Genomic DNA, 113,074 nt, shown 5'->3' with positions numbered 1-113,074 from the left:
GTATTGTACAATACGCGAGCGGGGACGCTCGCACTACAATAAAAAAAATGCTTTTTACAAAACTGAGATGCTCCCTTATCCCTGGGGTCAATCTAAAATCTAAAATCTAAAATCTAAAATCTAAAATCGATTGAGGCACCTTACTAATTTTGCCGAAAAACCATTTAATTTTCTGTGCTTTTAATCGGAATCTTGAGCGTAAATTCAGTTCCTTTCCCTACAGCAGAAATACAATTGATTTCACCTTTATGTTTTTCGACAATAATTGAATGGGAAATCGCTAAACCCATCCCCGTCCCCGAACCTATTGGTTTTGTAGTATAGAAAGGGTCAAATATCCGCTGCTTGACTTGAGCGGTCATCCCTGCACCGTTATCAGCAATTCTAATCACAGCGAGAGTACCTTCTACCTCTGTACGAATGCGGATAATTCCCGGATTTTCGAGCGGTGGTTGTAAAACGTCAATAGCGTTAGCAATAATATTCATAAACACCTGATTCAACAGTCCGGCGTAGCACTCCACCAGTGGCAATTGCCCGTATTCTTTAACGAGTTGAATTGCTGGGCGATCCGGCTGAACTTTCAGACGGTGTTCTAAAATCATCAATGTGCTGTCGATGCCTTCGTGAATGTTAACCTTTTTCATGTCAGATTCATCGAGGCGAGAGAAATTCCGCAAACTCCGCACGATATCCCGGATGCGAGTAGCTCCCACCTGCATAGAAGACAGGATTTTAGGCAAGTCCTCTAGCACAAAATCCAGCTCTAAAACTTCTATTTCTTCCTGAATCGCTGGAGGAGGTTCCGGGTATTCATCTCGATACATTTGCAGCAGTTTCATCAGGCTCCTGGTGTATTCTTCTGTGTAGGTAAGATTGCCGAAGATAAAGCTAACTGGGTTATTGATTTCGTGGGCAATTCCTGCTACCATCTGACCGAGACTCGACATTTTTTCTGCCTGCACGAGCTGGGTTTGAGCAAGCTTAAGTTCGCACAGAGTAACTTCGAGTTTGGCTGCTTGTTCTTGCGCTATCCGGGCTGAATCGACGCTTTGAGTGTAGAGTTCCGCTTGACTGATGGCGATCGACAATTGATCGCAAATTGCCGATAGCAACTCCACTTCGTCTTTTGTCCACCTGTGGATCTCGCGGCAAGAAGTGCAGCCAACAACTCCAGTTAAACCCCCTGCACTCTTAACCGGCAAATCCAAGACAGACTTGTAACCCACCTGCAAAAAGAATTCCCTTTCTACTGGATCGCTGAAAGTTGTAACATCATCTATTTGATAGATTTCCAAATTAGCTATCTTTTGCGCCAGCGTCCCCGTTACCTCAGCAGGGTAATAACCCAAAAGCGAGAGCAAGTCATCATTTTTAGCTTCGTGGATGATATCCCAAGCGGGCGTCTCGGCCTCGGGCGTATACCACATAAACAGACAGCGATCGAGTTGCAGCAAGTCGCGAATTTGCCGCACAGTTGTTGCCAAGATAGTATCTAAATCTAGAGAAGCGCGGATTTGACTGCCTAGCTGGTTGAGCAATTTTTGCTGCATTGCTGCTGCTTTTGATTCGGCGGCGGCGAGGCGAGATTTTTCGTAAAGTTCGGCTTGATTAATGGCGATCGCCAATTGAGTTCCTACTGCCATTAACAGTTCCACTTCTTCGTCTCTCCACAGCCGCACCCCGCTGCAAGCACCGCAGAGGATCGCGCCAATTTGACCCGACTGTGTTTGAAGGGGAATGTCCAGCAGAGAATTGAGTCCTACAGACATTAAAAATTCCCGTTCGGCTGGATCGGTTAATGCCTCAACATCGTCGATCTGAATTATTTCCAAATTGGCAATCCGCTCACCCATAGAAGCAGTTGGCTCGACAGGATATAAACCCAAACGCGAGGGCCAATCGGCATTCTTTGCCTCGTATCTCACATTCCAAACCGGCGGCGAAGCGTCGGGTAAATACCAGATAAACTGACAGCGATCGAGTTGCAGCAAGTCGCGAATTTGCTGCACGGTTGTTGCTAAAATAGTATCTAAATCCAGAGATTCGCGGATATTGCTAGCTAGCTGGTTCAGCAGCGCTTCCTGCTCCGCTAATTTGCGGAATCTCGCTTCCGACTTTTGCAACTGTCTTTGAGCTTCTTTTTGTTTGGTAACGTCCAAACCCAAACCGATTAAGCCGATCGCGTTACCACAATCATCTTTGACCTTAGTTTTAATTGTGTCAAACTGGTGATATTCACCATCAGTAAGCTCTATAATTTCTTCCGTATAACATGGAATATCTTGGCTCCACGCTTGCGCGTCAGATGCCATGCAGTTAGCAGATTGTTCTAAGCCCAAAACTTCGGAATAGTGAGAGGCTGCTAAAAATCTTGATTCAGGTATAGCCACATCTTCGCAGAAAGTTTTGTTAACTAATAACATCCGCCCGCTAGCATTTGCCATCCATACCCAGATCGGAGCGTTGTCAATAATTGCCCTCAAAGTTTGCTTTTGTGTGGCGAGAGCAACTTCTGTTTGTTTGCGCTTAATTCCAAGGGCGATCGCATCGGCACTTGACGCCAAAGCAATCAGCGTTGATTCGTTCAACTCCTGGCGAGCAAACATCGCCATAACTCCCAGCAACTGATTGTCAACAATTAGCGGATATCCAGCAAAAGCCACCATTCCTTCACGCGCCGCCCATTCTTTGTCCTTGATGTGAGGATCTTCTGGGAGAGAATTAGTGATGTGAGGTTGTCGCTCCAGGGCGATTAAACCAATCTTGAACTCACCGACAGCAATGCGGCTGTGAGCGCCGTCAATGCGAGTATACATCCCCGCGCTTGCTTGCAGTTCCAATACATTTCCCTCTTGATTCAGCGTCCAAATCCGAGCAAAGGCAACATCCAAATGGCGCACAACTGCATCGGCGCAATATTGCAAAGTTGCAAGCAAAGTCTGGTTTTGAGTTAGACCAATTCCCACATCTGCTGTGAATAAAGAAAGTTTTAATTGTTCTGCTAAAGCTTGTTCTGCTATTTTGCGCTCTGTAATGTCCGTAGCAGCACCGAGACGCTGCTTAATTTTTCCCTCCTCTGTTCTGCTAAACACAATTTCCCGGCTGACTAGCCAGCGCCAACAGCCATTTTTGTCGCGCACCCGGTATTCGTACTCACCAACTTCGCCGTCGGGAGCAGTTTCCAATGGCTGCAAATATTCTGGAAATTTAGCTAAATCATCAGGGTGGATAATGGTCGGCAACAGACTGCTGCCCATTTTTTGAACTTCTTCGACGGTATAGCCCAGCGCGACAGTGATTTCGCGGTTGTTGTACACATTTCGCTGCTCGATCTCGTCGTAGAGATAGAGAATATTCGGAGTAGCATTGGCAATTTGTTCGATAAAACGCTGGCTTTCTTGCAGCGCTGCTTCTGCTTTTTTGCGATCGCTAATATCGCGAGCAACTCCCACTACACCCGTGATGTTTCCAGCTCGATCGCGCAAAGGACTTTTGGTAGCAAGAACTGTCAGGATGTTGCCCTCGCTGTCTTTTACTACTTCCTCGATCGTTTCCTCAATACCTGATTGCCAGATCCGGCGGTCATTTTCCACCAGCATCTGTGCAATCTCCGGCGGAAATAATTCTGCATCCTTTTTGCCAATAATTTCTGATTTTGGCAAGCCAATAATTCCCGCCGCCGTAGAATTGAGCAATAGGTAGCGGCTCTGAGTATCTTTGACAAAAATGCTGTCGCCTGTACTTTCGATTACATTTTCAAACAGGATGTTGCTCTCTATTAGCGCTGCTTCTATTTCTTTGCGATCGCTGATGTCGCGAGATACGCCAACTACGCCGATAATATTTCCTTCGGCGTCTTTCCAAGGGCATTTTGTTGTTAGTAGCGTCCGATTTTCGCCATTTTTTGGTACAATTTCTTCATAATTTAAATATTCTCCCGCTGTCACGAGCCTGCGGTCGGCTTCGATAATTTGCTGGGCTATTTCTGGGGGAAAGAAATTTGTATCGTCCTTGCCGATCATTGCCTCCACTGATGTTGAGAGCCAGTCAGCAGCAACGGAGTTAGCGATCGCGTAGCGACCTTGAATGTCCTTGACAAAAATGACATCCGGCGTACTTTCAATCACCGATCGCAAAATAGAATTGCTTTGCTGGAGGGACTGTTGGGCGAGTTTGGGATCGGTAATTTCGCGGCCGATACCATACATCAATTCTTCCTCGCAGAAAGGGGTAGCAGTCCAGGCTATCCACTTGTAAGACCCGTTTCGACAGCGCCAGCGGTTTTCAAACCCAACGGTATTATTCCCCGCAGCAATACTTTCAGCTTGTTTTAGAGTAGCTTCGCGATCGTCGGGATGCACGAATTCAATGAAGAGTTGGCCAACCATTTCGGCTTCGGAATAGCCGAGGATTTTTTCTGCTGCTGGGTTGATGCGTTTGAAATAACCGTCAAAACCAATGACGCACAGCATATCTGGCGAGAGGCTAAAAAAGCGATCGCCCCCGTTGGGTTCGCTGGATGGGCGATCGCTTCCGGCGAGGGCGCAAGAGGTGTTTGAGTGCGCCGATACCGCCAAAAAGACAATATTTGCTATTCCCAAAAATCCCAGGGCGAGTGGGCTATCGTAGAAATTATCACCGTTGCCAGCTACGAGCCACCCATTTAAGACAAGCAGTACAATTATCAAAATTGAGAATACACTGCCAGGGGCGATCGTCGCTAGGCTAATTTTTTTTTCATACTCCTTGCTGCCTTCTGCCTTTTCTATTCTGGTGACTGCTGCCGTAATTTTTGGCCACAACACTTGCAGTAAGTTCGATAATTTAGTGCTTTTTGATTCTTCGATACGAACAGAAGATTTCATTTTTTTACTTTTGATCCCGTTTTACGTGCGGTGAGCCAAAATTACAATAAAGCTGTTTAAATATTGTAAAACTTTCCTAGCTGTCGAAATCTAGCCTTTTAAAATTTGCGTAAATCTACGCAACCTCACGAGATAATTAAGTGTATTTACGGAATTAGGGAGCAATCTCTTTTTAGCTGGGGTGGGCATTTTCTACTTTTTCCGACTCATAGAGAGAGTTTATCTATAATACTACGCTACTTATTGTTCTTAGTCATTGGACATTTAGCCTAATCTAGCTAATCCTGGACGCAGAACCTAATTATGTAGGGTTCTGCTGAAGCAGCTTACCGCGTTATAGTAGCGTGTTATACCACTTTTATCGTCCAGGAATGACCGGGTTTGATGTAGGAAAATACTGCGTGGAGCGCGCTGGCTGTGGGTTGAACAACCCGGAATATTAGTCAAGTTCAAGCAGGTTGAATTTGACAATAAATTATGAAGTTACAATAAAGATAAACTGCGGATTTCTGAAGATAAAATGACAAAAATATTGGTAGCATTTTTTCGTTGCACTCCTATTTTCGCGCGTAAGGGCTAATTAGTAATTGGTAACGGCCAATTGGTAATTGATACGAGTTTAAAACACTAGATATCAATTTTGTTGTGATTCATCAGCAGGCGATGGGGGCCAAGGCGCCACAGCACCCAAAGCAGATTTGCGGCCTAATTGCTGTTGCCGAATTCGCTCCAAATTCCCCGCAGGAATAGAAGCTATGAGTTGCCGCGTGTAAGCTTGCTGCGGTTGGCGGTAAATGCGCTCGGCAGTGCCAATTTCTTCGATTTTACCTTTGTTCATGACGATCGCGCGATCGCTCATAAACTTGACCACGCTCAAATCGTGAGAAATAAAAATATAAGTCAGTCCAAACTCTGTTTGCAACTCCTTCAGCAAATTTAAAACTTGCGCCTGCACCGACACATCTAATGCCGAAACCGACTCATCGCAAATAATAAACTTAGGATTCAAAGCCAAAGCTCTAGCAATACAAATTCGCTGCCGCTGTCCGCCCGAAAACTCGTGAGGGTAGCGCCGCATAAAATCGGGATTTAAACCCACTCTCTCCAACAAATAAGCCGCGCGCTCGCGCTGTTCTTTGTGGTTCTTACCAAAGCGGTGAATCACCATCGGTTCCATCACCGCATCCCCAACATTTAGGCGCGGATCGAGAGAACTAAAAGGGTCTTGAAAAATAATTTGCAGATCGCGCCGCAGCCACCGCAATTTGCGATCGTACTCTTTTTTCATCCGATAATTAGCCATCCACTGCGATGCCGAACTACTTTTCGCAGGAGGCGTAATTTCTTGACCTTCAAAAAACACTTGACCGCTGGCGATCGGAATTAATTGCAGCAAAGCTCTCGCCAAAGTTGATTTGCCGCAGCCAGACTCACCCACCAAACCCAAAGTCTCGCCAGGGTAAACCTCAAAAGAAATATCGTTTACCGCCATAAATAAGCGTTTAGTTTCGCCAAACATTCCCTGCACCGGAAAACCGACTCGCAAGTTATCAACAGCTAGCAAAGGCTCGGAAATATTCGGCAGCCGAGGCGGTTTTCCGGTGGCAAAAGCGGGATTTCCCCCGCTGTTGTCGCCGTCTAAATCGGCATTTTTCTCGACAATTACTAATTCGCCGCTAGCATTTGTGGTGACATCCATAAAATCGGAAACTGTCGGCAAGCGGCGCCTTTGCCGATCGAGAGTTGGGCGGCAAGCTAACAGACCTTTTGTGTAAGGATGTTGGGGATTGCTGAAAATTTGTTCGATCGCACCGCACTCAACAATCTTGCCCCGGTACATCACCGCCACCGTATCGCCAATTTCAGCAATGACGCCCAAATCGTGGGTAATAAAAATCATTGCCATGCCTCTAGAGTCGCGCAACTCCCGCAGCAAAGCTAAGATTGTTGCCTGCACGGTTACGTCCAAAGCCGTGGTAGGTTCATCAGCAATTAATAAAGTTGGATTGCAAGAAATGGCCATTGCAATCATCACGCGCTGGATTTGACCGCCTGAGAGTTCGTGGGGGTAGCGATCGAGCATAGCTTGTTTTTGGCCGTTGACGAGCTGCATCAAATCGCGATCGTCCTCCCGAACCGCTTCTTGTCGCAAAGCCAAACACCTCTGCCTGAGCTCATCGTCGCCCGGTAGCAGCTTCACCTCTTGCAGCAGAGAAGCAGCTTGGCGCCGCGCTTCTGTCTGCGACACCTGTTGGTGCAAACAAATGGCTTCTGTGAGTTGAAATCCGATCGTATAAACGGGATTTAGCGAACTCATCGGCTCTTGAAAAATCGTCGCAATCTGGCTGCCCCGGTATGTTTGTTTTTCCCTGTCCGGCATTTCCAGCAGATTAAGGGGCCCATTGCTAGCGCCGTCTTTTGTCGAATAAAACCAAATTTCGCCATCGATTTTCGTTGAGGAACTCGAAAGCAAACCCATCACAGCCAGGGATGTTACCGATTTTCCCGACCCCGACTCTCCCACGATGCCCAGAGTTTGCCCTCGCTTGACCTCAAAGGAAATGCCGTCAACCGCTTTGACGGTTGCAGACGCATCGCCTGCGTCCGCAGATTGAAATTGAACCCGCAGGTTGCGAACTTCTAGGACGGTTTCACTCATGGAAGTCTATGGCAAAAATTAAAGGGAGATTAAGTGGATTGTAGCAGGGCCTGTGGAAGGCAGAAGGCACGGGGAAAGTTTTAAGATTGCTTCGTTCCTCGCGAAGCGTGGCAATCAGAAAACTCAGGGCTAGTTATAGCGGATCTCAATCAGGTGAGGTACTCGCCGGCTGTCTTACCAATTTCGCAATCGAAAATCGAAAATCGAAAATCCCAATCAGTACCTCACTCAATTGACAATTGCCATAAGTGCCTTCTGCCTGCAATTTTCCTCAAAAACCGATGATTTGAGTGTCAGCAGGCAGTGCAGTGGCTTCGGAGACCTTTTTAAACACGGTTGCCTGTTCGTTTAAGGCATTAGGTCTCGCCTGTCCGGGATTGGTGCCTTCCAACTGAAGGCGCATTTGACCTTCGGGAGTCAACTCAAAAACAGTCTCAACGGTTTGTGTGCTGCTGAGGCCGACATCAATGTGCATCGGTTTTTCACCGAGATTAACTTTGTACCTCATTTCTTTGGCGCGGGCGGCTCCGTCGGGGCCTTTCGCCATGAGAAACAATTTGCCTTCTGGGGCAAAGATGAAGGTGAAAGACTGACCGGAGGCTGTGCCTTGCCATTGGCCTAGAAGTTGCGTGTCGATGCTGCTAGCGGCCGGGGCTGCTGTTTCTTGGGCAATTATTGGTGCCGCTGCGGATGCGGGGCCGTGTGAAGCGGTGAAGCTGGCGAGGATGCCGAAGCAAAGGCCACTTGCGATCGCTTTGCCAATCATTTTTGAATTAGACATGAGACCGATCTAAAAATTGGTTATTTGTTTTGTACACTGTAGCGGTAAAACCGTACTTTGTTTAGTTTAAATCCCTTTTAAGGATAGATATAGGTTGCGGTTCCCACCTGCAACGCAGTTGTCATCCCCAAACTAAAGCTTTTCCTGAGCTTGTTGAAGGGTCACGGGGCTTTCAGTTTTTTTTTATTGTAAAATCCAATACAAATTCGGCTTAAGCTGCACAGTTCGCTGTTCTGAGTAGATTGTTCTTAACTCAAAACAGCTAATTGACTATTGCGTTCGATCGCACTCCCAGATAGTTTGGCAAATCGATCGCATTAATAGCCTTTCATTAATTTTTTTCAGTATCGGGTTCGACTTGTTCTGTCGGAGATTCCGGCGCGGGTTCCTGTGGATTTCGCGATCGTTTCATTCGCTCCAATGCCTCGGCGTAAGACCAAGCCACGTTCACAAGAAAAGCTTTCGCCATGCCGGACAAATTTTGTGCATCCTCGGTTTCAGGCGCTTCAGCTTTTTGGTTGCCGTCGTTCATCATGTTTTTGTTTTCTCCCGGGCAGGTTTTTCTAACGATTTTTTGCAGTGTGCGATCGATACCCAAAAATTATGATTTTGCTTGCACCCGCACCCTACTTATCTTTGAGGGTATGACCTTGATTACCACAAATAATATCATAAATACGCTGATTCGATGACCCAATCAGAAAGAAACCTTAACTTCGCTGGTTGCCCGCAGCACTGACTCTTGCTGGAAAGTGCGCTTGTAAGTTTCGATAATTTCATGAATAGCTTGATTTTTTTCAGGACTACTTTCATAAATTAAAATAACTATTTTAGAGTTTTCTCTAATCAGAATTCCCGATTTGTTGAGAAACTGCCCGGAGCCGTCTAATACGGTTAGCCCTTCCCGAAAGCGAGGGGTAATAACCGCCTTGACAAACTCCTGCCATTCTGATTCAGAAATTGTCTCGCCTCCCGGTTTTGTTAAGCCAAAAAACAGTTCATCTTTGAGGAGATTTGTTTGCTTGGCATTAGTCTCCGAAGTTTCGGGAAGTTGAGCGCGGGCAATTGTCGCAGGACAAATAGGCAGGATGAACAGCAGGCAGGTCAAGCAAAGACAGTTAAGATGTTTATTCATCAGGAATTACGCGGAAATTCTATATTGTGGGCCGTTGTTTCTAGCGTGCCCTTGAAATGCTGATTGAGAATAAGCTGTTGGGCATCTAAATTGTATTTTTTGGGCGGGCTCTTAGGCCCAACCCCTACTCCCCACAAGACTTTTCTTAAATTTGACTCTACAATTTAAATGCACTTCAGCTTACTGCAATATCTCAGTTTTAACCACCGAGTCTGATCAACGGGTTTTTAACGCAAATTTGATTTAATTTAACATAAAAGACTTCCAACTCAAAAACCCAGTTTCACCTGAGAAACTGGGTTTTTGAGCATCTGTTCTAGTTTATTTATGCTCGCCTACTTGATTGCGTCTGTCGTATTAAGCTGCTACGCATCTAAATTGAATACAGAGACGGGCAGGATGCCCGTCCCACAATAATTGTAGAAAAATTGACTGTCAAATTAGATGCACAGCAGCTTCAGTAGCTCAACCTATTTAAACGTCAAACTTTTCAGGTGTGGAGAAACCCGGAAGGGCGAGCACTCTTGCCTACGCCCCCAAAGCAATCAGGTTTCTCAGTGTTATATTAGACCTCTTGCAAAAATAATTAGGACGGGCAAGATGCCCATCCCACAAGAAAAAATAACTCTTGTGGGACGGGCATCTTGCCCGTCCCATCAATTGATGAAAGGATTTTTGCAAGAGGTCTATTTTTTTAGTTGGAGCTACTAATCCTTTAATTCGCGGATACTTCTCTTAGCAGTGTCTTGGTACATCTCCCCGAATTCTTTCACGGCTGCTCCTGCCTCTTGCCCAATCTTCTGAACTCGTTCGCCCGGAGAGTCTGATGTTTCGCGAGCTTCTTGCCTCCATTCCCGTGTTGTTTGGGGTCTTTCAGGATTGTTTAGATCGGCCTTTGAGCTGGCTTGCGCGCCAAAACCTTTGTTACTGCTTCCCGAATCAACATTTGTTGTTAGCAGCAGAAAACCGACTAGGACAACACTCAAAAAACTCTTGAGTTGAAAGCCCTTAAGCAGGGAACTGATGCGAGCAATGGCTGTGGAAATCAAATTCATCTCAGTAATACTCCCGAAGTAGATTGGTGATAATTTTGAACATTTTTTCATCTAATTGACTGGCTCCAAGATGAGCAGCTAAGGCGAGGTCTAGCCAACTTAGCTTTTACTTGCGATTAACCACCTAAATAGAGTTATAGGTTAGCGATAAAATCTGGTAAACACGCCACCTATTTGTCAGTCAATTAGCTTTTTCACACATGAATATCACCTTAACAGCCGCCAAAGAGTTCTACCTCTAACTAAAGTCATAACTTAGTTATAAGCAAAAAAAATATTTTTCAGCACAGGGTTAGACAATTTTTAATCAATGATGCTATGCAGGGCAAATTCTTATTGCAAGCGATCGCCCGTTTTCACGTCAAACCAGTGCAGCAACTGAGACGGAAAAACCAGCTCTACAATTTCGGAATTCCAGTGGCGGTCATTTGGCAGCAAAGCCCGCACCGTTACTGACTCCACACCTTTAACTCGGACGCTAACTAAATTTTGCATTCCCAAGTTTTCCACTAAAAAAACCTCACCTTTAATTGCCTCTGGGGCCGACATCTTGCCGGCCTCTGCATCTGCAAAGCCGACGTGTTCCGGGCGAATTCCCAACACAATTTCTGGCGGCACAGTCGGCATATCTGGTAGTCGAACTCTAAAATCGCCCAACTGAGCAAAATTGCCCTGGCATTTAAGCACGAGCAAATTCATTTGCGGGCTGCCCACAAAACCGGCTACAAACTGATTTGCCGGACGGGTATAAATTAAGTGTGGCGGATCGAGCTGCTGCACGTTGCCGCTGTTGAGAACTGCGACTTTTGTTGAAAGCGTCATTGCTTCGGTTTGGTCGTGAGTGACGTAAACTACCGGAGCTTTTTGGGAGGAAAACAATTGTTTGAGTTCGGCCCTAACTTTTTCCCGTAATAATGCGTCGAGATTGCTTAAAGGTTCGTCGAGCAAAAATACTTCCGGTTGGCGCACTAATGCGCGGCCGAGGGCGACTCGCTGCCGCTGTCCGCCTGATAGTTTTCCTGGTTTGCGATCGATTAATTCCGTCAATCCGAGGGATGTTGCAACTTCCGTCACTAACCGATTGATTTCACCGGAGGAGATTTTGCGAAGTTTGAGGCTCGATGCCATATTCTCGTATACTGTCATGTGCGGATAAAGCGCGTAACTTTGAAAAACCATTGCAATATCGCGATCGCCCGGTCTGAGATAAGTGACATCGCGATCGCCAATTCTAATCTCGCCCCTAGTTGGCTGTTCCAACCCTGCAATTAATCGCAGCGTCGTAGATTTTCCACACCCCGAGGGCCCCAGCAAAGTCAGAAATTCCCCTTCGCTGACATCCAAACTAATGTCTTTTACGGGAACTACTTTAGGGCTGTAGGTTTTATTGAGGTTTTTTAGTTGCAATTTTGCCATGATTTTTAATGGGTAATTGGAAATTGGTAAGAACAGCACGACACGGATAAACACGGATACACGGATTAATCTTCTGTTGCTTGTTTGACTACTGACTACTCTCCAATCTAAAATCTAAAATCTAAAATCTAAAATCGATTTATCCTTTTACCGCCCCCGCAGTTAAACCCTGAACTATGCGCCGCTGGAACACCAAAACCAGCAAAACCAAGGGCAAAGTTCCCAAAACGGTAGCTGCGGCGATCGGCCCGTAAGGAATCTCAAAGACTGACACCCCGCTGAGTTGAGCAGTTGCGACGGGAATAGTTTTCAGAGATTCGCGAGTCATAAATGTCAGTGCAAATATAAACTCGTTCCAAGCTGAAATAAATGTTAAAATTCCCGTTGTGACTAACGCGGGAAATGTCATCGGTAGCACGATTTGCCACAGCATTTGAAAAGTGTTGTATCCGTCAACTTTAGCGGCATCTTCCAAATCTTTGGGCAACTGTTGAAAGAAACTCCGCATCACCAAAATTGTCAGCGGCAGATTGATCGCGGTGTAAGGAATAATTAATGCTAAATAATTATTCCCTAAATCCAAAGCTTTGACAATTTCCAGCAGTCCCAAAAATAGCAGCACCGCCGGAAACAGCGTTACAATAGTCACAGTTGCCAGGATGATTCTCTCGCCCCACAGCCGCAACCGGGCTAAAGCGTAAGCTGCGGGAGCGCCTACAGCCAAACACAGCAATGTTGAAGTAATCGAAACAAAAGCGCTATTTAAAATGTAAAGTGCAAACGGGCGACGTTGGAAGAGGGACAGGTAATGCTCGAAAGTAATTCGTTTGGGAATGTAGACGTTTGGAATCGCCGAAATATCCGCATTTACTTTGAAAGAAGTTAGCACTTGCCAGAGGATTGGTGCGAGGAAATATGCGACAATTAAGAGGGCTGAGATTGGCAAGATTAATTGCCGGATGTTAAAGTTTTTTTTGGTAGGTTTTTCGCGGGCGATCGACATAATTTATACCAATGAGATAAAAGTGCAACTGTTGGTTATCTAAAATCCAAAATCCAAAATGTAAAATCGTCTTAGTTTCCTCCTGCTGCATTGGTGCGGGCTCTCGATAACAGGTAAGCGGCGATCGCAACTGCTGCCACTAACAGCAAAAAAGTACACACCACCAAAGCCGCCCCGTACCCAAAGTCTAAATACCTCATTACCGTGCTGTAAATGTAGATAGAAACCGTCTCAGTAGCCCCCGCCGGCCCCCCTCCCGTCATCACCTGAATCAAGTCAAAAATGCCGAAAGCTTGGGCAAATCTAAACAGCACAGCAATCACAATTTGCGGCATCAGTAGGGGTACAGTAACTTGACGGAAACTCTGCCAGCTACGGGCGCCGTCAATCGCGTGTGCTTCGTACAAATCACCGGGAATTGATTGCAATCCCGCTAGCAAAAGCAAGCTGACAAAAGGCGTGGTTTTCCAGACATCCGCTGTAATCACTGCCATCATTGCTAAAGTCGGATCTCCCAGCCAGCTAATACTATTTTGAATCAATCCTAATCGCCTCAAAATGTCGTTGATTACGCCGTATTGGTCGTTAAAAATCCACGCCCAAGCTACTCCCATCAATGCAGTGGGCAGCGCCCAAGGTAGCAAGGAGATTGTGCGAACAATGCCGCGCCCTGCGAAGGATTGATTTAAGACTAAGGCAATGCCCATACCGAGAATTAATTCCAGCACAACAGAGGCGACTGTAAATACTGTGGTGTTGGCTAAAGTTTGCCAGAAACGCCCGTCGCCTAACATTCGACTGTAGTTAGCAAAACCAGAAAAAACCAGTTTTAATTCTGTACCGAGGTTTTGGGTGAATAAACTCAGCCAAAAAGCGCGCAATATTGGGTAAGCAAATACTAGCATCAGAATTATCAAAGCTGGTGCTACTAATATCCATCCGGTTTTTTGTTCGCGCTGTCGCATCTTGTCTAATTGCATATTGTTCACCTTTAATTTATTTTTGGGCGGGTTAGAAGCCCAACCCCTACTCCCCACAATAAAAAAATTAACTCTTTGTGGAACAGGCATCTTGCCTGTTTCTAACTCTTTGTGAAACAGGCATCTTGTCTGTTTCTAACTTTTTGTGGAACAGGCATCTTGCCTGTTTCTGACTCTGTGTGGAACAGGCATCTTGCCTGTTTCTGACAGAGGCAAGATGTCAAATTTACGAAGCTTTGGGTTGTTTCAAACTGCCTAATAAATTGCGAGTTTCGCTAGCTGCTGCTTTCATTGCTTGTTCTGCACTCATTCTCCCGGTAAAAGCTGAACTCAAATAACGCTGCAAAATATCAGAAGCTTGAGCGTATTGTGCCAGGGGCGGGCGCAAAGCTGAGCGTTCCACTACTTTTAGCAGTTGCGGGTAGTGGGGATATTTGGCGACTATTTCTTTGTTGGTAAACAGCGATTTGTAACTGGGAACTAAACCGGTTTGTATAATAAATTTGCGTTGGGTTTCCTCGCTGGTAAGGTACTGAATTGCTTTCCACGCTTGTTCTGGATGTTTTGAGGTTTTGGCAATTCCCCAGCCCCAGCCGCCCAAGCAGGAACCGCCTGTTTGGCCGATACTGCTGAGCATGGGATCGATCGCAATTTTGCCTCTAACATTCGATCCCTCGGCATTTGCCAGCTTCCAAACATACGGCCAGTTTCGCAAAAACAGTGCTTTGCCGTTTTGAAACAACAGCCGGGTTTCTTCTTCGCCGTAGGTGGTGACACCCGGAGGAGAAATGCCAGAGGCGATCGTATTTTTGAGAAATTCCACTGCTTTAATTGCTTCTGGTTTATCTAAGCCAACTTCAAAAGTTTGCGGGTTAGCCCAAAAGCCGCCGAAACCGGAGAGCACTTCAACAAACATCGCAGATACTCCCTCGTATTGTTTACCTTGCCACAAATAACCCCAAGTTGCTTTTCCCTGTTTCTGCAAGTTTTGAGAGATTTTTACCATCTCTTCAAAGGTTTTCGGCGCAGGAATTTTCGCTTGTTCTAAAATGTCTTTGCGGTAATAAAGCATTCCGGCATCGGAAGCGTGGGGAATTCGATAAAGTTTGCCCCGATACCGCCCGCCTTCGACGTTACCTTGGATGAATTTTGATAGTTGTTCGGGGGGAATTCTGTCTGTCAAATCGCTTACCCAACCTGCGGCTGCAAATTTGGGAACCCAGACAATATCCATGTTGATGATGTCGTAGGGCGATTCGCCTAAAAGAAAGGCAGATGTGTAAAGATTTTCTATGAGGTTGCTGTCAAAAGGCCCTTCTATGAGGTTGATGCGAATGTCGGGGTTTTTCTGTTCAAATTCTTTGACAAAGGGTCTCCAGTTAACAAGGTCTTGACCTTGCATTAACATGGTGATCACGACTGGCTGTTGAGTCAGTGCCGGCAGAATAAATAAAAGCAAGACGGCGGCTAATGTGACAGCAAATAAGGCTAAAAGACGGGGACGCTTCTGGCTTCGTTGCAGCAGGGAATTTATGTTTTGCATTTGCTTTTGAGAAATGGCGGTGCGATCGCCTTCTTTCTCTCATAACTCGCTTTCTTTTGTTTCGCTGGATTTAGCGAGTTTGTGCAATAAAAGTTTAACTAAACTTTAGCTTACTTAATAATGCTTGAGTGAAGAGTGCACATTTTGATTTAAGTAGGTGAAAGGGGAGTTGAGTAGACATCTATCTATAGAGAGATATTGAGAAAATTGTCTAATATATAGCAATCCTAAATCATTTGTGAATTTCTTACTCCCTCCCCTTGGTAAGGGGAGGGTTGGGGTGGGGTAAAAAGTTGACGACTCATTTAGGATTGCTATAGCAGTTGTCAATCGGATGAAACTCACATCTTGCACCATTGTCAAGAACAGGCTTTTCGGCCTGTTCCACAATGAAATTCATCTCTTGTGGAACAGGCCGAAAAGCCTGTTCCTAAACAAGTAATTGAGAATTGTGCAATATCTCAGATGAAACAAAGTAGGGACTTACACCCAGCCTAAGTGGGAGCATCTCAGTTTTGCATTTACAGTGCGAGCGTCCCCGCTCGCGTATTGTACAATACGCGAGCGGGGACGCTCGCACTACAATAAAAAAAAGGCTTTTTACAAAACTGAGATGCTCCCGCCTAAGTCCCTACAGATGCTCGCATCCCATCTCTATTTATCCCTACTTTTAAGAGTGGGTATAACTTTTCTTGCTGGCCCGATCGACGATCTATTCTGCTCTAAAAACCCGGTTTCTGAGTAAGTCCTAAATACAAACTAAATACAAAAAACACCGCTCCTCAAAATAGGAGAACGGTGTATAGGGGGTGTTATGGGTTGTTGTCTGGGATTAACTTTAACAAATCACGATCGGCTGAGGCTATACCTTGTGAAGGTTAAAAAATTGGCACAAACCTGCACGATCGCCCGTCGCTCGATCGACCGCGAGCGATTAGCCCAACCATTCCACAACAGCATCCTGCTTGGTATTGGTGCGCCGTTCTGGGGTTTCGCGCTCGAATTTCATGTGGATGGCGCGGTTTTGTTCGCCGTCGGCTGCTACTGCAAAAATCGGATAGTCGATCAAGCCGTCTTGGAAGGACATCTGGAAGCGGAAAGTGCCGTCAGCATTGAGTTTAATCGGCTGTCCGCCTACGTAGACGGTAGCGTCGGGTTCGGTGGCGCCGTAGACGATCAGTTCGGCATCAGCAACTAACCAGAACTGGCGGGGGCGCATCGGGGCGGCGAAGCCAACTCCCGACATACCGACACCCGACATACCGAAACCTGACATGGTGAGACCCGACATACCGACACCCGACATGGTGAGGCCGGACATACCGACACCGGACATGGTGAGACCGGACATACCGACACCCGACGCGGTGAGGCCGGACATGGTGGGAGCCGCCCACATTCCAACGCCGGAGGGGAACACGTAGGAACTGAGAGCTTGTTCGTGGATGCCGACTTGCTGGACGGAACCGGCGACGTGCTGCATGGAACCGAAGACAGAACCCGCTACGCGCAGGGCTTCTGCAGATTCTGCCATGCCGAAGATTTGTTCGTAGATGGCGTTGCTGGTGCTGTAACCACCGCCATTGACTGCTTTTGCGAGTTTCTTGGCCGGAGGAACCAGTTCCGCGAAGGTTTTGCCCTGCAATTCTTCTTCCCAGTCGAGGGTGATGAATTGATCTTCAATCCAGTCGCTGGGATAGACGGGAGGAACGCGGACTTCGGCCGATCGAGCTAATACTAGCCAGCGGCCATCTGCACAGCGGTAGCCGATGTCGATCGCGTAGTCGCGATCGCTCACGGGGATTGGCACGTACCATTCCCGCGCCAGTTCGTCGCAGGGATATTCTTGAATGCTGTGCGGGCTTTGAATGTCGAGGTTAACATCTGTAACGTCGTAGATCCGCAGGGCGAGTTGCTGTCCTCCTTGGCGACGCAATTCTTCTTTGCGATCGTTGGGAATGTCCCAGTAAGTGTAGGCCCATTCAGGGTCGCGGGGCATTAAAACAACCCGGCTTTCGCCGTAGCCGTTAGGCAAATCTGCTAAACCTTCATCTACAGATGACAAAGAACCGCCGGTTCTATCTTCTTGGCCGAGTTCAAACTTTGCTGCTTCCACTGCTTCTTGTGCCTCTAGTTTGCGAGATGGACTGTATGAAAATTTGGTGCGCTGAATTTCTTGAATTGATGCCAGAAGTTGCGATTTCCGCATCCGGCTGTAGCGAGAGACTCCACATTCGCTAGCAACTCTGCGGAGTTGTCGCAAAGTCATCTCTTCTAATGGTGGGCGTTCTTTTGCCATGAGTTTGTTCTCCACTAATTTGGGATGGCGGGTTAGATTTTTCGTTTCAACACAAATGTGTTGACTTTTTGAGTTAGAAACTCTTTTAAATGCAAATACGATCGAGCTTCCAAATCTCTCCAACCTTTGAAGCCTTGATTGTTTTTAGCTTGTCTTTTCCCCAATGCGATCGAGGGTTGTGACTTCTTGGCTTCGGCGCGCACCGTCCGATCTAAATAAAACTTTTCTGTCGATTCTTGATTGACAAGATCGATTTTGTGAGTGCGATCGGTGCTGCTAGCAACGCTGTGCTGGCAGCACACGCGCTATTCGACTCCCAGTGCTGCTTAATCGAAGCATTTCTTTGGGATCGCTTTGTCATGACTCAATGTTGCAGACAAGTTGCGATCGGGTCAAGGGGTCTTTTGCCTCAATCCTGGGTAGTTATACGCATTTTCGTGATTTTGGGGATCACTTTGTCAGGGAATCTTGACATATTAGAGGTTTGGGGGATCGTTGTTGAAGGAAATGTCAGGATTTGATGACAAATTGCGATAGGGGGCTTTTGATGGGTTTGGAGGGTGGGGGCGATCGTTTATAATATGTCTGCCTTTAGTAAGATGACATTTTAGAAAAATTCCCGTTTTGCCCGCTGGATGAGTGAAAGAGGTGAAAAGCAATCACAATCACTCGCTGAGGAGAATCGAATGAGACTAACGGGCGATCGACGCAAACAACTAAAAGCAGCTCTTATTGATGCTTTCCCTACTCAACAAAAACTTAGCCAGTTTGTCAAAGAGGAACTCGAAAATAATCTGGATGAAATAGCACTAGGAAATGACTTAGGAGAAATTATCTTCAAATTAATTCAACATACAGAATCTCATGGATGGGAAGCTAAACTCATTTTCGCTGCTCGTCAGGATAAGCCGGGTAATCCAAAATTAGCTGCTTTTGTTCGAGATTATGAAACAGAGTATTGGGAAAACATAGCGCAACAGACAAACTTTTACAACCTGAAAGAACTTGATGCGAGCAAGGCCATAGTACAAGTGCAGGGAAAAGTTGTACAAGTAATTGAAAGCCATCCTCATGTCAACAATGAGTTGATGTCCTTATTACAGCAAATACTGGTTAAGTTGAACGAACCGGCGACACCTGCGGCGGGGAAGGTAAAATGGGCTGTACCTATAATTCCAGGAATTGTGTCCTATGAAGTGGAAATCGATACAGAAAATTCTTTAAGAAGGGCATTTCAGCCACTCAAACAACTATTTGAGGTAAAGTAACTCGCCCCGATACACCTTGCCCGTATCGGGGCTTGTCAGCATTTCGAGCAGAAGATAAAAACTTATTTTTTGGGCGTGAGGAGTTTGTAAAGCAGTTAGTCAAGGCTGTAAAACAACATCCTTTAGTACCTGTAATTGGTGCAAGCGGTAGTGGCAAGTCTTCTGTTGTGCTTGCTGGATTAATTCCTTGTTTGAGAAAAGAGGAAACTTGGCTGATTGGGTCTTTTCGTCCGCAGAGTCAGCCGTTTTATGGACTGGCTGCTGCTTTGGTGAGCGCGGGCTATCCACAACTAAATAAGGAGCTGCCAAACGAAAAAACTTCTAAATTGTTTGAACAGATGCAGGGGAGTAGAAAGTTATGGCAGGAAGTCACAGATATCCTGACAGAAAATCATGGTAAAAAATTATTGCTAATAATTGACCAGTTTGAGGAATTATACGCTCTCGATAGCGAAGTGCAGAAAAAATTTGTAGATGCGCTGTTGGAAGCAGTCAAAAAAAATCCCATTCGTTTCAAATTAGTATTGACAATTCGGACAGATTTTTTGGATTACATCATCAAGTATCCGCCATTTAAGGAAGCGGCATTACAGTCCGAAAGTCATAAATTTCTGGGATCGATGAATCCAGAAGAAATGAAATCGGTTATTGAGTTAATTGACCGCGATACCCAGGAGAATATCGTCGAATTAGAAGATAGATTAACGCAGCGGATTTTGGATGATGTGCAGCAAGCACCTGGAAATTTACCGCTGCTGGAATTTACTCTGACGCAACTGTGGAAAGAGAATAGGGGAGGAAGATTAACTCTTCAGGCATATGAAAAGATTGGAGGTGTGAAAAAGGCGCTCGCAAATCATGCAGACGAAATTTATCACCAACTGAATGAAGAGGAGAGAAAACAGGCACAGCAAATATTTTTACAGTTAGCAAGTCTAGGAGAACAGGCGGAAGATATAACTTTGGCAAGAGATACTCGACGGTTAGCGACTAGGAGTGAAATCGGGGAAGATAATTGGCAGTTAGTCATGAAACTAGCAGGTTCAGATCGGGATATACCAGATCGGGATAAACAGCTACCGCTTTTAGTAACGGGGGGGAATGATAAAACTGGGGAACAGACGGTTGAGGTTGTCCACGAAGCGTTGATTCGAGAATGGGGAAAGTTGCGGGAATGGATAGAAAATGACCGCACTTTTCTCACTTGGCGGCATCAACTGTGGAGACAAATAGCGCAATGGAACTCTGCGGATAAAGATGAAGGAGCTTTGTTACGAGGAAAACCTCTAGTTATTGCTGAAGATTGGTTACAAAAGCGCCCAGCAGAGTTGATAAATGAGCGCAAATATATCGAGCAAAGTTTGAAACTGCGGAAACGCAGGCGGCGCTGGACTATTTCAGCGTTGACTGGCTTTTTGTTAGTTGCGGGAGTGCAATGGGGGCAAACAGAATCTCAAAAGCAAAAACTTGAAATTAGCCAAGCGGAACTTAGGATTAATTATTCAAATGCACTCTTTAATGAAGGCCAACAGTTTGATGCACTCATGGAAGCTTTGCGAGTAGCAAAGCCACTGCGATCGCAACCCAAGCCACCAATGGAAGTTGTGACGGCGTTGCGACAAGCGATTTACCGGGTACAAGAGCGCAACCGATTGGGAGGGCATAGCTATTGGATCAATACCGTCAGTTTCAGTCCCGATGGTAAAATCCTGGCTTCCGGCAGTCGTGACAGTACCATCAAACTTTGGAATGTTTCCACAGGTCAATTAATCCGCACCATCAATGATAGCAACCCGATCGTTAGCGTCAGTTTCAGTCCTGATGGCAAAACCCTGGCTTCTAACAGTGGTGACAAAAGCATCAAACTTTGGAATGTCGCTACTGGCAAAGAAATCAAAACCCTCAATGGGCATAGCAATTGGGTTAATAGCCTTAGTTTCAGTCCCGATGGCAAAACTCTGGCTTCTGGCAGTGGTGACAAAACCATTAAACTTTGGAATGTCACTACTGGCAAAGGAATCAAAATTCTCAATGGGCATAGCAATGGGATCAATACCATCAGTTTCAGTCCCGATGGCAAAACTCTGGCTTCTGGCAGTGATGACAAAACCATTAAACTTTGGAATGTCGCTACTGGCAAAGAAATCATTACCCTCAATGGGCATAGCAATTGGGTTAATAGCCTTAGTTTCACTTCCGATGGCAAAACTCTGGCTTCTGGCAGTGGTGACAAAACCATTAAACTTTGGAATGTCGCTACTGGCAAAGAAATCAAAACTCTCAATGGGCATAACGCTTCCATCTATAGCGTCAGTTTCAGTCCCGATGGCAAAACCTTGGCTTCTGGCAGTTATGACAACACTATGAAATTCTGGAATGTCGATACGGGCGAAGTAACCATTAATTTCAATGAACATAAGGATTCAATCTCTAGCATCAGTTTTAGTCCTGATGGCAAAACCTTCGCTTCTGGTAGTAGTGACAAAACCATCAAAATTTGGAATGTGTCGATAGGCGAAGAAAAAAGCCTTAAGGGGCATAAAGATTCAATCTTTGAAGTCAGTTTCAGTCCTGATGGCAAAACCCTAGCTTCTGCCAGCGCTGATAACACCATCAAACTCTGGAATGTCGATACGGGCGAAGCAAAAACCCTCAAGGGGCATAAGGGTGCGATTCAAAGTGTCAGTTTCAGTCCCGATGGCAAAATCCTGGCTTCTGGCAGTCGTGACAAAACCATCAAACTCTGGGAACTCAAGACGGGGAAAGAAATCAAAACCCTTAACGGGCATAGCGATTGGATCTATAGCGTCAGTTTCAGCCCCGATGGCAAAATCCTGGCTTCTGGCAGTGCTGACAAAACCATCAAACTCTGGGATGTTGCTCAACGCAAAGGAATTAAAACCCTTGATAAGCATAGTGAAGAGGTCAATAGCGTTAGTTTCAGTCCTGATGGCAAAACATTGGCTTCTGGCAGCGATGACAAAACCATCAAACTTTGGGATGTTGCTACTGGCGAAGAAATCACACCCCTCTATGGGCATGATTATGCGGTTTATAGCGTTAGTTTCAGTCCCGATGGCAAAACCCTGGCTTCTGGCAGTGCTGACAAAACCATCAAACTTTGGGATGTCGGTGCAGGCACAGCAAAAAACACGCTCATTGGTCATATCGATGAGGTCTGGAGCGTCAGCTTCAGTCCTGATGGCAAAACCCTGGCTTCTGGCAGTGCTGATAATACCATCCAACTTTGGGATGTCGATACAGGAAAAAAAATCACCATCGACAGAGATATCGACGGGCATAGCGATAAGGTTTTTAGCGTCAGTTTCAGCGCCGATGGCAAAACCCTGGCTTCTGGCAGTCGCGACAATACAATTATTTTGTGGAATTTTGATTTTGAGGATTTACTGGTGCGAAGTTGTAATTGGATGCGTCCCTATTTACAGAATAATCCTAATGTGAGCGAAAGCGACAAGCAGCTTTGCAATGATATTGGCAGTCAAAATTAGAGTAGAGACAGGATTAATTGCGTCTGGAAAATCCGATGCAATTGAAACTGTGCTGGCACTACGCATTCAGAAACCCGACTTTTTGAATAAGTCGGGTTTCTCATGAGTCTTGTATAATAGGGCGAGCTGCTCGATCGCATTTATAATATTTCTCAAATAGGTAAACTTAGGTAATAGCCGATCGCGAGGCCGCACAATATGTTCAACAACACCATTACCATTCCCCAAACCTTCAAAGTAACTCACGAACAGTTCCAGCAAATTGCTGCCGTCAACCGTGAGTTAAGACTAGAGAGAACAGCTACAGGAGAATTAATCGTGATGCCGCCCACGGCAAGCGAAACAGGCAATCGAAACCTAGATATTTCAGGACAACTCTGGCTGTGGAATCGCCAAACCAAGCTAGGAGTAGTATTTGACTCTTCTACTGGTTTTCAACTGCCCAATGGGGCCGATCGCTCCCCAGACGCTTCCTGGGTTAAATTAGAACGATGGCAAACTCTCACACCCAAACAACAAGAAGGCTTCGCTCCCCTTTGTCCAGACTTTGTTGTAGAATTGCGATCTAAATCTGACAACATGGAACCATTGCGAGAAAAAATGCGGGAATACATCGCGAATGGATCTCGTTTGGGGTGGTTAATCGATCGCAAAAATAAGAAAGTCGAAATATACAGACAAAATCGGGATGTGGAAATATTAGATAATCCCAGCACTTTGTCAGGGGAAGATGTGTTACCGGGATTTGTCTTAGATTTAACAGATGTTTGGTAGCGACACCGAAAGATTCACCAACCGCAATATAATAAATTAGAGCCGTACATCAATCCCAAATCTCAAATCCCATGCCCCTAACGCTTTACAACAGCTTGACCCGTCGCGAATCACCTTTTGAACCCCTCGAACCAGGAAAGGTGCGGATGTACTGCTGCGGCGTTACGGTATACGATTACTGCCACGTCGGCCACGCCCGCGCTTACATTGTTTGGGACATGGTGCGCCGCTATCTGATGTGGCGAGGATACGATGTGCGCTACGTGCAGAATTTTACAGATATTGACGACAAAATTCTCAACCGCGCCCGCGAAACAAATTCAACAATGGAAGCCGTGGCGGAACGCTTCATCGAGGAATATTTTGTAGATATGGACAAGCTGAATATTCTCAGGGCCGATGAATATCCCCGCGCCACCCATACAATCGACGGCATTAAACGGCTGATTCACGAATTAGAAAATAAAGGTTATGCCTATGCTTCCGGCGGCGACGTTTACTACAACGTGAGGCAGTTTGCCGATTACGGAAAACTTTCGGGCCGCAAGTTGGAAGAGATGCAAGCCGGGGCTAGCGGTAGATTGGAAACCGCAGAAATAGAAGCTCAAAAAAAGCAAGATTCCTCTGATTTTGCCCTGTGGAAAAGCGCTAAACCGGGAGAACCTGCTTGGGATTCATCTTGGGGAAAAGGCCGCCCCGGATGGCACATCGAATGTTCGGCGATGGTGCGCGATTGCTTGGGCGAAACTATTGACATTCACTGCGGGGGTTCCGATTTAACTTTTCCCCACCATGAGAATGAAATTGCTCAATCTGAAGCCGCGACGGGCAAGTCACTTGCTAATTATTGGATGCACAATGCTTTTGTGACTGTCAATGGCAAAAAGATGTCGAAATCTTTGCACAATTTTATTACAATTCGCGATTTGTTGGAGGGGAATTGGTCGGGCGATTTGGAATCTAACCCCCCCCAGCCCCCCCTTGGTAAGGGGGGGAGTCAGAATGAAGACTCCCTTGGTAAGGGGGGGAGTCAGAAGGAAGGAAGCGAGAAGTCAAAAGCGGTGGAACCGATGGCGGTGAGGCTGTTTGTGTTGATGGCGCAATATCGCAGTCAAATTGATTTTACCGAAGAGGCGATCGCCTCTGCAAAAAATGGCTGGCACACTCTTAAAGAAAGCCTACTTTTTGGTGATTTGCACGGTTCCCAATTGGGCTGGGATTCAGATAAAATTCTGAAATCGCCCATAGGGGAGAGTGAGGCTGTACAGCAATTTAGAGCAGCGATGGATGATGATTTCAATACTCCTAATGCTTTAGCTGTTGTGTTTGAATTGGCGAAGGAATTGCGGCGCGAAAGCAATATAATTGTACATGGGGGAAAAACGGAAATGCCTTCGGAAGTGTTGCAACAAAAGTGGCAGACTCTGGTTAAGTTAGCCGAAGTTTTAGGATTTAGAAAACCCAGACTCGTCCCGGCCAGTGCGACTATCAATATCCCTTCCGCATCTTTCAGTATTAATAAATTTGAAATCATTAGCGGATTAACTGATGAGGATATTGAGGTGATGATTCAGCAGCGGAAAGATGCCCGAAAAGCGAGGGATTTTGCAGAGGGCGATCGCATTCGCAACGAACTTAAGGATCGGGGCATTACTTTGATCGATCAAAAGGATGGTACAACCATCTGGCATCGGGGTTGAAACTAAATTCATAGTCTGCGGAGGCAGACTTTGTTTGACAAGAAGCGGTTTCAACCGCCGAATTCTAAACACGCTCTAATGTCTTCCTCCGTCAACTCAGGAAAATCGTCCAGAATTTCTGCATGAGACATTCCCGCAGCCAGCCAACCCAACACATCATAAACGGTAATTCGCATTCGCCTGATGCAAGGCTTTCCACTGCGTTTACCGGCTTCAATCGTAATGATGTTATCGCTCATGACAAGACCGACTTTAGTACATTTTTTTTAGTGTAGCCTAGTCTTGGAATAAGCGATACAATTTACTCAACTTCGCAATTTGTTCAACCTTAGAGCTAATACCCTAACTCTATGAATACCCTCGACCAAGTGCTAGAAACTGCTTTACAACTGTCCTACGAACAGCAGGAAATGCTGATAAAAATCCTGCAAAACCGTCACCGCGAGAGTGTCCGCGGGGAAATAGCTGCTGATGCCCAACAAACCTTAGCTGATTTCCGTACAGGCAAATTTCGACACCAGTCAGCCGAGGATGTTATTGCAACATTACGCCACTCTTTGGACGAGCCGGAAGCATGAGACAACTGGTTCTGACTCCCAAATTCAAACGAGCATTTCGCAAGTTGGTCAAACGAAATCCTGAGCTCCAGCAACGTATTGAAGAATCTCTTCAACAAATGGAAGCAGATGTATTTTTTCCTAACTTAGGTACCCACAAACTAGGCGGCAAACTCGACGGTCTTCAGTCCTGCTCTTGTGGCTATGATTGTCGTATCGTTTTCTCTATTGAAGAGGATACGGAAACAAATAGTGAAGTCATTGTTTTACTCGACATCGGCACACATGATGAGGTCTATTAACTGTGTCAGTTATTATTAGACGACCACTTCAGAAAGAGATTTAATTTTTATTTAACTTCTTCACAAATTCGGCAACAGCCTCCACAAATTCTGCGGTTGATTCGTAGGGCAAAACATTGCGCCCCGGCATTAATAAACCTTCCGCATTGGGAAAATGGGCTAAATATTGCGCTAATCTTTCATCGGGTTTCTCTTCCTTACCCGCTTGACTGATGCTGGAGGCTTTTTCTCCCATCACAATGAGTGCGGGTCGATCGAACTTTTGAATCGTACCGCTGTAATCCTGGCGCCAAAACCCCGCTAAAAACGAGAAAACCGCGTGACGGCTGTCAGGATTCGCCGCCCCAGCCTGCAAAGCATCCAACCATTCGCTGTCAACTTGTGTGGCATCGCCAAACAGTTGTTTCACAGAAAAAGAACGCAAAAACTCACCGCGTCTGGCGTAGCGGTAAAAAGCGTTTCCCAAGGGAGAATTTAACAAATTCCAGACAATTCTTTGCTGTCTTTCTGTCGAATGTTTGTTCATTACCGCCCAAGCTGGAGGCCCCGCGAGGACTAAGCCACGAATTAAATTTGAGCCGCTTTCCTGCTGCATTTTTGCTAAAGCCAAGCCTACAGACAGTAAAGCACCTTGCACGAGGACGATCGCAGGTTTTTTGACTACAGTTTCCAAGAAATACTGCAACTGTGCCGCCCAATCGTCTGGATAGCAAGCCACAGCAGGCATTTCGCAATCGCCGCAGCCCAAAAGGTCGGGATTATAAATCGGATTACTGTTCCCTGCTTTGTACCAACTCTCACAAAATCTATGCCAAAAGATTCTTGACAAACCAACTCCTATCGGATGAATTAATAACAAAGGGATGCTATCTTCTGTCGCCGTAGTTGGGTTATAAACTTCATAAGCACAGCGATAATTTTGCCATTCGTAAAACAGCGTTGGGGATTTTATAGACGAAATGGCGGACAAATCTTGGGTTGAATATTGCGGTTGCATATTATTTTTTTGTGCCGATGTTACTTTTTATTATAAAATAAGTAGGGGCGGGTTTCACCCTAAATATTTTGGGTAAATCAAGAGTTAGATAAACCCGCCCTCTTAGACTACATTTATTATTTAATCATGTCAGAACAGCGGATAACTATTTCTTTACCTAACTTGCTGCTAATTGTAGCATCGTCCTTGCTGCTAGTGCTGCTGTGGCAATTGCGGAGCCTGCTAGTAATTCTGATGATATCAGTCGTGCTGGCTGCTTCGATCGTCCCGATCGTGAATTGGGCCCAAACGATGCGGGTTCCCCGCTGGCTGGCGGTGATTATGGTTTATTTAACTCTCATCGGCGGATTTAGTGGGACGGTAGTGTTAATCGGGCCCACGGTCATCGAACAAATAGAGTTACTGCTGCGGCAGTTACCAGTTTATGTCGAAAGTTTGCGAACTGTGGCAACTAATGTATTGAGTCGCTTGAGCGACGACGCCCCAACCTTGGTGGGTCTGGTGGACACTCAATCGCTGACTAATTGGCTGATTCGATCGAGCCAACAACTGGTTTTGCGATCGTACAGTTTAACCAGAGGCATTCTAGGCGGTTTCTTCAGCCTAGTTTTAGCATTATTTATTTCAGGTTACATGGTTGCGGACAGCGACACATTAATTAAAAGTTTGGTGCAGTTTTTCCCGAAACCGTGGGACGGAAGATTAGCCGCACAAGTGGCGCCAATTGGTCAAAGAATGGGAAGTTATATTCGCGGGCGAGTGTTAGTTTCGGGTATTTTAGGGATATTTATTACCACTGGTTTGAGCATTTTGGGAATGCCAGAATTTGCTTTAGGCTTGGGTGCGATCGCAGGTGTGACAAACTTGATTCCCTTCATCGGGCCAGTATTGGGAGCAGTACCAGCATTAATTGTAGCATTAGCTAAAGGTGGCTGGGTACTTTTGTGGGTATTACTGTTATTTGTAATCATCCAGAATTTAGAAACTTACGTACTCGATCCTTTGCTGGTTGGTTCATCGGTTGGTGTGCATCCTTTATATCAATTGCTGTCTGTCTTGGGAGGCGTTCAAGTATTGGGAATTATTGGAGCGGTAATTGTGCCGCCTTGGTTTGCGGGAGTGGCAGCTTTGATTGAAAACTTGTATTTAAAACCGAAACTTAGGAGCGAACATCGAGAGGCAATAGATCGGGCTAAAAATAATTCTGACTTGCCACCTCTTACACCTTCGGCGTGACAGCAGTGGAGAAGAAGAGAAGGGGAGAAGTGGAGAAAAGGAGAAGGGGAGTAGGGAATTGAAACATACAATTTATATCGTTTCTGTTGGCATCGGAATAATAATTTTCGGAGTTCAGCGCTTACGCGATCGATCGCGGGGACACTCGTACTTGGGTATAATTCAGTAGTTGCCAGGTTTGATCTTAAATTCACACCAGCAATTTTAACATCCCAGAAGCCGTTTGATATCAAATCCGTTGGCATCGGAATTATTCATCTCTCTCTTCTCTTCCTCTGCGTCCTCTGTGTCCTCTGCGGTTAAATCATTCCGGTTCAACCGGATGTGATATGACCACGAATTTCTTGATGGTACCCGCCACGTTATTTATCCGTGGAATCAATCCAAAATCGAAAATCGAAAATCAGAAGAGCCCCCGCATTTATCTCGCGCAAGTCAATCTAAAATCTAAAATCTAAAATCTAAAATCGATTGACTCCAATTATTCGATCGCTACCATTGACACTTCAACAGTATCTACAAGTCTGCCGACTGATGACTGATGACTGATGACTAAAAACTAAGGATTAATTACCACTTCAATGCGGCGGTTGCGCTGCCGATTAGTATCCGAACTATTATCCACCGAGGGGCGACTTTCCCCATAGCCGATCGCCACCCAATGATACTTCTGACCGAGTACACCCGACAAATACTGCACCACAGCCTGAGCCCGCGCAAACGACACATTGCGATTATCCGCAGCTTCCCCCCCGTCGTCAGTGTGGCCCGCAACCCGCACAGTTGCCCCCTCGTGATTGCCCAACTCCGCCACCAAATTGTCCAAAATCGCACTTGTGCCCGGGCGCAAAGAAATGCTGCCAGTATCAAACAAAACATCGCTGGGCAGAGTCACCATCAGCCCATTCCCCCCAAACACCGGATTATTCGCATTCTGTGGGGCAGTATTCACCGTTTCAGGGTTCAGACTCGGGCTGCTGCCGATCGCCGGTAAAGCAGGAACAGGACTTGTCGCCGTTTCCGGCCCCGCCAATTCCCGCGACATCAACTGCAAACGCTTTTCCAAAGTTTCCGTCGGGCGGCTGCTGCCCAACTGACTCTCCAAAGCAGCAGTGCGGCCAATCAGCGCATTGAGTTCGCCCTGCAACTGTCTCAAATCCGACTGCAATTTCTCTCTCTGGGCAGGACTGACTGTTGACTGGGGACTTGGTGTAGCGGTTGGTGGCGGGAGCGCCGGAATTGGCGTTGCTGGGGCGCGTTTCGGGCTGGAGGTCAAATTTTGAGTTCCACGCAGCAATCTCTCTGCCAGCGGCATTTCCGTCGCGCCTGACGGATAAATTTGAGCGATCGCCATCCCCAAAACCCACGCAAAACCGCTGCCCACCCCCAGCAGCAGCAGTCGAAAAATCAGCGACAGTACAAGCAAACCTTTTCCCCGCGACTTGGAGACGCGAGTGGGGGGGATTGAAGGTTTTTGGTTAAAAGATCGCGTCATATTTCATCCCTCTCGGTGTACAGACCACATTAATTTCGATACTATCTTACCTATCCGATTGGAAATTTGAGATTTGAGATTTGAGATTTGGCCTCCAATCTCAAATCTAAAAAAGAAACCCGGTTTCTATAAATCGGGGGTTTGGTGGCGAAGCATCGAGGCAGAAACCGGGTTTCTAGTCCGTTGCGTGCCAGCCTGAATCTGTTGGATAATTCAGTAAAACTTTTGGAAAAAAAACCGATGACTGACCCTTTAAATAGCCCTTATCCCGTTCCTTGGGAATGGATTAGTGCCACTCATGCTAAAGTGAGCTCCACTGCCGGCACAGGCCTCCGCTATTATCGCAGTCCATCCCTAGTATCAACTAACGGCCAATACGCAGCTTACAGTCGAATTGAGTTGCAAGTACAGCCGGAATTCTCCCGGTGTCGGGTTAGCAGCGTCATGTTTGTGGAAAATCTCAAAACCGGCGAACTGCAAACAGTGGCGGCTGCTTCGCCACTGGCCGAAAGTGGGATGTATGCTAGCGATGATACAGATATGTCCGGGACGATCGCCATTTTAGTGCCTGTTTCTTGGAATCAAGACGGTTCCCGCATTCTCGCCCGCGAATTTGAAGCACTTTTCAACTCTTCCGATATGTCCGACTACGGTGTCATTTGGGACAAAAATGATAACTACACTTATACCGTTGCTCCCGCTCGCAGTCTTTACACTCATGCTGTATTGTTGGGTTGGAGTCAAGTTTGTCCCGGAAAAGTTCTGTTCCGCGCAGGCAATTTGGGCGATCGATCTTGGCCTCTTTGTGCAGTTGATATGACAGGACAAACGGTAGCAGTCACCGAGGACAAACCCCTAGTTTTCGGCAGTCAAGCCAGCACAGACTGGATCGAACCTAAAACTCGTTTTTAGATATTATGGCGGCATTTTCTTGGATATGGCCCACAATTTTTCTAGTGTCAGGTCAGTCTTTTAACCAATTCATTTTGACCTTGGGGCTGATAGTTCTGGCTGTTATTTCCGGTCTAACAGCTTTTATTTTTATTCGGATTTTCCTTAATTGGTTGCAAGCGAAATTGGAGGCAAACCGCCCTTTTTTTATACGCTCGTTCACCAGAAAGACGGGCCATTCAACCGCTAATATTTCCGAACCTGAAAAGGTTTTTTTAGAACCCCGATTTGTAGAAAGTGACGGCAATTTAACTGCTACTATTTTTGGAGGCAAAAGCGATATTTCAGCAGCGCTTCAGCCGGAGATAATTTGCGATAATTCAGCATCCGTTGCCTATCTATACAAGCCGATCGCTCTTTGGCACGGGCGCTTAATTTTGCCCTCACACGAACAGCGCCAGCCCTACGGTACAGTGTTTTTTGAAGTAATAAATGCCCCCAAAAAATATAAAAACTTTATTGGCAAAACAGCATTTTTGAAATGGAGTACAAATCGGGAAGTACAGTTTTTTGTCCACGCAGTCAGTCAAGATATCAACTTTACACAAGAAACTAAAAAAAGTCAAAAATCTGGCAACATCCATCCCGATAGATTGAACGGCTGGCGAAATGTCGGCCCTTTAGAAACTCTAGCAGGCACCAGACTCGAAGACAGCGTGACTGTGATGCTGCGGAGGCCGGTGATTGCGATTAATTATAGCAGCAGCGATCGCCAGGAACTCACGATCGATCGCGAACCAGTGCAAATTATCGGACGTTTCTGCGCCTTAGTCACAATTTTACAGCGAAAAGAACCCGACAGCGACAAATTCATTGTCCGGCATTTCAACAAAACATCTCAACAATTTGACGGCGCCGCCGAAATCATTCGGATTCCGCAAGTACAGCCCGACAAACATGGGGTAGCGAGGTCTACCAATCACCTGATCGAACAATCGCCATTAAATCCAGACGGCTGGTACATTTACGGCGAAAGAGACGAAGACAGTATATTTGTAGTGGAGGCAATCGAACCCCGCAAAATTGCTCAATTAATCCCAGATGAAACACATTTCGGACTCCAAAAATCTCTCGATTATTTAAGCAGCAAAAATTGGGCAAATACACCAGCCCAAAAAGGGCAAGCAAAAAGAGTATTGTTAACCCCAAATGATGCTACAGAAAACGATTCAATCTCTCCTTGGCAAGAAGGAGATATCGGGATAGTGATTCACAGTTTCGGGGGTATCGGTGGCAAAAAAGGCGAACGGCCACCACTGGGAATTGTCACCGGACATTTTGCTTTCGGAGTAGCAAAAGTAGTGCGCGATCGCTTTACCAGCGAACTGCGTTTTGACATAGAATACAAACAAGTTTACGCCCACAATCCCGACGGAATTGTTGCGGGTTCCAGCAAATGGCAAAGCTACATGGGAGACTTGCAGCGCGGCTGGTTGGGCGATCGCCCGGTTTGCGATATCATCTGTAAATTAGACTGCGTGTGTTGCGACTACGATTTTGACGGCATCACCTTGTCGCCTTTAACCGAATTAAACCAGCAACTAGATATCATGATGGCCCGCTACCGCAGCGGAGACGGCACCGGCGCAAGTTTAGTCACGCCAGCAACTTCTTGCGTCCAAGATTCAAGTCAGGCAATTTACGCGACAATTAAAAAAATCACTTCCGAAATAGAGTCAAATCCTCAGATTCAAGACTGGCTGAAAACACATCCCACCGACGCACAAACCCAAAGATTTCACCAGTTAGTAGCTTTAGGAGAGAGTTTAGAAAAAGTATTAATGCCCCTCGGTATTGTTCGTCCAGATTGGCAGAAAAATCCAAGATTGGCGGGGATTGATGCAGAACTGAAAAAAACCTTTTTTGTTGGTATAGCAAACCTGATAAAAGCTGCTATTAGTTACCGAACAATGTTGCCGAGGCGCACCCAAGATGAAATCGCCAAAATTTTCTTAAAACAGGGAGCATTTTTGTGGATAATTCGCACAAATCAAGTTGGAGGATTTGACCCAGACATTGAGCCGATCGCACCGACAGGGCTTTGAATCAGCAATCGGTTTGTAGATGATTCAGATATTGAAATCGCTACTAGAAAAACCAAGTCTGCCTCCGCAGACTAAGAGATTGATATCATGTCCGGTTAGTTAACCTGATTCCTGTAGGGGCGGGTTCACCAACAATATTTGCTAAAAACCGACAATCTCAAAAACCCGCCGCGGCAATTGTATTATGCGCGATCGGACATGGTATGAGGCAGCATTTAAGCGGGATTTGGTATCAGTCAACCGTCAACAGTCAACCGTTAACAGTCAACACTTAACCGTTAACAGTCAACAATCAACCATTACCAAGGAGTGACTTGAACTTTGCCACCCGGTGCCAAAACTACGCGGAAATCAGCCAGCGGTTCCGCAGGTGGCCTGGTGCCAACAGGTTTGTAAAGCAACTCCGACAAAGGCGTTTCGGATCGATCGACTGCTGCCGAATTTTCCGACTTGTAACCGACAATCGCCCCGTCTTGGGCCACACTCACCCGATAAACCAACTCCCCATCAACCGGAGGCTTATCCTTCACAACTCCGTCAATTTGCTGGGAAAGTTTGCCCCTCAACAGCTCAATTTGCCCTGGATCGGTAATTGGCACCGCGCCCACCTCTGGGCTTGCCAAACCTTCAGCAACAGGAGTGGGCGTGCTTTCCGGCGAAGTGCTCGACTGCGGTGTGGCCAACGGTGAAGCGTCCGGCTGCGGCGCGGGGCTCGGAGTCGGCGAAAGCGATTCAGCGTTTGGAGTTTGAGTCCCAGGCAGCAAACCGTCAGCAGGAGGCGTGGGATTGGGATTAGGCGAACCCGATCCACCCGGATTCGCCGTCCCCTGATTCTGGCCTGCAGGATTGGGCTGCGGCACAGGATCTCTCGGACGCTGGACTTCGGGTACTGGCACCAAGAAAAACGCCATCGCAGCCAAAGCCAAACTCGACACGCCCACGACAGCGGGCAAAGTCCGCTTCGCCAAAGGTTCGGCCGACTTGACGTAACGCTTGGAAATTGGGGTTAATTGCAGCGACAATTCCGGCAGCGTCTGCGTGTCGGCAAAAAACTGATCGATCGCCTCTACCAAGTCAAATAGCTGTACCGTCGTCAAATCAACTTTTGCCGACAGTTCTGGTTTTTGATCGATTTGGGTTGGGCTGCCTGTGGAGGCGGGTAGAACGGTCAACCGGTGCAAATTCCCGTCAATTCTGTGCAACTGTACCATACCCAAATTCGGGCCGTAGCGATCGGGATAATGCACTCCGCTCATAAATTCTTGAGCGTAGCTGCTGACGGCCCTCACCAAGCTTTCAAAAAAGTCTCGTCCCCCGCTTAAAGGCTCGCCGAGACCGTTCACATAGCATTCAGCGCTCATTAATATCGAAAGCACCGGCCGTATATCTAACTGGCTGGCTGCCGATCCATCGCTCAACCCTTCTAGAACTAGGGTGCAATTTGGCAGACTGTACTGACGCCTAATAGTCATTTTTTATTCAACTTCTCCATCAAACAGGCTAACCCAGAAGCGCTGCATTCCGGCTGTGCCTGTACAAAATAGCAGTTTGCTCAACAAGTTCAAAGCTAGTTCGTTGAGCTTGTCGTCGGAATCGTAAGCTGCAACTAGCGATCGCTTGGGGTTCATTCGCGATCGAAAGTGAGCTCGAAATCGTTCTAAATACTCCGCCAGCGGCTGGTTCTGGTTGAGGGGGATATTTTTCGATCGCAACTGCTGGGAGTCTAGCAGCAACTGCCGAATTGTGGCGGTTAACTTGCGCGCCATATTACAGGCGATCGCCACCAGCGCTTTTGCCTCCACAATGGTAAGGGAGCGGCGCTGGGTATAGCGTCTCAGCGGGTTAGTATTACGCATCAGCCAAAGGGCAACCCGATTTTTGATAATTGATTCCAATTCCAGGTCCCTTGACACGGCCAGCATTTCTTCGGCACCTCCGAGATACAAGGCTTCGATCGCCAGCAACATCAAGTCAATTTGCAATCTGGCTCGGCGGGGACATCCCCCATCGGAGGGCGACAAGTCTGGCAAACTGTCTAAAATTAACGGGTTTGACTGGGTAAGCGAAGTTTCTGACGGCATTAATATCACGGCAACATCCATTCCAAACAAACTATACGGGCAGGGGGGGTCTTGAGCAAGACAAATTCTCAACCAAGAACTTCTCTGGGATACTTTATTTTTATCATTGACTTTTAAGTATATTTTCTAATTTAGCAGCAACCGACCGTCACAGGCGAGCTCCGGCGGGAGTTCGATCGCCCACTCCCGCCCCACCGCCACTTTGTGATTCCTTGCTTCGCCAGGGGTGAACGGAAGAGTCAATCGATTTTAGATTTTAGATTTTAGATTTTAGAATTGAAGCATTGACCCCACGGATGAATCCGGCGGCTTGTATCCTGGATGCTTTACGGTCAGAAAGCGACAAAGAATTACCCATTTCCCCTTTCTTATTCTCTATTGGCATCAATCAATGTTCAAGCTTTTGGGGTTGCACCGCCGCTTCTCTTTGAGCCGTAAAATCAGTAGCAGCCGACTTATCAGTTAGACTAATTTTTCCCTTGAGGCTTTCTTGCTCCACAATTCCGCGCATTTTAACAGAACTGTTTTGACCGGTTGCTGTGGAGTCGCTGCAACCCGCTAAATTAGGAACCGCACCCGACAAGTTCAATCCTTGAGTTTCCCACTTACCAAATAGAGAAGGTTTATCCTCGCCTGTTTTTTCCCTGCCCTCCCTGCTGCCCGATCGCAAATTACCGCTCAAATAAACACCCGATTGCTCGATTGTCAATACCAAAACATCAGATTTCAGACATTCGGGCAAACTGTTAGGATCGAAGCGATAAGTTCCCGCAATTGCCGGGGCCGCCTTTAAATTTGCTTCCCCGTAAGCAGTTACTACTTTAAATAGCAGTGCAACTGAGCCGATCGCAATCCCGTAAAATGCCAGCGATTTGAGGCTTAAATGATTCATCATCTTGGTAATTGGTAATTGGTAATCGGTAATTGGGTAAGATGCCCACTGCGCGCCCTACTCATCACTAATACTGAGTAGTTTGACTGAGTACCGATGCCAAGTGCGATCGCACTTTAACGTAGCACCGCGCAATCAGCAGCGAAGAATGACACTGCACAGCCAATTCATCAGTATACTGTCCCAAAGTTTGGCGCTCAATTCCCCACTCCCGACTCGTACCCGCAATAGTCAAATCAGCATTAGCAGAAGCCGCCACCACTGCTTGAATTGGCTCAGCAGCCTCCACAATCGGAGTTTCAATGCGCGATCGCACCTCAACCGGTAACTGATCCATCACTCGCTGAAACTCGTAACTCAGATTGTTTTCAGATTCCCCGTCAACCGCCACCCGCAGCACCGTCAAACGGCGTTCCTCACTATTAACTAACAGTCTCAGCGCCAATTCTAAACCCAAATCATCGTGAATGTTTGCCGCGTAAGGTACTAACAAGTTATTCAACCTTTCCCTGCCTCTGTCAACAAAAATTGCTACATCCACCTTAGCGTTGCTGAGAATTTGGCCGACACGCCCTCCCAAACGGTTGCTGCTAAAAGTAGGTCTGTGCCATCCTACTACAATCAAATCCGCGCGATCTATTTCCGCAATTTGTGCCGTTTCCAGGGCGACATCATTAGTAACCCGAATGATGGGATGTACGAATTTTCTCGCATCGGGCACTTCCAAACTATCAATCAATTCTGATAATTTCGAGCGGCGCTCTTGAATAATGCGATCGGCTTCCGCAGGCGTACTTTCAAAGGCATAGTCATCATTTAATTCTATCAAACTCAGAGGATGAACCGCCGCCGACTGTAAATCCTCACCACCCATACCAGCAGCCGGCTGCGCCAGCGCTACCGCTAGTCGCAGTAAACCTTTCTGCGTGCTGGGATTGGCAACGGGTACTAAAATTCGATAAGTTGGCAGCAATTCATTAGCAGTTTCTTCGCTGCTGTCAGCCATTTTTAAATCCTCTAATTCTGAATCCTCCGAGTTAACTTCTGAAATATCTAACCGAATTAACCGTTTGGGATAAGTCCACTCCAACAGCGGCGAAGTCATAAAAGTTGTCACTAAAGCCATGATGACTAACATCGTAAATAGCAGTGGCGAAACTACACCCAAGGAAAGACCGATATTCAGCACAATTAGTTCAGTCAAACCGCGAGTATTCATCAGCCATCCCAGCGCTGAAGCTTCGCGGTTGCTGATGCCACAAACTCTAGCCGCAACGTAAGTGCCGACGTATTTGCCAATAATTGCCACTCCCAAAACTGCGGCGCACAGCAGCCACAATTCTGGGCTGTTGAGCAAGCCGATTTCAGTCCGCAAGCCGCTGTAAGCAAAAAATATTGGCAGCAGAAATATTAGTACAAAATCTTCTGTTTTTTCAGCTAATTCTCTGGTTAATCCTGCATTTTTCGGCATAACAGCACCCAGCAAAAACGCACCGAAAATTAAATGAATGCCGATCCATTCAGTAATTAAGGCAGAAGCTACAACTCCCATGTAAATGCCGGAGAGCAATAACTGTGTTAATCTGCCAGTGCGGTTGTACTGTTTGGAAAGCCGCTGCAAGAACCAGCGGACTACAGTCAGCATGAAACCGATGTAAATTAAAGATGCAATAATTGTCGGCAAAGCACCGATCATCGAATTAGTACGAGTAACTGCGATCGCCACCGCTAACAAACACCACGCCGTCACGTCATCTACCGCAGCGCAAGTCAAGGCCAGCGTCCCCAATTTGGTATTCTGCAAGTTGTGTTCTGTAATAATTCTTGCCAGCACCGGAAATGCAGTAATTGACATCGCAGCGCCCAAAAACAAAGCAAAGGCGGTAAACGAAACGCTATTATTTGAAACGATGGGATACAGCAGCAGTGCGAGCAAGCTTCCCAGGGAAAACGGCACTAGAATGCTGACGTGGGAAGTTAAAATCGCTATATCTAAATTGCTTTTGAGATACTTTGGATTCAGTTCCAAACCAATCAAGAACATGAAAAATATCAGCCCCACCTCAGATAGCACGTTGAGGAAGGGAACGGCTTCGGCTGGAAAAAGTGCTGTTGCGGTGGCAGGTGCAACTAAGCCAAATAGAGAAGGCCCAAGCATAATTCCTGCTACAATTTCTCCAATGACTTGAGGTTGTTTGATCGCTCGAAATCCTAAACCTACAAGTCTCGAAAGTGCGATGACAATTAGAACTTCAAGCAGAACGAGAATGGGTATGGGCATGGCGTTTTTAGCTTGGGGATTTTTGCGGATGGAGAGGGCAGGGTACTAAAGCTGACTGAATTGCCGATCGAAAAAAATGGATACCAGCTCGATCGAAGGTAGAAGGCACCAGAGGCGCACCAACAAGGCCATTCTCTCACAAGCGAACAAAGGCTTTGGCAACATCCCACCAGGATTTTTCGTTTTTTACAAGCGCTTGCAAGTAACTTTAACCGCAGCCGGCGTACCCCGCACTATATCTCACCTCCGGGTGCCCACCGCCCATTTAAACTCACATCTTGCACCATTCTCAATTACTTGTTTAGGAACAGGCTTTTCGGCCTGTTCCACAAGAAAACTCATTCTTTCTTTGTGGAACGGGCCGGAGAGCCCGTTCTTGACAATGGTGCAACATCTGAGTTTAAACCTAGTGATATAAAATTGTCAGCAAAAGTAGCGCGCGCTGTGATAAACTAGAAAAGTTGTTTAAATTCGCACATCCGGGTTTTCGGGTGTTTCTAGGGCGCAAACCTTCAGAAATACGACCGGGTGGAGGATTAACCCGAATTAGGAGTTAAAAATACAATGCCAGTAGTCAGTTTGGCTCAAATGTTAGAGTCAGGGGTTCACTTCGGACACCAAACCCGTCGGTGGAACCCGAAAATGTCTCCATACATTTTCACAGAGCGCAACGGGGTTCACATCATCGACCTCGTGCAAACCGCTCAGCTTATGGAAGACGCCTACGAGTACATGAGAGTTGCCTCAGAAAAAGGCAAAAAGTTTTTGTTCGTGGGTACGAAGCGCCAAGCTGCCGGGATTGTAGCCCAAGAAGCTCAACGCTGCGGTGCTTATTACGTCAACCAGCGCTGGCTGGGGGGAATGCTCACAAACTGGACGACGATTAAGTCCCGCGTGGAGCGCCTCAAGGATTTGGAGCGCCGCGAGGAAATCGGCGCCCTGGATTTGTTGCCGAAAAAAGAAGCTTCGGTACTGCGCCGAGAAATGGCAAAACTCCAGAAATATCTGGGCGGGATTAAATCTATGCGGAAGATTCCCGACGGAGTGGTGCTGGTAGACCAACGCCGCGAGTATAATGCGGTGTTGGAATGCCAAAAGTTGGGAATTCCGATCGTCTCTCTGTTGGATACCAACTGCGACCCGGATTTGGTTGACATTGCGATTCCGGCGAATGACGATGCTATTCGATCGATCAAGCTGATTGTCGGCAAGTTGGCTGATGCCATCTACGAAGGTCGTCACGGTCAGCAGGGCGGCGACTCTGATGAAGACTACGACTACGACGGTGGTTACGAAGGCGCTGAATATGATGGCGAAATCGAAGAATTGGATGACCCCGATTATGTAGATCCCGACGACGCTGCTGAGGCCGACGGCGAAGAAACCGAGAGCTAGTATTGCCCTCGGAATCTGACACCAGGAAATTAAAAATTAAAGATTGAAAATTAAAAATAATTATTATTTTTAGTTGGATATTTTTAATTTTTAATTGTACATAAGCTGGTCTGCATTTAAATTGTATGTCAAAAAAGATTAAAGTCTTGTGGGGAGTAGGGGTTGGGCGTCCCGCCCGCCCTGAATATACAATTTAAATGGGCGACTGCTTAGCACGAGTCTAAGTCATTAGTAGAGCTCTGCCAAAAGCATTCATTGTGTCAGCGCCAGAATGAATTCTAGCGCTACACCTACAAAGTCGGTACTAAGATCGACTGGGTATTTCTTCACTGTGGTCTAATCATTAACATTAAAATTAGTGACTAATGACTGATGACTAATGACTGATGACTAATGACTAATAACTAATTTTGATTGGGAACTTAAAGAAGATGGCGGACATATCTGCAAAACTTGTTAAAGAACTGCGCGAAAAAACTGGCGCGGGCATGATGGACTGCAAAAAAGCCCTCGTTGAAAACGAAGGCAATATGGAAACATCCATTGAGTGGCTGCGGAAAAAAGGTCTGGCTTCGGCAGGTAAAAAAGGTGGACGAGTTGCCTCAGAAGGGCTTGTAGGCAGCTACATTCACACGGGTGGCCGCGTGGGAGTGCTGGTGGAAGTTAACTGCGAAACAGATTTTGTGGCACGTCGCGAAGAATTCCAAACTTTGGTGCGAAATATTGCGATGCAAATTGCAGCTTGCCCGAATGTGGAATACGTGAAAGTTGAAGATATCCCCGCCGAAGTTGTCGAAAGAGAAAAGGCAATTGAAATGGGCAAAGATGACTTGGGCAACAAGCCGGACAACATCAAAGAAAAGATTGTTCTAGGGCGGATTGAGAAGCGAATGAAAGAGTTATCTTTGATGGATCAGCCTTTTATTAAAGATCAGAATATCTCCGTGGAAGAGTTGGTGAAACAAACGATCGCCCAAATTGGAGAAAATGTCCAAGTGCGCCGCTTCGTGCGTTTTGTCTTGGGCGAAGGCATTGAAAAGGTAGAAGCTAACTTTGCCGATGAAGTGGCAGCCCAAATGGGTGTTCAATAATCCCAACTTAAGATTTAGAATTAAAAATTAAAAATGTGAAAAATAAATTTTTTGCATTTTTAATTTTTAATTTTTATAGGACTTATCGACAGACTATATTTGTAGGGTGGGCACTGCAAACCTTACTACTACAGACAGCGTAAAAATGGAAAACTTGCGTAATATCAAATCCGTTAGCATCGGAATAGTAAATTAGAGTTCACGGCGTTCACGGCGTTCACGGCGTCAACAGTCAACCGTCAACAGTAAAAATCATTCCGGTGTTACCGGAAATGATATAAGTCCTATAGCAATCCTAAATGATTTGTGGGATGGGCATCTTGCCCGTCCAAGCTAGAAGCCTGAACCACGTTCCTAACTGACTTGGGATTGCTATATTTTAATTTTATACGAGAGATATGGTGCGACCCCGAGAGAGAATAGAGCAAGATTTGGCAGGACTCGAAGAGGCTTTAGCAGCCTTGAATTTGGAGTTTCGCAGTACCTACGAAGGTTATTTAACGGCGTTGGGGCAAGCGGTGCGGCAGCAGTTAATTTTGGCTTGCTATCACCTTTGCACTCAAGCAGTACCGGAGTCGTTTCTCAAGTTGTCCTTCGATGGGCGGCAAAAAATGCAGCAGTCTGTAAGGGCTTTGGCTGTGGCGTCGGAGGAAAAATTGCGATCGCTGGTGACTGAATCACAAGCAGAGGAAGAAATAGAGAAAGAGAAAGAGAAAGAGGAAGAGGAAGACGAAGAGGAAGACGAAGACGACTTCGACAAAGACGAAGAGGAAGAAGAGGAAGACGAAGAAGACGAACAGGAAGAAGACGAACAGGAAAAAAACCAAGTTTCCGCCATTAACTATCTATTTTCCTTGGCAAATTATCAATTGCCAAGTGCCAATTCCCCAGAAAGTTTGGCACGCTGGCAAAATAGTATTGAAAAGTCGATCGTCCATATACTCAAGCTGCTTTCTCGCGACACCAACCGCTTGCTGCAACAGTCGGGAATCTTGCCGAGTCAATTACCAGAACCGGTTCTCGAAGCTGCTTCTCAAGCTGAATCCTCCGGCGATAGTGTTGCCGGGCCGCCTAACTTATTAAACTTAATCATTGAAACCGATGCCTCATCAGCATCGCGAAAATTGGCGGCAACAACCTTTGGTAGTAGGGCGCTGCACATTACAGCGATTAAACTGCGGCTGTCGGAAATAGAGTTTGCCGATGCGGGAACCTCGGCTTGGCGCCAGCAAATTCGTAACCTCTCTGTAAAGTTGAACTCGCTGGGCCGCGATTACCAGAAAAAGCAGCGGGAACTCGCTGTGGTGGAGGCTGAGTCGGCTTGGCGATCGAGTTGGTTTGAAGATTAGTCAGTTGTTAGTTGTCAGTTGACAGTTGTCAGTTGTCAGTTGGCAGTTGACAGTTGTCAGTTGACAGTTGTCAGTTGTCAGTTGGCAGTTGACAGTTGTCAGTTGGCAGTTGGCAGTTGTCGGGAATTCTTGAGCTATGATTAATAACTAATGACTAATGACTAATGACTAATGACTAATGACTAATGACTAATGACCAATGACTAATGACTAATGACTAATAACTAATGACTGATGACTAATAACCAACCAGAATGGCAGCGATTGCAAAAAGCTCTTTCAGTAGAAGCCGATCGCGGATTTAACGACATCCAAGGCAGTCAATACCGCTTCAGCGAGTTTCTGGGCCTGAGTTTGAGACAGTTGGCAGGTTCTGTGGCGGCTTCTTCGCGCGATCGAGCCAGACAACTAGCCGCTGAATTTGACATCTACCCTCAGAAGGATCTCGAACAGCGCCAGCATTCGATCGCCATTACCGTCAGTTTTCTGAGGCAATTGGAGCAAGTTTGGGAACAAGAAACTCGCCACCAGCAAGAACAAGCACGACAAGTCAGACCCGCAAACGCAAACGCTTCCGAACCAACCGCCCCAGCAGTTTCCGTTCCCCGAACTGCACCCCTGAGTACAGCAGCCGCACCACCAAGCCTGACTCTTGACCAACAGTTAACCCGCGTCACCGGCATCGGCCCCGCCAACGGCAACCGCTTGGTCAAACTTGGTTTATATACTGTATACGACTTGCTTTACTACTATCCCCGCAACCACATCGACTATGCAAAGCAAGTACAAATTCGCGAGCTAGTAGCTGGGGAAACTGTCACTTTAATCGCTGAAGTAAAGCGCTGCAATTGCTTTTCTAGTCCGAAGAATAAGAAGTTAACCATATTAGAAGTAATTTTAAAAGACCGCACCGGAGAGATAAAAATTAGTCGTTTTTTTGCAGGCCCTCGCTATAGCAATCGCGGTTGGCAAGAATTCAAAAAGCGCGAGTATTGTACAGGTGCGGTGCTGGCAGCTTCCGGGTTGGTGAAGCAGGGTAAATATGGAATTACTTTAGAAAATCCTGAGTTAGAAGTATTAGACGACTCCGAGGGTGCGATCGAATCAATGAAAGTCGGCCGCCTGATACCAGTTTATCCGCTGACTGAGGGGGTGGATGCTGGTTCGGTGAGGCGATCGATTTTGGCTGCAATGCCGGCGGCGAAAATGTTGCCAGAATCGCTACCGGAGGATTTGCGCGAGCGTTACGGTTTAATGGGTTTAGCCGATGCCGTGACTAATATTCACTTTCCGCTCGATCGAGATTGTTTGGCCGCCGCTCGCCGTCGCTTAGTTTTTGACGAATTTTTCTACCTGCAATTAGGACTTTTAAAGCGCCGCCAAACCCAAAGAAAAGCTCAAGCTAGTGCAGTCATCCTTCCTACTGGCAAATTGATCGAACATTTTTATGAAATCTTGCCCTTTGCGATGACGAATGCTCAGGAAAGAGTAATTAATGACATCCTCAACGATTTAGCTTCGTCGCAACCGATGAACAGATTAGTGCAAGGCGATGTCGGCGCAGGCAAAACCGTAGTAGCCGTCGTGGCAATGCTAGCAGCAATTCAATCCGGCTATCAAGCCGCTTTAATGGCGCCGACAGAAGTTTTAGCAGAACAGCATTACCGCAAATTGGTAGGTTGGTTTAATTTGATGCACTTGTCTGTTGAACTGTTAACTGGTTCGACAAAAGTAGCCAAGCGCCGAGAAATTCACAACCAGTTAGAAACCGGAGAATTGCCCGTTTTAGTGGGAACTCACGCGCTAATTCAAGATACGGTAAATTTCCATAAATTGGGTTTGGCGGTAATTGACGAACAGCACAGATTCGGTGTACAGCAGCGCGCTAAATTGCAGCAAAAAGGCGAAGCTCCCCACGTTTTGACGATGACGGCAACTCCCATTCCCCGGACGCTGGCGCTGACGCTGCACGGGGATTTAGATGTGAGTCAAATTGATGAACTTCCCCCCGGCAGGCAGGCGATTCAAACCACTGTACTGTCTGCCAAAGAACGCATTCAAGCTTACGATTTGATTCGGCGGGAAGTGGCGAGCGGGCGTCAAGTTTATGTGGTGCTGCCGCTGGTGGAGGAGTCGGAAAAGTTGGATGTGCGATCGGCTATTGAGGAACAAGAGAAACTGCAAAAAAGCGTATTTCCTGAGTTTAAGGTGGGTTTGCTCCACGGCAGGATGAGCAGTGCTGACAAAGATGAAGCAATTTCTAAGTTTCGGGACAAAGAAACGGATATTTTAGTATCTACTACTGTGGTCGAAGTGGGAGTAGACGTGCCGAATGCCACGGTAATGCTCATTGAAAATTCTGAGCGTTTTGGACTGTCGCAACTGCACCAGTTGCGGGGTAGAGTCGGTCGGGGCAGCAACCGTTCTTATTGTTTGTTAATGCCCGGTTCCAAATCGGCGGAAGCTATGCAGAGAATGAAGGTTTTAGAACAATCTCAAGATGGTTTTTTTATTGCGGAAATGGACATGAGATTGCGCGGGCCTGGTCAGGTTTTGGGAACTCGGCAGTCGGGTTTGCCGGATTTTGCTTTGGCGAGTTTGGTGGAGGATCAGGAGGTTTTGGAGTTGGCGAGGGCGGCGGCTCAAATGGTAATTGAAAATGATGAAAGTTTGAATCAGTGGCCGGTGGTGCGGGATGAATTGGAGCGGAGATATCAGCGGATGATGAGTGGGTCGATTTTGACTTAGACGGCGGTTGAAACCGCTTATACAAAAACGAAGTCCGCCTCCGCGGACTGAATAAAATAACGCAATTTAAATCGCCCGGTCTTCAACCTGCGGAGGCAGGTTTTGTTTGTGTAGACGCGGTTTCAACCGCCCGGTCTTCTCCGACCAAAGAAACCGGGTTTTTCAGCTTGGTCTGGGTTATTTTTATCGATTGTAAGGATTCCCGTACTGATCGCACCAAGAATCCTTCGCAGGAATGACGGGGAAGTGTCAAAATTAAGATAGTCCTGCCAGAAACAGGAAAAAGGAAATCCGGCCTGTACTGGCCTTACCAGGCAACATTGATTCCTCGCTTGTCACGCTTGCAGGTGGTCGCCGACGGTTCGTCGCATTTAATCTCAACACTAATTTATGAAAGATCTCACTCGTTATCGAAATATCGGCATCTTCGCCCACGTAGATGCTGGCAAGACCACCACAACTGAAAGAATCCTGAAACTGACGGGTAAAATCCACAAAATCGGTGAAGTTCACGAAGGCGCGGCGACTACTGACTTCATGGAACAGGAGCAAGAGCGCGGTATTACGATTCAATCCGCTGCTACCACCTGCTTCTGGAACGAGCATCAGCTCAACATCATCGATACTCCCGGACACGTCGATTTTACGATCGAAGTTTACCGTTCTTTGAAGGTTCTTGATGGTGGCATTGGTGTGTTCTGCGGTTCGGGTGGAGTTGAACCGCAATCTGAAACCAACTGGCGCTACGCTAACGATTCCAAAGTCGCTCGCGTCATCTACATCAATAAGCTCGATCGCACCGGTGCAGATTTTTACCGCGTTGTCAAGCAAGTTGATAAAATCCTTGGCGCTAAACCGATGGTAATGGTCTTGCCGATCGGCATAGAAGAAAAGTTTTGCGGCGTAGTCGATTTGCTGACCCGCAAAGCCTGGATCTGGGATGATTCCGGCGATCCCCTGAACTATCAAATTAAAGATGTTCCCGCCGATATGGTCGATGATGTCGAAACTTGGCGCGAAAAGTTGATCGAACTGGCAGTCGAGCAAGACGACACTGTGATGGAACAGTATCTCGAAGGCAACGAGCCGAGCCTCGACGACCTCAAGCGCTGCATTCGCAAAGGTACTCGCGATCGGGCATTTTTCCCCACCTACTGCGGCTCATCGTTTAAAAACAAAGGCGTGCAGTTGGTTCTGGATGCCGTAGTTGACTACCTGCCTAACCCGATGGAAGTCACACCGCAGCCAGAAGTCGATCTCGATGGCGAGGAAACCGGCGAGTTTGCGCTCGTCGATCCCAACAGGCCATTGCGGGCACTCGCGTTTAAGATCATGGACGATCGCTACGGTGCTTTAACCTTCACGCGCCTGTACTCCGGTAAGTTGTCCAAGGGTGACACCGTACTCAACACCGCCACAGGCAAAACCGAGCGCATCAGCCGTTTGGTGGAAATGCACGCCAACTCTCGCGAAGAAATTGAATCCGCGCAAGCAGGAGACATTGTGGCGATCGTCGGTATGAAAAACGTCCGCACCGGACACACCATCTGCGACCCCAAAAATCCCGCCACCCTAGAGCCGATGGTATTCCCCGATCCCGTTATTTCGATTTCGGTCAAACCGAAACAAAAAGGCGGCGAAGAAAAAATGGGAGCAGCCCTCACCAAGATGGTGCAAGAAGACCCATCCTTCCACATGGTGACGGATCAAGAAAGCGGCGAAACGATTCTCAAGGGGATGGGCGAGTTACACCTCGACATCAAAGTAGACATTCTCAAGCGCACCCACGGTATCGAAGTAGAAGTCGGCGAACCACAGGTAGCCTACCGCGAGTCGATTACCAAGCGCCTCGAAGACGAATACACCCACAAAAAGCAATCAGGTGGTTCCGGTCAATTTGCCAAAATCGGCTATGTGATCGAGCCTGGTGAAGTTGGAAGTGGCTTCCAGTTTGAGTCAAAAGTGACCGGTGGTAGCGTACCGAGAGAATATTGGCCAGCCGTCGAAAAAGGCTTTGAAAGCTGCATCGACAAAGGCGTCTTGGCCGGATTCCCCTGCCTAGACTTGAAATTCACGCTTCTAGAAGGCGGTTTCCACCCCGTTGACTCGTCAGCAATGGCTTTTGAAATTGCTGCCAAAGCGGCCTATCGGCAGTCTCTGCCTAAAGCAGGGCCTCAGTTGCTCGAACCGATTATGAATGTCGATGTATTCACTCCAGATGATTACATGGGCGACGTGATCGGCGACCTCAACCGCCGCCGGGGGATGATGAAATCTCAGGAGACAGGACAAACAGGAGCGCGGATCAAGGCAGATGTACCGTTGAGCGAAATGTTTGGTTACATTAGCGACTTGCGTACTATGACATCTGGGCGCGGACAGTTCTCAATGTCGTTCTCGCACTATGCTCCTTGTCCGAATAACATCGCTGAAGAAGTGATTAAGGCGGCAAAAGAGCGTCAAGCTGCGAAGTAATGTATTTGACTGCGATGAAATGATTTGTCGCAGTCAATCACCGAGGTTAAAAACTAGAAAACTCTAGTTTTTAACCTACATTCCGCACTTCTTAACATAGTCAGAAGTGCGGAATGTAGGCTCAAAGAAGCGCCAGAGTATCGTGTGCGCTTGAGCCCACATCAATTCATGCCAATATACCTGGGTTCGATCATTACCGTTACCAACTGCTACCTCTACGCTCAACTCAACCTAAGCTCAGAACTGTAATTGCCCTAGCTGACTGCAACAGCTATCTTCAAGATACTTTCATCTTTAGAGTTTTATGATGATTTTATCTGATAGACCTTGAATCTTCAATTCAAGCGTGGGAGAAGCATCACTGTAAAAGACTTCACAGGTGTAACCACTTTCAGGAACCTTGAAAAATAATCGGTTGCTGCCCGATACCTCCACATCTTCAACCTTACCTTTGACGGTGCATTTCTCAGACTCCAAAGTTACTTGCAATATCTTGGATGTATCATCAGTAATAGTTAGCTGCTTCATAGTCTTGATTCTCATCACTTTAAGACGACCTATGTCACGCTGTTCAATGCCAGGGCCTAAAGTTTTCCAATCAGCTTCTCCCTTGACTTCCGTTTTTGATGTCTCTGCTAGTGGAACAGCAAGCTCCGGAAGGTCAGAGACTGAATCTAGATTTATGCTCCATTTACGAGCATTCTCATCAAGTTCGTCCTGTCTTTGCTTAAATTTGCCACCATCTGTGCTTCGCTCGTAGTCTACCTGCTTTTTCTTAGTGGCAATCCAACGCTCTAGTGCAAAATTTCGTAGCTGAGAGTTGGAATCATCAACAAAAAATTTCTCATAAAATTCTAAGCATGGCACAAACTCACCAATTCTCTCCATTGCAGCACCAACTTCTTGTACAGTTAGATGCTGCTGCCAGTCGGAAAAACCTCGAACTGAAGTTATAAAGTTCTGATAACGTTGGCGTTCCGATCGAGCAGTATCTGGTGTAATATCTGAGTAAGCAATTCCACGCACGACTTTAAACTTCAAACTTTTTGCTTCATTGGCATCAGGATGCTTAGCTATTGCTTCTATGGCTTTGATCCACAATTTTCGCTGAATTAAGTAATCAACTAGCTCTTGATGTCCATTCTGGTTTTGAAGGGCTGGTACAACATAGTCTAACCATTGAGATTTATCGGGTTTTCCTTTTCTTTCCCACTCCTGAACAATCTGCTGATTTTCTCCTTCTTTTTGCAGGTATTGTAAGCCTTCGGGAAAACCTTCGACTTCAGCTTTAGCTAAGTTATACTTGCGCTTTTGGGGAACTTCACACAAATCCCAGCAGCGCACAGCACCTTTATAATCTTTTGCTTGGTAGAAAGAACTTCCGGCCACTTCTAATGTTTTGTTATACCCAGCTTTGTGCAAGTCTTGTAATAGATTTCCAAATCGTTGCCATTGCTCACAGGTGAGACTCTGTTCGTTCATCAACTTTATATCAATTTGGCTGGCATATTGCTCGATCGCTGCTTGCCAGGGTTTGCTCGAACGGAATTTTTGCAGTGAGTTGTCCTCATTGCGTTTTTCAAGGAACTCGGTGAATTTATTGAGAACATCGAAAGATTTCGGAGCTTCCTCCATCATGAATTCCACTAAAGAACGCTCTACTGGTTTCTGATTGGGGTTTTCTTCACACCATCGCTTCAATTCTTTCCAACAAGCTCCCTCCCAGAAGCACTTCCAAGCCTCTTCCTTCTTACATAGGTTCAAGAAAAGTTGACCAGCCTCACTAAAATGATTATCGAATTTGAGCGCCCAAGCTTCGCAGAGGTCAACTTCTTTTGTATCTCCTAACACAGAGTAATACGCTTTTGCATTTCTGAGTAACTCTGGGTTTTCCTCTGCCAACCCTTGCTTCTTCATCTGCTTTGCTTGGAGTTCTCGGTTGTCTTGATCCAGGACTTCTAGACTTTGCCCTGTGCTGATAGTTCCGAGTAAATCTGTCCAATCGTGGCGTTTACCAGCTTCCAACTGCTCAAGGAATCCATCGATCCGATCGTCACTAGCCTGCTGCCACAGCAATTCATCTCCTTCTTTTGAGTCAATGACAACCAAATCAGACATCGCTCGGCTAGCCGCAACGTAAAGCTTGTTAAAGTAGTATTCTAACTCTACTGAATCTCTTTGACTATTAGCGTCAAAGTTCCATACAACCTTCGCATCGTATTTTTCTTGAGCCAACTCATGCCCAAATTTGTATAGGATGACCAGCGGGAACTCCAGACCCTTTGCTTTGATGGCACTGTATACGTTCTCTGGCGTTTTTCCCTCCTTGGCTTGTGGAAATAATTCCAAAAGAACTTCATCACTTTTGATATAGTCAATTTCCCCGCCAGCTTCACAGGGTAGAATGAAAATCGGCTTATTGTCGATATGGCTTTTTAAATCGTCTAACGAGAGATTCTGACCAAAAATAAACTTTTGCGGTTTAGAAAAACTGTCTTTTTTGTCCCACGGAGTTTGTGGCTTAATGTCAGGTAGGCCGAAACGAACACAGCGCCACAATTGGATTAAATTGGTCACTTTAACGATAGATGAGCTAGAGCGATAATTAACTTGTAGCTCCTTAAAATTCATCTTTATATTAAGTTTACTTGCTGGATCGAGCCTCATTACAACTTCGTTGTAAAACAATGCCCCGACGCTATCCCAACGAAATCCAGTAGGGTTTAAGGTTTGAAAAGGATCGCCAGCAAAGGTAAAGGGTAGGACAGAAACATAGTTAAATCCAAAATCATATTTAGAAAAAACAGAAAGCTTGACGATGAGTTGCAGTTCTAGTCTCGTAAAATCTTGAGATTCATCGCAAAAAATTGCCGTGTATTCAGAAGAGAAACGTTTCCCTTCTAGGACTATTCTAATTAAGTCTTGATCGTCCCAGTAGCCCTTATCTTCAATTAGCCTTTCATACCATTTCCAAACCGTTTTATAAATTCCTTTGAATGTCTCTTCTGGAATCTTGCGTTGTTCCTCGCGCGGTAATTCTTTATAATCGTCTTCGTTTATATATCCATCAAGAGAGTAGCCTTTAATCAAAGTTCTAATGATGTACCAGCATCGCCCTGCTGAGTAGCGTTTATTTCTTGCTTCTGGGAGTTTAGAATCATTATAAAGCTGTCGAAACTGGTTATAAGAAATGTATTTTTCTGGCTTAAATCGGTCGTATTCTGTAGATTGTAAAAAATTTAATAAAAATTTCTGGAAGGGTTGAAAAAATGGTTCTACATCTGGTGTTTCTGCTTCTGGCGTTTCTCTATCTAATAAAAATTTATGATGAGATTTTAAAAGGCTTTGCACTGAATCTTTAGCTACCTTGAGCAGGCTCTCGCTGTAAGTTAGAAAAAGAGGGTGTGGCTTTTGATAAAAATCATATTCTCCTGCTTGACAAGAGTTCCAGTGGCGATCGCAGTAATCAGCAAAAAGGTGGAATAACATTGTAGATTTGCCACTCCCAGCTCGTCCATTGATAAACATCGGTAGGGAGGGTTTTTGTGGAGTTGAAATAGATTCTAAAATTTGTTCTTCTTCCACTGAGAGAGCTAGATTTGATTCGTCATCTTTTTCAATAGCTAGCCAACTTTCAAAATCTAATAGTAGGTATGCTGGATAAGAACGTCGTGCTAGGCAAGTTAGCTCATCCATACTCAATTGAGCCGGAAGATTATTAACATTTTCACCAAAGTCGGGAGGATCGATCGCCTCTACTACTTCTCTTATAGGGTCATCCGATGGTTTTTCAAGAAAAGGAGCAAGCAAAAATAAAATTTTTCTAGAGGACGTATCTTCAGTAGCAAGAGTTTCGATCCTACTAAACAAAATCGATAACCCTTCCGTGTTGCTATATAACTTTACACGAGAGCAACTTGTGCTTTCATCTTCCACATCATTTTGACTAATAATGTCGAGAATAATATTTTTGAAAGTTTCCCGTCGGTTTTTGATTTTCTCTTGTCCGCACTTTTTCAACCAGTGTCCGCTTTCGTAAATCACCAAGTCTTGAGAGTCTTTACTCCAGCTAGGTAGCTCTAGCCAGACTAACAGATCGTTTGGAAGAGGCTCGCGTTTGTTTGGCTGTTGACAAACCGATTCTTTTTGTTCATTTAGCCATTCCTTAATCTCATCATCATTCAGTAAGGGCTCTAACTTGTCTTGACCAAATTTTTGACGTTTATTTTTGTCTGTAAATTCTTCATACTCTTGACTTTTTCGCTCCAGAATATTTAGTAAGCAGAGAATCTTCTCATTATCTACCTCTTCGATCTTTGCTAATAACCTGTATTTCCCTATTCTTCGCTTCCAGTAAGGATAAATTGGATCGAAGAGATCTAACACTTCGGAGTTATCATAAAGTTCAGTGATTTTAGGTTGAATATAATACTTTTCAGCGTTATCTTGGCACTGCTGTGTAATATAGATATACATAAGCTTTGGGAAAGTTCTTTGGTAAGTATTCAGGTAGTAGCTGACAAAATACCTATACGGCGAATCAAAGACAACTCGTAAGTTCCGCATAGCTAGTAGACATCTCCGAAAGAATACCTTCAACCCTTGCCATGTCTGGGCGGAGAGCGAATTTCCGGAGATATCTAGTAACTATATCACATTTGCAGTATGATACCAAAGTCAGTGCAGAGGCTTTTCCTAGTTGCGCGATTACTTTGGGATTACCCTGCAACACCAGAGAAACACGATCTGTGTCGAAAATCCACGAACAACATAAGCATCCAACACTTCGTTGCGGCTGACTAAAACTAAGAATTCTATATAGTGCAGCACTTCCTGTTTCAGAGAATCTGGCAACTTGACTAGGCTTTCTAGGATGGTGGTTTCTAGCATTAGATAACCTCTCGATCCATAAACTTATGATAACAATTGCCAGTTAAGCTGCTCGATCGCATTGGGGACACCAGGAAGAGTCTAAAAATCACAATTGTAATTTTTTACATTTTAGGATATCTTAGAAAGGTACTCCGTCAATGTGGCGTTATGAGCAGGATAACGATCGAGGTAACAGACGAACAGCACCAGCAAATTAAGGCAATGGCGGCTGTCCTGGGCAAATCTATTAAAGAGTTTGTACTCGAAAGGCTGTTTCCTTCTAACGATCGAGAGGAAGAACAGGCTTGGCAGGAACTCAAAGAACTGCTGAGGGAACGGATAGCGGCGGCCGAACGCGGCGAAGTATCGGCTAAGACATTCAGCCAGGTTTTGGAAGAGAAGCTGGCGGCGATGGGAAAAGTGTAATGCCATCCTACGAACTCACCTCCAACGCAGAAGAGGATTTAGCAGATATTATCGAGTACACCGTTAACAATTACGGCATAGCCCAGGCGCGAGATTACGTTGCTGCGCTGGAAACCTGTGCTGAAAACCTTGCGGGTAGCCAGGGCTTCTATCGGGATCTGAAAAACATTCATCCCCGTTTGCGCGTAACCCGATGTCAGCACCATTATATTTTTGGCATCATGAGATCGGGAAGTCCGATGGTGGTTGTTGCTATTTATCACGAGCGGATGGATGTGCTGCAACGCCTGAGAACGCGCTTGAAAAACCCACAAGAAGGATAGCTGCGATCGCCCTTTAAAGAAAATCGAATTTCACTACAATAAATCTCGATCGGCTGGAAAAAGCCGGACTGCTGTATCGAGAACGCTGTCCGATCGATCGGCGCGGCACCTATGCGGTGCTGACTGAAGCGGGATTGGCAATGCAACAACAAATGTGGACGGTTTACGCTGAAGCAATCGCAGAATACTTTGCCTGTCACCTGGACGATCGAGAACTTCAGGTGATGCAGCGAGTGCTGAAGCGAATGCTTGCCGGAGTAAGTCAGTAAGGGCGAGAGTGGCGATCGAAGTAGCTGCGGAAGCAGAGCAAGTTGCCAGTATATCAATTAAGGTCGATCGCCCCTATTTCTCCTCAGTCCGCGCAGGCGGACTTTGTTTGACAAGAAGCGATTTCAATCGCCGAGTTTCAATCACCGATTTTCTGTCTATTCCCCCGCCAAATCAGCTATAACTTTCTCCACAACTCGATTTAGCTCAACAGAATGAGAAGCTTTAAATAAAATCCGATCGCCCTTTTCGACAAATCCCAACAACCGCTTTGCTAAATCTTCCCGCCCATCCTTGGCTGTAATATCTCCTATCTCCACAAAAGGCAAACCCGCAGCGCCCGCAGCCATCGCCGCCGCTTCCTCAAAATCAGCAAAAACAAACAAAGCATCCAGATGCAAATCTCGCGCCGCTGTTCCCACTTGTTGGTGAAATTCGATCGCCCTGTCGCCCAATTCCTTCATCGTTCCCAACACCGCAATCCGGCGCTTTCCGGGAGTATCTGCTAACAGTCTCAGGGCCGCCAACATCGACTCCAAACCAGCATTGTAAGTCTCATCCAGAATCACAATATCCTGCGGCAAATCGTAGCGGCGTGCCCGTCCATCCGGTAGCTGCACAGACAAACCTTGCTTTAAAACTTCCCAATCAATACCTAAAACTTTTCCTACCGCCAAAGCCGCTAAATAATTTACAGCATTGTGGCGTCCCGGCAGCGGCAGCGGCAATTCTATACCATCTATAAGTATTGTATCATTAGTGAGCAATTCTCCGCACAAATCCCCGCCTTCTAAACCGTAACTTAAAGTTTTTCCCTGCCAAACTTCGGCTGCCGTTGCGATTAATCTGTCACAATCGTGATTGAGAATAGCAATGCTATCAGCAGGCATTTCGGCTAACAGTTCGCACTTAGCTTGGGCGATCGCCTCTTCGGAACCCAATCGCCCGATATGTGCCGTTCCTACATTAGTAATTACCGCAACAGTAGGACGTGCAATTTGCGACAGCAGCGCAATTTCCCCTAGTCCGCGCATTCCCATTTCAATTACAGCATAATTGTGTGCGGGTGAAAGCTCCAACAGAGTTTTTGGTACTCCAATTTCATTGTTGTAGTTATATTGAGTTTTAAGAACATTTCCCCTGGTTGACAAAACCGCTGCAATTAACTCTTTAGCAGTAGTTTTACCGACAGAACCAGTAACAGCAACTATAGGTATACTGAATTGGTCGCGCCACCAGCGAGCGATCGACTGATAAGCTTTTAAAGTATCGTCAACGCGCAACAGCGGAAAATTCGGCAGTTCCTGTTGCCAATCTCGATCGACAATCGCTGCTATCGCCCCCAAATCCCTGGCTTTTGCCACAAATTGATGGCCGTCAAAATTGTCTCCCCGCAGCGCCAAAAATACCTCGCCCCCTTCAAGAGTGCGCGTATCTGTGGCAATACCTGTCCCTACAACTGTCAAAACGTCGTCAGGCACAGCAGGCAAAGGTACAGTTAAAATTTCAGCAAGTTGGGCGATACTTACGCGACAAACCATAACCAGCACTCACATTTCAAATAATTATTTTCACAGCTAATCCTACCTTGCCTGACCTGGAATTTAACTGACAGGGGGCTGCTAACCTGGATATATCTTGACAATCCTAATACTAAATCGTCCGCCAACCAAGAAATTATCCCCTACCCACCCACAATCTTTACCAATACTTTACAAAGTAGATGGTGATTTAAGGCTTGCGAATTACCAGCAATTCATGTCATGCTGGTATTGGTAAATAGTTTAACTAAGCCAAAAATATCGATCGGCTTAAGCTGCTGACAGCTTCTACCCCTAAGCTTCATCCGGCGAGAAGCTCGGTTGACTAAATTGTTGCGATTCATTGGCCAATTCATCAAAATAATAGCGCTGAAAGCTCCAGCCCCAGCCTCGGAGGGTTAATCCAAAGTGAACGACTACAACAGACAAAGCCACGAAGAAGAACAGCTACTTTACAAGCACTGGCTGGAGTTGGTACAACGAGAGCAGCCGGCCGAACTCATCAGCCGCTTTCGCACTTTGTTTATCCACGGTACCGGATATCCCGATCGCTCCGTCGCCGACGCACTCGAAAAAATAGCAGCCTCAGAACACGCCGAACAAGAATTCAAGTACATCCTCAACCGCTGCTGCCACATCCTGATCAACCGCTGGCAAACCTACCCCAGCAAGCAAGCAGCCATCCCTGAATTGATCGCTATGTTTGAAGAAGCGCCCAAAATATTATTTGGATACCATCGATCGCGGGGGCGAGCCTCCATCCCCCAATTAGTAAATCAATTTACAGAAAGCGAACAGTACCTCACCCTCCAACGTTTAGCCAAAGTCATAACTCACAACAATGAAGATAGCAGCAACAGCAAAACCCCTGCTACCCTTGCCCTCGGAACCTTAATTCCCCGTTACCCTTACCTCTACAAACACTGCCTCCTCAGCGACGACAGCACCTACGAACAGCAGAAAATCATTAAAAAAATCCAAGCTCAAAAGCAGCAGCAATTTGAGGTCAACCTCTCGCAATACGTGGCTCACCAAGTGAGAAAAGCCCAAACAGCGCGCCGGGAAACCTCAATTGTCTTCAAAAGAAGTATACAGCCTATAAAAAACCCGACCCTGTTGACCGACCCGGAACTATTCTTTGCCCTCAAGCAATTTGTCGGAAAAGTAGAGGGAGCCGATACCTACAGACAGCTAGCGGGCCGTTTCACGGCGAACGCCAGCACAAATCAGTCCTACGGCTCATTTAAAGACGACTTGTACGAATACCTGATTTCTTCTGTCACCGACGATCGCTACGGCAAACGTCTCTTTAACGAAAAATTGTATAAGCAACTACAAAATACCCTGCCCCACAGCGACGATCAGAAGTTTAACGAATTTTTAATGATCAGAACTTGCAGCCAGTTATTGAACTTTTTAGTAGTAGAGAGTCCTGTGCGGCCCAACCACTTTGTCTTCATCGACCTGATCTCAAACCTCGGTCCCACCCAAACCACAGGTTTGCTGCTGAAAATCGTACTAATTTGCGGCAAAGTCAAGCCCTACCTAGAAAAGCGGCTGGCAATTTTGTTCGGTCACTACGAATGCAGTACCCGAGAAGGCGTGGTGTGGTTAGTCAAAGCCCTAGAAAACGTAAACCTAGCTTTGAGTACCAACTTTGGCAAGGTGGATGTATCTTTCCTGCGGTAAGAGGGGGCGGCATAACTTTCTCTGCTTCCACTGCAGGCAAAACATCACACCCATCAACCAGGTTTCTGAATACCCTAAAAGTTTTACCTTTGATTAGAACGACTTAATTAACTCCTGAAACCTATTCAAAAGACATTATTCTATGTTAAAGTACCAAGTGTGAATCAGATTCAGTTGCAGGCTTTGTTCATTGCTACAGAATTGTCTAAAAACTTGCCCTTCTGTATCGGCAGGGGACTCTCCGAAACTGAAATCTTCGCACTGTCTAAATTTTGGAGTTATTCCTCATGTCGATATACGTCGGTAACTTATCCTACCAAGTTACCCAAGAAGACATCACCACCGTCTTCGCCGAATACGGAACTGTTAAGCGGGTACATCTACCTACCGACAGAGAAACCAGTCGCCCCCGCGGCTTCGGTTTTGTAGAAATGTCCACAGATGCAGAAGAAGATGCAGCGATTGCTGCTCTCGACGGAGCAGAGTGGATGGGTCGCGACCTCAAAGTTAACAAAGCCAAGCCCCGCGAAGATGAAGGTGGCCGGGGCGGCGGCAACCGGGGCGGCGGTGGCCCTGGAAAATTTGCTCGCGGAGGGGGCGGCGGCGGAGGACGTTATTAATTTCCTCTGATAAAGATTTGAGATTGAAGAGTTGAAATTGGCGCGAGAGCTCACCTAGCTCCGAACCACTTCCGGCCTTTCCGAAAAACCTATGCTCTTCAAGTTTCCATATCTACCGCATTAAATATACCAAAAAGCCAAGGGCCTAACCCTTGGCTTTTTGGTATGAGGGTTGACGGTATGAGTCTGAAACCGGCTACGCGAATCCGTTGCAGTACCGTCAGGTTCTAATCGTCAGGTTCGATGCTGCTGCTCAATCCGTGATTATTGAGCGTTTCAGCGTAAAACTCAGCGTGTTCCAGAGCGCAAACAATCACCAATCCCATCCCGTTAGTATGGGCTTCCATCATCACATTTACCGCCTGTGGCTGAGTCAGACTCGGTACCGTCGCCATCAAAGTCTGCACCACGTACTCCATAGGATTGAAATCATCATTGTGCAGCAGAACGCGGTAGCGCGGTGCAAGCTTGCGGACTGTGGAAGGCTTTTGAATAATTTCGACAGACACTAATCTATACCTCCTGACTTGTAAAATGTTAAAATTTGTCAACAATCTTGAGCCGGATTCCTCCGCTGTGCAAGACTATCTCACTTTCAGCTATTTTATTGAAATCTGAAAATTCAGACAAGGCAGCCCCTTGGTCGATCGCGAGCTGTGAACCCAACACCAAACCCACAGGGGGCGTCCTGGGCCCTGGGCAACCACCTTCCTAACGCCATAATATTAGAAAGGCGCGATCGGTTAAAAATAACAAACTACTACCTGTTGAGTCTCCAGAACTGACGGAACCTTATATGAAACGCAAACCTAAATCCTACAACGACAGATTCAGCGGCGACCCATCCCGAGGAGATGAAGACTCCGATTACTCCGGCTCCTTTGGCGGACAGTCGCGGCGTCAACCTCAGTCCGGTAAACCCTCTTTCCTCAATTCCGCCACCCTAGGAATTTTAACAGCCGTCTTTATTCTGGGAATTGGCATTGGCATTGCCTTTAGCTCCACAGCTACAATTAGCCCAGAGAACGTAGCATCCCGCGAATTTATCGATCGCAGCGCCCCGAACCCAGAACTTTGCGTGCAGTTTGGAGCAAGCGCGATGGTGACAGATATGCGCCTCTACGTCACCCTCAATCCCTTCAACGTCTACATCTCGCAGCCTAGTATGCGCCCCGGATGCGTCCTGCGAACCAATAACTGGGCAATTCTCGAACAAAGAAAACTCATCAGCCAAGACCAAGTGCGCGATTGCAAAAATCGCATGAACACCTTTGGCTTCACCGGCCCCCTAGAAGCTCAACCCGAAATTAACTGTATCTACCAAAACGACGGCGCTAAAAACCTGTTCCTCAACCAACCGGGTTCGATAGCTCCAACCACTGAAGGTCAAAATTTCTAAATCGCCGATATAGCGGTTTTCAGTTGAGTCAATTACAGATATGGGGTAGGACTTAGGCAAAGCCTAAGTCCTTACTTTATTTTAGAGAATGGAATACTGCTCTAAGGAATGAGAATTAAATAACTTCCACTCTTGAAAGTGGGATGGGCGTCCCGCCCGTCCAAAAAGGACGGGCGGGACGCCCATCCCACAATAACAATTAAAATTGTAAGTTATTTAATTCGCGATCCTAAGTAAATTTTGAACAAAGAGGTTCGAGGGAAGAAAAAAGTCTTCCTTCTTCCCTCGAACCTCTTCCTTCTTCCTTCTTCCTTCTTCCTGACATCCGTTACATCCGTTACAAAATCCGTTGCCGAACTTCCTTCTTCCTTCAAAAACCTAACTGGGGGAAATCTTCCGTTAACTGAACTTGCAAAATTTGACCGGGTTGAATCGTAGCAGGTTGAGGAGCAGCGACGTAAGTTGTAGCAACACCACCGGCTGCTCCCGCCAACAAACCGATACCAGAAAAGCCGCTCAGCAAGAACAAAGCTAAGCCACCAATACCAGTATTTCGCAACAAACTGCGATCGGTCGGCTGTTGTCGGCGGCCTCCCACGGGTTCTGAGCGAGCGAAGAGAGGGATATTGCGGCCGTTGAGACTAATAGCTTCGACCACAAATCGACTGCCGAGGTTCGTTGTTTCAAACCGACCGATGACCGGCGTATTAGCAGGTACGATCGTATTACCACGACTGTCGAGAATTCCCCCTTGCAGCAACAGCACTTCCTCTCGGCTGGGCTTCGCACGGGCAAGGCGCAAAGCCCGATCGCCCGGGTATAGCAAACTGAGCTCCGTGCCCGCCGACAACAAGACATTCGCCCCAGCCGGAGCCTGCAAAGGAGCATTCGATCGTCCCCCAGGAAGCGGTTCACCAAAAGTAAGCGTCCGCTGTTGGGGCGCTGCAGCAGCCGTTATTTGAGGCTCTAGGCGGGGTAGAGCAGCAGCTTGTACCCCACGGCGTTCGTCAAGGCGAACATTGACTAAAGGCACTCTTAGCGGCCGGATTTGGTCATTGGGAGTTGGCGGCTCCGAAGAATTTGTAGCGGGATTCAGGGAAGTACGAGGCTCAGCTCTATCGATCTCTGTGGCAGCAGTTGAGTTGGAATCAGTCGGCGGCTGGTTTTGCGGTACTTGTCTTGCAGGCTGGGGTTGAGTTTGGGGAGTTTCCATATTCGGAGTCGGTTCGATCGAAGGACGCAACACCCAGCGATTTTCTACCCCGCTTCTTTGGAATTGAACTTGCCCTGCCCTGAAACCGACTCCAGGAGCCAAATTGACCAGAATTCTCGCCGTTCCCGGTTGAAGTTGACTCACTCCCACAGAACGCACTCTGCCTTGCGGGTATAACTGAGTTGCATCTACTCCGATCTCAGTATTGGGCAAATCCACAGCAATCTGAGACGGGTTGAGTAGAGAATATGTGGGGGTTGTTCCCTCTGGGAGAGTAATTTCTAGCTGATTTGTCGCCGGATCGAATTGCCAACTTGTGACTGTTGAAGCATTTGCTGGTTGCTGTGCTGCAGGCACTGCTGCAACTGCGGCGGCGACTGCTAGACTCAGACTCAGTGACTCGATCGCAAACAATCCCGCTGGTAGAGAATTAACAGTCAATTTTTGTAAGTCTGCCCAAAATTTTCGTGGTAATTTTTTGTATGGCATGGCTGCTGGGTGAAATTTTCGATCTGAAATGATTATGGATGGGAAAATTTTGCCTTCGGATGACGCTGAAAGTTTAGCATTATTGCGATATGAAAAATTTAACTAAATGGAAATTATTGCGATCGCGCTTCGTTCTTAACAACAAGTGGTGTCAGGTTAGACAAGATGAAATAGAATTGCCAAGCGGACAAATTATAGACGACTTTTTTGTTAATGTCCGGCCCAATATCGCCCTCGTATTTGCCACGACAGAGCAGCAAGAACTTGTATTAGTGCGCCAATACAGGCACGGAGTAGGCGAAATTTTGCTGGAACTGCCTGCCGGCTCTTTCAACCCTGCTGAAGAGAGCGGGAAATCGGCAGCAGCCAGAGAACTGGCCGAAGAAACGGGATATGTTGCTGAAGAAATTTTGGAACTAGCCACCTTATATGATAACCCCGTAAAAGACACCAATTCTATCTACCTATACTTTGCTAAAAATGTCAACCTTGCTAGCAAAATACAATTGGATATTACAGAAGATATTGAAGTAGTTTTAGTCCCAATTACCGAAGTTTTGTTAAAAATAGCAAACCGATAAATTTGTGTAGGAGGAAGCATCGCAGCTATTTTTTAGGATTAGAATTTTTGAATAAACAGCGGTAAGGTGCTGTGTGAATGGCACCCTACACGCTGTTTGTTGTGAGACCTGTCTTAAGGAGAAAGAGTCAGAAAATCCAGAGAAGTAATAGTATTATCAGCCCCAAAAATCTGAGCCAAAACCTCCCCAGTCGCCGCAACTTGTAAGAGTGTGCCATTGGCGATCGAGTTAATTTGCAAAGCCTCAAAACTCAAGCCACCAGCCAGGACAAACTTATCAGTTCCTACGGAAAAATTGAGTACAGTATCCATACCGCTATTAGCGCTTAACACAAAGCGATCGTTCCCAATACCTCCAATCAAAGTATCATCTCCCCCATCGCCAAACAGCCAGTCATCCCCTGCACCCCCATTGAGAATATCGCTATCTTTCCCTCCGTGGAGGGTGTCATTACCATCATCACCATTGAGAGTATCTTGACCTTCATTGCCGTATAACAGGTCATCGCCACTACCACCGTTAATGCAGTCTTGCTGACCCTCTTGGCCCACAGCGCCTCGCCGATTTTCCCCGCGATCGCCAAAAATCGTATCATTACCTTCATTGCCACACAAAATATCGCTGCCATCATCGCCGTAAATTAAATCATCCCCAGCATCTCCCTGTACAACATCATCATCCTTGCCTCCACGAAGGGTATCCTTACCCAAACCCCCACTCAGAGAATCGGAACTCTCACCCCCACCCTGAAAATCATTTCCATCTCCCCCAAATAGCAAATCGCGGCCATCCACATCGGACACTAACTGATTTTGCAAGCCACCGTAAAGCGAATCGTCCCCCTCATCCCCGACAATCGTATCGGAACCGAGTTCACCCCAAATCCTGTCATTATCTTTGCCACCGTAAACTAAGTCATTACCTTTGCCAGCAAAAATGCTATCGTTACCGCTGCCACCGCCGATGATATCGCCGGTGTCGTTACCGAAAATTAAGTCGCCTTCATCCGTGGCAACTGTACTGGCTTGTTGAGTGCCGTAGTCGCCGATTATGGTGTCGGAACCTAGATTGCCGTAGAGAGTATCCGAGTCAGTTTCGCCGAAAATACGATCGCCCGCTTTGCCTCCAAACAGCAAATCCCGTCCGTTGCCACCTCGCAAGGTGTCGTCTTGTTCTTGGCTATTAAGTACGTCGTTGCCATCGCCTCCTGTCAGCAAATCGAAGCCGTCTGGGTCACTGTCTAGGGAGTTGAGTACCCCACCAAACAGAGAGTCGTCTCCCTTGTCGCCCCAAAGGGTATCGGGCCCTTTGTCACCCCAAATCAGGTCGTTGTCGATGCCACCATAGGCGATGTCAGGGCCTTTGCCGGAGTAAATGGTGTCATTGCCTTGAGTGCCGGCAATGGCGTCGCCTGAAGAACCGCCAAAAATCAGGTCGCCGTCGTTGTCGGTTAAGTCGATGTTGTTGCCGTTGTCGCCGACTATGGTGTCGCCACCGCGATCGCCGTACAATGTGTCTCCATTGCGATCACCAAAAATGCGATCGTTGTCTTTGCCGCCAAATACGGCATCGGTTTCTTTGCCGGAGTAAACGATGTCGTTGTCCTTACCTGCTGCGATGAAGTCTCGCTGTTGTTCGCCGAAGATGATATCGCTGCCGCCTTCACCTAACACTGTGTCGTCGCCGCGGAGGGAGAGAAACAGTTGGTTAGTGTCGTTTCCTGTTAAGGAATCGTTTCCGGGAGTCCCGATGCTGGTGTTTTGGATGCCGATGAGTTGGGCGGCGTTTGAGTCGAAGTTAAGTATTTGCGAAGGCTGGGGTTGGATAAATGTTATCGGGGGCAGCAAGGGCAAGGGGTCGCAACCGCAACCGGTATCCGGTTCGGGTACTGGGTTGAATATAGGGGTTGGTTCCGCCGCGGGTGTTGGTGTGGGTGTTGGTTGCGGGGCTGGGGTTGGTGTTGGTGTTGGTGTTGGTGGTGTTGGTGTTGCAGTTGGCGCCGGTGTTGGTGTGGGTGGTGTTGGTTCCGCTGCGGGTGTTGGCGCCGGTGTTGGTGTGGGTGGTGTTGGTTCCGCTGCAGGTGTTGGTGTTGGCGGTGTTGGTGGTGTTGGTGTTGGCGGTGTTGGTGGTGTTGGTTCCGCTACGGGTGTGGGTGTTGGCGGTGTTGGTGGTGTTGGTTCCGCTACGGGTGTGGGTGTTGGCGGTGTTGGTGGTGTTGGTGTTGGCGGTGTTGGTGGTGTTGGTGTTGGCGGTGTTGGTGGTGTTGGTGTTGGCGGTGTTGGTGGTGTTGGTGTTGGTGTTGGCGGTGTTGGTGGTGTGGGTGTTGGCGGTGTTGGTGGTGTTGGTGTTGGTTGGTTCAGGGGAATGGCAGAGACAGTAGCGCTGGCGGGGCTGGTAGCGCCCTGGTTGTCTGTAGCGCTGTAGGTGAAATTTGCTGTTGTAAAGTTGGCTGTCGATTGGAAAAATAATTGGTTAATGTCAGCAGGTGTCAGAATTTCACCGGCGGTGACAATCCGGCCGCCGGTTTCGGGATTGCCTAAAAATATCAGCCCTTCATTTGCTGGTGGGACGGTGTTGATGGTGAAGGATGCGATCGACCCGTCTGGATCTGTGCCGCCTAGTCCTGCGATCGCCACAGCGCTGCTGGGGCCGATCTCGAGGTTGACGTTGTTAGCTACGGGCGGTTGGTTTGGCATCGGCCGCAGGGCCGATACAGTAGCGCTGGCGGGGCTGGTGGCACCCTGGTTGTCTGTAGCGCTGTAGGTGAAATTTGCTGTTGTAAAGTTGGCTGTCGATTGGAAAAATAATTGGTTAATGTCAGCAGGTGTCAGAATTTCACCGGCGGTGACAATCCGGCCGCCGGTTTCGGGATTGCCTAAAAATATCAGCCCTTCATTTGCTGGTGGGACGGTATTGATGGTGAAGGATTCGATCGACCCGTCGGGGTCGCTTCCTCCCAGTCCTGCGATCGCCACAGCGCTGCTGGGGCCGATTTCGAGGTTGACGTTGCTAGCTATCGGTGGTTGGTTGGCGGGAGTCGGAGTCGGAGTCGGTGGGAGTGGGGGAGTCGGAGTCGGTGGGAGTGGGGGAGTCGGAGTCGGGGCAGCGGCGATGCTGGTGGTAACAGTTGCGCCGGGATCGCTGCCGTTGTTGTTGCCGGGATTGGGGTCTGGGGTATTTGAGGTGCTGCTAGCAGTGTTGGCGACGGTGCCTCCGGTGGCGGGCACTGCGAAACTGACGGTTCGGTTGGCGCTGGTTGCGCTGGCTAGGGATGGGATGGCAGTCCAAGTCACAATACCTGTAGTTGCGTTGTAACTTCCGCCCTCCGAGACGCTGACTCCTGTTAAGCCCCGAACAATGCTGTCGGCGATCGCCACATTGGTTGCCGCACTCGGCCCACTGTTAGTCGCCGTAATTGTGTAGGTGACTGTCGAGCCCGCAGCCGCACTAGCGGGCCCGGTTTTGCGCGTCACTACATCGGCGCTATCGGCGATCGTGGTGGTGACTCTTGCCGACGGGCTGCTGCCGTTGTTGTTGCCGGGATTGGGGTCTGGGGTACTTGAGGTGCTGCTAGCAGTGTTGGCGACGGTGCCTCCGGTGGCGGGCACTGCGAAACTGACGGTTCGGTTGGCGCTGGTTGCGCTGGCTAGGGATGGGATGGCAGTCCAAGTCACAATACCTGTAGTTGCGTTGTAACTTCCGCCCTCCGAGACGCTGACTCCTGTTAAGCCCCGAACAATGCTGTCGGCGATCGCCACATTGGTTGCCGCACTCGGCCCACTGTTAGTCGCCGTAATTGTGTAGGTGACTGTCGAGCCCGCAGCCGCACTAGCGGGCCCGGTTTTGCGCGTCACTACATCGGCACTCTGGGTGATAGCAGTGGTGACTCTTGCCGACGGGCTGCTGCCGTTGTTGTTGCCGGGATTGGGGTCTGGGGTACTTGAGGTGCTGCTAGCAGTGTTGGCGACGGTGCCTCCGGTGGCGGGCACTGCGAAACTGACGGTTCGGTTGGCGCTGGTTGCGCTGGCTAGGGATGGGATGGCAGTCCAAGTCACAATACCTGTAGTTGCGTTGTAACTTCCGCCCTCCGAGACGCTGACTCCTGTTAAGCCCGGAACAATGGTGTCGGCGATCGCCACATTGGTTGCCGGACTCGGCCCACTGTTAGTGGCCGTAATTGTGTAAGTGACTGTCGATCCGGCGATCGCAGTAGCGGGCCCGGTTTTGACCGTCACTACATCGGCACTCTGGGTGATAGCAGTGGTAACTCGCGCTTGAGGGCTGCTGCCGTTGTTGTTGGCAGGATTGGGGTCTGGGCTCGTTGAGGTGCTGCTAGCAGTGTTGGCGATCGGGCCGCCGGTGGCGGGAACTGCGAAACTGACGGTTCTGTTGGCGCTGGCGGCGCGGGCTAGGGATTGGATGGCAGTCCAAGTCACAATACCTGTAGTTGCGTTGTAACTTCCGCCCTCCGAGACGCTGACTCCTGTTAAGCCCGGAACAATGGTGTCGGCGATCGCCACATTGGTTGCCACACTCGGCCCACTGTTAGTGGCCGTAATTGTGTAGGTGACTGTCGAGCCCGTAGCTGCAGTAGCTGGCCCGGTTTTGACCGTCACTACATCGGCGCTATCGTTCGTAATAGTGGTGGTGACTCTCGCATCCGGGCTGCTGCCACTGTTGTTGGCGGGTACGGGATCGATCGTGTTGCTGCTGCTGAATACACTGTTTGTAATAGGGCCGAGTGTAGTTGGGGCGGTAACGGTTACGGTGCGGGTGGTGCTGGCCCCAACAGGTAAATTCGGAATACGCCAGGAGACCAGTCTCGTTGTCGGGTTGAAAGTGCCACTGCCGTCGGCACTGCCAAATACTGCCCCTCGGGGCAGTTGGTCTTCAACCAGCACGTTTTCGGCCGGGTTCGGGCCATTATTTACTGTCGTAATTGTGTAAGTAATGCTGCTACCCGGTGCCGCAGCAGCCGGGCCTTTTTTCGTTGTCGCAACATCTGCTGTAGTAGTCGGCACGTTTATAGTTTGGATCGACAAAGTGCGAATGTCGTGAATATTTGTTGCGTCTCCCGTTGAACCAGCAAAACCAAATTTGAATGTTGCCGGGATTTGCCCGTTTATTCCCTCTAAATTGCCAATGTCGATAATAGTCTCGCCCGGATCTGTAAACGAACCATTATTGTTGAGATCAAAGCTAACAGTAAGTTGACGACGGTTGGGCGTTGCAGAAGAAGTGGGAGGTTGCAAAATAACTTGAACTCTTCTTCTGGCTGGTTCGCGAGTCCTAGTAATGCTGTTGATTGGCGGACTTACGGGATTGGGAATATTATCTACTCCCCCCGGCACAAAGTTAGAAGTTAAAAACCGATATTGCGTAGCTTGGCTACCTCGAAGCGTTACCGAATCTGGTCTAGACCCGTCCGCAGTTCCGCCTATACGCCCTTCATTCTGAGTTGAAAAATTTCCGAATTCATCAAATCCAATTCCTAAATAACCTCCGAGTAAACCGGCCTGATTTTCGTTTATATTTTGGGCGTAGCCGAGAGAACCTCCATAGCCTCCAGCTTTTGTTGGCGTCACACTACCGTCAATTAAAAAGAAACTTATGCCGTCCCCTGTCAAATTATTGGATAAATTCGGACGTGCAGTGCCGTTGTAGGCAAATATATCGAAGACAATTTTAAGGCCACTGCTGGCTGGTACCGCACTGTTATAGATGGCAAAAGTAGATTGGTCAAAACTTCTTGAAGTTAATCTCAAAGCCCCGCTGCCGGGCGGGTCGATGTTCAAACCCGGAAAACTCTCCGTTCCGGTTCCTGCTGTTAAAGCTGGAAGGTCTGCCGTGCCGCTGACCCCAGATATCCAAGGCCCTATTAGACTTGCATCTTGAAAAGTTTCGTCAACTAAAGTAATGAGGACAGCGCTGTAAGTTTCCTGCGTTTTTGTTTCAAATGCTATTGCGGTTTTTACTCGTCCTGCTGTAACATTTAATTTCCAGTTTCCTCCTAACTTTGCACTACCAATTAAATTGTTGGAAGCGGCTATATTTGCACCTGTTAGTTCTCTCAGCTTCCGCACGAAAGCAATCCCTGATTTTCCAGCCCCCACCCTACACGCTAACAATAAAATATCGGCTTTTTCCGTGAAAGAATTTCCCCACTGCTGCAAATGCCGATCGTACTTTGGTAAGTTTTCATCCTTCAGTACAGTTGACCCCAGTTGCACGGAAGCTTCATTGCCGTGAGCCACTATCTGAAGGCTGGCAATTAAGCTGCGTTTAGCTAGAATCTCGGTAATTTGTTCTACTCCGTCCAGAGTTTGATCGAGGACAATTATCTCTGTCCCCGGTTTGACTCCGCTGGCAAGATGCTGATAATTCTCTACCCTCGGATCGATGCAAACTAAATGTTTTTTATTTTGAGTATTGACGGCCAGACTCGCTTTTGTTAAACAGGAAATATCCCTCGCCCGATCGCCGACTAACGGCGTCCCAATCAAAGAAGCTTTTATGCAATCGGTGTCGCGGCGATCGCAACTTGATTTGTGAATAGGCGATGAGTAGTTGCACCATAAATTTTTCATGAGTTAGATAGCTCCTTGATTTGTTAATTGTCAATCTTCAGTGAGTGATGTTAGTGTTAATTGCTAATAGGAAATTTCTCATTGCTAATTTCTCGACTTCGCATAGTTAACAAGTTCTATTTACTGCGATTTTTTTTTGATCGACATCTTCCCAAAGTAGCACTTCCCTGTATTTAGCTGGGAAATCAGGCGTTTTTTAGCCAAGTCAAACGTGGCGCTAAATTATTTTACGATGAAAAACAACGGACACTATGTACCAAAATACACCGTGTAATGCGAGATTTGTTCGGAGCATCTCAATGAAAGCAGCCAAGCTAGAAATTGGAGTTTTGAGGCAGGAGGCTCTCTTGCTGCGAGGCAGGATGGAAGAGGAAGAAGGCAGGAGCCAGAAGAAGTGTTTTTACAAATATGAGATGCTCCCGATTGGGTGCCGGAAAGCAGTTGACAATTGTTGGCTTTTGTAGAAAAAAAGGCTTCATTTCTCAGACTTTTATTAAGACTTGAGTCCTCATCACAAACCAATTTTATGGGTGTCACCCCGCAGAATATCATATCATCTATCTTCCCTCAAAAAAAGATTAGAAATTTTGTAGTCCTCAACTTAGTTTTCGGGCTTTTCTCACGAATGAATGACTCACTAACCACCAATTTCATGGTCATCAGCAAGTCGAATCACCCAATAATATCAATTCCGCTTGCCCCGGAATGATTGTTGACGGTTGACGGTTGACGGTTGACTGTGAATCAAAACAATGAAAATTGCGCTAATATTTGTTGGCAGCTTGATTCAACTTTATCACGACGATAAGCGCGAATTTGATATCATTCCGGTGTTAGCGGAATGGATATAATTCACCAGCTCGCTCACTATTTTTTGAAAACATTAAAAAACTCGGTTTATTTAACAAACCGAGTTGCTAAAATTTTACGAAAAATGCAGGGGATTGAATGCGCTTTTCTCTGAACAAGAAAGAGTCAGAAAATCCACAGCACTAAGAGTATTATCAGCCCCAAAAATCTGAGCCAAAACCTCCCCAGTCGCCGCAACTTGTAAGAGTGTGCCATTAGCCATCGAGTTAAGTTGCAAAGCCTCAAAACTCAAGCCACCAGCCAGGACAAACTTATCAGTTCCTACGGAAAAATTGAGCACAGTATCCATACCGCTATTAGCGCTTAACACAAAGCGATCGTTCCCAATACCTCCAATCAAAGTATCATCTCCCCCATCGCCAAACAGCCAGTCATCCCCAACACCCCCATTGAGAATATCGCTATCTTTCCCTCCGTGGAGGGTGTCATTACCATCATCACCGTTGAGAGTATCTTGACCTTCATTGCCGTATAACAGGTCATCGCCACTACCACCGTTAATGCAGTCTTGCTGACCCTCTTGGCCCACAGCGCCTCGCCGATTTTCCCCGCGATCGCCAAAAATCGTATCATTACCTTCATCGCCACACAAAATATCGCTGGCTGAGTCGCCGTACATCAAGTCGTTGCCAGCATCTCCCTGTACTACATCATCATCCTTGCCTCCACGAAGGGTATCGTTACCAAAACCCCCATCGAGAGAGTCGGAACTCTCACCCCCACCCTGAAAGTCATTTCCATCTCCCCCAAATAACAAGTCGCGTCCATCAACATCGGACACTAACTCGTTTTGCAAGCCACCGTAAAGCGAATCGTCCCCCTCATCCCCGACAATCGTATCGGAACCGAGTTCACCCCAAATCCTGTCATTATCTTTGCCACCGTAAACTAAGTCATTACCTTTGCCGCCAAAAATGCTATCGTTACCGCTGCCACCGCCGATGAGATCGCCGGTGTCGTTACCGAAAATTAAGTCGCCTTCCTCCGTGGCAATTGTGCTGGCTTGTTGAGTGCCGTAGTCGCCGATTATGGTGTCGGAACCTAGATTGCCGTAAAGAGTATCCGAGTCAGTTTCGCCAAAAATACGATCGCCCGCTTTGCCTCCAAACAGCAAATCCCGTCCGTTGCCACCCAGCAAGGTATCGTCTTGTTCTTCGCCGTGAAGTAAGTCGTTGCCATCGCCTCCTGTCAGCAAATCGAAGCCGTCGGGGTCGCTATCGAGGGAGTTGAGCACGCCACCAAACACAGAGTCGTCTCCGTTGTCGCCCCAAAGGGTGTCGGGGCCTTTGTCACCCCAGATCAGGTCGTCTTCTTTGCCACCAAAGGCGATGTCGCCAGCCTTGCCGGAGTAAACGGTGTCGGAACCTTGGTTGCTAGCAATGGCATCGCCTGAAGAACCGCCGAAAATCAGGTCGCCGTCGTTACCAGTCAAGTCGATGTTGTTGCCGTTGTCGCCGATTATGGTGTCGGCACCGCGATCGCCGTACAATGTGTCTCCATTGCGATCGCCAAAAATGCGATCGTTGTCTTTGCCGCCAAATACGGCATCGGTTTCTTTGCCGGCGTAAACGATGTCGTTGTCGAGGCCGGCAGCTATGTAATCTCGCTGTTGTTCGCCGAAGATGATATCGCTGCCGCCTTCACCTAACACTGTGTCGTCGCCGCGGAGGGAGAGAAACAGTTGGTTAGTGTCGTTTCCTGTTAAGGAATCGTTTCCGGGAGTCCCGATGCTGGTGTTTTGGATGCCGATGAGTTGGGCGGCGTTTGAGTCGAAGTTAAGTATTTGCGAAGGCTGGGGTTGGATAAATGTTATCGGGGGCAGCAAGGGCAAGGGGTCGCAACCGCAACCGGTATCCGGTTCGGGTACTGGGTTGAATATAGGGGTTGGTTCCGCCGCGGGTGTTGGTGTGGGTGTTGGTTGCGGGGCTGGGGTTGGTGTTGGTGTTGGTGTTGGTGGTGTTGGTGTTGCAGTTGGAGTTGCAGTTGGTTCCGGTTCCGGCGTGGGTATGGGCGTCGGCGCGGGTATGGGCGTCGGGGCTGGTTCCGCTGCGGGTGTGGGTGTTGGTGCCGGTGTGGGTGTTGGTGTTGGAGTGGGTGCCGATGTTGGAGTTGGTTCCGCTGCGGGTGTTGGTGTTGGAGTGGGTGCCGATGTTGGTTCCGGCGCGGGTGTTGGTGTTGGAGTTGGTGCCGGAGTTGGTTCCGGTGCGAGTGTTGGAGTTGGTGCCGGTGTGGGTGTTGGTTCCGGCGCGGAAGTTGGAGTTGGCGTGGGTGTTGGTGGTGTGGGTGTTGGTTCCGGCGCAGGTGTTGGTTCCGGCGCGGGCGCGGGTGTTGGTATCGGCGCGGGTGTTGGTGGAGTTGGTATCGGCGCGGGTGTCGCCGTCGGTATCGGTTCCTTAAGGGGAAGGAGAGAGACCGTGGCGACTGCCGCACTGGTAGCGCCGAGGTTATCTGTAGCGCTGTAAGTGAAATTTGCCCCTATGAAATTGTCAGACGCCTGAAAGAACAACTGCGTAATTTGCTCCGGCGTCAGAGTTTGACCTGCCGTGACCCGCACCCCCTGGCTGGGATCGCCCAAGAACAGCGTACCTTCAGTGGCTGGCGGCAAAGTGTTGATAGTAAAGGAAACCACCGTGCCGTCGGCGTCAGTTCCTCCCAGTCCGGGAATCTTCGCAGTTCTTCCCAGCAACACAGCCAGAAGAGAGTTGTTAGCCACGGGTGGCTCGTCATTAGGAGGTAATAGTGCTAGGAGAGAAGCCGTAGCCGGGGCTCCACTAATCGCGCCGCGGCTGTCTGTCGCGCTGTAGGTAAAATTGGTTTCTGTGAAATTGCCAGAGGCTTGGAAGAATAACTGGCTGATTTGACTTGTGCTAAGTCTTTGGCCTGCCGTCACCCGGATTCCCTGGCTGGGGTCGCCCAAGAACAGGACGCCTTGATTTGCAGCAGGCAGGGTGTTGATAGTGAAGAATTCGATCGAGTCGTCGGGGTCTTTTGCCGTGAGCCCTGCGAGGTTGACGGTGTTGTGTGGCGCCAGTGTCTTGCTGAAGTTTGTGGGTACCGGCAGGTAGTTGAACGCCGGGGACACCAGAGAAACTGTGGCGGCAGGACTGCTGCCACCGAGATTGTCCTTGCTGCTGTAGGTAAAGTTAGCTCCTGTGAAATTGCCGACAGACTGGAAGAATAACTGCGTCATTTGCTCGGCCCTCAGGGTTTGACCTGCCGTGACGGCGACTCCCCCGGTTGCGGGGTCGCCCAAGAACAGGATGCCTTGATTTGCCGGCGGCAGGGTGCTGATAGTGAATGCAACCACCGTGCCGTCTGAGTCTCTGCCTCCGAGCCCGCCGAGTCGGACAACGCTGTTGGGCGCGATCGCCACATTGCTGCTGTCGGCTGAGGGAAGCTTGTTGGGTGAAGGCGGAGCGAGTAAAATGGCCGTGGTGACAGTGGCTCTGGACTCGGAACCGTTGTTATTGCTGGGGTCGGGGTCAAAAGTAGTCGATCGACTCCCGGAAGTATTGCTAATGGTGCCGGTCGCTGGAGCGACTACTGTTACCTCGCGGTTGACTTTGCTCCCCCTAGTCAAACTGCGAATTGTTGGGAAGGTGACAACCCCTGTCAGGGGGTCGTAAGTGCCGCCGTCCGATGCGGTGACTCCCGTTAAACCGGGAATGATGCTGTCTGTAATCACTACATTTTCAGCAGCATTCGGCCCATTGTTGGCGGTAGTTATAGTATAAGTCACGGAACTACCAGCAGGAGCAGATGTGAGACCGCTCTTGGACGTAACCAGGTCGGCGCGGGCTGCACCGATCGAAGTCACAACTCGCCCCCCAGGCTGACCGGGCACTGCGACTGTCGAGCCGTCGTTATTCGTCAAGTCCGGGTCACTCGTGGACGATCGACTCAATACAATATTCGTGATACTCGTCAGGCTAGCCGGCGGTACAAACATCAGGGTGCGGGTGACGCTGCTGCCGCTGGCTAAAGTCTCGATCGCTGGGAACTCGATCGCCCCTGTGGCAGCATTGTAGGTTCCGCCATCGGACACGCTGACATTAGTTAAGCCGGGAATCAGGCTGTCGGTGATGACTACGTTGGCTGCGGGACTCGGCCCGAAGTTGGTAGTAGTGATTGTATAAAGTAGCGTGTCACCCACCTTGATGGTGGCCGGAGCCGTTTTTTGCGTGACAACATCCGCCACAGCACCGATCGAAGTAATGACTCGCCCCCCCGCCTGACCGGGCACTGCCACTGTCGAGCCGTCGTTGTTGGTTAAGTCCGGGTCACTCGTGGACGATCGACTCAATACAATATTCGTGATACTCGTCAGAGTCGGCGGCGGTACAAACATCAGGGTGCGGGTGACGCTGCTGCCGCTGGGTAAAGTCTCGATCGCTGGGAACTCGATCGCCCCTGTGGCAGCATTGTAGGTGCCGCCATCGGACACGCTGACATTAGTTAAGCCGGGAATCAGGCTGTCGGTGATGACTACGTTGGCTGCGGGACTGGGCCCGAAGTTGGTAGTAGTGATTGTATAAAGTAGCGTGTCGCCCACCTTGATGGTGGCCGGAGCCGTTTTTTGCGTGACAACATCCGCCACAGCACCGATCGAAGTAACGACTCGCCCCCCAGGCTGACCGGGCACTGCGACTGTCGAGCCGTCGTTATTCGTCAAGTCCGGGTCACTCGTGGACGATCGACTCAATACAATATTCGTGATACTCGTCAGGCTAGCCGGCGGTACAAACATCAGGGTGCGGGTGACGCTGCTGCCGCTGGCTAAAGTCTCGATCGCTGGGAACTCGATCGCCCCTGTGGCAGCATTGTAGGTTCCGCCATCGGACACGCTGACATTAGTTAAGCCGGGAATCAGGCTGTCGGTGATGACTACGTTGGCTGCGGGACTGGGCCCGAAGTTGGTAGTAGTGATTGTATAAAGTAGCGTGTCACCCACCTTGATGGTGGCCGGAGCCGTTTTTTGGGTGACAACATCGGCCACAGCCTCGATCGAGGTAACAACTCGCCCCCCAGGCTGACCGGGCACTGCGACTGTCGAGCCGTCGTTATTCGTCAAGTCCGGGTCACTCGTGGACGATCGACTCAATACAATATTCGTGATACTCGTCAGGCTAGCCGGCGGTACAAACATCAGGGTGCGGGTGACGCTGCTGCCGCTGGCTAAAGTCTCGATCGCTGGGAACTCGATCGCCCCTGTGGCAGCATTGTAGGTTCCGCCATCGGACACGCTGACATTAGTTAAGCCGGGAATCAGGCTGTCGGTGATGACTACGTTGGTCGCGGGACTCGGCCCGTTGTTGGTAGTAGTGATTGTATAAAGTAGCGTGTCACCCACCTTGATGGTGGCCGGAGCCGTTTTTTGCGTGACAACATCGGCCACACCATCGATCGAGGTAGTGACGGTGGCGTTGGGGTTTGTACCGTTGTTGTTGGCCGGAGTGGAGTCGGGAGTGATGGAGGTACTTCTTGCCGTGTTGCTGATGGAAGTTAGAGTCGGCGGTACTGTGAAGCCGATCGTCCGCGTGAGTGTCTCCCCATTGGCGATTGCCACGGGCCCGAAGGTGACAATGCCAGTCACCGGATCGTAAACCCCACCATTAGATGCCGTCACCCCCGTTAACCCCGGAACTATGCTGTCAGTGATGGTTACAGCTTCTGCAGGACTTGGGCCTAAGTTGACGGTGGCGATCGTATAGCTGACCGAACTACCAGCCGGAGCATCCGTAGATCCGGTTTTCGTGGTAACAAGATCGGCGTTGGGCGCAATACTTGTCGTAACCGTAGAGTTAGTGGGAGTGCCGTCTTTGTTGGTTGCCGAGCCGTTGTTGTTAGTAGCGATCGGATCGAAAGTCGCCGAGCTGCTCCGGGCCGTGTTGCTGATGTCGGTACGGGTGGCTGGGGCGATGAAACTGACGGTGTGGGTCGCAGTAGCCGCATTGGCCAGCACCGTCAGTGCTGGGAAGGTGACAATGCCCGAAACTGGGTCGTAACTCCCCCCGTCCGATAGGCTGACTCCTGTTAAACCCGGAATAATGCTGTCGGTGATGGTCACATCGGCAGCGGGGTCTGGCCCCATGTTAGTCGTAGTCAATGTGTAGGCGACGCTTGACCCGGCCAAAGTAGTCACAGGGCCACTTTTGGTAGTAACTAAATCCGCCACTGTACCGACAACTGTGGTATAGACTACACCCGGCCCCTCGATTTGACCGGGCGCGAGTACACCGCTGTTGTTGCTGAGGTCGGGGTCGAAAGTCGAGCTAGTGCTGAATGCAACGTTGGCAAAACTGCTACCGCTGGTTAAACCCGACGGCAGATTAATTGTCAGAGTGTAAGTCAGAGTCTCACCCGCATTGAGAACCGGAATTAACGGCCAAGTCACAGCCTTCGTGTGGTTCACGTAAGTGCCGTTGTTGGAGGCAGTGAGAACCGGCGACAATCCCCTCGGACCCAGCAGTTCAAAAGGTATTTCGTCTTGAATCAGGACATTTCTAGCGGGCGCTGGCCCCCTGTTTACAGTAGTAATCGTGTAGGTAATGCTGCTTCCGGGCTTGACGAACTGCGGGCCAGTCTTGATAGTGGCAACCTCAGCGGCGATACTGGGAGGATTGATAGTTTCAACTACCACGTTTTGAAGTTCGTGAATGTTGTTGGCGCCTCCTGTGGAACTGCCAAAACCAAATTTGAAAATTGGCGGTACTGGGCCGTTTGCGGTTGCCAAGTTGCGGATGTCGATCAATGTAGTTTCGTAGATGTCGTCGAAGTTTTTATCGAAGGCAACGGTGAGGCGAGAGGGATTCACCGGATCGTTAGATGGATTCAGCGTAATTTGAACGGATCTTTTGGCTAAATTGCGATCGCTCGTGAACGTATTGCTGAAGTTAAAACTGGTGCCGGGAGGGCCGATAAAGTTAATACTCGTAGGAATGTTATCGATGCCGAAGGGAACGATCGCATTTGTTAAAAACTGATAACCGTCTGCTTGATTTCCTCTAACAGTTACTGAATCAGGTCTGAAAGAACCAATAGAAGAGCCGGGAATCGGAGTTGGATCAGGGCCAGAGCGCCCTTCTGTGGATGTTGAAAAATTGCCAAACTCGTCAAGCCCAATGCCTAAATAACCTCCTTCAATACCGGGTATACCCGTTCGTGGAGCGTAAGCCAGAGAACCGCCATAACCCCCAGTCCTGGTTGGGCTGGCAGTGCCGTCAATCAAGAAGAAACCCAGCCCGTCCCCTGGCTGAGGGCTAATAAATGGGCCCTGAGCGTTATATTGCTGGCTTGAACCGTAAGAATAAAAATCAAACTGGACTCTGAGACCGTCGGTTGAAGGAATGGGGTTGTTGTAGATGACAAAGGCTTCCCTATCACCTGCTGCTGGAGTTAATCGCAGAGCGCCATCGCCGGGACTTGAACCGCCCAAAGCCGGAAGTACGCCGGATACTGTGCCTCCGGTAATGCCGGGGATACGTTGATTGGCTGCTGGAACCCCGCTGCTCGGATTGAACAGTGCCCCGCCATTTCCCCCGTAAATCCACGGCCCCCTAACTGTGGAGTTTTTGAAAGTTTCGTTAACCAACGTGCCGAGGGCGTAAGGGTAGGCTTCGAGCACTTCTTTTTCAATGGCGATACTCGCCTTTATTTCCCCGATCACAAATTTTAATTCCCAGTCGCCGCCGAGTGCCGCACTCCCCGTCAAGTTGTCGGAAGCTGCAATATCTGCACCCACCATCAAGTTAAGCCGCCGCACGAAGGCCTCGCCGCTTTCCCCCGCTGCGACGCTGCACCCGAATAACAAGATATTTCCTCTCTCGCTGAGGGCTTTTCCCCACTGCTGCAACAAATGGCTGTAGGTTTCTAAGTTGTCGTTGCAGAGTTCGATCGATCCTAGCTGCACGCCCCCTTCTCGACCGTGAGAAACTATCTGAAGGCTATCTAAATCGCTGCAAACCGCCAAAATTCTAGTAATTTGCTCGACTCCATCCCGCGTCGAGTCCAGTACAAATACTTCTGTATCGCCTGTTGCTCCTCTTGCCAAGCTGTCGCAGTTATCTACTCTGGCATCGAGGAACAGTACATTTTTTATAGTCCGAGAAGGCAACCACGGGAAGTTGGCCCCTACAGTCGATCGCAAAAATTCTCTGTGGGGATGCCCAATTATCGTGCCGCCACGAAGTTTCTGGGACAGGAAACACTCCTCTGGTTTTACTTGTTTTATTTGTTTTTTCTGATGATAAGTTGCTGTTGTTTGGGATTTTGCGCCCCCAATCCTTGCGGGGGAGTCACATATTTTTGGAGTGATAAAAATTGGTTTGTTGCAGATGCTTTGCATGGTCAAATTGGCTCACGGATTGTAGATGATGTACCCACTTCAAGATGATAATTATCACCTATTGACAAGGTTTAATTGCAGAGTAAGAGAAGCTGCCACTTGACTTGGAGCAATGGCAAAAAGCTAATTTTACTCAGCACAAAGCAGTGCTATATTGATATTTGATAGCATTGCAAATATCGCCGGCAGAAGCGCTGAGAATTGGGGGTTTAAATCCCAAGAACCTCTCTATCGGGTGATATTTGGCCTTCGGCTTTTTTCTTTTCTGTTAGCGAGTGTATCTGTTACACGAATATCTCTTACATGGCGCAGTAGATAATAACAGGAGTTCTCACAAATTTACTTGATGAGGTTTTCTGCAGATCGTCTAATGCACTTTAATTTCCCGATAAAATTCACTATCTCTGGACGCATAAACCGGGTTTGATGAACCAAAAGACTGGGTTGCAGCCGTCGCTCACGGTAAAAAACTCGGTTACTTTGGTTTGGGTGTGCAAGCCCTATTCACAATAGCAACTAGACATTAATTAGGGAGTGATAGCCGTCACATAATTATGCTGACCGTGCCCGAAGTGTCATTCAACTGATATCTTTTACCATTCTCAATAATCCTTCTATGGGCGGACTCTCCTGCCCAGCCCATAAGAAAATGCACTTGTTGTGGAACAGGCCAGAAAGCCTATTCTTGAAAATGGTGCAACATATGAGATTCAATTGAAATTGGCATACCCTGTATCGACGAAGCGTCTTAAAAATTCATGACTTGGAGTCGGGAGATAGCAATCTAGGTTTGAGACTGTTTCGCTACGATCGCAAAAACAGATTAGTGCCCGCCACAAGCAACTTCTCAAACTGTCAACTAGCGAGTCTTCGAGCTGGTTGACAGTTTGAGATAAATGATCGGGACAATGTTTCGTGCAGAATTTTTCATGATGTTTTGGAGCAACTGATTGGGAGATTTGCCCATCAGCTACTTGGAATTTTTGTTCGCTAATTTTCTTAACTGCAGGAGTTAAGCCGAGGAGACTAGAAACCCAATTTCTGTCTAGATTTCTCGTCGCCCAACCAAAATTCATCATCTAAACCTGGTTTCTGATCGTAAGTCCTCAACTAGAAAAACACCGATCGCAATCCGCGTGTTATGGCAACTGTAACCAAGCAATAATGCTCGATTAGGTTTTAATTGCTGAGTTGGGGCGTGGGTCGTCCCAAACAAGCTTCACCAATAATCATTACACGTAAGTACATACTAACTCATTGATTACTACATCCGCAAATAGACGTAGATACAAGCACCAATATAAGCTATATCTTTTCACCGCGAGCGTCAAGAGTTCTGGCTTGGTAGTACCGACAATCTTGACAGGGCCCAGAAGGATTGACAGCGCAGCGAATGTAATTAGAGCGGGCGTTATACTCGCAAGTGATATCCCCGATCGAATAACCGAGGCTTTGTATGTAAGTGCGATCGGCAGTTGGTAGTTGAGTTCGCAGGGCTCTATTGGCTACCGCAAGTCTGGCCGCTGCAATTCTGTCGCGGGCTTGGCTCTGGGCAGAGCGCATCACCCACAAAGACAGCAGCGACGGAGCTAAACCTATGAAAATAATCAGGAGAGCGGTTAGCACATTTTCAGAGCTTATGTGGAGAATATGTTTTTTGATTTAGGCGAGGGCAACAGAAAATCCTCGTCGAAAAGACGGTTTTAAATAAGAAAAGTTCCCGCTCAAGTCTCAAACTAGGCCGCCCCTGTGTTAACCGTTAGCTGGGGAGTGAGGAGGGCGAATTAAATAACTTACAATTTCAATTGTTATTGTGGGATGGGCGTCCCGCCCGTCCAAAAAAGACGGGCGGGACGCCCATCCCACAAACTTTTTGAGAAATCGGTTGCTCTCCCAAACCAAAACGGTTAAACCTTAGCAACATCCCCCGCTAAATCCATCAACGAACCCGCACCTTCCACCTTAGCAACATCTAACAAAGTCTTCAAAACCGAATCGGGATTCAAACTAATCGAATCAATTCCCAACTCAACCAAGAAACGAGCAAACTCAGGATAATCGCTGGGCGCTTGGCCGCAAATCCCAATCTTGCGATCGTACTTCTTGGCGGCTTTAATGGCAATTGCTACCATGCGCTTGACAGCTTCATTCCGTTCGTCAAAAATGTGTGCGACTAAAGCAGAATCCCGGTCTAATCCTAATGTTAGCTGAGTTAAATCGTTAGAGCCGATCGAGAATCCGTCAAAAACTTGGGCAAATTCGTCAGCAAATATGACATTGCTCGGCAATTCGCACATCACATACACTTGCAAGCCGTTCTCGCCCTTAACTAAACCGTGTTTTGCCATTTCGGCTAACACTTTTCGACCTTCCTCTGGGGTGCGGCAAAATGGAATCATCGGAATCACATTTGTCAAGCCCATTTCGTCGCGAACTCGCTTTAATGCTTTGCATTCCAAAGCGTAAGCTTCGCGGTAATTCGGGTCGTAATAGCGAGAGGCGCCGCGCCACCCGATCATCGGGTTTTCTTCCTTGGGTTCAAACTGCCGCCCTCCCAAAAGGTTAGCATATTCGTTGCTCTTGAAATCGCTCATCCGCACGATAACTGGATTTGGATAAAATGCGGCGGCAATTGTGGCAATTCCGTGGGCTAGTTTGTCGGTGAAGAAATCGGGTTTGTTTGGGTAAAGTGCTGTCAGGTTGGCAATTTCTTCTTTGACTGATTCATCTACCAATTCGTCAAAGTGAATCAGTGCCAGCGGGTGTGCTTTAATGTGATTGGCAATGATGAATTCCAACCGCGCTAAGCCTACGCCGTCGCAAGGAATGGCTGATAAACCAAAGGCTTCTTCTGGGTTCCCGACATTCATTAAAATTTTAGTGCGGGTGCGGGGCAAATTCTCGATCGCAGTTTCTTGAATTTCAAAAGGAAGCAAACCGGAATAAACTTTGCCTTCCTCTCCTTCGGAACAAGAAACAGTGATTTCTTGCCCGTTTTTCAAGATTTGGGTGGCGTCGCCGGTGCCGACAATGGCGGGAATTCCCATTTCTCTGGCGATGATGGCGGCGTGACAAGTGCGGCCGCCGGAATTGGTGACGATCGCACTTGCTTTTTTCATAATCGGTTCCCAATCCGGGTCGGTTTTGTTGGTAACTAAAACTTCTCCTGATTGAAATTCAGCGATTCTGTGCACATCTAAAATCACGCGGGCTTTGCCTTGTCCGATTGATTCGCCAACGGCGCGTCCTTTTGCTAAAACTGCACTGCTGCCTTGCAATTTGTAGTTTCGCAAAACTTTAGCAGACTTTTGAGATTGTACTGTTTCGGGTCGCGCTTGGACAATAAATAATTCGCCCGTATTGCCGTCTTTTGCCCACTCAATGTCCATCGGGGTATAAGTCCCGCGCACTTTAGAGTAGTGTTCTTCGATGACTACTGCCCATTTTGCTAGTTGCAGAATTTCATCATCTTGGATGGCAAATTTATTTTTTTCGGCTGCGATGACGGAGACGTTTTTGGTGTATTTAGAACCGCCGATATCGTACACCATTTTCAGGGTTTTGCTGCCGAGTCGTTTCTCTAAAATTGGGCGAAAACCTTGTTTTAAGGTTGGTTTAAAGACGAAGTATTCGTCGGGGTTGACGGTTCCTTGGACGACGTTTTCGCCTAATCCGTAGGCGGCGGTGACTAATACGGCGTTTTTGAATCCGGTTTCGGTGTCGATGCTGAACATGACGCCGGAGGATGCTAAGTCCGATCGCACCATTTTTTGGACGCCGACTGATAGGGCGACTTCAAAGTGGTCGAAACCCCGCTGTTGGCGGTAGGAAATCGCGCGATCGGTGAATATGGAAGCAAAGCATTTGTGACAGCATTCGAGGACGCCAGCGCAAGCTTGGACGTTGAGGTAGGTTTCTTGCTGTCCCGCGAAACTGGCGTCTGGTAAGTCTTCGGCGGTGGCGGAGGAACGCACTGCTACGTCTGTACTGTCGCCGTAGCGATCGCACAATTTTTCGTAAGCATCCGCGATCGCCGCTTGGAGTTCTCGCGGAAATGGTGTGTCGAGAATCAGTGCCCGCGCTTGCTTGCCTTTTTGTCGCAGGTTCTGCATATCTTCTACGTCTAAATCGGCAAAAATTTCGCGCAATTTAGCTTCTAAGCCCGCTGACTGGATGAAGTATCGGTAAGCGTATGCTGTAGTTGCAAATCCGTTGGGAACTCTGACTCCTTGGGCGGTTAACTGTTGAATCATTTCGCCCAAAGAAGCATTTTTACCGCCTACTAATGGGATGTCGGCGATGCCGACTTCATCAAACAACAATACTAAGGCTTTTTCTTTGGGAATTAAACCGGGTTTTTGTTCAATTGCTAAATTGTCGAGCATTGCTTTTTTCCTCTCAACTTCAGCTCATTTCGGTCAAAGTTTCGGTCAAAGTACAGTCAACAAAAGACAGTTTATTGGGAATTTTAATTTGGTTACAAAAATTCTCAATTTTTTTTCTAGGCTGTATCAACCGATTTTTCGATTGCCTCTATTTCAACATTATCACTTTTTTGCTAAATAGCAAGGCCTGTGGAGATATTTTATTTGATTGCAAAAAGTAAAGAAATCGCAGTAATGAGTTTATGTAAGGTATTATAAAAGAAGTGGTAAAAATATGAATAGCGAAGATAGTTCTCACCGCTTTTTTTGCGTTGAGCGCTTATTGGTGCGGGGATATGGCTCGGATTGTGTTGGTAGCGGAATCCAAGGGCAACAAAGGGTGGGGTTCGATCGCGCGATCGGCTGAACCCGCCCAAAAACGGATACTTACTTTCCGACAGGAGTCGTGAGTCGCCCAAAATTTGAGATTCTAGTTCAACCTGCGCGATTCATCTGTGGACTAAATCTAAAATCTAAAATCGGATCGCAGGGGCGATCGCCCAAACAAACAACAACACCCAGCAGCTTAGTTTCCTCCTGAAACCGATCTTCTAAAAACCTTAAAAAATTTTCCCTCTGATTGCGTTGACCTATTTAGAGCAAAAACACAGACGCATAGATATTAGATATTGCACCATCAATAAGCCTTTTACGGGGGGGGTTAAAAGAACCCATCCCAAGAAAAGTTACTCTTTGTGAAACTGGCAAAAAATCCCGTTTTTGAGAATAGTCCAACCTCTGAGATAGAGTGCATTGTAATTGGGAGGATCTCACTTTGGCAGCAAGCTAGAAATAGGAGTTATGAGGCAGGAGGCCGAAGGAAAGAGTCAGAAGGAAGGAGGGAAAAAAAGTGTTTTTACCAATATGAGATGCTCCCTTGTAATTGTGGAACCAAAGGGTTTTTAACGGCGAACGGCGGGATTTGTGGCTATACAATTCTTTATATGCTATAATAGTTTGCTACACTGCCTTATGACAAAAAACAAGGTATATGATATCAGTTTTGAGCCCACCCGCCAAGCGAAACGGCTTTAAAGTTCTTCTGGTCGAAGACAATCAAGCAGAAGCCGATCTGATCGAAGAATTATTATTAGAAACAAATGTCAGTAGAGCCGAACCCCAAAGGCTATCAGTAAGTTGTACAGACCGTCTCAGCAAAGCGCAGGAACTTTTGGTCGGCGAACATTTTGATGTGATTTTACTAGATCTTTCGCTGCCCGACAGCCAAGACTTAAATACAATTGTCAAAATACAAGAATACAGCCTAAATACTCCGATTGTCGTACTGACTGCCCGCAACGATGAAGAGCTTGCCGTGCAGTCAATCCAAGCCGGAGCTCAAGATTATCTAGTCAAGCGAAAAATCGACAGCGAAGTGTTGATTAGATCGCTTCGCTACGCAGTCGAGCGACAGCACAACCAAGAAGCTTTGCGAAAAAGCGAAGAAAAATATCGCTCGGTAGTCGAGAATTCTCTCGTCGGAATTGCCATTCTTGCTCCTGGGAGTTCCCCCTCAGCACCAGAAAAATGCGAGTGGTTGGAAGTAAACGATGCTTTGTGTGATTTGCTGGGATACGATCGCCAAGATTTTTTGCATGATAATTGGGAGAAGTGGGGTTTTCCTGAAGACTTGCAGGCCAGTATAGAGCAGTTAAAAAAAATTTTTGCAGGGGAGAGCGAAGGCTATGTTCTAGACAAAAGGTGGCGCCGAAAAGACGGAAAAACACTTTACACTAGAGTTTCCCTGCGCTGTATTCGCGCGCTAGACGGCTCGATCGACCACCTGATTAAAGTAGTCTTGGACGTGAGCGATCGCTACCGTTACGAAGCTCAATTAAAAGCATCAGAAGAGTTTTTAAATCACACGATTAATTCTACTCCTGACCCGATTTTTGTCAAAAATGAGCAGCACAAATGGATACTATTAAACGATGCTTTTTGCAATTTGATAGGAAAAAGGCGATCGGAACTGATTGGCAAGTCAGGATACGATTTTTTGCCCCCAGCACAAGCGGCTTTTTTTGGGCAACAAGACGAGGAAGTATTGCAAAGAAGTCTTTCTCAGGAAACAGAAGAAATTTTTACCGATGGCGGCGGTCAAGAACGCATTATCTCTACAAAAAAAACAGTTTTTAACAACGCCGATGGTCGTAAAATGTTGGTCGGAACAATGCGAGATGTGACCGAATACAAACGCCAGCAAGTTGCGTTGCAGGAAAGCGAAGCTCGATTTCAAATAATGACCGACAACGTGCCGGGAATGATTTATCAATATCGGCTTTATGTAGATGGTAAAACATCTTTTACTTACGTTTCTTCCGGCAGTTGGCAGATATACAATTTAAAGCCAGAACAAATAGAAGAAAATGCCACTTTGGCTTTTGCAACAGTTCACCCAGACGACATCTCAGACTTGCAGCGCTCGATGGCAACTTCAGCGGCGACTCAGCAAGCTTGGCAACACCAGTGGCGGCAAATTATGGGAGATCGAGTGAAATGGCTGCAAGGCGCGTCGAAGCCAGAAAAGCAAGCCAACGGCGATATAGTTTGGGACGGTTTGGTGATGGATGTTACCGAATTGAAACAAACCCAGCAAGACCGCGATCGATTTTTTAATCTGTCGCTGGATTTACTTTGCATTGCAGGTTTTGATGGCTATTTCAAACGCTTAAACCCCGCTTGGTCAAATGTATTGGGTTATAGCAGTGATGAAATCTTAGCCAAACCTTTGATAGAATTCGTCCATCCACAAGACCTAGAAATTACTGTAGCGGAATTAGAAAAACTTAAAAAAAGCCACCCCGTTATTAGCTTAGAAAACCGCTATCTTTGCCAAGATGGTTCTTATAAATGGCTGTCGTGGACAGCATCGCCGTTTGCAGAAGAAGGTTTGATTTATGCAGTGGCTCGCGACGTTACATTTAGCAAGCAAGCTGAAGCTGAATTGCGTAAGAGCGCAGCTACCAACCGCGCTCTTTTAAATGCGATACCAGACATGATATTTCGCTGTCGGGCAGACGGCACTTTTGTAGACTTCAAACCGGCCAAAGATTTCGAGAATATCCTACCACAAAAATCACTAATTGGCAAAAAAGCACAAGACATCTTGCCGGCTGCTTTTGCTGACACAATCTTGTCGGGCCATCAACAAGCGATCGACACTGGCGAGATTCAAGTCGTAGAATATCAAATGCCAGTTAATGGTGAACTCTACGATTTTGAAGCGAGAATTGTCTTCTGCACGGAGGACGAAATTATGGCGATCGTCCGCGACATCACCAATCGCAAACGTTTCGAGTCAAAACTCCACAGGCAAGCAGCAGCAATGGCGGCTGCTTCCGAAGGTATCGCCATATTCAGTGCCGACAAAGAGGTGATTTATTGCAACGCAGCACGACTCAATATCTACGGTTACAACTCTCTCGAAGAAATCTTAGGTAAAAGTTGGAAAATCTTCTACCAAGGTGCAGAACTGCAAAGGTTCGAGCAAGAAGTCCTGCCGACTTTAGTGCAGAAAGGTTCTTACAGCACCGAAGCAGTAGGATGCCGTCGCGACGGATCGGAAGTCCCTATAGATGTCTCGCTGACAATGCTAGCCGGCGGAGAAACTATTTGCGTTGTTCGCGATATTTCTCAAAGAAAACAAGCAGAAGCAGCACTGCGAGAGAGCCAGCGATTCGCTCAGCAAATTGCTGGGGCCAGTCCTAATATTTTGTATGTTTGCGACTTAATTGAAAAAAAAAATATCTATGCAAACGCTTCTATCTACCACATTCTTGGCTATACAGTAGAGGAGATTCAGGCAATGGGGCCGTGGATGATGTCAACTTTAATCCACCCCGAAAATTTAATCAAAATGCCTGATTATTTACAGCAAGTCGAAACAGGCAGCGAAGGGGATATCTTTGAAATTGAATACAGAATTAGGCACAAGGATGGTTCTTGGCGCTGGATGGTTAGCCGAGATACTGTATTTGCGAAAACGGCAGACGGTAAGTTAAAACAAATTCTCGGCACGGCAACTGATATTACAGAAAGCAAGCAAGCAGAAGATGAAATAAAGCTGTTGCTGGCAGCAACTCAAGCCATTAGTCAGTCGGCAGATTTTCACAGCGCCCTCCCAGAGATTCTGCGGTTGCTGTGCAATGCGATCGGCTGGGATTTTGCGGAAGCTTGGATACCGACTGCTAACGGTACTTTTTTGGAACACAGCGAAACTTGGTACGCTAGCGATCGCGATTTAGATACGTTCGGCCGCGAAAGTAAAAAAATTAGATTCGCCGCCGGAGTGGCAGTACCTGGACGGATTTGGTCAACCAGAAATGTAGAGTGGATTGAAGATATTTCTCTAGCCAAAAATCATCTTTTTGCCCGATCGCAAATGGCGGCATCAGTCGGATTGAAAGCTTGTTTCGGAGTGCCCATTCACGCTAGCTCAAAGGTGCTGGCAGTTTTAGTATTCTGCAAGCGCAATCGCTCGATTATGGAACCGCGTATAGTAGAGTTGGTCAAGGCTGTAGCGACTCAGTTGGGCGATCATATTCAGCGCAAACAAGCCGAAGAAGAATTGCGTAAAAGTGAAGAACGCTGGCAGTTAGTTCTCAAAGGCAATCAAGACGGAATTTGGGATCTGAATCTTCAAACAAATGAAGCTTTTCGATCGGCCCGCTGGCAAGAAATTATCGGTTACGCAGACGGCGAAATCGACAGCACCAACAGGGGATGGATCGATCGCATCCATCCAGACGATCGCTCACGAGTGCAAGCAGCGATCCAAGGTTATCTCGATCGCCAAACCCCCTATTACGCCGCCGAATACCGCTTGCAGTGCAAAGACGGCAGCTATAAGTGGGTGCTCGCCCGCGCTCAAGCAGTGTGGGACGAAGCCGGAAACCCTCTGCGGATGGTGGGTTCGATGACGGATATCAGCGATCGCAAAGCAGCAGAATTAGCTTTACTGCAGGTCACTCAAGCCGTCGAAAGTACCAGCGACGCGATCGCGATCGCCGACTTAAAAGGGCGGTCTATTTACCACAATCAAGCCTTCATTCAGCGTTACGGCTACACGGTGGAAGAACTCAACGATCTAGGCGATACGGCCGCGCTTTATGTCCGGCCGAAAAATTACAAACAAATCTATAAAAGCCTTCGCAAAGGTCGCTCTTGGTGTGGCGAACTTTCACTGCAAACTAAGAGCTGCGAAGCAGTAACTGCTCTGGTGCGAGCCGACAGTATTCAAGATATTAATGGGACTTACATCGGCTTAATGGCAGTAATTACCGACATCACAAAACGCAAAGAATCTGAAGTAATTTTGCGCCAAAAATTAAAGCGCGAACAGTTGGCAGTAGCCATGCTGGAACGCATTAGGTTTTCTCTAAATCTGGAAGAGATTCTTACCAAAACTGTCGAAGAAGTGCGGCATTTTTTGCAAGTAGACCGCACAGTTATTTACCAATTCAATCCAGATTGGAGCGGATTTATCGCTGTCGAGTCGGTTGCCGAAAATTTCCGACCAATTGTAGGAATGGATATTTATGACCCCTGTTTTGGGGAAGCCTACGTTACTCTTTACCGAGACGGCAGAATTAGAGCAACAGAAGATGTTTACAATGCCGGTCTGGCCGACTGCCACTTGGCTTTGTTGACTCGGTTCGATGTGAGAGCGAATCTGGTAGTGCCGATTTTGCAAGGCGAAAACTTGTGGGGGCTGTTAATTGCCCACCACTGCACGGGCCCGCGTCCCTGGCAGCAATTGGAGGCAGAGTGCCTGAAACAATTGGGTGTGCAGTTGGCGATCGCCATTCAGCAATCGACGCTATTTGAACAAGCACAAACCGAAATTGCCGATCGCAAACTTGCAGAAGCCGCCCTGCAATTAGCTAAAGAAGCCGCCGAATCCGCCAACCGCGCTAAAAGCGACTTTCTCGCCAACATGAGCCACGAATTGCGGACGCCTTTGAACGGGATTTTGGGATACATTCAACTGCTCAAAGTCGATAAAAATTTGACCGCCGATCAGCAGGAAAGTCTTAACAACATTCACCAGTGCGGCAACCACCTGCTGATGCTGATTAATGATGTTTTAGACCTCTCAAAAATCGAAGCTAGTAAAATGGAACTGTCACGGACAAAGGTGCCTTTTTCCAGTTTTGTTAAAAGTATTATTGATTTGTTCCAAATGCGCTCTGCTCAAAAAGGAATTGCCTTTAATTACGAGCAGGTTTCAGCGCTTCCAGACGGCATTTTGGCAGACGAAAAAAGGTTGCGTCAAGTTTTGATTAATTTGCTCAGCAATGCCGTTAAGTTTACGAACAGCGGCAGCGTTACATTCAAAGTCGGTTATGCAGAAAATTTCCCCGATAATTCTCCTCAAACCAACTGCGAAAATTCTAGTTTGACAGCGGAAATTGCCACTCAAACAATCAATTTAGCCGGGAATATAGACGCGCAGCAAATGTCGATACCGCCGCAGGGAACAACAGAAGCGCGGGAGGTGATAACAGACTATATTGGCGATCGTGTCCCTACCCCTAAAATTCGCTTTCAAATCGAAGATACCGGCATTGGCATTTCTCAGAATAAATTAGAAGAAATATTTTTGCCTTTTCATCAAGTGGGCGATCAGAACAATTTCGTCGAAGGTACCGGCCTGGGACTTTCCATCAGCCAAAAATTAGCCAAAATGATGGGCAGCCAAATTCGCGTCCAAAGTACCTCCGGCAAAGGCAGCATATTTTGGTTGGATCTAGACTTGCCCGCAGTCGCCCAGTGTTCTGAACTCCCCTCCCGGCAAGAAAAAAGGCGGCTTGTCGGTTTTACCGGCCCCCAGCGGAAAGTGCTAATAGTGGACGATCACGAAGTAAATCGCGCCATGTTGCACAGGCTGCTTGTTCATTTAGGCTTTGAAATTGCAGAAGCTGCAGACGGCGAAGACTGCTTGCACAAAGCACAGGAATTTCTACCGGATCTAATTTTAATGGATTTGCTGATGCCGGTAATGGACGGTTGGGAAGCTACCAGGCGGCTGCGACAGTTGCCGGAATTAAAAGATACGGTTATCCTTGCTTTGTCCGCTAACGTTTACGAGACTAGCAGGCAACAGAGCATACTTGCAGGTTGCGATAATTTTCTCACCAAGCCGATTCAAACTAACGAGCTTTTAGAATTATTGCGCCTGCATTTGAGACTAGAATGGGTTTACGAAGAACGAGTGCAAACCAAAAAGCGGACAGATCAAACGACAAAAGCATCTTCTGAGATTGCTGCTGCTGACTCAACGATGGTGTCTCCTGCCTCAGAGTCAGTCTTGGCGTTGTTAAGATTGGCTGCAATGGGCGATATTGAAGCTATTCTGGAAGAAACTGCTAAACTCGAACATTCTGACCCGACATTAGTGCCTTTCGTTCATCACCTGCGCCCACTTGCTAAAGGATTTCAGCTCAAGCAAATTCGAGATTTTTTGAAGCAACATTTGTCCTAAAATTGACGGTAGCTAACAGACAACTCAAAATCAGTTAACTCTCGCGCCCTGAGTACCATTCTCAATCAGGGGTTCTGGCCTCCCGCGAAGGGACAACTTAATCTGCTGGGGCGGCCCGGACTCGCCACCGGTTCCTCAAAGGGTTATGGCAAATAGAAGCATCTAGGAAGCAACCGGGTTTCTAGATCCGCAGAAAATTCATTGAATCCGATTTTACGTCACAAACCACAACTCAAAACTCAAAAATTTGAATATTTCCCTTGAATATGAACGATAAGAATTCCGAAAGAAGCATCATACAAATTGTCGATGACAACCAAACAAATCTTGACGTACTTTTCGAGTTGTTAAGGAATTACGGGTTTAAAGTATTAGTGGCTCTAGACGGCGAAAGTGCGATCGAGCAAATTGACTACATCCATCCAGACTTGATTCTTTTGGATATCATGATGCCAGGAATTGACGGTTTTGAAACTTGCCGACGTTTGAAAGCAGACCCGTCAACGCAAGATATTCCCATCATATTCATGAGCGCCCTTTCCGATACCCCTGATAAAGTAAAAGGCTTTCAGACAGGAGCCGTTGACTACATCACTAAGCCTTTCCAACACGAAGAAGTTTTGAGCCGGATTCAAACCCACTTGACAATCCGCAGCTTGCAAAAAAAACTCGAAGAAAAAAACCTCGAACTGGCCCACCTCAACCAAAACCTGGAAAAACTTGTTGAACAAAAAACCAAGCAATTAATAAACCAGGAAAAAACAGCCATCATCGGGCGTTTGACTCAGGGCATGGTTCACAACCTCAAAAGTCCGCTGCAAGTGATCCAGACTAGCGTCGATTTGATTGAAACAAAAGCCACACAAATTCAAGAAGATTCTCTGTTTAATTATACCAAGTATATTTTTCAAGCAGTCACAAAAATCAATCAGATCATGGATACTCTGATGATGAAAAGCCGAAACGAGCAAAAGCAAGATTTGCACCCGGTGAATATCAACGATTTAGTCCAGAGAGAAATTCAGCTATTGGAAGGCAACCTGTATTTTAAAAATAAGATTAGAAAAAAATACTTTTATGACGAAGAAATTCCCAGCATTCCCTTAATTTATTCCTATCTTTCTCAAGTATTTTATAATTTAATCAATAATGCAATGGATGCTATGTGGGCAAAGAAAAGCAGAGAAATAACTATCGTGACTCGGCAAGACGACTCCAACATATACATGGATATTGCAGATACGGGATGCGGCATATCATCTGAAGATGTGTCAAAACTTTTTGACCCTTTTTACACCTCAAAGCCACCTAAAGGCGAGGAAAAAACCGAAGGCGAACCGACAGGAACAGGTCTAGGACTTTATACTTGTATTGAACTTTTAAAACCTTTTAACGGTGAGATTGCTATTAGCAGCAATGTCGGTCAAGGCAGCGTGTTTACAGTTGTGCTGCCCAAACCGCAGAAAAATTGAGCGACTCAACTGAGTTAAATTGTGTCCGGTTAGACAACCATAATTAAGTTGGTAATTAGGTTTGTAGCAAGGAATGCAAGTCTTGGTTCCTCCATCGAGAGAGGGGGAGCATCTCAGTTTTGTAAAAAGCATTTTTTTTATTGTAGTGCGAGCGTCCCCGCTCGCGTATTGTACAATACGCGAGCGGGGACGCTCGCACTGTAAATGCAAAACTGAGATGCTCCCGAGAGAGGACTTGCATTGATCAATACAAACAGGCGCTAATTGCGGGCAATTAACCGGACACAATCTCAGATATTATCTTGTAAATCAACGGGAATTATCGTAGCTTAGTAGTAATACCATCTTGAAAAAATAATGCAACTTTAGGAAAGCTTTAAACGGCAATTTATAATCTCAAGTTTCACAGGCTATCAGCAATGCAAATCCTGATTACTCCGCGCTCTTTTGACTTGCCTCTTGCTATTCCCCTGCCAAAGGTTGTAAATTAAAATAGAGTTGAGTGGCAATATTGGTAAGAAAATGAGAGTTTTGGGCCACTAGGTTTGGGGCGAGGCGGAAAACTTGCAGCGAACAACTCAATTCTACAAATAGATATGCGCGGTCTGCAAGCACACAGCGCACTCTCAAGGGTGCGGTTCAAGTTCCCCCATCATCAGCTAGGTAGCTGCATCCGGTGCTGAGATTTTATAATTACTAAAAAATAGCAAAAGGATACCAGTAAAAAAAATGCCACTGTACGCAAGAACCAAACCGCGATAGTCATCAGTTATTCCCAATCTCCCATCTCAAATCTAAAATATAAAATGGTATGACATCTGTTTTTGAGTCAACTTTAACGCCTGGTTTAAAAATTCTTTTAGTAGAAGACTGTGCAGAAGATGCAGAACTCATTCAAGAACTGCTGTCTGAGGGCCAACTAGGACAATCAATTGATGTCACCAATGTAGTCCGCCTCCGGGAAGCGATAGAAATTTTAAGCGACAAAATTTTTGATGTAATTTTATTGGATCTTTCACTTCCTGACAGCCCAAAATTTAATACTTTTTTCCGACTTCAAGATGGCGGTATAAATACTCCGATCGTCATTCTGACAGCAGCCGATGACGAAGAACTGGCTGTCGAGTTAATTGCCGCCGGCGCCCAAGATTATCTGGTGAAAAGACAGGTAGACAGCCGGCTGCTGGTACGGACGCTCAGGTGCGCGATCGCCCGCCAGAAACGGCAAGCAGAATGGCAAAAAAGTCAAGAAAAATACCAGCAGGTTGTTGGCAATATCAAAGAAGTAGTTTTTGAAACAAATACTGCCGGCAATTGGACTTTTCTCAATCCAGCTTGGACAGAAATTACCGGATTTACCGTTGATGAAAGCTTAGGTACTTCCTGTTTGACTTACATTCATTCTGAGGATCGATACCAATATTTAAATTCGTTGAGAGGTCTGAGCGAAAATCAAGAAAGATCCAGTTGCTATCAAATTCGATATCTTACCAAAACTGGCGAAATTCGCTGGGTGGAAGTGCAAGAATTTTTGATGTTTGGCTGGGACGGCGCGGCACAGGGGACGACAGGAACTATCCACGATATTACGGATAAAATTTTAGCACTCTCCGAACTGGAAGCTAGTAAAAAGTTTTTGAATTATACGATAGATGCACTGGCTGACCCCATTTTTGTCAAGGACGAACAGCACCGCTGGATACTGTTAAATGATGCTTTTTTCAAGCTGCTCGGCAAGCAGCGCGAGGAACTGCTGGGCAAGTCGGATTACGAGTTTTTCCCAAAACAAGAAGCTGAGATTTTTTGGCTGAATGACGAACAAGTGTTTAGGACAGGGGAAGAAAACGAGAGCGAGGAAATATTTACGGACGGCAGCGGTGCAAAGCACATTTTGTCTACTAAAAAAACTGTCTTTGAAAATACCGACGGCAGTAAAATTCTCGTCGGGATAATTCGAGATATCACTCAGGAGAGGCGCCAACAATTAGCGCAGCAAGAAAGCGAGGCTAGACTGCGGCAGCTTGCTGCCAATTTGCCGGGAATAATTTATCAATTTCGCCTCTCAACCGACGGCAAAAAAAGTTTTCCTTACATTTCTTCGGGCAGTCGCGATTTATTTGAATTGGCACCCGAAAATATTCAGAATAATCCCCAACTACTTTTGAGTTTTCTTCATCCAGATGACCGTCAAAAATTTGAAGAATCTCTTGCTGTTTCTGCGGCAAATATGCAGCCCTGGCAGCAGGAATGGCGCGCGATTGTACCGTCGGGAAAACTTAAGTGGATGCAAGGGGTTTCGTCGAAACCGGAACGAGTTGATTGTCCGACTGAAATAGGGCAGGAAGGGGATATAGTTTGGGAAGGCATGGTGCTGGATATTACTGATTTAAAACAGGCAGAAGCAGCTTTGCGGGAGAGCGAAGCCAGATTTCGATCGCTCGTTGAGAATATCCCCGGCGCTATCTGCCGCAGCTTGTACGATGCTGATGGGACGATGGTATTTATTAGCGATGAAATTGAGGTAATTAGTGGGTATCCTGCTGGGGATTTTATTGGCAACAACCGCTTGAGTTTTGCGACAATTGTCCACGAGGCAGACAAGGAAATGGTCGATCGACAAATCAGCGCAGCAGTAGAGTCGAAACAGCCGTACAATCTAGAATACCGGATTGTTCGCGATGACGGAGCGGTGCGGTGGGTGTCGGAAAGAGGTAGGCCAACTTACAATCTGGAAGGGCTGGTTTTGTGGCTCGACAGAGCGATTTTTGACATTACCGATCGCAAACAAGCCGAACTAACTCTGTGCCTGGTAACTCAAGCTGTAGATAGCGCTAGTGATGCGATCGCGATCGCAGATTTGGACGGTTATTCCGTTTATCACAATCAAGCATTTATTCAGCGCTACGGCTATACAGTTGAGGAACTAAATAATGCCGGGGGCCCAGCAGTAATGTACCCCAAATCTCAAGATTTGAGACAGTTATTTAGGGTGCTGCGGAAAGGTTTTTCCTGGGAAAGTGAAATTGAAATCAAGAGTAAAAAGGGCGATATTATAGAAACTTTCTTGCGCGCTAACTGCATTAAAGATAGCGCTAGTCAACCGATAGGAATGATAGCCATAATTGCCGACATCACAGAAATAAAACGCACCGAATCGGCATTAAAACTCAGTCAAGAGCGCTTGCAGTTGGCGGTTTCAGGCAGCTCTTTGGGGCTGTGGGATTGGAATATAGCTACTGGCGAAACTTATTTCGACTTTTATTGGAAATCAATGCTTGGCTATGCAGAAACCGAAATTGAAAACAACCTCAAAGGTTGGGAAAGTTTGCTGCATCCCGAAGACCGACGGAAGGTAATGGAATGTTTAAATTCCTATTTGGAAGGTGAGACAGATATCTATGAATTTGAATTTCGGATGCTCAACAAAGCGGGAAATTGGCAGTGGATTCTGGCGATGGGCAAGGTAGTCGAGTACGACGAATGGGGTGCGCCGTTGCGGATAACAGGCACTCACAAAGATATCAGCGCTCGCGTTGCAGCAGAAGCCGAAAAAACGCAGTTAATCGCATCTCTGCAACTACTTGCCGAACAGTTGCAAGCAGCGCAAAAAATAGCCCGCATCGGCAATTGGGAATTCGATAGGGAGGCAGGAGTTATTACTTGGTCGGAAGAACTGTTTCGAGTTTACGGTCGAGAATTGAATCTGCCACCGACAATGGAAGAACTTTTAGAGCAAATTCATCCCGATGACAAAGAAAGGTTCGCAGAAGTTGTACAAAAAGCAGTGACTGAAGGAACAGCTTACGATATCGACCACCGCATCTATTTCCCATCAGGAGAAATTAGGCACGTTAACGCTAAAGGACAAGCTGTTAAAAATGAGTTGGGTCAGGTGGTGCGGATGTTTGGCACGGCAATGGACATTACCCATCGCAAAAAAGCCGAAACTGCTTTGCAAGAAAGCGAACAGCGATTTCGAGCGGTATTTGAACAAGCGGCGATAGGCATTGTGAAAGTGTGGCCAGACGGTCAATTTTTGAATGCAAATCAAGGCTTTTGCAATATTGTGGGCTACTCAGAATTGGAACTGAAAGCGCGAAATGTTGGGGAGATTTCTCACCCCGAAGATGTAGCAGCAGATGTCGAGTCGCGCGACAGACTGTTAGCTGGGGAAATTTTTAATTATTCCCTTGAGAAACGCTTTATTCGCAAAGACGGTTCATTTGTTTGGACTAATATGACTGTATCTTTAGTGCGGGATGGGTTTGGGGAACCTAGCTATGTAATTGGTGTGATTGAAGATATTAGCTCTCGCAAACTTGCCGAGGCTATCTTGCGCCAGCAATTAAAGCGAGAACGGTTGGTGGTAGAGATGCTGGAACGCATTCGATCTTCTCTCAATTTAAAAGAAATCTTGACAAAAGCTGTTGCTGAAGTACGGCAATTTTTGCAAACAGACCGGACAATAATTTATCGCTTTAATCCCGATAGGAGCGGTTTTGTAACTGTCGAGTCGGTGGGCGAAAAGTGGCGATCGATTCAGGGACTAACTATTAACGATCCCTGCTTTGAATACAGCTATGCTTCTGCTTACGAACACGGTCGGGCTGTACCTGTAGATGATATTTACAAAGCTGGTCTTTCCCGGTGCTACATTAATTTATTAAGTCAATTTCAGGTGCGAGCTAATTTGGTAGTGCCGATTTTGCAAGGCGAGAAGTTGTGGGGGCTATTGATTGCCCACGAGTGCGCTGGCCCCCGCCACTGGCTGGAAATTGAGGTCGAGTGTCTCAAACAAATTAGCGTGCAGTTGGCGATCGCGATCCAGCAATCAATGCTGTTTGAGCAAGCACAAAGTGAAATTGCCGATCGCAAACAAGCCGAGTCAGCTTTGCAGGAATCGGAAGCGCGAGAACGTTCAAAAGCGCTAGAGTTAGAAGCAGCTATTAACAAACTCCGAACCACTCAAGCTCAGCTCGTTCAAAATGAAAAAATGGTGAGTTTGGGTCAGTTAGTTGCTGGTGTTGCTCACGAAATTAATAACCCCGTAAGCTTTATTCACGGCAATCTCAGTCCGGCTCGCAATTACACTTTAGATTTGCTGGAATTGATTAAAGTTTACCAGCATTACTGTCCTCATCCTCCGGCCCAAGTCTTGGATAAAATTGATGAAATAGACTTGGATTATATTGTTGAGGATTTCCCGAAATTGTTTAATTCGATGCAAGTAGGCACCGAGCGAATTGTCGAGATCGTGAAATCGTTGCGTAATTTTTCCCGATTGGACGAGTCCGCAGGGAAGTCGGTTAACATTCACGAGGGAATTGATAGCACTTTGATGATTTTGCAAAATCGGTTAAAATCTCACAGCAGTCCAGGAGAAATTCTGATAGTTAAAGATTACCAAATATTGCCACAAATTGAATGCTTTCCGGGTGAGTTGAATCAGGTATTTATGAATATTTTAATTAATGCGATCGATGCTTTGGAAGAACGGGACAAGCAGCGTTCGATCGAGGAGTGCGATCGACATCCCAGCACCATCACTATTCGCAGCTATCAGGCTGCTGCGGGCTTCGTAGCGGTATCTATTGCGGATAACGGGGGGGGGATACCGGAGTCAGTGCGATCGAGGCTGTTTGACCCGTTTTTCACGACTAAACCTGTGGGCAAGGGTACGGGTTTGGGACTGTCGATTTCTCACTCGATTATAGTCGATCGCCACGGCGGCCGATTGAGCTGTATTTCGACACCGGGTGAGGGAGCGGAGTTTTTGATTGAAATTCCCGTGCGGCCGAATTTAACTGGTAGGAACTCAAATTTGGGGCAATAAATTAGCAATTGGTAATTGGAAATTGGGAAGCGTAAATGGGTAATATCTCACATTTTGCACCCTGATCAAGAACAGGCAAGATGCCTGTTCCACAAAGACTGAATTTTCTTGTGGAACAGGCATCTTGCCTGTTCCTAAACAAGTAATATCATGTCCGGTCGATTAGCCGAAATCAGGTAGGGGCGGGTTCACCAACAATATCTGCTAATAATTAACAATCTCAAAAACCCGCCCGGCCAGGATATTATGGTCAATCGATCGGACATGATATCAGAAAATTATTATCCTGATGCCAAGGTCATTCGATTTTAGATTTTAGATTTTAGATTTTGGATTGACCCCCCGGATAAATTCGGGGGCTTGAGGATTTTAGATTTTAGATTTTGGATTGATTCCACGGATAAATCACGTGGCGGGTACCATCAAGAAATTCTTGGTCAACAATATAAGTTTTGAGTCGTGAGTGAAAAATCAAACACGATATTACAAATTACCTTCAACTTTTACATAAAAATCGGGGAAGATTCCGAGTTACTGCTAGCGTGACAAATGCGATTTTTGCCTTCGGTTTTGGCTTGAAAAAGGGCGCTGTCAGCGCGGAGAATTAGGGTGTCGGGAGATTCTTGGGCAGAAGGAATCGCTGTCGCAATGCCGCAACTGAGGGTAACGTAGGGGCCGATCGACGATCGCGCGTGGGGCAGTTTCAAGCTGGCGATGCCGTCGCAAATTTGTTGGGCGACAGCGTTTGCCCCTTCGGGGCTAGTGTTGGGCAGCACTACGGCAAATTCTTCGCCACCGTAGCGGGCGGCCAGATCCCCAGCCCGCTTGGTGGCTGTGGCGATCGCCCCCGCAACTTGGCGCAAACAATCGTCCCCGCCGAGGTGTCCATAAAACTCGTTGTAAAGTTTAAAAAAGTCGATGTCAAACATAATTAAAGACAGCGGCAGTTCCTCTCTTGCCAATCTGCGCCACTCTAATCTCAAAACGCGATCGAACTGGCGGCGATTGGCAATGCCACTCAGTCCGTCAGTAGTTGCCAGTTGCTGCAATTTTTGATTGGCTATTGCTAGCTTGCGGTAAAGTTGAGATTGTTCGATCGCGATCGCCACTTGATTTGCCAAGTGCTGTAAAAAATCTATTTCCCACTGCTGCCATTCCCTGACACCGCTGCAATTGTATGCTGTCAACATTCCCCACAAACTATTGCGATTTTCTGCGATCGAATCCGGCAAATTTTTACCCTGCGCCTGCGGTTTGCCACTCGCCTCGTGCCAGATATAATTTTCCGCTGCATCTTGATTGTTCTCGACTTCCCAAACAGTGGCTTCTTGTGTTTCTTTTGCCGTTTCCCAGTCGCCTGATTGCCAAATTGGTACGCTGATAACTGCTGCAATTTCACAATCTGTCAACAATTCTTTGCAACTGCCAGCCAAGGGGGCAGTGCTGACATCGGCTATTGCTTGTACCGACTGGGATTCGACTAAAACAAAGCATGACACCGCCAAAGCAGCACTAATATTTTGGTTTTCAATATAACCGAATGGCAAACCGTCACCTGCGACGATCGCACCTTTTTGCTCTTCCCCGTCCAATTGAGACACCCAATCCTGACAGCGATAAATTAAAACGCGGTCTGTTTGGAGAAATTGGCGCACTTCTGCGACTGTACTTTGGAGAATGCTTGCCGGATCTATTGACGATCGAATATGTTCGATCATTTTGCCCAACAGGCGCTGTCGGAGAGCCTGCTGCCGCAATTGTTCTTCGATTTGCTGGCGTTCGATCGCGTAATGGATTGCCCGCACCAGCAGAGTTCTGTGAAATCTTCCCTTTACCAAACAATCTTGAGCGCCCCAGCGCAATACTGACCGGGCAATATTTTCATCGCTGATATCTGTCAGCACCACAATTGGCAATGTGGGCCATCGCCCTTTCAAAACTGCGAGATCCTCGCTTCCCCTCAAGCTGTCTGACACTGACAAATCTAATAGTACGGCGTCAAACTTTTCTACTTCCAGACACCCAACTCCTATCTCCAGAGACTTAACAGTTTGGAGAAGAAATAGAGACTCGCTGAATGACCCTAGAAGGTCTTCGATCATTGTCGGAGATCCGAGGTCATCCTCAACCAACAAAATTTTCAGACATTGGTTACGTGTTAACACAACTATAGCGTTCGGAGCGAGTCGAAGGCAACTTTTTTGTTTTGATAGCGATACTTGCGATCGGCAAATATTTCGGCTTATCAAATTCACTATACACTCAAACTATGGATTTAGCTTTCCATTAAAGCTTACATATCAGGCGGAAGTGAAACGATTTCAAACCAATACTCACATAAAGTCTTCATTACTTCCAGCAAGCCTTCAAAAGTGACTGGTTTGGATATGAAAGAATTGGCTCCCAAGCGGTAGCAAAGCAAGATATCTCCTCTGCGGTGGGAAGTTGTAAGGATTACAACCGGAATTTGTTGCAAATGGGGGTCTGATCTGATCGAAGTTAGTGTTTCTCGTCCGTCCAGCCTCGGCATATTCAGATCCAAAAGTATCAAGTCGGGCTGGTGCCAATTGCTGCTATCAAGATATTGACCGCGACGGTACAAGTAGTCTAGCACTTGTTCTCCATTTTCCACAAATTCGCTCGTAATTGCTAATCGAACTTCTCCCAGTGCTTCCTTCACCAAAAAGCGCGTGTCCTCGTCATCGTTTGCTATTAAAAGAGTAAATTTTTTCTTTTTATAATTCACCGCTTTGCCTCACTACGATCGTCTTTTGTGAGGTTGCGGGACTTTGAGCCGTGTCTGAGTACCTGCAAAGCATCTCTTGCCATCATCCGGTAAATCTGGCTGAGAACACTGAAATTGTGTTGCAGCAATTTACCGTTTTTCTCCATTTGCAAAGGTTTGCGAATCATGCTTGTTTCACTTGGCAGTCTGTCCGAGAAGCGGCCAACTGCAAACACATCACAAATCCTTCTCCGCGAACTACTAGGGAAACTACTGCATCCCAAAGCAAGATGCTCTGGATACAGTTGAAAAAAATTAACAAGTCTTGCGCGCACCGCTGATTTATAAGTTGTATAAGGATAGAGCTAATAGATTTATATTGATAGATTTTTAGCTCGATGTCATCAGTGAATATGCTACACTTTATAAGCATTTTTGTAAAGAACAGATAAAGATATTTAAAGCTTAAGTAAAGGACGGGTGACAATCAAGCAATTTGCTGACAAGCCCCCGGATTCATCCGTGGGGTCGCTTTCTTAAATTCTAAAATCGAAAATCGAAAATCGAAAATCGATTGACTGCTTCAGGCGGGCTGCTGACTTCACTTTGGTAGAGGAATTGAAAAATAAAAAGTCGAGCCTCGATTGGGTTCTGATTCTACCCAAAGGCTGCCCCCGTGCCGCTCGACAATTCTTTGACAAATCGCTAAACCGATACCAGTTCCCGAATACTGTTGTTGGGTGTGCAAGCGCTGAAAAATCTGAAAAATTCGCGGATGGTACTGTGAGGCAATCCCAATACCGTTATCCTGGACTGAAAACACCCAGCTATCCCCCTGACGCGAAGCGTCCACCTGCACCACCGGCGCCTCACTGCTGCGGTACTTAATGGCGTTACCAATTAAATTTTGAAACAGTTGCAGCAGTTGAAAACAGTCACCTTTTACCCTTGGCAAATCCCCCCTAGTAACTGAAGCTTGATTCTCGCGGATGGCCAAATGCAAATTAGCACAAACATCCTCAAAAACCCGATTGCAATCTATCATCTCAAAAGGTTTCTGACTGCGACCTACCCGCGAATACTCCAGCAAGTCATCAATCAGCGCCTGCATCCGATCGCAAGAATTAACAATATTGCGGAGAAATTTATTCCCTTGGGCCTCAAGTTGGTTGGGAAAGCGTTTTTCTAATAGTTGAGCGTAGCCGGCAATCGTGCTCAAAGGCGCTTGCAAATCGTGAGAAGCCACGTAAGCAAACTGTTCTAGTTCGGCATTAGAACGAGCTAATTCTTGAGCGTAGCGGGTTTGAGTGTCTAAACTCTCTTGCAGCAGTTCTTGTACCAGCTTGCGTTCGGAAATATCCTCGATCGCACAAATCAAATACTGCAGCGTCCCCTTGACATCGCGCATTGCCGAAACAGTAACATTTGCCCAGCGCACGGCCTCATCTTTGCATAGCAAACGCTTTTCCACAGAAAAAGTTTGAATCTTCCCGGATAACAGCGAGCGCAGGTATTCTCTGTCCGTTTCTCTGTCATCTGGGTGAGTAATTGCCTCCCAATTTTGCTGTAACAATTCCGATTCTGCATAGCGGACAATTTGACAAAAGCCGGGATTTACCCGCATAAATTTACCGCAAAGCGCGGTTTTAGCTATGCCGACCGCAGCTTGCTCGAATATGGCGCGGAAGCGTTCTTCGCTGTCTCGCAGGGCAATTTCTGCTCGTTTGCGCTCGGTAATATTACGAAATGTTACTGCCAGACCATCGTTTAATTTGACCGCCACAATGTGCAGCCAAACAATTGTATCTCGCTCCTGTTCGTAATAAAATTCTTGGTCTACAGTTTCTCCTGTTTCTACTACAGAAACATACAAATCAAATAACCCCTTATTGCTAACTTGGGAAACTTGGGCTAACAAATTTTTGCCAACTATCTCATTTAATAGCAGACCATAAAATTTTTCGGCTGCAGGGTTGATCAACAGCCACTGGAAATCTACAATATTTCCCTCACTGTTGCGGACGGCAGAATAAGCCACCACACAGTCTAAGGAACTATTTAATATGCTAGCAAGCAGCGACTGCGACTGTTGCAGTTGATAATTTTGCTCTTTTAATTGCTGTTGCAGTTTTTGCAAGCGGACTTGCTTGTCGATGCGCGCTAAAACTTCTTCTACTTGAAATGGTTTAGTAATATAGTCGGCGCCTCCTACTCGAAAAGCTTGTAATTTATCGTTCATTTCATCTAAGACGCTTAAAAAAATTACCGGAATTTGTTCGGTTTCCGGTGTCGCTTTCAGTCTCCGACAAACTTCATAACCGCTCATTTCCGGCATTCTAATGTCGAGCAAAATTAAATCCGGGCAATGGGCGATCGCAACATTCAACGCCAGTTGACCGCTAATAGCTCGGTAAACTTGATAGCCCTGGGATGTTAGCAGTTTGGATAAGAACCGCAGATTGCTTGGTTGGTCATCAACCACCAATACTTTAATTTCGCTATTATCCATTTATTTTAAACTCGATTGAGTTAAATCCATTATCTTGTCGAGTCGGTAATCGGCAAGCAAATCTTTTAAAGCCTCAGCTAAAGTTGGATGACTTTCCCAGATGCGATCGACAAGTTGAATCGCCAGCTCTTCATTAACATCATTAGCTGCGTCATGGAGTTCCTTCACCCAGCTTTGAGGCATTTGAGCCAGCAGCCCTCCGAAAAATGAATCGGGTTTTTCGTTCACACAATAACGCCGTAAAGCCCCGACTGGGAGCTGGGGCAACTCTTGATAAAGATAGCGCACTCCCAAATAGCAAGCCATCTTATCAAACAGGATTTGTTCTTGAAAAGGTTTTCGCACAAAATCGTCGCAACCTGCGGCGATAATTTCGTCTTTTCTTTCCTCAAAAGTGCTAGCAGTCAGAGCAATAATTACAGTTTGCCACTGAGTTTGTTTCTCTTTATATCTAATTTGTTGGACAGCTTCAAAACCGTCCATTACTGGCATTCGCGTATCCAGCCAAATTAAATGAGGCTGCCAACTTTCCCAAAGTTCAACAGCTTGGTAGCCATTTTCCGCTTCTCGGACTTCAAAACCAATTGGTTGTAACATTTTAAGCAGCAGCAGCCGATTGTCTGGATTGTCGTCTACTGCTAAAATCCGATAAATTGGTTGATCTGCTTCTAGTCCGATCACCCGCTGCAATGTCGCCACTGTTATTTCAGACGAAATAGCGGCAAATACTCGGATATTAAATTTAAAACTGCTTCCCTCACCTACAACACTTTTTGCCCTAATATTCCCGCCCATTATCTGCACGTATTTTTTAGTAATTGTCAAACCCAATCCCGTACCATCAGCCGCTTTTCTCCCGGATTGTGTTTGCACGAAAGCATCAAATAAAGTATCAATTTCTGCTGTTGCAATGCCAATTCCCGTGTCTTCAACTTCAAACAAAATTAACAATGGTTCGAGCGACGTATAGTTAGGATAACTTTCCGATTCTGCCGACTGCTTCTGGTTGCTTTCCACGCTCACGCGCAGCCAAATACTGCCCCCATCGGGAGTAAATTTTAGGGCATTTCCCAGCAGGTTAATTAAGCAGACGCGCAGCTTTTTTTCGTCAGTTTTTATATATTGGGGCACATTAGCCTCGACGGAAAATCTCAGTTGCATTTTTTTTGTCTCAGCTTTGATTTGAAACATTTCTTCGAGAGTGTCGAGGAGTTGATAAAGGTCAAAGCTGCGTTCATCTAAGGCAATTATCCCTGCTTCTATTTTCGACAAGTCTAAAACATCGTTAATTAGTTCCAGCAAATGTTGACCGCTGCGGTTAATGATTCGGAGATTTTCGAGATTTTCGTGGCCCAGGGAAGAGTCGCGGCTCATGACTTGGGTAAAACCCAGGATGGCGTTAAGGGGAGTCCGCAATTCGTGGCTCATGTTGGCAACGAATTGACTTTTTGCGAGGGATGCAGCGGCCGCTGCTTCTTCGGCTTTTTTGCGTTCTATTATTTCTTCTTGCAGTTCTTTATTGCGATCGATTAATTGTTTTTTCAGTCTTTGGATAGTCAGTTGGTGTTCGATTCGCGCTAAAACTTCTGCTACATGAAACGGTTTTGTGACATAATCTACCGCTCCCACTTGAAATGCGGTTAATTTGTCCAATACTTCATCTAAAGCGCTGATAAAAATCACGGGAATTTCTGATGTCTTCGGATCGGCCTTGAGCTGCCAGCAGACTTCGTAGCCGTCCATTTCCGGCATTTTGATGTCGAGCAAAATCAAATCTGGAGAACCAGAGCGCGCGGCTCTGATTGCCATTTGGCCGCTAATTACGCCGCGGACTTTGTAGCCCCGATCGCACAGCGTTGCTGATAAAACTTGCAAATTTTCTGGAGTATCGTCAACAATTAATATGTTGCCTTTATTTTCTTCTCTGTGATTGTTGGTCATCGCTGGTTATTTTTGGTTAATTTAAGAATTGTTGAAATGCTGAAAACTGGTTAAAAAGTCATTATAGCACTCCCTCCTCAATCAACTCCTTTTATATTTACAGAACTTATCCAAGTTAAGATTTGAGATGTGAGATTAAAGGGGCTCATCTCATTTTGGCAGCTAAGCTAGAAATTGGAGTTTTGAGGCCCGAAGCTGCGGGGCAGGAGGCAGGAGGAAAGAGGCAGAAGGAAGGAGCCAGAAGAAGTTTTTTTACAAATATGAGATGCTCCCTAGGCGATCGACCTACATCATCAATAATCCTAAACCAGCCCCTATTATCCCTTCTTCTTTCATCCTTCAACAATTTCTAAACTCCTCAATCAAATCGATAATCCGATCGCACCGGAAGTTATTCGCCAAATCGGCGATCGCGCTGCCGAAACTAGCATTAATAGGAGGGATCGACAACAACAGCCGAAAAATCTCCTCGTTATCAACCGCATCGGCCGCAGAATACAATTCATCAACCCATTCAGCAGGCATCGCTTCCAAAAATGAAGTATTGAGCGTAAAAGGCAAATCAGCCGTTTCAGTTGCCGTGGAAACCTCGGCGGACACCGCAGCATCATAACTTAGCGAAGCTTCTCGATCGTAAACATAGCGGACTCCCAGATACTTAGCCATCTTTTCCAGAATCACTTGCTCCCGAAAAGGCTTCGCTACAAAATCATCGCAACCAGCAGACAAAATCACCGATCGCTCTTCATCAAAAGCACTTGCAGTCAGAGCAATAATCACCGTTACTTGACCTTTCAAATGCGCTTTAATCTGTTTAGTAGCTTCGTAACCGTCCATCACCGGCATCCGCATATCCATCCAAATCAAATGAGGTTCCCAACTCGACCACATTTCCACAGCTTGAACGCCATTTTCAGCTTCCTGCACCGCAAAGCCGAGGGATGCCAGCATTCTGACCAAAAGCAAGCGGCTTTCCAGGCGATCGTCAACAACTAAAATCCGGTATTCTGGCTGTCCTGGCTCGAGACCAACCACTCGGCTAGCTGTTTGAGCCACCTGAATTTCCATTTCATTAGGGAGCGAAACTTTAACATCAAATCTAAAAATGCTGCCGCGACCGAGGGTGCTTGTTACCGTCATCTTCCCTCCCATTAACTGAACGAACTGCTTGCTGATTGGCAAGCCCAAACCTGTTCCTTCTTGAGCTTTTTTCCCGCTTTCTGTTTGCGCGAAAGGTTTAAATAAATTGTCCATTTCTTCCGCAGAAATTCCTGCACCAGTGTCTGCCACTTCAAATAGCAAAGAGCAATTCTCACTTGGCGAAATCTCTGGGGTATTTTTGTTTTTTAGCCTCTCTTGTTTGACTCTTAAATTAACACCACCTTCGGCAGTAAATTTAATAGCATTTCCCACGACATTTATCAATACTTGTCGCAACTTGCTTTCGTCGGTTTCTATATATTGAGGTAGGTCGGGTGGGCAATCAAAAATTAACTGCAACCTTTTTTTTTCGGCTGGCAGCTTCAGCATACTTTCAGTATTTTTTAGCAGTTTGTGCAAGTCGAAGGTGCTGTTATTAAGTGTCACCAGCCCGACTTCAATTTTTGACATTTGCAAAATATTGTTGATCAGAACGAGCAAATGTTCCCCGCTCTGGGTAATAATTCCTAAGTATTGCTGTTGGTCGGCACCGAGGTCTGGGTCGCGGGCTAGCAGTTGGCTGAAACCGAGAATTGCGTTGAGGGGAGTTCGCAATTCGTGGCTCATATTGGAGAGAAATTCGCTTTTTGCTCTGTTCGCTCTGTCGGCTTCTTCTTTGGCTTTTTGCAGGACTATTTCAGCTTGTTTGCGTTCGGTAATATCGCTAGCAGTGCCTGTTGTGCCGATGATATTTCCTTCAGCGTCCATGCGCGCGATCGCCTTGGTAGTTACATCAATCTTTCTGCCGTCTTTTCCTAATACTATATTTTCGTACTGAAACACAGTTTTTCCTGTCAGTAAGCGCTGCTGAAGTTCCCATTTCCAGTCTATCTCTCCTGGGGCTAAGAAATCGCTAAAAGAACAGCCGAGCATTTCTTCAGGCTCGTAACCGTAGATTTGTTTAACTGCTTGGTTGACAAAAGTAAGGTGTCCTTCTGCATCGCAAGACCAGATAATATCTTGGGAAGTTTCAACTAAATGACGGTATTTTTCTTCGCTCTCTGCTAGGGCTATTTCTGCCCGCTTGCGTGGGGTAATGTCCATCAAAGTTGTGAATAGTTTTGTCACTTGCCCTTGTTGGTTGACCACTACTTCTCCTCTGGCTTCGATGTAGCGGAGGAAGCCGGATTCACTTATTTGTGACGGAGAATTATCCGCAGCAATTTTCGGTTCCGGCCGCAGAATTCGATATTCCAAACTGTAAGATTGCTGGCTAGCAATAGCAGTGTCGATCGTTGTTTGCCACTTTTGTCGATCGTCGGGATGCACGTATTGCGAAAACTCAGTCAGTGTGGGCGCAGGCTGGGTTGGATCGAGCCCAAAAATCCGAGATAACTCTTCCGACCAAGTAGTTGTGTTGGCCGATAAATCGCATTCCCAATTACCGACACTGGCGATTCTTTGCGCGGCTGCTAAAGAAGCCGCTATAGCTCGGAGTTTTTCTTCCGCTAATTTGCGATCGCTAATATCTTGAATCACAGAAATCACGCAGGTTTCGCCATGAATGTCAATGATTTCTGCTGACAGCAGCCCGGTTCGGACTTCCCCTGTTTTAGTGCGAAAATCAAATTCGTAGTTGAGAATAATTTCTTTTTCATCTAACATTTTAAACAACTCGGCGCGCGCTTGTATATTTTCCCAAAGATTCAAATCAAGCGCCGTGCGATCGAGAATTTCGGCCGCCGAATAACCGATTGTCTGGCAAAAAGCCTCATTAATTTCTAAATAACGACCGTCATTAAATCGGGTAATAGTAATTGGGTTGGGAGAAGAACGAAAAGCTTTAGCAAACTTTTCCTCAGACAAGCGCAGTTGTGCAGTCCGCTCCTCGACTAAAGTTTCCAATTCTTGATTCAGCTTTTGGAGTTGAGCATTTTGTTCCGCTAATTGCTTCTCCCTAACATAGCTGTTAATCGCTTCTCTTACCGTCAACCTCAAATCTTCGGACTGCCAAGGCTTCGATATGTATCGGTACAATTTAGCATATTTAATAGTATTCGCCACTGCTTCGAGGTCTGCTTGCCCCGTCAGCATAATTTTGATAGTCTTTGGGGAAATTCTGTGAATCTGCTTCAGCAATTCGTCCCCTTTGATATTCGGCATCAGATAGTCGGAAATCACTGCTACGATTTCGCAGCCCTCTGCCAGTAATTCCTCGATTAACTCTAAAGCATCTTCGCCGCCTTCAGCGGTTTCTAATAAGTGTTCTTCCCCCAGGGTTTTTTTTAACTCAATTTTCAAACTTTCCAGAATTATCGGTTCGTCATCCACGCAAATAATCACAGGTTTATTGTTCATATTTTTGTCAAACCAGATTTTATAGTTTCTACTAATTCTTTGCGCTCCCACGGCTTGTACAAACAACGGTGCAAGTTTGCTTGCTCTTTCACCCGTGCTATTGCTACTTCGTCGGCTTGCCCGGTCAGCATGACTTTCACAATTTTAGGATATTTTTGGTGAACCATAATCAAAAATTCATCTCCTTTAATCCCTGGCATTAACCAGTCAGATACTATGACCAAAATATCACTTTCATCTTCTTTTTGAATTTCCTCCATAATTTCCAGAGCTTCATCTGCATTTTCTGCTACTTCATAGAGGTAAGCATCCCCAAATTCTTTTTTAAGTTGAATTTTTAAACTATTTAAGACCACAACTTCATCGTCAACGCACAAAATTACTGGTTTCGGCATAAAATTTTACTTCTCTTAAATTTAAAACCTGGGTGCAGTTACCTATTTGTTTAATTGCTATCAAGGAATTCCGACGGGCAAGGATATAGTAAATTTTGTTTGACCAGGCACGCTTTCTACTTGCAGTTCACCTTGGTGTTTTTCCACAATTTTTTGAACTATATCTAATCCCAAACCACTGCCTTCCCCTGGAGGTTTAGTTGTAAAAAAAGGCTCAAAAATTCTCGGCATAATCTCTGGAGGAATGCCAGGACCACTGTCGGTAATACTGACTGATATTGCGTTCGCTTCGTGTTTGACATCAATTTTCAACACTCCTTTGTTGCCCATCGCTTGTAAAGCATTGTGAACCAAATTTGTCCAAACTTGACTGAGTTCATCAGGATAGCATAGCACAGAGGGCAAATTAGTACCATAGTTTCTGACTACTTCCACACCGTGTTTGATTTGGTAGTGGTAAAGGGTTAAAACAGTATCAATACCGTCGGTAATATTAGCGATAACCTTGGAGCCAGACTGGTCGTAACGAGAGTAGCTTTTCAAAGCAAAAACGATTTTGGCTGCCCTATCTGTGGCAGTAGCAATATTTTTAGTGCTTTTTTGTACCGTAGCAAATTGGTAGGCTGTTTGTACAATATTTCGACTTTGGCTGTCTTTCAACAAAGGTAAAAAAGGTTCCACATTATTGCCGATGCCGATATCTAATAAAGTACAGGCAAGACTGGCTGCCTCGTCAATGTTTTCTGATTCTAATTGGCCCTGCAAAAGTTTTTTTAACTGACGTTTTTCTTTACTAGATAATGTATCTGTTTCTTGGCAGGCGTTGTGTAGCAAAGCAAAGAAATCCTGCCGCCGTTCCGGGGATAGTTGTTGAAAAAATATCGGCAACTGCTGCAATTGTTCCGTCCAGAAGTCGGCGATGTTCTGCACAGAAGAGCGAATCGCCCCTAAAGGAGAATTGATTTCATGAGCAACTCCGGCAATTAACTGTCCGAGGGCGGCCATTTTTTCTGATTGAATCAGTTCTTTTTGAGTCAGCTTCAGTTCTTCTAAGGTATGAGATAATTCGGCATTTTTTTGGCACAGCGCTGACTCGGCTATTTTGCGGGCGTTGATGTTGCGGGCAACCCAAATGACTGCATCTTTGGAGAACAGAGAAATGCACGCGGAAAACCAAATTTCGCGACCACAAACTGTTAAGCTGTAGTCAAAATTGAGAGTTTGTTGTGTTTCTAACACTTGCTGAACTAACACCCACCAATCATCCGGGTTGTCGTCGTCAAAAAAATGTTCTATGGTCAAGCTGACTATATCGCAATCAGGCTCAGGAGCCGCTGCCACATTCGTTGGTAAAACTTCTATGTTCCGCTGACTGTCTAGCACTAGAACGATGTCTGTCATCGCTTCAAAAACGGCGCGGACTTTCCTTTCAGAAAAGTGAAGTTTTTCTTCGAGCAATTTTCGACTGCTAATTTGTTGCTGCAATTCTTCGTTACTGGCTGCTAGTTGAACCGTGCGGTCTAGCACTCGCTGTTCGAGTTCGGTGTTGAGGCGGCGAACTTCAGCTTCAGCGGTGGTTCGGTCTTCTATTTCCTTTTTTAACTGACGGTTGGCATTAACTAATTCTAAAGTTCGCTGTTTGATTTGTTCTTCCAAATTATCATTTAAAAGTCGCAATTTTTCCTCGACTTCTGTTCTCCGCAACGCTTCTTTTTGCAATTCTTCGTTCATTTTGTTCAACTCCTGAATTTTGTCGGCAACTGTTTCCTGCAAAAGCTCGATATTTGCGTGCATTTCTACCGGCTCTAAGGCTTGCAGCAGGCTAATTTCAGTCACAATTCCGGCTAAATATCCTTCGTCGTCCACCACCACCAAGCGCCGGATGCCGTGCTGCTGCATTAACTGGTGAGCCTGCCACAAGGTGGCTTTTACCTGCAACGGTATCAGGGGAAAACTCATCGCGGCGGTGACTGGAGTGCTGGCGAAATCGAGCCCAGAAGCTTGGAATTTAACAATGTTGCGTTCTGTAATTATGCCCACAGGTTTCTGATTTTGGTTGTCGCTGTCAGTAATGACTATGCAGCTTTTCCGGTGGGTTCTCATCTGTTTTGCAACTTCTAAAACTGAGGCGCTGCTTGAGGTAACTATTACTTGTGTAGTCATAATTTCTTCGGCGCGCCACATTTTCAGCAAGTCGGCCGGTTTGAGGATTTGACGGATGCTTTCGCAAGTGATAGCGCCTAACAAGTTGCCACCTTCGTCTGTGAGGGGTAAATGACGGATTCTTTTCGATCGCAATATGCTCAATACCTTGAAGATATTCCCCGCTTGATCGAGGTTCAGGGCGATCGGGTTTTCAGTCATTACCTCAGAAATTGCCACCCCTGCTAGCGGTATTTCGCTAGCAGTTATTTTCACAACATCGCGCTCAGTAAAAATTCCGAGCAATTGCTGCTCAAACGCGATTAAAATGCAACTGGCATTCGCCTGAGTCATGGCAGCAATTGCGACTTTCAAGGGTGTGTCTGGAGGCAGCACCGGCGGTTTGGGGTCGATCGCCTGTTCTAGCAAGCTTTGGGTATCAGAAACTGTTGTTGACATGGGCAAATCAAGGGGGATAGATGCAGGCGGAACCGGCACTTAATACCATTTTAGATTTCAGATTTTACAGTCGCGGTACCCTGACCGCAATCCAGGTTTGACATCGGTCTAAAGTTGCATTTTTAGTCGCGCATTGATATGATTTTTAGTGCGATCGCGCTCAACGGCGATCGGAATTGACACAATACACGTCCTTTGACCGATAACTGATGTTACTTCTATTTTACCCGAATGTTTTTCCACACTTTTTTTAACAATCTCCAGTCCCAACCCGCTGCCTTCGTCGGCGGGTTTTGTGGTAAACAACGGATAAAATATTCGTGGCCAAATTCCCCGGTAATTCAGTTGCCACTGACGAGCAGGCTCTGATTTTCTGCTCTCACCTCTACTTTTAAAACTCGGTAATTCTCTATCGCTTGTAAAGCATTGTGCATCAGATTTACCCAAACTTGTTTGAGTTCGTCTGCCTCAGACAACAATTTAGGCAGTGGAGCTTGATAATTTCTGACAACTTCTACTCTGTGTTTTAGTTCTTTTAATCAAAAGTTAATAGAGTTTTAAGGCTGTCAGTAATATTGGCAATTACTTTTCTTCCCTACAGTTAGAGCGAAAATATTTATTATTCATCAAAAATAACTTTTGCGGCTCTATGTGTAGCAGATGCTCTTTTTGGCAAGCTGTGAATAAATGGCAGAGACTATCTGCCTGACCTAAAGCATCCAGGATACCCGCCACGTGATTCATTCCGAAAGCAGACTCAGGACAGGTGAAATAAAAAACCTGTATCCCATGAAACTTGCCGAACGTATTTATCCGTGGGGTCAAGGCTTCAATCTAAAATCTAAAATCTAAAATCTAAAATCGATTGACTCAGCAAGTTAAGCACCCTTTGATGAAATATTTGATTGCAGTGCAAGTTTATGGATTCCTTCAGTTGATCGAGCAGGTTGCTAGATTCAGAAAAATCGCGTTTTATTTCTGTAACTTCTTGACCTACCAAATAGGAATATTGAGATTTTTGGTACAATAACCGACAACTTCAAACTCAGCGTTTTTGAGAGCACTTTAATAGCTTTCTCGGAACATAGGCCGGGTTTCCCTGACATGAAACTTGCTGCGATCGATACAAGCTGGTACTAAATATAATATCCTGCCTCAGAGGCTGTTGGCATTGAACATCGATAACTGTAGCTACCGGTTGCAGTAACTAGCAGCCCAGAAAATCACGGTGCCCGCAATTGTAAATAATAACCCTGCCTTTGCGCGCAAGCATTCAAGGCAGGGTTATTATTGAGTATTCCGAATTCTCAAGGGTGAAGCGAGGACGCTGCAGCCGACTTCGGCTGCCCAGCAGTGCACTACTCGCCCAATCGAGTTATTTTAGCGCTGCGTTCGGCCAACATCAGCAGTACATAAATAGTCATTACATAGCCGGCGGCCAGAATGGGAATAATTAGAGGAATATCGCGATAAATCATAATTAGAACCAAAAGTCAAGGACGAGGAGGAGCAGGACAACTTCAAGACCTACTACATTAAGTCAGCACGCAAGACCATGCCTTGGTTCTGAAGGCTGTTTTTCCATATCAAGCCTGCGGGAACATTTAGCCGTTCCCGGTCATCAATAATGATTTACTGCTTTACAGATGCTTAAACAGCCGAAAACCATCCACTTTAGCTGCTTTGAGCTACCGTGCACATAAGATGCGCTACTCTTAACTTCTGAAAGCTTTTAGCCGCGAGGAACTAAAAATCTGTCCCAGAAATTTTGGCTGCGATCGACTAACAAGGCTGGCTCTACGAAACTTTTACAGGCACCTAAAAGCTACCTGCCAGTCTGGCTGTACTTAATGTATAGAATTGTTTAAATCCTTAATACCCATAGTAACACAGGGTTTCTGGGATTTAGAGATTTTTTGGCAGTGTCCTTAACAATTCGATACAATAGGGGCAACCCCTCTGGCAGCCGGCTACTCGCCTCTGGCAGGCGGGTGACTCCCATCGGGCGGCAGATGACAAATAACTGCCGATCTCCTAGATTTTTCTTTTCTATTGCAGAGAATTACCTTAAAATAAAGATATGATTTGTAAAATTTTGTTACTTTACGGCTTGAGTCGGCGTATCCATGATCTCTAGCACTCTCCTATTTTCCTCGGTTGAAGAAGACCTGCGACTGTTGACAGAAAACTTAAAACAGTTAGTGGGTGCCCGTCATCCCATCTTGTACGCGGCTGCAGAATACTTATTCGGCACAAAGGGAAAACGAGTGAGACCCGCAATCGTTCTGTTGATGGCCAAGGCGACTATGCCCGATCGGGAAATCACGGAAAAACACCGCCGCCTCGCTGAAATCACGGAAATGATCCACACAGCTAGTCTCGTGCACGACGACGTGGTGGACGAGTCGGATCTGCGGCGGGGAGTGCCGACGGTTCACAGTCGGTTTAACAACCGAGTGGCAGTATTGGCGGGAGACTTTCTGTTTGCTCAATCTTCCTGGCATTTGGCAAATCTCGACAACCTGCCAGTAGTCAAACTGCTTTCAGAAGTGATTATGGATTTAGCTGAGGGGGAAATTCAACAGGGACTCAATGGATTTGACACGAGCTTGTCGATCGAAGCGTACCTGGAAAAAAGTTATTACAAAACAGCGTCTTTAATTGCCAACAGTTCCAAAGCAGCGGGCTGTTTGAGCGAGGTTTCAGCGGAAATAGCAGACGATTTGTACAACTACGGTCGGAACATTGGTTTGGCCTTCCAAATAGTAGATGATATATTAGATTTCACCGCTTCCACGGAAACTTTGGGGAAACCTGCAGGCTCGGATCTCAGAAGCGGTAATCTGACAGCACCCGCACTATTCGCCCTAGAAGAAAAACCTTACTTGGAAGTTCTCATAGAACGCGAATTTGCCCAAGAAGGAGATCTAGAGCAGGCCCTGGCACTGGTAGAAGATTCTAGAGGCATAGAGCGATCGCGAGAACTAGCCACAAATCACGCACAGAAAGCCGTCGAATACTTAGCTGCGTTGCCCCATTCAGAGTCCCGTCAAGCTTTGATTGATTTGGCGGAATACGTTTTGAGTAGGCTTTATTAGAGGTTAAAAAGTTACACTTTATTGGTAATGGGGAATTGGTAATGGGGAATTCCCAATGCCTAATGCCCTGTTACCAATTAATAAAAAATTGAGTTGTTTAGGCAATATCCGGCGGTGGAGCCGATCGATACTGTTGCAAGTAAACGTTAATTAAACTCTGTACTTGCTCGCGAGGGATTTCCGTCCCGACTTCCTGATTTCCGGGACTTTCAAAAAAAACAATGCTGTCAAGACCTTCCAGAGCTATCATCTGAAATAAAAGGTGAGTGACAGGCAAAAGTACCGGTCTGAGGCGATCGCCCCCAGCAGCCGCAGCCTGCGACGCATCTTTAATACTGCTCCAAGCATAAATCACCCTCTTCTCCCGTCCCGGTTGCTTGAGATTGCTCAAAACCACGATCGCCCAACTTTGGTCTACCGCTTGCAGGATCGAGTATTCGAGGTGCTGTAGCTGTTGGGCAATTAACACCAGGGCCGGGGCGATCGCCTTTAAGATTTGTGGCGTCGAACCGTCGGGCGGAGCTTTTTCGATCAATGCTTGAATCTGTTGGTCTAAATCCATCAGTCAGTTCTTTGATATCTAAAATTAAAAATTTCAGGTTAGCAAGTCCGCATCCAAGTATATATTACCCAGCACTGCCCTCTTAAAGATAAGCTGACACCCCTCTAAATTTAATATTTAGCAGCCTAGAGTCCTTGTAGCGAGCATTTGGGCAAAAAAATTAAATGCCTAACAGCTTACACAATGTCATCCAAAAAGTCTAACCATAGGGTGCTGAGCGCTAGCGCTGTCAAGGTGTGTTAAATCTGAGCCCGATAAAAAGCCGAAAACGGCTATTTCACGTTCGGATTTTCAAACTTAAAGCAATAAAAACTGCTTGGGGGACCTTGGTTTCAAAATCAAAACGCCCAAAGTTAGGATCGCGAATTAAATAACTTACAATTTTAATTGTTATTGTGGGATGGGCGTCCCGCCCGTCCTTTTTGGA

The 113,074-nt window shown here is 46.8% G+C and carries 66 protein-coding genes and 1 pseudogene; 26 read left to right on the top strand and 41 right to left on the bottom strand.

Going from position 1 to position 113,074, the window contains the following annotated elements:
- Positions 1-164: 164 nt before the first annotated feature.
- From QT992_RS09675 to QT992_RS09620, 12 genes are all read right to left on the bottom strand, one after another.
- Positions 165-4,868 (bottom strand): PAS domain S-box protein, encoded by a 4,704-nt coding sequence (locus QT992_RS09675; RefSeq protein ID WP_333376904.1) that lies wholly within the window; start codon positions 4,866-4,868, stop codon positions 165-167.
- A gap of 634 nt (positions 4,869-5,502) precedes the next feature.
- On the bottom strand, positions 5,503-7,527 hold the full coding sequence (locus QT992_RS09670; RefSeq protein ID WP_333321876.1) for an ABC transporter ATP-binding protein: 2,025 nt from the start codon (positions 7,525-7,527) through the stop codon (positions 5,503-5,505).
- 271 nt (positions 7,528-7,798) lie between these two features.
- Positions 7,799-8,308 carry a hypothetical protein gene (locus QT992_RS09665; protein WP_333342202.1) on the bottom strand — a complete coding sequence of 170 codons (510 nt, stop codon included), beginning with the start codon at positions 8,306-8,308 and terminating at the stop codon, positions 7,799-7,801.
- A 331-nt stretch (positions 8,309-8,639) separates the two neighbouring features.
- Positions 8,640-8,843: a hypothetical protein gene (locus QT992_RS09660; protein WP_333321873.1), complete on the bottom strand. Its 204-nt coding sequence runs from the start codon at positions 8,841-8,843 to the stop codon at positions 8,640-8,642.
- Positions 8,844-9,005: 162 nt separating this feature from the next.
- A complete protein-coding gene (locus tag QT992_RS09655) occupies positions 9,006-9,443 on the bottom strand; it encodes a DUF3574 domain-containing protein (RefSeq protein WP_333342201.1) in 438 nt (145 codons plus the stop codon).
- A 707-nt stretch (positions 9,444-10,150) separates the two neighbouring features.
- Entirely contained in the window at positions 10,151-10,498 is a 348-nt protein-coding gene (locus tag QT992_RS09650; RefSeq protein ID WP_333321871.1) for a hypothetical protein, read from the bottom strand.
- Between the two features lie 333 nt (positions 10,499-10,831).
- A complete protein-coding gene (locus tag QT992_RS09645; protein ID WP_333342199.1) occupies positions 10,832-11,914 on the bottom strand; it encodes an ABC transporter ATP-binding protein in 1,083 nt (360 codons plus the stop codon).
- Positions 11,915-12,053: 139 nt separating this feature from the next.
- Positions 12,054-12,917: a carbohydrate ABC transporter permease gene (locus QT992_RS09640; RefSeq protein WP_333342197.1), complete on the bottom strand. Its 864-nt coding sequence runs from the start codon at positions 12,915-12,917 to the stop codon at positions 12,054-12,056.
- Between the two features lie 71 nt (positions 12,918-12,988).
- Positions 12,989-13,897, bottom strand: coding sequence for a sugar ABC transporter permease (locus QT992_RS09635; protein ID WP_333342206.1), 909 nt, complete (start codon positions 13,895-13,897; stop codon positions 12,989-12,991).
- 226 nt (positions 13,898-14,123) lie between these two features.
- Entirely contained in the window at positions 14,124-15,440 is a 1,317-nt protein-coding gene (locus QT992_RS09630; protein WP_333342195.1) for an ABC transporter substrate-binding protein, read from the bottom strand.
- Positions 15,441-16,374: 934 nt separating this feature from the next.
- Complete coding sequence (locus QT992_RS09625; RefSeq protein WP_333339024.1) at positions 16,375-17,739, bottom strand: DUF4912 domain-containing protein; 1,365 nt, start codon at positions 17,737-17,739, stop codon at positions 16,375-16,377.
- A 32-nt stretch (positions 17,740-17,771) separates the two neighbouring features.
- Positions 17,772-18,041 (bottom strand): hypothetical protein, encoded by a 270-nt coding sequence (locus tag QT992_RS09620; RefSeq protein ID WP_333142943.1) that lies wholly within the window; start codon positions 18,039-18,041, stop codon positions 17,772-17,774.
- A 333-nt stretch (positions 18,042-18,374) separates the two neighbouring features.
- On the opposite strand from QT992_RS09620, the gene QT992_RS09615 reads away from it, so the two are divergent.
- The 4 genes from QT992_RS09615 (at position 18,375) to cysS (ending at position 24,990) form a co-directional block, all read left to right on the top strand.
- On the top strand, positions 18,375-19,007 hold the full coding sequence (locus QT992_RS09615; RefSeq protein ID WP_333339026.1) for an effector-associated domain EAD1-containing protein: 633 nt from the start codon (positions 18,375-18,377) through the stop codon (positions 19,005-19,007).
- A 32-nt stretch (positions 19,008-19,039) separates the two neighbouring features.
- Complete coding sequence (locus QT992_RS09610) at positions 19,040-22,516, top strand: nSTAND1 domain-containing NTPase (RefSeq protein ID WP_333339029.1); 3,477 nt, start codon at positions 19,040-19,042, stop codon at positions 22,514-22,516.
- Between the two features lie 198 nt (positions 22,517-22,714).
- Positions 22,715-23,290 carry a Uma2 family endonuclease gene (locus QT992_RS09605; protein WP_333320798.1) on the top strand — a complete coding sequence of 192 codons (576 nt, stop codon included), beginning with the start codon at positions 22,715-22,717 and terminating at the stop codon, positions 23,288-23,290.
- A gap of 71 nt (positions 23,291-23,361) precedes the next feature.
- Positions 23,362-24,990 carry a cysteine--tRNA ligase gene (cysS, locus tag QT992_RS09600; RefSeq protein ID WP_333320800.1) on the top strand — a complete coding sequence of 543 codons (1,629 nt, stop codon included), beginning with the start codon at positions 23,362-23,364 and terminating at the stop codon, positions 24,988-24,990.
- Between the two features lie 50 nt (positions 24,991-25,040).
- Here the strand turns inward: cysS and QT992_RS09595 are convergent, their stop codons facing one another.
- Positions 25,041-25,229, bottom strand: coding sequence for a DUF433 domain-containing protein (locus QT992_RS09595; protein WP_333243500.1), 189 nt, complete (start codon positions 25,227-25,229; stop codon positions 25,041-25,043).
- 111 nt (positions 25,230-25,340) lie between these two features.
- Between QT992_RS09595 and QT992_RS09590 the strand changes: the two genes are divergently transcribed.
- On the top strand, positions 25,341-25,568 hold the full coding sequence (locus tag QT992_RS09590; RefSeq protein ID WP_333320802.1) for a hypothetical protein: 228 nt from the start codon (positions 25,341-25,343) through the stop codon (positions 25,566-25,568).
- Positions 25,565-25,849: a type II toxin-antitoxin system mRNA interferase toxin, RelE/StbE family gene (locus QT992_RS09585; protein WP_333320804.1), complete on the top strand. Its 285-nt coding sequence runs from the start codon at positions 25,565-25,567 to the stop codon at positions 25,847-25,849. Before QT992_RS09590 ends, QT992_RS09585 begins: the two co-directional genes overlap by 4 nt.
- Positions 25,850-25,889: 40 nt before the next feature.
- Here QT992_RS09585 and QT992_RS09580 read toward each other — a convergent pair whose 3' ends face one another.
- Positions 25,890-26,846, bottom strand: coding sequence for an alpha/beta fold hydrolase (locus QT992_RS09580; RefSeq protein ID WP_333339034.1), 957 nt, complete (start codon positions 26,844-26,846; stop codon positions 25,890-25,892).
- Between the two features lie 126 nt (positions 26,847-26,972).
- Here QT992_RS09580 and QT992_RS09575 point away from each other — a divergent pair, with 126 nt between their 5' ends.
- The gene (locus QT992_RS09575; RefSeq protein ID WP_333142962.1) at positions 26,973-28,082 is read left to right on the top strand and encodes an AI-2E family transporter; all 1,110 of its coding nucleotides are present in this window, start codon (positions 26,973-26,975) and stop codon (positions 28,080-28,082) included.
- A 559-nt stretch (positions 28,083-28,641) separates the two neighbouring features.
- On the opposite strand, the gene QT992_RS09570 is transcribed toward QT992_RS09575, so the two are convergent.
- Positions 28,642-29,577, bottom strand: coding sequence for an OmpA family protein (locus tag QT992_RS09570; protein WP_333339037.1), 936 nt, complete (start codon positions 29,575-29,577; stop codon positions 28,642-28,644).
- Positions 29,578-29,817: 240 nt separating this feature from the next.
- Here QT992_RS09570 and QT992_RS09565 point away from each other — a divergent pair, with 240 nt between their 5' ends.
- Both QT992_RS09565 and QT992_RS09560 read left to right on the top strand, forming a co-directional pair.
- Positions 29,818-30,489 (top strand): hypothetical protein, encoded by a 672-nt coding sequence (locus QT992_RS09565; protein WP_333056017.1) that lies wholly within the window; start codon positions 29,818-29,820, stop codon positions 30,487-30,489.
- 44 nt (positions 30,490-30,533) lie between these two features.
- Positions 30,534-32,573, top strand: coding sequence for an abortive infection protein (locus QT992_RS09560; protein ID WP_333339040.1), 2,040 nt, complete (start codon positions 30,534-30,536; stop codon positions 32,571-32,573).
- Between the two features lie 299 nt (positions 32,574-32,872).
- Here QT992_RS09560 and QT992_RS09555 read toward each other — a convergent pair whose 3' ends face one another.
- The 4 genes from QT992_RS09555 to QT992_RS09540 form a co-directional block, all read right to left on the bottom strand.
- Positions 32,873-34,045, bottom strand: a complete 1,173-nt coding sequence (locus QT992_RS09555) for a DUF4335 domain-containing protein (RefSeq protein ID WP_333320812.1) — start codon at positions 34,043-34,045, stop codon at positions 32,873-32,875.
- A gap of 3 nt (positions 34,046-34,048) precedes the next feature.
- Positions 34,049-34,675, bottom strand: a complete 627-nt coding sequence (locus QT992_RS09550) for a DUF3038 domain-containing protein (protein WP_333320814.1) — start codon at positions 34,673-34,675, stop codon at positions 34,049-34,051.
- A gap of 367 nt (positions 34,676-35,042) precedes the next feature.
- Positions 35,043-35,549, bottom strand: coding sequence for a hypothetical protein (locus QT992_RS09545; RefSeq protein ID WP_333320816.1), 507 nt, complete (start codon positions 35,547-35,549; stop codon positions 35,043-35,045).
- 64 nt (positions 35,550-35,613) lie between these two features.
- The gene (locus QT992_RS09540; RefSeq protein WP_333320818.1) at positions 35,614-37,827 is read right to left on the bottom strand and encodes a cation:proton antiporter domain-containing protein; all 2,214 of its coding nucleotides are present in this window, start codon (positions 37,825-37,827) and stop codon (positions 35,614-35,616) included.
- Positions 37,828-38,391: 564 nt separating this feature from the next.
- On the opposite strand from QT992_RS09540, the gene rpsB reads away from it, so the two are divergent.
- From rpsB to fusA, 5 genes are all read left to right on the top strand, one after another.
- Positions 38,392-39,222, top strand: a complete 831-nt coding sequence (gene rpsB, locus QT992_RS09535; protein ID WP_333320819.1) for a 30S ribosomal protein S2 — start codon at positions 38,392-38,394, stop codon at positions 39,220-39,222.
- Positions 39,223-39,653: 431 nt separating this feature from the next.
- Positions 39,654-40,313 (top strand): translation elongation factor Ts, encoded by a 660-nt coding sequence (tsf, locus tag QT992_RS09530; protein ID WP_333320821.1) that lies wholly within the window; start codon positions 39,654-39,656, stop codon positions 40,311-40,313.
- A 398-nt stretch (positions 40,314-40,711) separates the two neighbouring features.
- Positions 40,712-41,662 carry a hypothetical protein gene (locus QT992_RS09525; RefSeq protein WP_333322422.1) on the top strand — a complete coding sequence of 317 codons (951 nt, stop codon included), beginning with the start codon at positions 40,712-40,714 and terminating at the stop codon, positions 41,660-41,662.
- Between the two features lie 234 nt (positions 41,663-41,896).
- On the top strand, positions 41,897-44,410 hold the full coding sequence (recG, locus tag QT992_RS09520; protein WP_333322420.1) for an ATP-dependent DNA helicase RecG: 2,514 nt from the start codon (positions 41,897-41,899) through the stop codon (positions 44,408-44,410).
- 390 nt (positions 44,411-44,800) lie between these two features.
- On the top strand, positions 44,801-46,885 hold the full coding sequence (gene fusA / locus QT992_RS09515; RefSeq protein ID WP_333376901.1) for an elongation factor G: 2,085 nt from the start codon (positions 44,801-44,803) through the stop codon (positions 46,883-46,885).
- A gap of 294 nt (positions 46,886-47,179) precedes the next feature.
- Here the strand turns inward: fusA and QT992_RS09510 are convergent, their stop codons facing one another.
- Both QT992_RS09510 and QT992_RS09505 read right to left on the bottom strand, forming a co-directional pair.
- On the bottom strand, positions 47,180-51,361 hold the full coding sequence (locus tag QT992_RS09510) for a hypothetical protein (RefSeq protein WP_333376899.1): 4,182 nt from the start codon (positions 51,359-51,361) through the stop codon (positions 47,180-47,182).
- A gap of 231 nt (positions 51,362-51,592) precedes the next feature.
- The gene (locus tag QT992_RS09505) at positions 51,593-51,775 is read right to left on the bottom strand and encodes a DUF2281 domain-containing protein (protein ID WP_333376897.1); all 183 of its coding nucleotides are present in this window, start codon (positions 51,773-51,775) and stop codon (positions 51,593-51,595) included.
- A gap of 150 nt (positions 51,776-51,925) precedes the next feature.
- Here QT992_RS09505 and QT992_RS09500 point away from each other — a divergent pair, with 150 nt between their 5' ends.
- From QT992_RS09500 to QT992_RS09490, 3 genes are all read left to right on the top strand, one after another.
- Positions 51,926-52,183 carry an antitoxin gene (locus QT992_RS09500; protein WP_333376895.1) on the top strand — a complete coding sequence of 86 codons (258 nt, stop codon included), beginning with the start codon at positions 51,926-51,928 and terminating at the stop codon, positions 52,181-52,183.
- On the top strand, positions 52,183-52,506 hold the full coding sequence (locus tag QT992_RS09495) for a type II toxin-antitoxin system RelE/ParE family toxin (protein ID WP_333376893.1): 324 nt from the start codon (positions 52,183-52,185) through the stop codon (positions 52,504-52,506). Before QT992_RS09500 ends, QT992_RS09495 begins: the two co-directional genes overlap by 1 nt.
- Before the next feature lie 140 nt (positions 52,507-52,646).
- Positions 52,647-52,775: a hypothetical protein gene (locus QT992_RS09490; RefSeq protein WP_333376891.1), complete on the top strand. Its 129-nt coding sequence runs from the start codon at positions 52,647-52,649 to the stop codon at positions 52,773-52,775.
- 156 nt (positions 52,776-52,931) lie between these two features.
- Here the strand turns inward: QT992_RS09490 and QT992_RS09485 are convergent, their stop codons facing one another.
- Together QT992_RS09485 and QT992_RS09480 are read right to left on the bottom strand one after the other, a co-directional pair.
- A complete protein-coding gene (locus QT992_RS09485; protein WP_333376889.1) occupies positions 52,932-54,314 on the bottom strand; it encodes a UDP-N-acetylmuramoyl-tripeptide--D-alanyl-D-alanine ligase in 1,383 nt (460 codons plus the stop codon).
- 215 nt (positions 54,315-54,529) lie between these two features.
- Positions 54,530-54,658 carry a hypothetical protein gene (locus QT992_RS09480; protein WP_333322452.1) on the bottom strand — a complete coding sequence of 43 codons (129 nt, stop codon included), beginning with the start codon at positions 54,656-54,658 and terminating at the stop codon, positions 54,530-54,532.
- A gap of 64 nt (positions 54,659-54,722) precedes the next feature.
- On the opposite strand from QT992_RS09480, the gene QT992_RS09475 reads away from it, so the two are divergent.
- The gene (locus tag QT992_RS09475; RefSeq protein WP_333376887.1) at positions 54,723-56,003 is read left to right on the top strand and encodes a hypothetical protein; all 1,281 of its coding nucleotides are present in this window, start codon (positions 54,723-54,725) and stop codon (positions 56,001-56,003) included.
- Positions 56,004-56,290: 287 nt separating this feature from the next.
- Positions 56,291-56,623 (top strand): RNA-binding protein, encoded by a 333-nt coding sequence (locus tag QT992_RS09470; protein ID WP_190743136.1) that lies wholly within the window; start codon positions 56,291-56,293, stop codon positions 56,621-56,623.
- A 227-nt stretch (positions 56,624-56,850) separates the two neighbouring features.
- Here QT992_RS09470 and clpS read toward each other — a convergent pair whose 3' ends face one another.
- The gene (clpS, locus tag QT992_RS09465) at positions 56,851-57,132 is read right to left on the bottom strand and encodes an ATP-dependent Clp protease adapter ClpS (RefSeq protein WP_015178019.1); all 282 of its coding nucleotides are present in this window, start codon (positions 57,130-57,132) and stop codon (positions 56,851-56,853) included.
- Positions 57,133-57,419: 287 nt separating this feature from the next.
- Here clpS and QT992_RS09460 point away from each other — a divergent pair, with 287 nt between their 5' ends.
- On the top strand, positions 57,420-58,022 hold the full coding sequence (locus QT992_RS09460) for a DUF3172 domain-containing protein (RefSeq protein WP_333312292.1): 603 nt from the start codon (positions 57,420-57,422) through the stop codon (positions 58,020-58,022).
- Positions 58,023-58,392: 370 nt separating this feature from the next.
- Here the strand turns inward: QT992_RS09460 and QT992_RS09455 are convergent, their stop codons facing one another.
- On the bottom strand, positions 58,393-59,724 hold the full coding sequence (locus tag QT992_RS09455) for an AMIN domain-containing protein (RefSeq protein WP_333343066.1): 1,332 nt from the start codon (positions 59,722-59,724) through the stop codon (positions 58,393-58,395).
- Positions 59,725-59,813: 89 nt separating this feature from the next.
- Here QT992_RS09455 and QT992_RS09450 point away from each other — a divergent pair.
- Positions 59,814-60,370: pseudogene (locus QT992_RS09450) on the top strand (NUDIX hydrolase).
- Positions 60,371-60,418: 48 nt separating this feature from the next.
- Here the strand turns inward: QT992_RS09450 and QT992_RS09445 are convergent.
- The 5 genes from QT992_RS09445 to ppsA all read right to left on the bottom strand — a co-directional run bounded on the left by QT992_RS09445 (position 60,419) and on the right by ppsA (position 80,491).
- Positions 60,419-66,892 carry a DUF4347 domain-containing protein gene (locus tag QT992_RS09445; protein ID WP_333376885.1) on the bottom strand — a complete coding sequence of 2,158 codons (6,474 nt, stop codon included), beginning with the start codon at positions 66,890-66,892 and terminating at the stop codon, positions 60,419-60,421.
- A 925-nt stretch (positions 66,893-67,817) separates the two neighbouring features.
- A complete protein-coding gene (locus QT992_RS09440) occupies positions 67,818-76,106 on the bottom strand; it encodes a DUF4347 domain-containing protein (protein WP_333376883.1) in 8,289 nt (2,762 codons plus the stop codon).
- 710 nt (positions 76,107-76,816) lie between these two features.
- The gene (locus tag QT992_RS09435; RefSeq protein WP_333319240.1) at positions 76,817-77,185 is read right to left on the bottom strand and encodes a hypothetical protein; all 369 of its coding nucleotides are present in this window, start codon (positions 77,183-77,185) and stop codon (positions 76,817-76,819) included.
- Between the two features lie 226 nt (positions 77,186-77,411).
- Positions 77,412-77,732 (bottom strand): DUF6464 family protein, encoded by a 321-nt coding sequence (locus QT992_RS09430; RefSeq protein ID WP_333319239.1) that lies wholly within the window; start codon positions 77,730-77,732, stop codon positions 77,412-77,414.
- A gap of 281 nt (positions 77,733-78,013) precedes the next feature.
- A complete protein-coding gene (ppsA, locus tag QT992_RS09425) occupies positions 78,014-80,491 on the bottom strand; it encodes a phosphoenolpyruvate synthase (RefSeq protein ID WP_333319237.1) in 2,478 nt (825 codons plus the stop codon).
- A 274-nt stretch (positions 80,492-80,765) separates the two neighbouring features.
- Between ppsA and QT992_RS09420 the strand changes: the two genes are divergently transcribed.
- The 4 genes from QT992_RS09420 (at position 80,766) to QT992_RS09405 (ending at position 95,318) form a co-directional block, all read left to right on the top strand.
- Entirely contained in the window at positions 80,766-80,897 is a 132-nt protein-coding gene (locus QT992_RS09420; protein WP_333319235.1) for a hypothetical protein, read from the top strand.
- 624 nt (positions 80,898-81,521) lie between these two features.
- Positions 81,522-88,013, top strand: coding sequence for a PAS domain S-box protein (locus tag QT992_RS09415; protein WP_333342733.1), 6,492 nt, complete (start codon positions 81,522-81,524; stop codon positions 88,011-88,013).
- Between the two features lie 266 nt (positions 88,014-88,279).
- A complete protein-coding gene (locus QT992_RS09410) occupies positions 88,280-89,485 on the top strand; it encodes a hybrid sensor histidine kinase/response regulator (protein ID WP_333319231.1) in 1,206 nt (401 codons plus the stop codon).
- An 811-nt stretch (positions 89,486-90,296) separates the two neighbouring features.
- Positions 90,297-95,318: a PAS domain S-box protein gene (locus QT992_RS09405; protein WP_333341424.1), complete on the top strand. Its 5,022-nt coding sequence runs from the start codon at positions 90,297-90,299 to the stop codon at positions 95,316-95,318.
- Here the strand turns inward: QT992_RS09405 and QT992_RS09400 are convergent.
- The 10 genes from QT992_RS09400 to QT992_RS09355 form a co-directional block, all read right to left on the bottom strand.
- Positions 95,301-95,441 carry a hypothetical protein gene (locus QT992_RS09400; RefSeq protein ID WP_333341426.1) on the bottom strand — a complete coding sequence of 47 codons (141 nt, stop codon included), beginning with the start codon at positions 95,439-95,441 and terminating at the stop codon, positions 95,301-95,303. The two genes, QT992_RS09405 and QT992_RS09400, sit on opposite strands and share 18 nt — an antisense overlap.
- Before the next feature lie 380 nt (positions 95,442-95,821).
- Positions 95,822-97,483 carry a diguanylate cyclase domain-containing protein gene (locus QT992_RS09395; protein WP_333341427.1) on the bottom strand — a complete coding sequence of 554 codons (1,662 nt, stop codon included), beginning with the start codon at positions 97,481-97,483 and terminating at the stop codon, positions 95,822-95,824.
- A gap of 128 nt (positions 97,484-97,611) precedes the next feature.
- Complete coding sequence (locus QT992_RS09390) at positions 97,612-98,064, bottom strand: response regulator (RefSeq protein ID WP_333319225.1); 453 nt, start codon at positions 98,062-98,064, stop codon at positions 97,612-97,614.
- Positions 98,061-98,231, bottom strand: coding sequence for a hypothetical protein (locus tag QT992_RS09385; protein ID WP_333319223.1), 171 nt, complete (start codon positions 98,229-98,231; stop codon positions 98,061-98,063). The genes QT992_RS09390 and QT992_RS09385 overlap by 4 nt, the downstream gene beginning before the upstream one ends.
- A gap of 413 nt (positions 98,232-98,644) precedes the next feature.
- The gene (locus tag QT992_RS09380; protein ID WP_333341430.1) at positions 98,645-100,552 is read right to left on the bottom strand and encodes a PAS domain S-box protein; all 1,908 of its coding nucleotides are present in this window, start codon (positions 100,550-100,552) and stop codon (positions 98,645-98,647) included.
- Positions 100,553-102,493, bottom strand: a complete 1,941-nt coding sequence (locus QT992_RS09375; protein ID WP_333341432.1) for a response regulator — start codon at positions 102,491-102,493, stop codon at positions 100,553-100,555.
- A gap of 339 nt (positions 102,494-102,832) precedes the next feature.
- Positions 102,833-105,991, bottom strand: coding sequence for a PAS domain S-box protein (locus QT992_RS09370; RefSeq protein WP_333341434.1), 3,159 nt, complete (start codon positions 105,989-105,991; stop codon positions 102,833-102,835).
- Positions 105,988-106,386 (bottom strand): response regulator, encoded by a 399-nt coding sequence (locus tag QT992_RS09365; RefSeq protein ID WP_333154485.1) that lies wholly within the window; start codon positions 106,384-106,386, stop codon positions 105,988-105,990. The genes QT992_RS09370 and QT992_RS09365 overlap by 4 nt, the downstream gene beginning before the upstream one ends.
- A gap of 60 nt (positions 106,387-106,446) precedes the next feature.
- Positions 106,447-108,987 (bottom strand): CBS domain-containing protein, encoded by a 2,541-nt coding sequence (locus QT992_RS09360; protein ID WP_333341436.1) that lies wholly within the window; start codon positions 108,985-108,987, stop codon positions 106,447-106,449.
- Between the two features lie 108 nt (positions 108,988-109,095).
- A complete protein-coding gene (locus QT992_RS09355; protein ID WP_333319213.1) occupies positions 109,096-109,434 on the bottom strand; it encodes an ATP-binding protein in 339 nt (112 codons plus the stop codon).
- A gap of 1,679 nt (positions 109,435-111,113) precedes the next feature.
- On the opposite strand from QT992_RS09355, the gene sds reads away from it, so the two are divergent.
- Positions 111,114-112,085 carry a solanesyl diphosphate synthase gene (gene sds, locus QT992_RS09350; protein ID WP_333056988.1) on the top strand — a complete coding sequence of 324 codons (972 nt, stop codon included), beginning with the start codon at positions 111,114-111,116 and terminating at the stop codon, positions 112,083-112,085.
- A gap of 97 nt (positions 112,086-112,182) precedes the next feature.
- Here sds and QT992_RS09345 read toward each other — a convergent pair whose 3' ends face one another.
- Positions 112,183-112,647: a hypothetical protein gene (locus tag QT992_RS09345; protein ID WP_333319211.1), complete on the bottom strand. Its 465-nt coding sequence runs from the start codon at positions 112,645-112,647 to the stop codon at positions 112,183-112,185.
- Positions 112,648-113,074 lie beyond the last annotated feature (427 nt).

It is taken from the genome of Microcoleus sp. T3_D1, assembly GCF_036700405.1.
Taxonomy (GTDB): domain Bacteria; phylum Cyanobacteriota; class Cyanobacteriia; order Cyanobacteriales; family Microcoleaceae; genus Microcoleus.
Note: the sequence above shows the minus strand (reverse complement) of the source record. Positions and strands in the feature narration are given on the sequence as shown.

Excerpts from the sequence above, each read along its gene's own strand:
- QT992_RS09675 (WP_333376904.1), bottom strand. The coding sequence starts at position 4,868 with ATGAAATCTTCTGTTCGTATCGAAGAATCAAAAAGCACTAAATTATCG.
- QT992_RS09670 (WP_333321876.1), bottom strand. The coding sequence starts at position 7,527 with ATGAGTGAAACCGTCCTAGAAGTTCGCAACCTGCGGGTTCAATTTCAA.
- QT992_RS09665 (WP_333342202.1), bottom strand. The coding sequence starts at position 8,308 with ATGTCTAATTCAAAAATGATTGGCAAAGCGATCGCAAGTGGCCTTTGC.
- QT992_RS09660 (WP_333321873.1), bottom strand. The coding sequence starts at position 8,843 with ATGATGAACGACGGCAACCAAAAAGCTGAAGCGCCTGAAACCGAGGAT.
- QT992_RS09655 (WP_333342201.1), bottom strand. The coding sequence starts at position 9,443 with ATGAATAAACATCTTAACTGTCTTTGCTTGACCTGCCTGCTGTTCATC.
- QT992_RS09650 (WP_333321871.1), bottom strand. The coding sequence starts at position 10,498 with ATGAATTTGATTTCCACAGCCATTGCTCGCATCAGTTCCCTGCTTAAG.
- QT992_RS09645 (WP_333342199.1), bottom strand. The coding sequence starts at position 11,914 with ATGGCAAAATTGCAACTAAAAAACCTCAATAAAACCTACAGCCCTAAA.
- QT992_RS09640 (WP_333342197.1), bottom strand. The coding sequence starts at position 12,917 with ATGTCGATCGCCCGCGAAAAACCTACCAAAAAAAACTTTAACATCCGG.
- QT992_RS09635 (WP_333342206.1), bottom strand. The coding sequence starts at position 13,897 with ATGCAATTAGACAAGATGCGACAGCGCGAACAAAAAACCGGATGGATA.
- QT992_RS09630 (WP_333342195.1), bottom strand. The coding sequence starts at position 15,440 with ATGCAAAACATAAATTCCCTGCTGCAACGAAGCCAGAAGCGTCCCCGT.
- QT992_RS09625 (WP_333339024.1), bottom strand. The coding sequence starts at position 17,739 with ATGGCAAAAGAACGCCCACCATTAGAAGAGATGACTTTGCGACAACTC.
- QT992_RS09615 (WP_333339026.1), top strand. The coding sequence starts at position 18,375 with ATGAGTGAAAGAGGTGAAAAGCAATCACAATCACTCGCTGAGGAGAAT.
- QT992_RS09605 (WP_333320798.1), top strand. The coding sequence starts at position 22,715 with ATGTTCAACAACACCATTACCATTCCCCAAACCTTCAAAGTAACTCAC.
- cysS (WP_333320800.1), top strand. The coding sequence starts at position 23,362 with ATGCCCCTAACGCTTTACAACAGCTTGACCCGTCGCGAATCACCTTTT.
- QT992_RS09595 (WP_333243500.1), bottom strand. The coding sequence starts at position 25,229 with ATGAGCGATAACATCATTACGATTGAAGCCGGTAAACGCAGTGGAAAG.
- QT992_RS09590 (WP_333320802.1), top strand. The coding sequence starts at position 25,341 with ATGAATACCCTCGACCAAGTGCTAGAAACTGCTTTACAACTGTCCTAC.
- QT992_RS09585 (WP_333320804.1), top strand. The coding sequence starts at position 25,565 with ATGAGACAACTGGTTCTGACTCCCAAATTCAAACGAGCATTTCGCAAG.
- QT992_RS09580 (WP_333339034.1), bottom strand. The coding sequence starts at position 26,846 with ATGCAACCGCAATATTCAACCCAAGATTTGTCCGCCATTTCGTCTATA.
- QT992_RS09575 (WP_333142962.1), top strand. The coding sequence starts at position 26,973 with ATGTCAGAACAGCGGATAACTATTTCTTTACCTAACTTGCTGCTAATT.
- QT992_RS09570 (WP_333339037.1), bottom strand. The coding sequence starts at position 29,577 with ATGACGCGATCTTTTAACCAAAAACCTTCAATCCCCCCCACTCGCGTC.
- QT992_RS09565 (WP_333056017.1), top strand. The coding sequence starts at position 29,818 with ATGACTGACCCTTTAAATAGCCCTTATCCCGTTCCTTGGGAATGGATT.
- QT992_RS09555 (WP_333320812.1), bottom strand. The coding sequence starts at position 34,045 with ATGACTATTAGGCGTCAGTACAGTCTGCCAAATTGCACCCTAGTTCTA.
- QT992_RS09550 (WP_333320814.1), bottom strand. The coding sequence starts at position 34,675 with ATGGATGTTGCCGTGATATTAATGCCGTCAGAAACTTCGCTTACCCAG.
- QT992_RS09545 (WP_333320816.1), bottom strand. The coding sequence starts at position 35,549 with ATGATGAATCATTTAAGCCTCAAATCGCTGGCATTTTACGGGATTGCG.
- QT992_RS09540 (WP_333320818.1), bottom strand. The coding sequence starts at position 37,827 with ATGCCCATACCCATTCTCGTTCTGCTTGAAGTTCTAATTGTCATCGCA.
- rpsB (WP_333320819.1), top strand. The coding sequence starts at position 38,392 with ATGCCAGTAGTCAGTTTGGCTCAAATGTTAGAGTCAGGGGTTCACTTC.
- tsf (WP_333320821.1), top strand. The coding sequence starts at position 39,654 with ATGGCGGACATATCTGCAAAACTTGTTAAAGAACTGCGCGAAAAAACT.
- QT992_RS09525 (WP_333322422.1), top strand. The coding sequence starts at position 40,712 with ATGGTGCGACCCCGAGAGAGAATAGAGCAAGATTTGGCAGGACTCGAA.
- recG (WP_333322420.1), top strand. The coding sequence starts at position 41,897 with ATGACTAATAACCAACCAGAATGGCAGCGATTGCAAAAAGCTCTTTCA.
- fusA (WP_333376901.1), top strand. The coding sequence starts at position 44,801 with ATGAAAGATCTCACTCGTTATCGAAATATCGGCATCTTCGCCCACGTA.
- QT992_RS09510 (WP_333376899.1), bottom strand. The coding sequence starts at position 51,361 with ATGTATATCTATATTACACAGCAGTGCCAAGATAACGCTGAAAAGTAT.
- QT992_RS09505 (WP_333376897.1), bottom strand. The coding sequence starts at position 51,775 with ATGCTAGAAACCACCATCCTAGAAAGCCTAGTCAAGTTGCCAGATTCT.
- QT992_RS09500 (WP_333376895.1), top strand. The coding sequence starts at position 51,926 with ATGAGCAGGATAACGATCGAGGTAACAGACGAACAGCACCAGCAAATT.
- QT992_RS09495 (WP_333376893.1), top strand. The coding sequence starts at position 52,183 with ATGCCATCCTACGAACTCACCTCCAACGCAGAAGAGGATTTAGCAGAT.
- QT992_RS09490 (WP_333376891.1), top strand. The coding sequence starts at position 52,647 with ATGCAACAACAAATGTGGACGGTTTACGCTGAAGCAATCGCAGAATAC.
- QT992_RS09485 (WP_333376889.1), bottom strand. The coding sequence starts at position 54,314 with ATGGTTTGTCGCGTAAGTATCGCCCAACTTGCTGAAATTTTAACTGTA.
- QT992_RS09480 (WP_333322452.1), bottom strand. The coding sequence starts at position 54,658 with ATGAATCGCAACAATTTAGTCAACCGAGCTTCTCGCCGGATGAAGCTT.
- QT992_RS09470 (WP_190743136.1), top strand. The coding sequence starts at position 56,291 with ATGTCGATATACGTCGGTAACTTATCCTACCAAGTTACCCAAGAAGAC.
- QT992_RS09460 (WP_333312292.1), top strand. The coding sequence starts at position 57,420 with ATGAAACGCAAACCTAAATCCTACAACGACAGATTCAGCGGCGACCCA.
- QT992_RS09455 (WP_333343066.1), bottom strand. The coding sequence starts at position 59,724 with ATGCCATACAAAAAATTACCACGAAAATTTTGGGCAGACTTACAAAAA.
- QT992_RS09445 (WP_333376885.1), bottom strand. The coding sequence starts at position 66,892 with ATGAAAAATTTATGGTGCAACTACTCATCGCCTATTCACAAATCAAGT.
- QT992_RS09440 (WP_333376883.1), bottom strand. The coding sequence starts at position 76,106 with ATGCAAAGCATCTGCAACAAACCAATTTTTATCACTCCAAAAATATGT.
- QT992_RS09435 (WP_333319240.1), bottom strand. The coding sequence starts at position 77,185 with ATGATGAATTTTGGTTGGGCGACGAGAAATCTAGACAGAAATTGGGTT.
- ppsA (WP_333319237.1), bottom strand. The coding sequence starts at position 80,491 with ATGCTCGACAATTTAGCAATTGAACAAAAACCCGGTTTAATTCCCAAA.
- QT992_RS09420 (WP_333319235.1), top strand. The coding sequence starts at position 80,766 with ATGAATAGCGAAGATAGTTCTCACCGCTTTTTTTGCGTTGAGCGCTTA.
- QT992_RS09415 (WP_333342733.1), top strand. The coding sequence starts at position 81,522 with ATGATATCAGTTTTGAGCCCACCCGCCAAGCGAAACGGCTTTAAAGTT.
- QT992_RS09410 (WP_333319231.1), top strand. The coding sequence starts at position 88,280 with ATGAACGATAAGAATTCCGAAAGAAGCATCATACAAATTGTCGATGAC.
- QT992_RS09405 (WP_333341424.1), top strand. The coding sequence starts at position 90,297 with ATGACATCTGTTTTTGAGTCAACTTTAACGCCTGGTTTAAAAATTCTT.
- QT992_RS09400 (WP_333341426.1), bottom strand. The coding sequence starts at position 95,441 with ATGCCTGTTCCACAAGAAAATTCAGTCTTTGTGGAACAGGCATCTTGC.
- QT992_RS09385 (WP_333319223.1), bottom strand. The coding sequence starts at position 98,231 with ATGATTCGCAAACCTTTGCAAATGGAGAAAAACGGTAAATTGCTGCAA.
- QT992_RS09380 (WP_333341430.1), bottom strand. The coding sequence starts at position 100,552 with ATGGATAATAGCGAAATTAAAGTATTGGTGGTTGATGACCAACCAAGC.
- QT992_RS09375 (WP_333341432.1), bottom strand. The coding sequence starts at position 102,493 with ATGACCAACAATCACAGAGAAGAAAATAAAGGCAACATATTAATTGTT.
- QT992_RS09370 (WP_333341434.1), bottom strand. The coding sequence starts at position 105,991 with ATGAACAATAAACCTGTGATTATTTGCGTGGATGACGAACCGATAATT.
- QT992_RS09365 (WP_333154485.1), bottom strand. The coding sequence starts at position 106,386 with ATGCCGAAACCAGTAATTTTGTGCGTTGACGATGAAGTTGTGGTCTTA.
- QT992_RS09360 (WP_333341436.1), bottom strand. The coding sequence starts at position 108,987 with ATGTCAACAACAGTTTCTGATACCCAAAGCTTGCTAGAACAGGCGATC.
- sds (WP_333056988.1), top strand. The coding sequence starts at position 111,114 with ATGATCTCTAGCACTCTCCTATTTTCCTCGGTTGAAGAAGACCTGCGA.
- QT992_RS09345 (WP_333319211.1), bottom strand. The coding sequence starts at position 112,647 with ATGGATTTAGACCAACAGATTCAAGCATTGATCGAAAAAGCTCCGCCC.